Annotated in this window: 58 protein-coding genes and 4 pseudogenes; 47 read left to right on the top strand and 15 right to left on the bottom strand. The window is 50.6% G+C overall.

The window, feature by feature from the left end; translation table 11 throughout:
• Window positions 1-241 precede the first annotated feature (241 nt).
• Entirely contained in the window at window positions 242-1,891 is a 1,650-nt protein-coding gene (locus tag EKN38_RS22160) for an alpha,alpha-trehalase (protein WP_014833658.1), read from the bottom strand.
• Between the two features lie 185 nt (window positions 1,892-2,076).
• Window positions 2,077-2,787 carry a response regulator transcription factor gene (locus EKN38_RS22165; protein WP_225738759.1) on the bottom strand — a complete coding sequence of 237 codons (711 nt, stop codon included), beginning with the start codon at window positions 2,785-2,787 and terminating at the stop codon, window positions 2,077-2,079.
• A 210-nt stretch (window positions 2,788-2,997) separates the two neighbouring features.
• On the opposite strand from EKN38_RS22165, the gene EKN38_RS22170 reads away from it, so the two are divergent.
• The 7 genes from EKN38_RS22170 (at window position 2,998) to EKN38_RS22200 (ending at window position 20,201) form a co-directional block, all read left to right on the top strand.
• On the top strand, window positions 2,998-7,905 hold the full coding sequence (locus EKN38_RS22170; RefSeq protein ID WP_260480571.1) for an Ig-like domain-containing protein: 4,908 nt from the start codon (window positions 2,998-3,000) through the stop codon (window positions 7,903-7,905).
• A gap of 86 nt (window positions 7,906-7,991) precedes the next feature.
• Entirely contained in the window at window positions 7,992-13,346 is a 5,355-nt protein-coding gene (locus EKN38_RS22175) for an Ig-like domain-containing protein (protein WP_014833655.1), read from the top strand.
• A gap of 44 nt (window positions 13,347-13,390) precedes the next feature.
• Window positions 13,391-14,296 (top strand): OmpA family protein, encoded by a 906-nt coding sequence (locus tag EKN38_RS22180; RefSeq protein ID WP_014833654.1) that lies wholly within the window; start codon window positions 13,391-13,393, stop codon window positions 14,294-14,296.
• Window positions 14,297-14,511: 215 nt separating this feature from the next.
• On the top strand, window positions 14,512-16,770 hold the full coding sequence (locus tag EKN38_RS22185; protein WP_043951714.1) for a type I secretion system permease/ATPase: 2,259 nt from the start codon (window positions 14,512-14,514) through the stop codon (window positions 16,768-16,770).
• Entirely contained in the window at window positions 16,767-18,002 is a 1,236-nt protein-coding gene (locus EKN38_RS22190) for an HlyD family type I secretion periplasmic adaptor subunit (RefSeq protein WP_014833652.1), read from the top strand. The genes EKN38_RS22185 and EKN38_RS22190 overlap by 4 nt, the downstream gene beginning before the upstream one ends.
• A 1-nt stretch (window position 18,003) precedes the next feature.
• The gene (locus tag EKN38_RS22195) at window positions 18,004-19,464 is read left to right on the top strand and encodes a TolC family protein (RefSeq protein WP_014833651.1); all 1,461 of its coding nucleotides are present in this window, start codon (window positions 18,004-18,006) and stop codon (window positions 19,462-19,464) included.
• 50 nt (window positions 19,465-19,514) lie between these two features.
• Window positions 19,515-20,201, top strand: a complete 687-nt coding sequence (locus tag EKN38_RS22200) for a response regulator transcription factor (RefSeq protein ID WP_014833650.1) — start codon at window positions 19,515-19,517, stop codon at window positions 20,199-20,201.
• 82 nt (window positions 20,202-20,283) lie between these two features.
• Here EKN38_RS22200 and EKN38_RS22205 read toward each other — a convergent pair whose 3' ends face one another.
• Window positions 20,284-23,130 carry a transporter substrate-binding domain-containing protein gene (locus EKN38_RS22205; RefSeq protein ID WP_238540747.1) on the bottom strand — a complete coding sequence of 949 codons (2,847 nt, stop codon included), beginning with the start codon at window positions 23,128-23,130 and terminating at the stop codon, window positions 20,284-20,286.
• Between the two features lie 451 nt (window positions 23,131-23,581).
• On the opposite strand from EKN38_RS22205, the gene EKN38_RS22210 reads away from it, so the two are divergent.
• Window positions 23,582-24,805, top strand: a complete 1,224-nt coding sequence (locus EKN38_RS22210; protein ID WP_014833648.1) for a tetratricopeptide repeat protein — start codon at window positions 23,582-23,584, stop codon at window positions 24,803-24,805.
• A 28-nt stretch (window positions 24,806-24,833) separates the two neighbouring features.
• Here EKN38_RS22210 and EKN38_RS22215 read toward each other — a convergent pair whose 3' ends face one another.
• Together EKN38_RS22215 and EKN38_RS22220 are read right to left on the bottom strand one after the other, a co-directional pair.
• Window positions 24,834-25,778 carry an omptin family outer membrane protease gene (locus EKN38_RS22215; RefSeq protein WP_014833647.1) on the bottom strand — a complete coding sequence of 315 codons (945 nt, stop codon included), beginning with the start codon at window positions 25,776-25,778 and terminating at the stop codon, window positions 24,834-24,836.
• 44 nt (window positions 25,779-25,822) lie between these two features.
• Window positions 25,823-26,173 carry a hypothetical protein gene (locus EKN38_RS22220; protein WP_014833646.1) on the bottom strand — a complete coding sequence of 117 codons (351 nt, stop codon included), beginning with the start codon at window positions 26,171-26,173 and terminating at the stop codon, window positions 25,823-25,825.
• A 269-nt stretch (window positions 26,174-26,442) separates the two neighbouring features.
• On the opposite strand from EKN38_RS22220, the gene EKN38_RS22225 reads away from it, so the two are divergent.
• Together EKN38_RS22225 and EKN38_RS22230 are read left to right on the top strand one after the other, a co-directional pair.
• The gene (locus EKN38_RS22225; protein ID WP_126522708.1) at window positions 26,443-30,000 is read left to right on the top strand and encodes a response regulator; all 3,558 of its coding nucleotides are present in this window, start codon (window positions 26,443-26,445) and stop codon (window positions 29,998-30,000) included.
• Window positions 29,997-30,779 (top strand): aminoglycoside adenylyltransferase family protein, encoded by a 783-nt coding sequence (locus EKN38_RS22230; protein ID WP_014833644.1) that lies wholly within the window; start codon window positions 29,997-29,999, stop codon window positions 30,777-30,779. The genes EKN38_RS22225 and EKN38_RS22230 overlap by 4 nt, the downstream gene beginning before the upstream one ends.
• A gap of 733 nt (window positions 30,780-31,512) precedes the next feature.
• On the opposite strand, the gene EKN38_RS22235 is transcribed toward EKN38_RS22230, so the two are convergent.
• Window positions 31,513-31,809, bottom strand: coding sequence for a helix-turn-helix domain-containing protein (locus EKN38_RS22235; RefSeq protein WP_126522710.1), 297 nt, complete (start codon window positions 31,807-31,809; stop codon window positions 31,513-31,515).
• Between the two features lie 1,710 nt (window positions 31,810-33,519).
• On the opposite strand from EKN38_RS22235, the gene EKN38_RS22255 reads away from it, so the two are divergent.
• The 4 genes from EKN38_RS22255 (at window position 33,520) to EKN38_RS22270 (ending at window position 36,968) form a co-directional block, all read left to right on the top strand.
• Window positions 33,520-34,152: a MarC family protein gene (locus EKN38_RS22255; protein WP_126522713.1), complete on the top strand. Its 633-nt coding sequence runs from the start codon at window positions 33,520-33,522 to the stop codon at window positions 34,150-34,152.
• Between the two features lie 15 nt (window positions 34,153-34,167).
• A complete protein-coding gene (locus EKN38_RS22260) occupies window positions 34,168-34,695 on the top strand; it encodes a hypothetical protein (RefSeq protein WP_126522716.1) in 528 nt (175 codons plus the stop codon).
• A gap of 13 nt (window positions 34,696-34,708) precedes the next feature.
• Window positions 34,709-35,539, top strand: coding sequence for an N-acetylmuramoyl-L-alanine amidase (locus EKN38_RS22265; protein ID WP_126522719.1), 831 nt, complete (start codon window positions 34,709-34,711; stop codon window positions 35,537-35,539).
• A 544-nt stretch (window positions 35,540-36,083) separates the two neighbouring features.
• Complete coding sequence (locus tag EKN38_RS22270; protein WP_126522721.1) at window positions 36,084-36,968, top strand: alpha/beta hydrolase; 885 nt, start codon at window positions 36,084-36,086, stop codon at window positions 36,966-36,968.
• 1,299 nt (window positions 36,969-38,267) lie between these two features.
• Here the strand turns inward: EKN38_RS22270 and EKN38_RS22275 are convergent.
• The 4 genes and pseudogenes from EKN38_RS22275 to EKN38_RS22290 form a co-directional block, all read right to left on the bottom strand.
• Window positions 38,268-38,573 (bottom strand): hypothetical protein, encoded by a 306-nt coding sequence (locus tag EKN38_RS22275; RefSeq protein WP_126522724.1) that lies wholly within the window; start codon window positions 38,571-38,573, stop codon window positions 38,268-38,270.
• 1,135 nt (window positions 38,574-39,708) lie between these two features.
• A pseudogene (locus EKN38_RS22280) lies at window positions 39,709-40,187 on the bottom strand (transposase); the annotation flags it as partial.
• 131 nt (window positions 40,188-40,318) lie between these two features.
• Window positions 40,319-40,810, bottom strand: a complete 492-nt coding sequence (locus EKN38_RS22285) for a hypothetical protein (protein ID WP_126522726.1) — start codon at window positions 40,808-40,810, stop codon at window positions 40,319-40,321.
• Entirely contained in the window at window positions 40,803-41,576 is a 774-nt protein-coding gene (locus EKN38_RS22290) for a winged helix-turn-helix domain-containing protein (RefSeq protein ID WP_126522729.1), read from the bottom strand. The genes EKN38_RS22285 and EKN38_RS22290 overlap by 8 nt, the downstream gene beginning before the upstream one ends.
• A gap of 431 nt (window positions 41,577-42,007) precedes the next feature.
• Here EKN38_RS22290 and EKN38_RS22295 point away from each other — a divergent pair, with 431 nt between their 5' ends.
• The 23 genes from EKN38_RS22295 (at window position 42,008) to EKN38_RS22405 (ending at window position 63,207) form a co-directional block, all read left to right on the top strand.
• Window positions 42,008-42,532 carry a fimbrial protein gene (locus EKN38_RS22295; RefSeq protein WP_126522732.1) on the top strand — a complete coding sequence of 175 codons (525 nt, stop codon included), beginning with the start codon at window positions 42,008-42,010 and terminating at the stop codon, window positions 42,530-42,532.
• Window positions 42,533-42,616: 84 nt separating this feature from the next.
• Window positions 42,617-43,156 carry a fimbrial protein gene (locus tag EKN38_RS22300; RefSeq protein ID WP_126522735.1) on the top strand — a complete coding sequence of 180 codons (540 nt, stop codon included), beginning with the start codon at window positions 42,617-42,619 and terminating at the stop codon, window positions 43,154-43,156.
• Between the two features lie 40 nt (window positions 43,157-43,196).
• Entirely contained in the window at window positions 43,197-45,710 is a 2,514-nt protein-coding gene (locus tag EKN38_RS22305) for an outer membrane usher protein (RefSeq protein ID WP_185812856.1), read from the top strand.
• Window positions 45,711-45,802: 92 nt separating this feature from the next.
• On the top strand, window positions 45,803-46,567 hold the full coding sequence (locus EKN38_RS22310; protein ID WP_409449471.1) for a fimbria/pilus periplasmic chaperone: 765 nt from the start codon (window positions 45,803-45,805) through the stop codon (window positions 46,565-46,567).
• A 74-nt stretch (window positions 46,568-46,641) separates the two neighbouring features.
• The gene (locus EKN38_RS22315) at window positions 46,642-47,265 is read left to right on the top strand and encodes a fimbrial protein (RefSeq protein ID WP_409449472.1); all 624 of its coding nucleotides are present in this window, start codon (window positions 46,642-46,644) and stop codon (window positions 47,263-47,265) included.
• Between the two features lie 13 nt (window positions 47,266-47,278).
• The gene (locus EKN38_RS22320) at window positions 47,279-47,776 is read left to right on the top strand and encodes a fimbrial protein (protein ID WP_126522737.1); all 498 of its coding nucleotides are present in this window, start codon (window positions 47,279-47,281) and stop codon (window positions 47,774-47,776) included.
• A 10-nt stretch (window positions 47,777-47,786) separates the two neighbouring features.
• Entirely contained in the window at window positions 47,787-48,284 is a 498-nt protein-coding gene (locus tag EKN38_RS22325; protein WP_126522740.1) for a fimbrial protein, read from the top strand.
• Window positions 48,285-48,341: 57 nt separating this feature from the next.
• Window positions 48,342-48,869 carry a fimbrial protein gene (locus tag EKN38_RS22330; protein WP_126522743.1) on the top strand — a complete coding sequence of 176 codons (528 nt, stop codon included), beginning with the start codon at window positions 48,342-48,344 and terminating at the stop codon, window positions 48,867-48,869.
• A 151-nt stretch (window positions 48,870-49,020) separates the two neighbouring features.
• A complete protein-coding gene (locus EKN38_RS22335; protein ID WP_126522746.1) occupies window positions 49,021-49,626 on the top strand; it encodes a helix-turn-helix transcriptional regulator in 606 nt (201 codons plus the stop codon).
• Window positions 49,617-50,003 carry a hypothetical protein gene (locus EKN38_RS22340; RefSeq protein ID WP_126522748.1) on the top strand — a complete coding sequence of 129 codons (387 nt, stop codon included), beginning with the start codon at window positions 49,617-49,619 and terminating at the stop codon, window positions 50,001-50,003. Before EKN38_RS22335 ends, EKN38_RS22340 begins: the two co-directional genes overlap by 10 nt.
• Entirely contained in the window at window positions 50,003-51,682 is a 1,680-nt protein-coding gene (locus tag EKN38_RS22345) for an FKBP-type peptidyl-prolyl cis-trans isomerase N-terminal domain-containing protein (RefSeq protein ID WP_126522751.1), read from the top strand. The genes EKN38_RS22340 and EKN38_RS22345 overlap by 1 nt, the downstream gene beginning before the upstream one ends.
• A gap of 728 nt (window positions 51,683-52,410) precedes the next feature.
• Window positions 52,411-52,761, top strand: coding sequence for a type II toxin-antitoxin system Phd/YefM family antitoxin (locus EKN38_RS22350; RefSeq protein ID WP_126522753.1), 351 nt, complete (start codon window positions 52,411-52,413; stop codon window positions 52,759-52,761).
• Window positions 52,761-53,168, top strand: a complete 408-nt coding sequence (locus EKN38_RS22355; RefSeq protein WP_126522814.1) for a type II toxin-antitoxin system death-on-curing family toxin — start codon at window positions 52,761-52,763, stop codon at window positions 53,166-53,168. Before EKN38_RS22350 ends, EKN38_RS22355 begins: the two co-directional genes overlap by 1 nt.
• A gap of 1,296 nt (window positions 53,169-54,464) precedes the next feature.
• A complete protein-coding gene (locus tag EKN38_RS22360) occupies window positions 54,465-54,986 on the top strand; it encodes a hypothetical protein (protein WP_126522756.1) in 522 nt (173 codons plus the stop codon).
• Window positions 54,987-55,690: 704 nt separating this feature from the next.
• Entirely contained in the window at window positions 55,691-57,475 is a 1,785-nt protein-coding gene (locus EKN38_RS22365) for a Wzy polymerase domain-containing protein (RefSeq protein ID WP_185812858.1), read from the top strand.
• Window positions 57,472-57,804 carry a cupin domain-containing protein gene (locus EKN38_RS22370; protein ID WP_260480572.1) on the top strand — a complete coding sequence of 111 codons (333 nt, stop codon included), beginning with the start codon at window positions 57,472-57,474 and terminating at the stop codon, window positions 57,802-57,804. The genes EKN38_RS22365 and EKN38_RS22370 overlap by 4 nt, the downstream gene beginning before the upstream one ends.
• Window positions 57,779-58,582, top strand: coding sequence for a glycosyltransferase family 2 protein (locus EKN38_RS22375; RefSeq protein ID WP_260480573.1), 804 nt, complete (start codon window positions 57,779-57,781; stop codon window positions 58,580-58,582). Before EKN38_RS22370 ends, EKN38_RS22375 begins: the two co-directional genes overlap by 26 nt.
• A gap of 334 nt (window positions 58,583-58,916) precedes the next feature.
• Window positions 58,917-59,921, top strand: a complete 1,005-nt coding sequence (locus tag EKN38_RS22380) for a WavE lipopolysaccharide synthesis family protein (protein ID WP_126522761.1) — start codon at window positions 58,917-58,919, stop codon at window positions 59,919-59,921.
• Window positions 59,922-59,938: 17 nt separating this feature from the next.
• Window positions 59,939-60,787, top strand: a complete 849-nt coding sequence (locus tag EKN38_RS22385; protein ID WP_126522764.1) for an ABC transporter permease — start codon at window positions 59,939-59,941, stop codon at window positions 60,785-60,787.
• 104 nt (window positions 60,788-60,891) lie between these two features.
• On the top strand, window positions 60,892-61,506 hold the full coding sequence (locus EKN38_RS22390) for an ABC transporter ATP-binding protein (RefSeq protein WP_260480574.1): 615 nt from the start codon (window positions 60,892-60,894) through the stop codon (window positions 61,504-61,506).
• Window positions 61,507-61,520: 14 nt separating this feature from the next.
• On the top strand, window positions 61,521-62,159 hold the full coding sequence (locus EKN38_RS22395) for a hypothetical protein (RefSeq protein ID WP_126522769.1): 639 nt from the start codon (window positions 61,521-61,523) through the stop codon (window positions 62,157-62,159).
• Complete coding sequence (locus EKN38_RS22400; protein ID WP_126522772.1) at window positions 62,156-62,788, top strand: HAD family phosphatase; 633 nt, start codon at window positions 62,156-62,158, stop codon at window positions 62,786-62,788. Before EKN38_RS22395 ends, EKN38_RS22400 begins: the two co-directional genes overlap by 4 nt.
• Entirely contained in the window at window positions 62,785-63,207 is a 423-nt protein-coding gene (locus EKN38_RS22405) for a hypothetical protein (RefSeq protein WP_126522775.1), read from the top strand. Before EKN38_RS22400 ends, EKN38_RS22405 begins: the two co-directional genes overlap by 4 nt.
• Window positions 63,208-63,312: 105 nt before the next feature.
• Here EKN38_RS22405 and EKN38_RS22410 read toward each other — a convergent pair whose 3' ends face one another.
• Window positions 63,313-63,750: a hypothetical protein gene (locus EKN38_RS22410; RefSeq protein ID WP_126522777.1), complete on the bottom strand. Its 438-nt coding sequence runs from the start codon at window positions 63,748-63,750 to the stop codon at window positions 63,313-63,315.
• Between the two features lie 1,652 nt (window positions 63,751-65,402).
• Between EKN38_RS22410 and EKN38_RS25830 the strand changes: the two genes are divergently transcribed.
• From EKN38_RS25830 to EKN38_RS26090, 5 genes and pseudogenes are all read left to right on the top strand, one after another.
• Window positions 65,403-66,089, top strand: coding sequence for a YadA C-terminal domain-containing protein (locus EKN38_RS25830; protein WP_221760825.1), 687 nt, complete (start codon window positions 65,403-65,405; stop codon window positions 66,087-66,089).
• A gap of 689 nt (window positions 66,090-66,778) precedes the next feature.
• A pseudogene (locus EKN38_RS26085) lies at window positions 66,779-67,622 on the top strand (Mu transposase domain-containing protein); the annotation flags it as partial.
• A 236-nt stretch (window positions 67,623-67,858) separates the two neighbouring features.
• A pseudogene (locus EKN38_RS26190) lies at window positions 67,859-68,233 on the top strand (ATP-binding protein).
• A gap of 345 nt (window positions 68,234-68,578) precedes the next feature.
• Window positions 68,579-69,400: a hypothetical protein gene (locus EKN38_RS22435; protein ID WP_126522783.1), complete on the top strand. Its 822-nt coding sequence runs from the start codon at window positions 68,579-68,581 to the stop codon at window positions 69,398-69,400.
• A gap of 1,034 nt (window positions 69,401-70,434) precedes the next feature.
• Window positions 70,435-70,875 carry an N-acetylmuramoyl-L-alanine amidase gene (locus EKN38_RS26090; protein ID WP_260480575.1) on the top strand — a complete coding sequence of 147 codons (441 nt, stop codon included), beginning with the start codon at window positions 70,435-70,437 and terminating at the stop codon, window positions 70,873-70,875.
• A gap of 931 nt (window positions 70,876-71,806) precedes the next feature.
• Here EKN38_RS26090 and EKN38_RS22445 read toward each other — a convergent pair.
• Entirely contained in the window at window positions 71,807-73,444 is a 1,638-nt protein-coding gene (locus tag EKN38_RS22445) for an O-antigen ligase (RefSeq protein ID WP_126522786.1), read from the bottom strand.
• 345 nt (window positions 73,445-73,789) lie between these two features.
• Here EKN38_RS22445 and EKN38_RS22450 point away from each other — a divergent pair, with 345 nt between their 5' ends.
• The 3 genes from EKN38_RS22450 (at window position 73,790) to EKN38_RS25835 (ending at window position 76,980) form a co-directional block, all read left to right on the top strand.
• Entirely contained in the window at window positions 73,790-75,322 is a 1,533-nt protein-coding gene (locus EKN38_RS22450) for an EAL domain-containing protein (RefSeq protein ID WP_126522789.1), read from the top strand.
• 540 nt (window positions 75,323-75,862) lie between these two features.
• Complete coding sequence (locus EKN38_RS22455; protein ID WP_126522792.1) at window positions 75,863-76,330, top strand: NlpC/P60 family protein; 468 nt, start codon at window positions 75,863-75,865, stop codon at window positions 76,328-76,330.
• Between the two features lie 494 nt (window positions 76,331-76,824).
• The gene (locus EKN38_RS25835) at window positions 76,825-76,980 is read left to right on the top strand and encodes a hypothetical protein (protein WP_185812859.1); all 156 of its coding nucleotides are present in this window, start codon (window positions 76,825-76,827) and stop codon (window positions 76,978-76,980) included.
• A 414-nt stretch (window positions 76,981-77,394) separates the two neighbouring features.
• On the opposite strand, the pseudogene EKN38_RS26095 reads toward EKN38_RS25835, so the two are convergent.
• The 3 genes and pseudogenes from EKN38_RS26095 to EKN38_RS22470 form a co-directional block, all read right to left on the bottom strand.
• Window positions 77,395-77,600: pseudogene (locus EKN38_RS26095) on the bottom strand (integrase); the annotation flags it as partial.
• Window positions 77,601-77,776: 176 nt separating this feature from the next.
• Window positions 77,777-79,045 (bottom strand): beta-ketoacyl-[acyl-carrier-protein] synthase family protein, encoded by a 1,269-nt coding sequence (locus tag EKN38_RS22465; RefSeq protein ID WP_126522797.1) that lies wholly within the window; start codon window positions 79,043-79,045, stop codon window positions 77,777-77,779.
• Between the two features lie 5 nt (window positions 79,046-79,050).
• Window positions 79,051-79,500, bottom strand: coding sequence for a YbgC/FadM family acyl-CoA thioesterase (locus EKN38_RS22470; protein ID WP_126522799.1), 450 nt, complete (start codon window positions 79,498-79,500; stop codon window positions 79,051-79,053).
• A gap of 1,094 nt (window positions 79,501-80,594) precedes the next feature.
• On the opposite strand from EKN38_RS22470, the gene tnpA reads away from it, so the two are divergent.
• On the top strand, window positions 80,595-81,008 hold the full coding sequence (gene tnpA, locus EKN38_RS22475; RefSeq protein ID WP_126522801.1) for an IS66-like element accessory protein TnpA: 414 nt from the start codon (window positions 80,595-80,597) through the stop codon (window positions 81,006-81,008).
• On the top strand, window positions 81,005-81,355 hold the full coding sequence (gene tnpB, locus EKN38_RS22480) for an IS66 family insertion sequence element accessory protein TnpB (protein ID WP_126522803.1): 351 nt from the start codon (window positions 81,005-81,007) through the stop codon (window positions 81,353-81,355). The genes tnpA and tnpB overlap by 4 nt, the downstream gene beginning before the upstream one ends.
• Window positions 81,356-81,451: the final 96 nt, after the last annotated feature.

Consider the following 81,451-nt stretch of genomic DNA (forward strand, 5'->3'; position numbering starts at 1 on the left):
CGCCGGGAGCCCGGGTCGCCAGGGCGGCGGCGATTGAGCCGCCCTGGCACGTTCACAGGTCATGTTGTTACAGAGTAGCAAGGAACATAAAGTGAACGGAATGACCTCCACAGCCGTATGTTCCCCCTCACCCCAGACCTCTCCCAAAGGGAGAGGGGGCCGTCTGTGCAGGAATTATTTTATGGGGATCCCTCAACCGTTTGGGAGAGGGCTGTGGTGAGGGCACCAGACCGCACCCCACTCAAGGCTCACCATACAACCCAATCAACCGCCGCACTACACCATTCGTCCAGCCAAAGCCATCCTGCAATGGATACTCACCGCCGCCCCCTTCGCGTGGGGTACTGCTGGCGATGTGATACTTCTCAATCAGCTTATGGTGAGTCTGATAAAAATGATTCACCGTGTGCAGCCAGCTCCAGGCGATCTCATCGCCCAGCGAGTCGTTGCCGTACTGCTTGAAGCCCTGAATGGCCATCCACTGCAGCGGCGCCCAGCCGTTGGGTTTATCCCATTGCTCGCCGGTTTCGTACTCGGTCGCCAGGATACCGCCTGGGGTGAGCAGACGTGATTTAACCGCATCAGACAAGCGTTCTGCCTGCTCATGGGTCGCCATTCCGACATACAGGGGCACGATGCTCGCCGCAGAGAACAGCGCCATAACTTCGCGTCGCCAGTCGTAATCCCGGTAGCAGCCATTCTCTTCATCCCACAGGTAGCGGTTTACCGCCGCCCGGCGATCGCTGGCTTTCTGGCGGAACAGGTCTGCCGTCTCTTTATCCCCTTTCGACGCCGAGATATTGGCGATAGCGCTTTCCAGCTTGAACAGGAAGGCGTTCAGGTCGATGGGGATAAACTGCGTGGTGCGAATGCTGGCCAGTCGGCCCGGTTCGCGCAGCCAGCGGGAGGAGTAATCCCAGCCGGAGGCCGCCCCCGCGCGCAGATCGCGATACACCTCATTGGGGGGGCGACCGGAATGGCGGGCCGTCTCCACATCCTCAATCCACGATTCGTCGCGCGGGGTGTCACGGTCGTCCCAGTAGCGGTTCAGCAATGAACCATCCGGCATACGCACCGCGCTGCGATAGGCCTGATTAAGCAGCAGCGACTCCGCGCCGTCCATCCAGAAGGCGTGCTCCATTTTGAGGTGCTCAAGGTAGCGTTTCGCGCCGCGCACCCCGTCCTCTTCAAACAGCTCCACCATCAGGGCAAACACCGGCGGCTGGGAGCGGCTAAGGTAGTAGGTACGGTTGCCGTTCGGGATATGGCCGTAACGCTCGATAAGCCAGGCGAAGTTATCCGCCATACACTTCAGCAGGTCGTTACGACCACTCTCGGCCAGCCCCAGCATCGAGAAGTAGGAATCCCAGTAGTAGGTCTCGCTGAATCGCCCGCCGGGGACGATATAGGCCTGCGGCAGCGCCAGCAGGGAGGACCAGGGAATATGGTCCTGCGGCTCGCGCGTCAGCACGGGCCACAGGCTGTCAATGTGCTCTTTGAGCGTCAGGCCGGGGTCGGAAACATACTCCGTGCTATAAGTCTCGGGCAGCCAGAAGTGATTCTCCACGAACTGGCGCAGGTCGAAATCCCGGTGGCGTCTTACCTTGCGATAGCGGATCAAAATATCCAGCGGATCCATCTTCGGTGCGCAGTCGGGAAAGGTTTTGCTGTCCGCAAACAGCCTTGTTGACTGCACATGTTCGAACAGCTCAAGGTAACGGTCAGCGGGCGTCAGGGCGTCGGAGGCGGGAAGCCCCTCGATCATTTCGGGCTCCGGCTCCGCCTCAATCATCTCATCCAGTTTCAACTCGCAGGGATCGGTCTCGTAGCGCAGCTCTTCTTCGATCCCGAACGCGATGTTCTCGGTAGCCTGTATCTTCTGGTTGAACATGGTGATAAGGACCTCCGGTTGTGTGTTCAAAAGACAGGTTTTTCCGGGCGTCCTATAAGCGTAGACACTCGCTTCGGTAGATGGGGAGGAATATGTGCGGTAGATCACTCTTTTCGGAGCATTCGTTTTGCAACGAATGATGTCATCAGGCCCGGACATGCCGTCGTCCGGGCGTCTTGCGGCATTCAGTACAGATAATTCCGTTTTGCCAGATCCACCAGTTCCGCCAGGCGAGTCATATTGAATTTTGCCATGATGCGCTGCTTATACGCGCTGACCTTTTTGTTATTCATATTGAGCATCGAGGCGATAATCTGGTTGCTGTAGCCCGCGGAAATATAGCGCAAAATACAGATATCAATATGCGACAGCGATAATAACAGCGATGCATCCCGGGGATACCGGGCGTGGTGTTGCCATAGCTCCGAGCCATAGCAATATCCCCCGGAGAGAATCTTATCGACGGTGGTAATAATTTTATCCAGTGAGCTGTTTTTATTTAAATAACCAGCCGCACCGGCCCGTCGGCTCAACTGAATATGAAAGTCGCTGGAGGACGAAGAAAAAATGAGAACCTGAATATCAGGGTAGGCTTTTCTTATTTGCACCAGTTGAGAGAAAACGTCGGGGCTCTGTTGCAAATGTTCCATAATAATCAGGTCAGCATTTAACATCGGCAACGCGCTGTGCATTGCCTCAATCGTGAGGAATTGTGCCGCCGTCTGATAACCGTGTTCTGCTAATAACCCCTGGATGCCTGTCCGGAGTAATGAACTGGCGTCCATGAGAATGACTTTTTTATCTGACATTCCTGATTGTCCTGATTGGGTGACAAAAATCTCATTTTCCATCCGCGCTAAAAAAAGTTGGCTAAGACTTGTCTTTATCTTCGCCATTATTTTCTGTCGTCTAAATACCGCCAGATGACGGTGCCTCTGCCCCCTTTTATCCGCACTCGGGACATATAAGACCGGTTTGCGACAGGTCTTATTAAGCCAAAACTTGCCAGCCGGGAAGATAGCGTCAGCCAGGGAATGTATCCCGTATGGAAGTGCGTCTGGCGCGTTGCGCAGACACAGATCGATTATTTACACGAGAATTTAAACATGACTCTCAAGCCAGTAAATATTGCAGTCGTAGATAAAGATACGATTGTCAAAGCTGACGTTCTGCGCAGTGAAAAGGTTGGCAGTGCTGTCAAAATTAAGGCCATCCCGAATGCAAAATACATTCTTGCTGAAGGGGAAAATGGCGTCGCGCCAGAAAACATTACGCTGAAACGCGTAGGCAAAGACCTGTTCGTCATGCTGGAAGGCACTGATGAGGATCAGCCACAGCTGATCATTGAAGACTATTTCGATAACCCAGGTGAGCTGGTGGGTAAGGGCGAAGACGGTCAGTGGCACGAGTACATCGCCACCGACGGTGACGACGACCACAAAGCCGCGTTCCTGCTGGACGGCGAATCCTCCGCCCAGGCGCTGGGTGCGGGTGCCATTGCGGGTCTCGACGGTCTGGCCGTTGCGGGCACCGCGTTCTCTCCTGCTCTGCTGGCGCTGGGTGCGTTAGCCGGGATTGGTGCGCTGGTAGGTCTGGGCGCCATTATTCGTCATAACCGTGACGATGGCGGCGACAAAAAAGGCACCGTTGCGCCTGTTACTACCCCTGTGCTGACCGACGTGCACGACGACTACGGCACCAAAACTGGCTCGATCCCGCAAAACGGCGTGACCGATGACGCGACACCAACGTTTAGCGGTACAGGCCGACCGGGCGACATTGTTGAACTCTGGGAAAATAACAAAAAGCTGGGTGAAGCTCGCGTGGGTGCTGATGGCAAATGGACCTGGACGCCGGAAACCCCGCTGGCGCACGGCGACCACAGCATTGTGCTGATCGGTAAAGGCCCGGATGGCCGCACCAGCGCGCCGAGCGACTCTTTTGATTTCACCGTCGATCTGGAAGCCCCTGTTAAGCCGATTATTGGCGAAGTGGAAGACGATGTTGGCGCGAAAACAGGCCCAATCCACAACGGCGATGCGACTGACGATAAACAGCCGGTCTTCCGCGGTGAAGGTGCTACGCCTGGCGATACCGTACGCCTGATCGTTGACGACGAAGTGGTCGGTACTGCGATCGTCGGTGAAGACGGTAAATGGCAAGTGACGCCTGAGAAACCGCTGCCGGAAGGCAGTCACACCGGGAAGGTGATCATCACCGATCCGGCCGGAAACGACAGCGAACCGTCTGATGACTTCAAATTTATCGTTACGCCAGAAAAACCGATCATCGGCGAAGTAGAAGATGATGCCGGTACCGTGGTGGGCCCAATCCAGAACGGTGGCGCGACTGACGATACGCAGCCGACGTTCCGCGGTGAAAACGGCACGCCTGGCGATACCGTCAGACTGATCGTGGACGATGAACTGGTGGGGACGGCGATCGTCGGTGACGACGGCAAGTGGGCAGTGACCCCTGAGAAACCGTTGCCGGAAGGTAGCCACACCGGGAAAGTGATCATTACCGATCCGGAAGGCAACGCCAGCGAACCGTCTGATGATTTCGAATTTATCGTGGATCTGCAGGGCCCTGACAAGCCGGTCATTGGCCTCGTTGAAGACGACCAGGGACCGTCCGTAGGGCCAATTCACAATGGTGACACCACCGACGACACCCAGCCGGTGTTCAGTGGCGACAAGGGTACACCTGGCGACACCGTGCGTCTGATTATTGACGACGAAGTTGTGGGTACCGCAATTGTCGGTGATGACGGCAAGTGGGAAGTGACCCCTGAGAAACCGCTGCCGGAAGGCGAACATGAAGCGGTCGTGGTGATCACCGATCCGGTGGGTAACGACAGCGATCCGTCCGATCCGATCGGTTTCATCGTAGACACCACGCCGCCGGTAAAACCGACGATCGATAGCGTGTTTGATGATGCGGGCCTGAAAACAGGCAACCTGACCAACGGCGAGGTCACCGATGACAGCACCCCGGCCTTTACCGGTACCGCTGAGAAAAACAGTCTGGTGCACATCATTGTTAACGGTAAGGAAGTGGATTCCGTTACCGCTGACCCGACAGGTAAATGGACCTGGACGCCGTCTCCGGCGCTGACGAACGGGCACTACGATGTGAAAGTGGTTGCCGAAGACAAAGCGGGTCTGCGTTCCGATCCATCCGATGCGTTCTCGTTTGAGCTGGTAGCAGGCGGCATTCCTCCGGCACCGGCAATCACGGACGTAATCGATGATGTCGATGCCCATGTTGGCACCGTACAGCAGGGTGGCATCACCAACGATGACAAACCGACCATCACCGGTACGGGTCAGGACGGGACGACCATTTACCTGTATGACGGCACTAACCCGACACCTGTCGGTAGCGCTGTGGTTACGGGTGGCACCTGGACCATTGATTTCGACACTGCACTTTCGCAGGGCGAGCACCGCTTCCGCGCGGTGGCGGAAAACGCCGTGGGCAACCGCAGCCCGGAAACCGGGGAGTGGGTGATTATTGTGGACTCCGTTAAACCGCTGGCACCTACGGACATTGAACTGTGGGACGACTTCGGCACGCCGGGCATTATTGCGGATAACGGTACCACCGACGATAACACCCCAACCTACCGTGGTAAGGGTGACGCGAACGGTACCGCGATCATCGATCTGGGTAATGGCACCACCGTGCGCGTGCCGGTAGATGGCAGCGGTAACTGGAGCTACACCCCGGCACCGGCTCTGGCGGACGGTGACTACACCTGGAAAGTCGCGATTGAAGATAAAGCGGGTAACGTTGGACCAGAGTCTGCGCCGATCCACTTCACCGTGGACACCAGCCACAACGGTGTGTCTATCAGCCACGTGGAAGACGATGAAGGCGAACTGAAGAGCAATCTGGCCAGCGGCAGCCATACCGATGACACGACACCCACCGTTGTGGGCCGCGCGACGCCTGGTGCCGAAGTGAAAGTGTATCTGGACGGAAACTTTGTCGACAGCGTGATCGCTGACCCGGCAACCGGTGTGTGGAAATACACCTTCAACCCGGCGCTGACCACTGACAAGACGTACCAGATCACCGCCAGTGAAAATACCGGCACCGGTGATAGCGCGCAGACGGCGCCATTTGAACTGACGCTGGATACCCGCGTACCGGTTGGCTCATTCGATAGCGTATCGGATGACGTCGGTCTGATACAGGACGACCTGGCGAACCCGGCGGTGACCGACGACACCACGCCAACCCTGCACGGGACCGGCGTCGCGGGTGATGTCGTGTTTATTTATGACGGTGACACGCTGATCGACACCGTGACCGTAGGGCCGGGCAACACCTGGAACTTTACGCTGCCTGCACAGAACAACGGCACGGAACTGGCCCTGAAGACGGTGTTCCAGAGCCCGACCGGCGTGAGAAGCGCCCCGTCCGCGGAGTGGAAAATCACCATTGATACCGACGCGCCGACAAGCAGCGCGGTAGTGGATGCGATGACCCAGGACTCCGGTGTCAGCGGCAGCGACTTCATCACTAACAGTGGTCAGGCAGGTAGCCTGGTCAGCGGTCATCTCTCGGCTCCTCTGGAAGCGGGCGGGAAAGTACTGGTCTCCACTGACGGGGGGAACACCTGGCTTGAAGCGATGGTCGACGGCGACAAATGGGCGTTTGTTGACGGACAGGGACACAGTGCTGACTGGACTGTCCTGACGCGCGTGGTCGATATCGCCGGGAACTACACCGAATCCTCGCAGAAAGTGGTGCTGGATCAGGTGGCACCGGATGCACCGACCGACGTGGTGCGCAGTGGCAACGACGTGACGGTGACGCTGCCGGGCAGCGGGATTGTCGAGGGCGACACCGTGCTGGTGAAAAGCGGCAACGTTACCGTCACCCATACGCTGACGGCGGCAGACATTGCTAACGGTAACGTGACCCTGACCATGCCTGCGGGCGGCTACACCGATATTCCGGTGGGCGCGGCGATTGTTGACGCGGCGGGTAACAGCTCCAGCTACCGCACCAGCGCGTTCACCAGTACCAACAGCTTCGAAGACGACACGGAGTTTGCGGACATTAACGCGGGGGCGTGGGTGCACGGGATGCGTTTCTCCCACACACCAGATACCGGCACGGCGGATTATGAGTTCGATAAACAGGTCATTGGCACGGGCAGCACCAACAGCCTGTATCTGTACAGCACGTCCACAGATACCGGAATGGCAGCCAGCATGTTTGTTGACTTCCAGTATGGCGCCAAAACGATTGATTTCGTTTTCAACCCGCGCTTTGCCGGCCCCTCGACGGTGGTGACGTTCTACGACGTCAACGGCAATGAGATTGGTTCGCAGCCGGTGAGCGCTTTCCTCCCTAACCGTAACGTCCCGGTGTCGTTTACCAGCCCGGACGATACGCCGGTTTACCGGATGGAGATCCATCATGAGGAGCAACCAACTAGCACCGGGTTTGGTTTCAGCATCGATAACCTGGTGGTGAGCGGTACAGCGAAAACCGTCACCCCGGGTGAATTCCTGGCGGATAACCAGGGCGATATCTGGTACGGGGACGCAGCGGACAACCTGTATCAGGTTGCGGACGTAGCCAGCCTGACCGGTGCGGTGATTCAGGGTGGAGAAGGCACCGACACGCTGAAGCTGCTGGGGGCAGATCAGCACCTCGACCTGAGCGCGCTGACCCACCCTGTCCAGTCAGTGGAAGTGTTCGACATTACGGGAACAGGCAATAACACCCTGACGCTGAGTGCGGGGGATGTGCTGGAAAACGCCACGCAGAACCTGTTCCACGACAACGACTTCAACCAAATGATGGTGAAGGGCGACGCGGGTGACACGGTGAATCTGAGCGACCTGCTGCCGAACGGTATGGACCCGGGTAACTGGACCGATGGCGGGACGGTGAATGTTGGGGAAGTGGAGTATCAGTCTTATCAGATGGATAGCCTGAATACCGAGATCCTCGTTCAGATGGGAGTTACGGTCACGCTACAGAACCATTAATTGATGCCAGGAAAGTGAGGCTCCTGCACCGGAGCCTCCGCAAAGTTTTAGACCAGAACATAAACAGAATTCATTTGGAAAATTGTATGAAAAAGACCATTACTTCTAACAACAATACCGAAAATATTGCCGCAATGGCGACCTTACCACCGCTGCCGACAGACGTTTTACTGTGGAATGACTACCAGTTCCCGCGTGAAATTCACAACGGCGATCCGAGCGAAGATAACACCCCAACCTTTAGCGGTAAGGGTGAGGCGGGCATGACGGCGGTGATCGACCTCGGTGGCGGTCAGAGCGTTCGCGTACCGGTCAGTTCAGAAGGTATCTGGAGCTGGACCCCTGCGCCTGCGCTGGCGGACGGGTCTTATACCTGGTCTGTGGCACTGGAAGACGCGCAGGGCAACCGCGGTCCGTCTACCCCGCCAATCAGCTTCACCATCGATACGGTAGGTAATGCGGTGTCCATCAGCCACGCTGAAGATAACACCGGTACGCTGACCAACCCGCTGGCAAGCGGCAGCAGCACGGATGACGTTAACCCGGTTATCGTGGGGACGGCGACGCCGGGCTCCCTGGTGACCCTGTACGTTGATGGCGAACCTGTTGGCTCGATGACCGCTGATCCGGTCACCGGCGAGTGGGCGATTGAGATCAACCCGGCGCTGGAATCGGGTAAAACCTACGAAATCACCGCGGGCGAGTATAGTGGCCCGGGCGAAATCCCTGCGCCGACGCGTCCGTTCCTGTTGACGGTAGATACCGTTGTGCCGACCGGCACCTTCGATCGTATTGAAGACAACGAAGGCCGTTATAAGGGTGATGTGGCCAACCCGGGCGTGACCGATGACACCACCCCAACCCTGCACGGTACCGGCCGTCCGGGGGATATCGTGTTCGTGCGCAACGGCAGCGACATCATTGATTCAGTCACTGTTCGCCCTGACGGCAGCTGGGAATACACCCTGCCTGAGCAGACGAACGGCACTTCGCTGGACGTGAGCGTGGTCTTCCGTGGCCCGACAGGGGTGGAAAGCGCACCGACTGCACCGTGGAAGCTGGTGATCGATACTGAAGCACCAAACAAACCGATTATTGGCGACGTCGAGGACGACCAGGGTCCGGATGTCGGCCCTATTCACAACGGTGACACCACGGATGACACGCAGCCGGTATTCAGCGGCGAAGGCGCCGTGCCTGGCGATACCGTTGAACTGATTGTTGACGACGAAGTCGTGGGGACCGCGATTGTCGGTGACGACGGTAAATGGGAAGTGACCCCGGAGAAACCGCTGCCGGAAGGCGAACATGAAGCGGTCGTGGTGATCACTGATCCTGCGGGCAACGCCAGCGAGCCGTCCGATCCGATCGACTTTATCGTCGACACGCAGCCGCCGGCAAAACCGACGATCGATACCGTTTATGATGACGCAGGTCAGCAGACCGGCAATATCGCTAACGGTGGTATTACGGACGACAGCACCCCAGACTTTACCGGTACGGCCGAGAAGGGCAGCCTGGTGTTTATCATTGTGAACGGGAAAGCCGTTGACTCTGTGACCGCTGACGCCTCAACCGGGATCTGGACCTGGACGCCAGCACTGGGCATGGCTAACGGCCATTACGATGTCACCGTTGTGGCACAGGACAAAGCGGGGCTGCGTTCCGAGCCGTCTGATGCCTTCTCATTCGACCTGCTGGCGGGCGGTATTCCAACCGCGCCAGCCATCACCGACGTGATTGACGACGTTGACGCACACGTGGGTACGGTACAGAACGGCGGCATCACCAACGACCCACGCCCGACCATTACCGGTACTGCACAGGATGGCACCACGGTCTATTTGTACGATGGTACTAACCCGGATCCGATCGGCAGTGCCGTGGTAACAGCTGGCCGCTGGACCATTGACTTTGATTCTGATCTGCCGCAGGGCGAGCACCGCTTCCGTGCCGTGGCCGAAGACAGAACCGGTAACCGCGGTCCGGAAACCGGCGAGTGGGTGATTATTGTCGATTCCGTTGATCCGCTGGCACCTACGGACATTGAGCTGTGGGACGACTTCGGCACGCCGGGTCTCATCGCCAATGACGGCACCACCGATGACAACACCCCAACCTACCGTGGTAAGGGTGAAGCGAACGGTACCGCGATTATCGATCTGGGTAACGGTACTACCGTTCGCGTACCGGTAGACGAGAAAGGTAACTGGAGCTACACCCCGGCACCTGCGCTGGCGGATGGCGACTATACCTGGAAAGTCTCTATCGAAGACAAAGCCGGTAATGTGGGTCCGGTTTCTGACCCTATCCACTTTATCGTGGACACCAGCCACAACGGCGTTTCCATCAGCCACGTTGTGGACGATCAGGGTGACATCACCGGCAATCTGGGCAGCGGTAGCCACACTGATGACACGACTCCAACCGTGGTAGGCCGTGCGACGGCGGGTGCCCTGGTGAACGTGTATGTTGATGGCAAATACATCGACAGCGTACGTGCTGACGCCGTAACCGGTGCATGGCAGTACACCCTCAGCCCGGCACTGACGGCGGATGCAACCTATAAGATCACCGCCAGCGAAGACGCAGGCGCAGGTGAGAGTGCACAAACCGCACCGTTTGAACTGACGCTGGATACGCGTGTACCGACAGGTTCTCTGGACCGCGTTGCGGATGACGTGGGGACGATTCAGGGCGATCTCGCGAACCCGGCCGTGACCGATGACACCACGCCGACCCTGTACGGTAAAGGTGTGGCAGGTGATGTGGTCTTTATTTACGACGGTACCCGACTGCTTGACTCCGTCACCGTAGGGCCAGCGAATACCTGGAACTATACGCTGCCACAGCAGAACAACGGGTCTGAGCTGTCTCTGACCGCGGTATTCCAGAGCCCGACCGGCGTGAAGAGCGCGCCAACGGCTGCGTGGAACCTGACCATTGATACCGAAGCGCCAAACGCGCCGGTTATTACCGGCTCCTGGGATGATGTCCAGGGCGGTGTGTATAACGGTCTGGTGGGTAATGGTGGTGTCACCAACGACAACACGCTGGATTTACGTGGAACGGCGGAAGCAAATAGTGTTGTTTACATTGTGATCGATAACTATGGCACTGTTGCGGGTTCCGTGACGGCGGATGCGAAAGGTAACTGGGCATTCCCTGTCACGACTAACTACAACCAGCAGTACGACTTCCATGCGTACTCTGTCGATCCGGCGGGCAACCGTTCAGTGGACTCTGCGAAGTTCTCGATTACGGTTGATACGGTCAATAACGCACCTGTCATTACCGGCTCCTGGGATGACGTTCAGGGCGGTGTGTATAACGGTCTGGTGGGTAACGGTGGCGTAACCAACGACAGAACGCTGGATTTACGCGGCACGGCGGAAGCGGGCAGCGTGGTGTATATCATCAACCCGGCAAACGGTGGGGTGCATGGTTCAACCACGGCGGGTGCAAATGGACAATGGTCTTTCCCGCTGACCACCAACTATAACCAGACGTATAACTTCCAGGCTTACTCTGTTGATAAAGCCGGGAACCGTTCGGTGAACTCTACTAACTTCGCGATTACCGTGGATACCGTAGTGGCTGCACCGAACGTAACGGTTATCTCTGATAACGTAGTGGGCGGTAAAGTCGGTAACCTGGTTGACGGAGATCGTACTAACGACAACCGTCCGACCATTACCGGTAATGGTGCCGAAGCGGGTGCGAAGATTGAGATCGTGCTGGCGCTGGGTAACCAGGGATGGACGAGCGGTACAAACCTCGTCTACACCACCACGGCCAAAGCCGATGGTACCTGGAGCCTTGAAATTCCGAAGGCATTGCAGGATGGCACCTGGTACTTCCGTGCTAATCAGACTGACCTGGCGGGCAACAAGAGCGCTCTGGGGAACCAGCACTATGTTGTTGTCGATACCGTGGCTGCCGCGCCGAACGTAACGGTTATCTCTGATAACGTGACGGGCGGAAAAGTCGGTAACCTGGTTGACGGAGAGCGTACCAACGACAACCGTCCGACTATTGCCGGTAACGGTGCGGAAGCGGGCGCGAAGATCGAAATCGTTCTGGCGCTGGGTAATCAGGGGTGGAGTAATAACAACCTCGTGTATACCACCACCGCCAAAGCGGACGGTACCTGGAGCCTGGAAATTCCGAAGGCATTGCAGGATGGCACCTGGTACTTCCGTGCCAATCAGACTGACCAGGCGGGCAACAAGAGCGCTCTGGGTAACCAGCACTATGTTGTAGTTGATACGGTTAACGCCGCACCGACCATTACCAGCGTGACGGATAACGTCGGTAATGAAACAGGTAATGTTGCTAACTTCGGTAAAACCGATGACAGCACGCCAACGTTGAACGGTACGGCGGAGGCAGGCAGTACGGTCTATATCGCCGTGAATGGTGCAACGTACAGCACAGTCGCTACCAATGGTAACTGGAGCTTTACGCCACCTGCATTGCCGCTGGGTAACCATACCTTCAGCATCTTCTCCATTGACCAGGCGGGGAACAGGAGTGCGGGTGGGTCTCGCACTTTAACAGTTATTGCGCCGACGACGAGCGGTTCAGAAAACTTTAACGCACTGGCGAATACCTATCTGACGATTGGAAAACCAACCAGTTCAGGGTTCACGTTGTTGTCAGGAAGTGCCAGTGTATCAACAACGGTAAGTGGCGCTTATTACAGTAACCCGTTCTTGTATATTGAACAGGGAACCAAGGGAACCACCTTTACAGTAGGTGAAACCAATAATATTAGCTTCCAGTTAATGGGATGGGGTGGATATGGTGGTGGTCTTGGTACAACCGCTTATGTGAAGTTCTATAACGCCGCCGGGAAGGAGATTGGTTCATTAAGCGGAGTAGGTCGAAGTTCTACTGACTATGTGAATTTCAATTTCGCCGCACCTGCGGGAGAAACGATCGCCAAGGTACATATTTATAGCAATGATACGAGTGGTTTAGGTTTAGATAACCTCACATGGGGCACGCAGGTTGCCAGCCGTTCGGCCGGGCGTTCTGTGTCTATGCTGATGAACACGGAAGAGCAGCATGACGACAACGCCAGTGTGGTAAGCACGCTGAACGGTCACGAGATCAATCTGGATAACCTCCAGCACAAGACCATTGATCTGACCAACAGCAAGCAGGACAAGCTGAATATCAGTCTGAACGACGTGCTGACCCACGCGGAGAAAGATCTGTTTATCGCCGATGGCAACAAACAGATGATGGTTCAGGGTAACAAAGGTGATGTTGTGAACCTGAGCGATCTGCTGCCAGACAACAGCGATCCGGGTAACTGGACCAATGCAGGTAACGTTAAGGTTTCCGGCGTGGAATATCAGGTTTACCAGGTGGAAAACCTTGATGTTGAACTGTTGGTGCAGAACGGCGTCACCGTCAACGTGAATAATCACTAACTTAAACTTTTCCAGGCCCCCGGGAGGGGGCCTGTGGAGGATTTATGACTTTTTTCAAGACCTCTTTATTCGCGGCGCTGTTTACTACCTCCGCATTTGTTATCCACCCGGCGCTGGCGGCGGAGAATTTTGGTAAGACCTATCAGCCTGTCGCTCCCGTCGGCCAGACGCAGACGCAGGTGGTTTACTACCGTGATGCCAGCAACACCGCAGGTGGCGCGGCGCATATTTATGTCGATAACGAATTCCACGACGCACTGCTGCCGGGCGGCTATACCGTTTTCTGTCTGGCGCCGGGCAAGCATAATCTGGGCGCGTACCAGAATGATGCACCGCAGTATCGCGGCAAAGAGCAGGGCTACAACGTCGAGATGAGCGGCGGCCAGACCTACTTCGTGCGCGTCAACTCCACCATGAATGCGGTACCGGAAGCGCGTACGCGCGAGCAGGCGGAAAAGGATCTTGCTGGACTGCGTGAGCAGACACACGTGCTGTCCCGTGCCTCAAGCGTAGAGGCCTGTAAGAACCTTGCGCCACAGTACAAAGATTACACCCTCTCGGGCGATGTGATGTTCCGCTTCGGTAAGGGAAATGAGAAGGGCGTTTCCGCTCAGGGTCGCCAGGCCGTAAAAGATCTGGTGGCGACGATCAAACGTGAAAACGTTGAACTGAAGCAGATCCAGGTGATCGGCCACACGGATGCCATTGGCAGCGATCGCAGCAACTATGCTCTTGGCCTGAAGCGTGCGCAGACTGTCCGCACCATGCTGGCTGAAAACGGTCTTCCGGCACGCCTGATGACGGCGACCAGCGTGGGTAGCAATGAACCTGTAGTCAATGACTGTGACGCCTCGAACAAGAGCGCGTTGATCTCCTGTCTGTCGCCTAACCGCCGTGTTGTGGTACGCGTAAGCGGCGATCAGAACGTGACTGCTCCTGCGCAGAAATAATCGCTAAACCCTGCCTTCCCGTAACGGGAGGGCACCATCTTTTCCCCCTGTTTCCTCTCTAAAACCTGTTTCGTGACAAAAAATAACCAGTTCCATTGAGACAGGTCTCATTAAGGCAAGACCATTCCGCGTGACAGAATATTCCTAATTCATCTCAAAAAGTCATTTTATCTTTTTGATTTAACTGTCTTTTAACAACCAGGAACACGCGAAATATGGAATCCTCAATGGCCAATACCCAGGAGGAACAGCTGCACACTATCGCCCGTGATACCCGACTTAATGACGACACTCTGCTCAGAAGCATTGCCTGGCTGTCCGATCATTATGGTCTGGGTAAGAGCGACGATGTCTTGCTGGCTGGTCTGCCTGTTGAACAAACTCTCACACCCTCTTTAGCGCTTGATGCGCTCAAAAACGCCGGTATCACCGGGGGGCTCATCAAGCGTAACAGCGCTGAACTGCCCGAGCAGGTTTTCCCCATGATTCTGCTGCGCAAAGGTGCGGGCGGCATGGTGCTGCTTGCGCGCGAGCGTCGTAAAAATGCCGACGATAAATGGGATCTCTTCTACTCCCTGATCATGCCGGACGTGGGCGACGAGCCGGTTGAGCTGAACCATGAGGCGCTGAGCGAGCTGTATGTCGGTTATGCCATTGCGGCGAAACCAACAGCACGCATTGACAGCCGGGTCAGCGATATCGCGCCGCCGCAACCAAAAGGTCACTGGCTGTTCAGTACCCTGTGGCGCTATCGCAGCTACTACCGCAGCGCCGCGCTGGCGTCGGTGCTGGTGAACGTGCTCGCGCTGGCCACGGTATTCTTTACCATGAACGTGTATGACCGCGTTATCCCTAACCAGGCCTTTACCACGCTCTGGTCGCTGGCAATTGGCGTACTGGTGGCGATGGTATTTGAAGCCATCACCCGTACGGTGCGTGCGCATCTGCTTGATACCGCCGGAAAGAAAGCGGATTTGATTGTCGGCAGCGTTCTGTTTCGTCAGTCGCTGGCGGTCAAAATGGAGCATAAACCGGCCTCGTCCGGCTCGTTTGCCAACCAGCTGCGCGAGTTTGAATCCGTGCGTGACTTCGTCTCTTCCGCCACCCTTGCGACCATTGCCGATCTGCCGTTCGTGCTGCTGTTTATCGGCATTATTTTTGCTATCGGTGGTTCGCTGGCCATTATTCCGCTGCTGATGTTGCCGATGATCCTGATTGTCAGCCTGCTTATCCAGTGGCCGCTGGCGAAGGTGATGAAAGCCAGCCTGCAGGAAGCCTCGTTAAAGCAGGGCGTGCTGATTGAATCCATTGAAGGCATGGAAACCCTGAAATCGGTTGGCGGTGAATCCTGGATGCAGAGCCGCTGGCAGAAATTCAGCGCCATGCAATCTTCCAGCGCGGCGGCGTCAAAACATTACTCGACGCTGGCAATGAACTCGGTGAGTTTTCTGCAGCAGTTGCAGACGGTGATGCTGATTGTCACCGGCGTATACCTGATCGATGCCGGTAACCTGACCCAGGGTGCGCTGATCGGGACCGTGATGCTGGCGGGTCGCGTAACCGCGCCATTAAGCCAGGTGATTGGTTTAGCGGTGCGTTACCAGCAGGCGAAAGCTGCGCTGAGCTCGCTGAACAGACTGATGGAACACCCGACCGATCGCAGCAGCGACATTGATTACATCAAACAGCCTGAGCTGAATGGCGATATTGAGCTGAAAGGCGTGACCTTCTCCTATCCGGCACCGCCGATGCAGCCGAACCCGGAGATCCTCAAAGGGGTCAACCTGACGATCAAACCGGGCGAGCGCGTGGCGATTGTCGGCAAAATCGGCAGCGGTAAATCGACCCTGCTGCGCATCATTGCGCGTCTCTATACCCCGGTGAAAGGGCAGCTCTTCAGCAGTGGTCTGGATGTGAACCAGATTGAGCCCTCCGACTGGCGTAACAACGTGGGCTTTGTCGGCCAGGAAGCGCGTCTGTTTTACGGCACCCTGCGTGAAAACATCATGATTGGCCGTCAGAACGCCTCCTCCGATGAATTCCTGCACGTGCTGCGTCTCACGGGGCTGGATCAGATTGCCGCGCGTCATCCGCGCGGGATCCACATGCCGGTGGGCGAGCAGGGGAACAGTCTCTCCGGTGGGCAGCGTCAGCTGGTGTCACTGGCCCGTACGCTGCTGGCGAGACCGAATCTGTTGCTGCTGGATGAACCGACCAGTGCGATGGACTCCCAGACGGAAGCCCTGTTCTTACAACACCTGAAAGTCGCGACCGCCGGGCACACGCTGGTGGTGGTGACCCATCGCCCGTCACTGCTGGCGCTGGTGGATCGCATGGTGATTATTGATGACGGCAAAATTGTGGCCGATGGTCCTAAACAGCAGGTGTTGGCCGCACTGAACGGCACACCGGCAAACGACAGTGCCCCTGCAAAAGCCGCTACTGGAAAACAGCCCGTGGAGGCCAGCGCATGAAATTCTTAAAGCGTAACAATAACAAGGTATTGTCCGCGCGTGATGCCGCCTGGATGAGCGATATCCAGGAAGCGCTATTCTCGCAGACCACGCCAAAGTCACGCCTGGTGTTATGGCTGATTCTGCTGGTGTTCGCCGGGTTTTTAACCTGGGCGCATTTCGCCAAAGTGGAAGAGATCACCAAAGGCGACGCGAAAATCGTCTCGAAAAGCCGCGAGCAAATTATCCAGAGCCTGGAGGGCGGTATTCTCGAAGAGCTGAACGTCCGTGAGGGCGACATTGTCGAGCCGGGGCAGGTACTGCTGAAAATCGACCCGACTCGCGCCCAGTCCAGCTATCAGGAGACGCTGCGTAAAGTGGTGGCGCTGGAAGCGACCGTTAACCGCCTGCGTGCAGAGGCCTACGGCCTGCCGCTGACCTTTAGCGACCGGGTGAAACAGTACCCTTCCGAAGTGGACCTGGAAACCCGCGCCTATAACAGCCGCAAACAGGCGCTGGAGGAGGGCGTGGCTTCGCTCGAGAAAAGCTACCGCCTGGCGCAAAACGAAATTGCCATGTCTGAGCCGCTGGCCGCGCGCGGCCTGCTCTCGGAAGTGGAGCTGCTGCGTATGCGTCGTCAGGCGAATGACCTGCAATCGCAGATTGTCGAGCGCCGCAACCGCTATCAGGCGGATGCCAACGCCGAGCTGATTCGCCAGGAGCTGGATCTGGTGCAGGCCGAAGAGAGCCTGACAGGGCGTGCCGACGTGGTGAGCCGAACCACCATCACTGCGCTGGTAAAAGGTACCGTGAAAAACGTGCGTGTCACCACCATCGGCGGCGTTATCCAGCCAGGTGAACACATTATGGAAATCGTGCCGCTGGAAGACCAGCTGCTGGTGGAAGGGAAAATCAAACCGTCAGACGTCGCTTTCCTGCATGCGGGATTACCGGCGATGGTGAAGATCACCGCCTACGATTTCGGCATCTACGGTGGCCTGAAAGGGCACGTGTCTCTGGTCAGCCCGGACACGCTGAAGGATGACGCCAAAGCCGCCGCCGGTCGCCCTGACGACACCTACTACCGGGTGATGGTCCTGACCGACAGCAGCACGCTGACGGCGGGCGGTAAATCCCTGCCGATTATTCCCGGCATGATTGCCACGGTTGAAATCCGCACCGGTGAAAAAACCATTCTCGATTACCTGTTGAAACCTATCTTCAAAGCGAAGGAAGCGTTCCGCGAGCGTTAATATGAAAAGTAACTCTATTTTTATGCAGCGCCGTCTGGCGGCGCTGTTGACGGCCGCGGCTTGCCTGGCATCGGCTAAAAGTGCAGCAAACAGTGACGGCTTATTAGCCTTTGCGCCTGTAGACCCTGTGGTAAAATCTCGCATGGTGATGGCCTCCACACCGCCCGCACCCGCTGCGCCGTTAGTGGAGCAGGCGCCGGTGACACACGTGGCCGCCGCGCCGAAACGTGATAATACGGCCCACGTACCCAGCGAAAGGGAAATTCGCGCCCTGTTTAATGATGCGGTGAATACCGCGCTGAGTATCAGCCCCGAAGTGCGTGGCGCGAATTATAATACTGAAGCGGCAGAAGCGAATGTTGACGAAGCGAAAGGTCAGCGCTGGCCGCAAATTGATGTCGGTACCCGTTCCAAAAGTTATCAGTTTGGTGGTGGTGAGCGTCGCTACAGCGACAGCCGACCGGCGGTCACCGTGAATATGGCGACCACACTGCTCGATTTTGGCCGCACCAGTAACACCATTAAAAGCCGTGAAGCCCTGCATGACGCGGCGAAAAATAACGTCGATGCCCAGGCGGAAGATATCGCCTGGCAGGTCAGCAGCGCGCTCGTCGAACTGAGCAAGCAGCGCCAGATTATCAGTCTGAGCCAAAAGTATGTGGCGCGGATGAACGAGCTGGTTGAGATGCTGGACGGGATTGTGAAGGTTGATCAGGGCCGTCGCAGCGAGCTGACTCAGGCCCGGGGGCGGCTGCTCCAGGCGCAATCGTCGCTGGACACGGCCGTCTCACGTGCGCGTGAGACTGAAATTACCCTTAACCGCCTGCTGGGGGACAAAAAAGTGCCCCTGCCTGCGGCGACGACCTGGAACCTGAAACCGGGTGAACTGACGACACAGCTTTCAGCCATCGACACGCATCCGACGATTCGCCAGGCTCAGGCGGAGACCGCGTCGGCGCTGGCGGATGCGGATGCCGCGCGCTCTGCCTCTTACCCGACGGTGACCTGGAATGTGGGTAAAAGCACCGGGCGCGACGAGCTCGGACGTGAACAGTCCTGGGAGACGGGCGTGAACGTGAGCTGGCCGATTTTCCGCGGCGGTTCTCAGCGAGCCGCTGCACTCTCTGCCGCGCGTCGTGCGGACGCCAGCAGAGAAACCATTGAAAAACAGTTACGCGATCTGGATAACCGCGTACGGGCGGCCGATCAGGATGCCCGCAGCATGCTGGAGCGTGCTGAGTTGTATCATGACTTAGCGTTTGAATCCGATCGCATTCGCCATGATTTCTTCGATCAGTGGTACCACCTTGGCAGACGAACCCTGCTGGATGTGCTGAGTGCAGAAAGTGATTATTACGGTAACCAGGTTGCGGAAGCGACCAACCGCTTTGACGCTTACGCTGCTATTTTTCGTAGTTATGCCAGTGCGGGAACATTATTGCAGTGGCTGAGAAAGCCCTAATCAGCCATTTTTATAATGATCCACACAGCAGGCACAGAAAGAGAGTGCAGATGAATCACTATTCAGGAAAGAAAATTTATATCGCCTTACTCGACGATCATCCGATTGTCCGCAAAGGGCTGGAGATTATTTTCAGCCAGGAGCCGGATTTCGAACTGAAGGGCAGTTTTGCCAGCCGTATCGACCTGATTAATTTTTTACGTACCAACCGGATTGATGTGCTGATCCTCGACTATTTACTCGGGGATGAAGACATCGACGGATTACCGATGATTAAGCAGCTGATGAGCAATTTTCCCTGGCTGAAAATTTTGATCTCATCGACGCTGGAAAATACCGCCATTGTCCGTATGGCCCTGAAGGCCGGTGTGCGCGGGCATATCGGTAAAAGTCGTGATGCCTCGGAAGTGGTGGAGGCGGTGCGCCGCGTGGCGGCAGGGCATATCTGCCTTTCCGAAAGCATGGAGAAGGAGTTTTATCTTATCTCCGAGCCGTCTGCACCCGGTGACGCTGAAGATGAGCAGCATGTTATTGACGGCATTGGCCGTCTGGATCAGCTCTCTGCGCGGGAACTGGAGGTGTTACGCCTTTTCCTTTCCGGTATGTCGGTGCTGCAAATTTCTGAGAAGTTCAGCCGGAGCCGTAAAACGGTTAGCGGCCAGAAGAAATCCGCAATGAAAAAGCTGGGCGTGAAGACCGACCCGGAGCTGTTCCTCTGGCACGACCAACTGCTGTGAGTATTGCCCGGCGGCGCTACGCTTGCACGGGCCTACAATAAATCGTGCAATTAATTGATATTATTGTCGATTGTAGGCCGGGTCAGCGCAGCGCCACCCGGCAAGAAGTACTGTTACGCAGCGCCGTCGCCAGGTCGCTAATCGAGCACGGCTTAAACAGACAATCGTTCATGCCCGCCTGCACACACCGTTCCTTAATCTCATGCATCGCATTGGCGGTAAAACCAATAATCCATGTCGGTGCCCGACCCTGCTCACGCTCAGCGTTACGCATCATTCCCGTTAGCTGATAACCGTTGATGCCCGGCATATTGCAGTCGGTGATCACCACATCAAACGCGGTGTCGGTCCAGATTTTAAGTGCCTCATCGCCACCGGAAGCCAGATGCGCGTGCTGCCCCAGCCAGGCAAGCTGTTTGGCCAGCAGGATCCGGTTTGCGGGATTGTCATCCACCACCAGCACGTTAAGCGCCGGTAACGTTTCCTCTTCCTCATCACGCCGGGCAGGCGGCGTAACGGCACGGGTGACTTTAGGCAGGGAGAAGGTGGCCCTGACGGTGGTGCCAACATGCTTTTCGCTGGCCAGCGTGAGCGTGCCATTCATGCTTTCACAGATGGTTCGGCTGATATATAGCCCAAGGCCGGTGCCCGCCCGACGATTGTCCGCCTGGCTGAACGGCTTAAAGAGCGCGGCCTGCTGGCTGGCATCAATACCCACACCGCTGTCCTGCACCTCGATAACAAACATCACGTTATCGGTGCCGGGCTCCTCGCGTTGCGATAAAGTCAGGGTCACGCTGCCGCGGTCGGTAAATTTAATGGCGTTGCTCAGCAGGTTGGAGAGCACCTGCTTAATACGCAGCGGGTCGGCGTAGACCTCGTACAGCGCGTCCGTCGGGAAGACTTTATTCAACTGGATATTCTTTTCAATCGCCACCCCCTGGAACACCCGCATCATGTTGTCGATGAGTTTGCCAAACTGCACGGGTTCCGGGTTGAAATCGAGATGCCCGCCCTCGATACGGGAGATATCCAGGATATCGCCAATCAACCCCACCAGACCCTCTGCCGAGTCGTAGGCGACTTCCAGCGCCTGAAGATCGTGCTCGCCCTTGCGCCCTTTTTTCAGGACGATGTCCAGCATGCCGATAATGGCGTTCATCGGGGTGCGGATCTCATGGCTCATGGTTGACAGGAACACCGATTTTGCCCGGTTAGAGTCTTCGGCGCGATCTTTCGCCTCGCTCAGCTCCGCCAGCAACGACTCACGTTCGGTGAGCATCTCGCGCAGCTGGGTGAGTTGCTCGTTCAGTTGCCTGCGCAGCGCTGCTTTGCGCACAATCTGTCGACGTAAATAGAGCGCCCATCCCAGCGCTAACAGCACCAGAACGGCGCTGAAGACACCCGTGGCAATCAGCACTTCGCGATAGCGATACCAGAAGCTGTCGACCACCACCAGCTCATTGGGCCGCCAGCGGTTTGCCAGATTTTCCATCTCAATGGGTGAGATACTCAGCAGGACTTTATCCAGAATGCTTTGCAGCTCAGGGCTTGCCAGGCCAACGCCAAAGGAGATCCAGGCGGGGGAGTCGCCAACAATCGAAACCACCTTCAGCTTATCCTGAAAGTTGGTGTAGATCTGGTAATCCGTCATCACCAGAATGCCGATTGCCGCGTCGGCATCGCCGTTGGTGATGCTGGCGAGCAGCTGCGATTCATTGCCCACGTGGACAATCTTGATCTCCGGGTATCGCTCGCGCACCTGTTGTTCCACGCCGATGTTTTTCACCAGCGCCAGGCGTTTGCCGCGCAGGTCGGCCAGCGTGTTAATGTCGTTACGTGAGGTGGATGTCGCAAGGGCAAACGCGCTGCGTAAGTAGGGCCGCGTGAAGAGGAGCTGACCCTTGCGCGCCTCGCTCGGCGTCACTGACGCGAGCATGTCAGCCTGCCCGTGGTTGACCTGGGCTATCAAATCATCGGTGGTATTGCCGGTCTCAAAGCTAAAGCGCAAGCCGGTGCGCAGCGACACCACGGAGAAGAGATCCGCCACCACCCCGCGCAGCATCCCCTTGTTGTCGATAAAGGAGACCGGCGCGGCATTATCCTGGCTGTAGATGAGTACGTTCACCACCGGATGGTGGGCGATCCACGCTTTCTCCTGGTCGGTAAAGACCAGCGACTTGGTTCCCTGCGCAATATCGACCCGATCGGGCTGCCAGCGGCGATAGAGATCCAGCTTTTCCTCTTCGGGTACCGCGCGGATGGTGGCGTTAATCAACTGGTTGAGCTGCGGGTTATTCTGGCTCAGGGCGAACCCCACCTCACGGTTGGGCAGCCGCGAGAAGCGCTCGATATGAATATTGTTTAAATAGTTTCGGCTCAGCGAATAGCTGTTTCCCAGATAGGCGCGTGAATGCCCAAAGGCCACGGCGCTCAGCGCTTCCTGATAGCTGTCAAACAGGCGAAAGCGCGCGTTGGGATAGGCCGCTTTCACCTGTGCCAGAGGCAGGTAGTCCCGGACCATCGCGACGTCGGTATTCGCCAGATCGTCGGCGAGAGGCTGGGTATCCCGGTCGTTCGCCCCCAGCACCGGTTTATCGCTGGCATAGGGCGTTGAGAAGACAAAGGCGTCGTTGGCGTCAAAGGCGGAGACCGAGGGGATAAGATCGATATCACCGCGCGCCAGCGCCTGCCACAGCTCTTCCTGCGAGTCGTACATTTTAACCTGCACCGGCAGATTAAGCTGCCAGGACACCAGGCCGAGATAGTCGGCGCTCAGCCCCTCATATTCATGGCGCATATTGCGCATACCGAAAGGGGGCGCGTCATAGCGTGTGATGCCCACCGTCAAATGTTGTACATGCTTTAGCAGCGTTGCCTGCTCTTCGGTAAGCGGCAGACGATTCATGCCCTCAATCGGGGTGCGCATCAGAATCTTATATTCTTCGCTGTGTGCCGCGGGCATCACGAATAAAAATAAAACCAGAAGCAAAAAACGGCAAAGGTAGTGGCGCATAACTTTTATAACGCTCCTGAGAATAAGATACTGATAGTGATATTCTGATTAAACGGTAAATGTATTGTTATAAGACAAGGCTTGGTTATTATTCTGGTAGTCGTTAATAACGAAAAGCGCAATGTCAGGTCAGGAACAGTATTATTTCTACGCGATCCTCTCAATACTAATATAAGCCCGCATTTCTGCCTGCTTTTTGCTCCTTACATGTTACGCCATTACGGATTGCCGGGCACATCAAGACCGGTCTTGTCGCTAACGTGACCGGCGACCGGGAAAATAATACGCACGTTTATTAAATTATTGAGCCTGGACGATGCGCCGATCCTTTCATCCTCATTCCTCTGCTGCAAAACACGAAGCAATGCGTCAGACATTTACTGCGCTGGCGGAACAGTACCGTCATGCAATGGCCGTGGCGGACTATGCAACGGCGTCCCGCTGCTGCGAAAAAGCGCTGGCTGTTCTGCCGCATAATATGTCGGTGCAGAGCGATTACGCCCTGAGCCTGATGCGTGAGGGGAAACATGAGAAGGCGTATAAGGTCTATCGCAAAATTTATCAGTCGCCGCGCCGTCATGAAGCGTCAGAAACCTGGCTCGATGGCCTGGCGGAATTGTGCGGTCATATGGGCAAAACGGATGAAATGCGCGCCTGTGGTCTGGAGTCATTAACCCTCTCTGACCGGCGTTTTCGTCAGGGTACCGTCTGGCCACTGCCCCAGACGCCACCGCCACCTTTCCGGGTAGATTGCCCGGAAAAGAACATCATCGCGTTCAGTTTGTACGGCGATCAGCCGCGCTACTGCGAAACCTTAATTAAAAACATTGAGGCCGCCGCAGAGCTGTTTCCGGCCTGGCGCTGTCGCGTGTATCTGGATGACTCCGTGCCGCAGCACGTCTGGCAGCGGCTGACGCAGGCGGGGGCCGCGCTGGTGGATATGAGCCAGGAAAAGCACATCTACCCAACGCTGTGGCGTTTTCTGGTGATGGATGACCCGCAGGTCGAGCGTTTTTTAGTGCGTGACGCGGACTCCCTGCTCTCTGAACGGGAGCAGGTTTGCGTGGAAGCCTGGCTGCGCTCGCCGTTTTATTTCCACCATATGCGCGACTACTTCACCCATACCGAACTGTTGCTGGCCGGGATGTGGGGCGGCTGTGGCGGCACGATCCCGAACGTGGAAGGCATGATGCGTCAGTTTGTGGCGAACTACCGGGGGAGCGCCCGTTTCACCGACCAGTATTTCCTCAAGGTGGCGCTCTGGCCCACGGTGCGGCAGAGCATTCTGAATCATGATGAGATCTTCGCGTTTCACCATGCTCAACCCTGGCCTGCACATCCGCCTGTTCGCTGGCAGACTGAGCACTTCCACGTGGGCAGCAACGCCGGGTTTACCGTACTGGCGGGGCCGAGCGAGAAAGCCGGCGGTGAAAAGCAGGCTGTCGCATTACGCATTAAGGGAGAGCGCTATCGCTATACGGCGGTGGTGCGTGATGGACAATGGCGATTGCCCATCCCATTCTTCCTCGCCGACGGTTTTCGCGCAGGCGAGGTGCAGGTTGAGGTTATCCGGGATAATGGCGTCTGAGCCGGGTAACGCGCCCGGCACGGTGTGGTTAGAAAAGGTACTTCAGGCCGACGGTGGTCATGACATTCCAGTTTTCAATACCACTGCTATTGTCTGCACGCTGTGTTTCGCCGGTGCTGTAATCATAGGCGGACAAGCTGCCTTTTTTGTTGGTGGTGCGGTTCCAGGTTCCCTCAATGTAGACTTTGGCATTGGGCGTCACGTAATAACCGGCGTTCCCGGCAATTGAGTAATAGTTCTGGTTTTTAACCTTCGATCTGAAGGTGGTATCGGTCAGATAATGTTCATCATTATCTGACGAGCGTACCCACCCGCTGTATTTAAAGCTGCCACCAAACTCAAAACGTTCGTAACGGTAATGACCGACAAGGCCAATGTACGGCATTTTATAACGCTGTTTGTAACCGATGACGGTCACCCCGGCCGGAAAATCACCGATGTCAGGTAATCCCGTATCCTCATCGGTATAGTGGTAGGAACCACCGGAGGCCTTAAAGCTATAGCGGCTCTCCTGATATCCGGCCATCACCCCGATCCGATAAGCGGGTTCGTTTAGCAGCCATCCCTTGATATTTACATCAAATTCGTTTGCGTAGTTCAGGCGGGTGTCAGGGTGTTTACTCTGATCGGTCCAGGCATCCTGATCGAGGTCCTGCCAGTCCGTATCATCCATATAACCGCCGCGGCTGGCGAGGGTAGTCCAGCCTGAAGCGCCGAGCGATACCCATGGCAGAAGATCCCAGTCAATGGAGCCTTTAATTATGGCCGCATTATTGTATTTCCAGTTGAGCTGGCTGTTTTTATGGCCGCCGGAGTCCGGCTCGTAAACCCGTTCTTTTGTCTTGCCGCTCAGGCTGCCCAGACCTATTTCACTGCTGACTTTTTCCGGGGTAAACAGAGCCTCTCCGGAATCTGCGAGGGCAGAAAAGGAAATGGGTGTTGCAAGAGTCAGAGCCAGAATTGAACGCCTCATCATAAATCCTTCAATTATGTTGTGGGTTTACCTTTGGATGACGATTACGCGAGCTGCGTGACCTGCACCCCTGTCTGTACCAGCAGCTCTGTTTCCGTCCCCGGATGGTGATAAACCTCATACTGCACGCCGTCCAGGGTGACGGAGCCTCTCGCTTTCATCCACTCTCCTGGGTCGGCATCTGCCGGTAACAGGTCGGAAAGATTGAACTGCTCCTCCGGTGTTCCTTTGATCAGCAGTTGCTTACTGCTGTGGTCAGGAAAAAGGTTCTCCTCTCCCTGGATCAGAATATCTCCGGGCGTGATCTCCACCAGCGCCGGAAATTGACCGTTAATTGCCTCATCCGTTCTGGCGTCAGCGTTATTATTGCTGCGGTCATCTATCATTTTACTCATCACGGATTAACCTGTTTATATATAGCAACTCCCGGGCATTTTTACCGGGGGAAAACAGACTCGCAACAAGTCCGGTCTTATATTCGGGCCCGGGCGTTAATTTTTTAAAAACAAGACCGACCTTAGTCCGGGCTGACCCGCCTATTGCTAAAATTCCCGCACATTATGACGGGTATCCAGACAATGCAGAACGACGCGCGGTTGCTAAAATTAAGGCTGCACCCGTCTGCCTATTTCCAGCTCTCATCTTTCAGGGAACGACTCAAACGATGCGTTTTATCACTGCCCGGTTAATTAGCCTTTTTTTGCTGCTTTGCAGTATCGGGCAGATTCAGGCCCAGGAACTGACCCTGCAGCGCCGCGTACAGGTCAATGCGCCGCATGTCCAGTTCAGCGATGATGTTCAGCAATGGCTGAATAACAATCAGACGCTTCATGTGGGCGTCTGGGGGCAGCCGCATCCGCCTCTCAGCGAAGGGATGGGGCACGGGATTTTCAACGGGATTGCGGCCGATTATCTGGCGCTGCTGGAAGATAGCCTGAAGATCAACGTTAAACTCCACTATTACAGCCAGAGTCGTGATGCGTTCCAGGCGCTGCGTCGCCATGAAATTCAGATGGTGGCGATGTGGAACCCGGAGCTGTGGCCAAACCCCGATCTGGTGACCACACCGCCATGGCTGCTGGATAAGGCGGTCTTAATGACCTCCCGCGAGCGGGCCGACGACGCGCCCGAAGAGAGCCCAAAAACGTTAGGTCTGATGGCTGATACCAACGCCAGTCCGGCCCTGCGGCGTTACTATCCCGGCAGCACGCTCCGCTTCCAGTCCTGGTATCCTTCGGCCGTCAGCGCGCTGGCGTTTAAGCAGATAGACGCGCTGTGGATTAACCGGGCCAGCGCGGAGTACTTCACCCAGTATCATCAGGCTCAGGGGCTACGCTGGCGTTACAGTCCGGCGCTGCCCAATCTGAACATGAGCTTTGGTGTGGATCGCCAGTTGCCGCAGCTGGCGGAAGCCATCGACACGGTGTTTAAACATATCCCGTTAGCCAGCCGTTTGCGTATCACCACCAGTTGGGGGCTTAACCGGAGCTTCGTGATCACCACCAATCCGCTGGCGCTGGATCAGGAGGAAGAGAACTGGCTGCGGGAGCACAGCCAGATTCAGGTGATCCTGGACAGCCGCCAGCGTCCGCTGTCGTTTCTGGAGGAGGGATCGCCAGCGGGTCTGGTGGTTGACCTGCTCAACCAGTTCAGCGAGCAGTATGATATTCACTTCACAATATTGACCGCTAATAGCGACGCCGAACTTAACGCGCTAAAGCGGGACAACCCGGATGCGCTGGTGCTCAGACAACTGGCTGACGTATCGCAAAAAACAGCCGCCTCCGTGGCGATGACCCCGCCGTTGCTTACTACGCCCACTGTGGTGGTGATGGATCAGGAGATCAAACGACCGGACGATTTTTCCCAGCTGAAGGGCGAAAAGCTGGCAATTATGGCCGACGACCCGCTGCTCCCATGGCTGGAAACCTGGTATCCCACGATCAAGCTGGTGTCGTTGACGGACATGGACGACGCGCTCGCACGGCTCAAAAAAGGCGATGTGCGCGGGGTAATTGCGCCGCAGTTTATCGCCAACTATCTGGTGACGCGCCACCATCCCACCCGTTTTCATCTGGCAGTGACGGTACCCGTGCCTCCCATTGATGTGGTTATTGCCGCGCAGACCGACACCAGCCAGCCGATTAATATCCTCAATAAAGCGCTGGCGGATATGCAACCGCAGGGATTGATGCAGCTGGCGGGAGACTGGCGACAAGCGGCCATCGACAATAGCGAAACCTGGGCCCAAAGTTCATTACTCAATTCCCTGGTGTGGGGCGTGTTGCTTCTGCTGGTGGTGACCGGGTGCTGGCTGTGGATACAGTATCTGCGCGCCGCGCTGCGCCGTGGCAACGTCCTGCAGCACCAGCTTACCGAGCAGTTACGTTTTACCCAGGCGCTGATCGACGCCTCGCCCGTGGCGCTCTACGTTCGCGATCGCAACGGCCATCTGCTGCGCTACAACCAGGCCTGGGCGGATGCCATCGGTCAGCCGGGCGATGCCTTCCAGGGGCAGCCAGTAACGGCGATCGACATAGCTGAACCCACGGTGCTGGCGAACCTGGACGCAAAATACCAGCAGGCGCTGCAGGATGGTCAACCGCAGAACTGGTCTGACAGCTTTACGATCAACGATCAGACACGCTACCTGCAGGGCTGGGTGGTGCCGTGGCACGACAGTCAGGGGGAGATTGGCGGTCTGATTGGCGGCTGGCTGGATGTCACCGAGAAAGAGCAACTGATTGCTCAGCTCTCGGAGACCAAAAGTAATCTGGAGCAGGCGATAGGCAGCAAAAACGCGTTTATGCAGACGATGGGGCATGAAGTGCGTACGCCGCTCAGCGTGATCACCGGCCTGCTGGAGATGGAGCTTCAGGCGCTGGATGCGCGGCATGAGCATAATGAAAACCTGAATCTGATTTGGGAATCTTCCCTCAATCTGCTTTCGCTTATCGGCGATATGTTCGATGTCTTCCGCGCCGATAACCCGCAGCTGAACGGAACGACGCGGAACACGCATCTGCCGCAGTTAATCCACAGTACCGTGGCGCTTTACCGGCAACAGGCAGAAGCGAAAGGCATCACCCTGAATGTACTGATCGAGCTTTCTACCGAGCGCTTTACCACCGATCCGCTGCTGATTATTCGTATTCTCTCCAGTCTGCTGCGTAACGCCATTAAGCATGCAAATTGCCAGGAGATTGACGTTGAGGTGTACGAGGGCAGCAGAGATCCAAATGCCACGGCCATTCCGCTGGTCATCGAGGTATGCGATCAGGGCGAGGGCATAGATGGGGAGATGCTGGAGGAGATTGCCGGACGTGCGCATCACGTGACGCTGAAATCAGAGTGGACCGACACCGGATTCAGTTTGCCGGCCTGTCTGTATATGGCGCAGGCCGCGGGTGCGCAGGTGCGTATCGACAGTGAACCGCATGAGGGCTGCGTGGTGAGCCTTCACTTTAACGCCGTGCCAGCGGCCAGCAAAGTATTGACCCCTGCGCCGGTCGAACAGATGCGCAGCCTGCATATTCTTGGCGTGGACGACTATCCGCCAGCACGCCGGGCGCTGCAGCAGCGGCTGGAGTCCTGGGGACACCGGGTGTCGCTGGCGACACAGGGGGCGGAGGCGCTGTCGATGTGGCAGCAACATCCTGACCGCTACGATGTGATTATCACCGACTGTACCATGCCGGAGATGGACGGCTATGAGCTGGCACAGCAGATCCGCCATACCGAGCAGCTTTCCGGCCTGCCGCCTGTCCCGATCTTTGGCCTGACGGCGATCAGCGGTGCCGAAGCGGCAGAGCGCTGTATCGCTGCCGGTATGAATGAATATCTGGAAAAACCACTGACGGCGGAGAAACTGCAGACGCTGCTGGATCGTTATTTTGCCGTCGGCAGCGCAAAACCTGATCTTGTGAGTGATGCTACGCGGGCGCTGCAGGCCGAAATGGTGGAGGTTAACCGCCAGGATGCCAGCCAGCTGACGCAGTGGCTCGCACAGAAAAATCGCGATAAGGTGGGGCGTATGGCGCACCGTATCAACGGCGGCGCGCGCATGATGAACATGACAGCGTTGCAGCAAGCCTGTGAAGCCCTGGAAACAGCCTGTCACGACGAACGAACCTGGCAGGAGATTGAGACCCTCGTCGGGCGCGTGCTGGAAGAGATGACCCGGTTTAATCAGCAGTTGTCCTCAGACGAAGAGGTAAGATGAACGTGCTCCCCTGTGCACAAAAACAGATCCAGACCGCCTGCGCCCTTATCGAAAGCATTCTCGGGCGCGAGTTGATGGCGATTCATTTATACGGTTCGGCGATGGACGGTGGTCTGAAACCGCTGAGCGATATTGATCTGCTGGTCACGGTGCGTTCGCCGCTGCGGGATGAACAACGGCATACCTTAATGCAGAAGCTGCTGGCCATTTCGGCCTGGCCCGGGACGTCGGAAATTTACCGGGCGCTGGAGGTGACGGTGGTTGTCTGGTCGCAGATTGTGCCATGGCAATTTCCGCCCATGCGGGAACTGCAGTTTGGGGAGTGGCTACGGGACGAGATTGCAAACGGTGAATACGAACCGGCGCAGCCCGACCCCGATCTGGCGATTTTACTGACCAAAGCGCGTCAGAACAGCCTCCCCCTGCGGGGAGAAGCGGCCAGCACGCTGTTTGAGGCGGTTCCTGAACGCGATCTGCAGCATACGTTTCGCCAGACCCTCGCGCTGTGGAACAGGGCCGACGATCTGGAGGGTGACGAGAGGCATATCCTTCTGACGCTGGCGCGTATCGGGTATAGCGTTGAAACCGGTCAGATCGCCTCCAAAGACGAGGCGGCAGCCTGGCTGCTGCCGCAACTGCCCGAAGCCCATGCGAAACTGCTGGCGGAGGCGCGTGCAGAGTATCTCGGGTTGGTCACCGTGGATTGGGCAGAAAAAATGCCTCAGATTGAGGCATTTGTCCGCGACGTCAAAAAAACGATCCTGGAAAAAATGGCGTAACGCCGTCCGGCATTATCGCATCGTTCAGAATTACTACCACACCATTACAATGTAGAAATTCTGGAAGGTGGTGTCAGTGTTGAGTTAGACTCATGCTAACGACTTTTCCAGAGTTTAAAGAAAAAAGAAATTTAAAATAATTCCACACCAATGTTTTCCAGAATCCCTTTCTCTTAGCTCATCGATAAAGCCTGTTTATAGACAGGAGTGTCTACCGGGGGCAGCCACCTTCGCCATTAAGGCTTAGTATCCGCATGCTATAGTGATTTCCTGTGCTTATGCCAGATGTAGCGAGTCCCCAAGGAGAGATAGCTGTAAGATGTGTCCGGTTTTTTTGTATATACAAATAATCATTATTATAAAGTTTTGGTAGAAGCCCAGCATCTACCATATTAATTCAATGTTAATTCTGATTTTTTATTTTGTATCTGAAATTCAAATCCACCACTGCTATTATAGGCTGACGTAATGAAAGGATAATTCACGAAATATGTGTAGACATGTCCATCACATCACTACGTTCTGGGTCAGAGTAAATGCAATATTGATGTCATCACTGATGAGCAAGGCAACGAGACCTTACAGCAGAAACATATGCGGGAAAACGTGCGGAAAATAAGGGGCCTAATCTACATGTCCTGTAGTAACTAATAATCGTCTATACTCTTCCCGGAATCCTGCTTGGCAGCCGTTTATCTATATCGCTAAACGTTAAGGTCTCCTGGCCACATCGTCACCATTTCTCACGTCTGGCGGGTAAATTTGCTAAAGAATGGTTTTTGCCTTGCTGCATCGTCTCTGATGAACCAGTCATCGGGGAAAGGCTGATTTCCACCCCCAGCACCGTCAAAACTTTGAACAGGCGTTCAATACTTGCACTGGCAGGATTGGCTTCCAGGCGAGCATAAGTCTGTTGGGTTACACCTAATCGTTCAGAGACGTCTTTTTGCGTAAGCCCTTTCACTTTGCGAAAGCCAAGAAGCAGCGGACGCAACTGGTTGAGTGTTCTTACCGGATAAGTATTTTTCATAATAAGTTGGCCTCTATAAATGGTTTTAGACACCCTCTAAGCTGTATTTATACAAGTACACCCTAAGGGCTGTTTTATCAAGTTACAGCTCAAAAGTTGTTAAGAAGACATAACAGCCTTTTGGCTGTTAACACGGATGGTGGAGAGACGGGGCACTGACAGATGCAAGCCATATAGGTTGATAGCGGTCACAGTTGCTGCTTATTGAGTCCGCCTAACTTCAGGATGGTGTGCGGTGGCAGCTTCGTGAAAAATATCATCCAACCATGCGGTGGTGCGGCTTCGCTGAGATCATCAGAGTAATGACGTCATACAGTTAGGATGATTTTCGCTCTGTTAGAACGAGCCTGTACACCAGTCAGTGCTCGTCTTCACGCTGAACCCTTATTTTCCTGCCAAATACATCGTAAATCATCATTGCTTCTTTTCTTGCTTCCTCTGGATTGATCCGATTGAGTTTTTTACACCATCGGAATAATTATCCGGACACAGCTATTTTTTCTGTCCACACCGGAACAGAAGTAGGTCCCTTGAAGCATTGAAGTGTTCCAACAAAACCAAATTCCAGTCCAGATATCGAAATTAGGCCGGTATAGCGGATACATTACGCACGTGGTTACCATGTATCATCAGGTGTCGTTGGCTGTGTTTATCAGCCGTGAAGCCATTTCAATAATCGTGCCTATTATCATGGCAGTTGCTGTACTGAGCAGTTCGCGTATGGCAAAACCAAATGCTGTCTACAACTCCCATCAATGACTATCAGCACGACAGTGACGAACCACTGAATGAGCACGATCCACCGTTGTTCCACTTGGTCGGCAATGTATAACACCTCAATGCGAGCATTCCTACGCTTTGAACAAACTCTTCATGCTGACTGCTTTGTAGGCTTGGGGCTCAGACGTGCGGGCGACGTACGCGCTGAGTTCCGAACAAACTTTGTGGATGTTCCAGGCGATCCCCAAACGCCCTCTGAAATCCCTGCTTGCCTAATAACTATTGTTAATTCGTTATTAGTCAATGTGTAAGGATTTTGTATGAACACCAGCCTTGATATGCAGAGCCGGTTGAGCCGAGGCTTGCTTCCAGCTCAGTCGCGTTCGGCTCGTTTGTTTTTCTTGTTGTTAATGCTGTTACCACACAAATACTAATCTTAAAATCTGGAAAACTTGGCTACCTACGGACCGAAGGCGCGTCTCTGAGTTTCAAGAGAATATTGTTTTCCTGAAGCCATTTTTTTTCGTATCAAAACAGTGTGCAGTCTGGATGGGGCAAGCGAGTTTATTGGTTTTCGGCGTTCCAGATTCAGGTACCTATAGCCATGAACTGGTTTTCTTTCTTGTTACAAAAACGCATAAGAACAAAATGAGGATGCAATAATCACAACATTTTTAACTGGCACGAAGCCCTGACATTGATCGATACGGATTCATTCACTGTATGCTGTGAAGACCATGGTATGAAGTCAAAGTGGCTCTCCTCCCGGGGTAACGTTTACCTTACCTTACCTTACCCTGAAAAATCGTTATTACTCTAACTCGTAAAGTATCCTCTGATGTGACGACAGGTCTGTTGAGATAATATCATAAACGTGAGAGCGGTTAGATATTTATAAAATAATACGGAGTATTGAATGAGGGTTTGTTTAACTTTTGTCTGGCAAGGTATGTGCTTGGGAAGCATTGTTTTTTTATCCAAGGAGGAAAATTGTTAATCGATTTTTATGAAGTACTCATAATGTGCCTGGTAATGTTACTTCCTATTGCTCATCCTCTGACGGGTATGGCTCTGTTTATGGGATTTTCCGAAAGATTGCCCCTTAAGTGCAGAAAGGATGTGGCAATCAAATCATCTATATACAGTTTCTTAATCATGCTTGCTGTGTGGTTGAGCGGAACATTTATTATGGAAAACATTGGTGTCAGCATTAGCGGAATAAAAATAGCTGGAGGGGTATTATTGATCGTCGCTGGGTTTGGATTACTTTTTCCTCCTTCAAATGGTCGTGGGGCATCGTATTCTTTCCAGGGAAGCAATATCGCCTTTATGCCTATTGCATTACCTGGTACTGCTGGACCCGGTGTGATATCCATGATCATCGGATTTGATTCTTTTTTATCTGAAGCAGGATATGAAGGTGGAAGAGTCAAAGATATTGCAATCATTGCATCGTTTGTCACGATAAGTTTTCTGCTTTGGCTGGGATTGAGCTTTGCTAATCGTATCTTTCCGGTTCTGGGGGCCACGCGCATTGCTATTTTATCGTGCCTTATTGGATTTGTTCAGTTTTGTGTGGGAGCCCAGTTTGTTATTGATGGCATTAAACAGGCATTCTTCTAATGATAAGGTGATGGTATGAGTAATCTGGTTTTGAATGAGCCCGTCATGATAAGAATATGTAATAGCTATTCGGTAGAAAAAAATGTACTTTCTCATCACGTTGATGTTGTCGAGGAAATGACACTTGCGCTGGAGCACCCGCGTCAGTCATTTGAATCACAGGTATGGTTTTTAGAACAACGAATGGATACAAAAACATATTTCGTCAGGGCATATGGTAAAGTAGGCAAAGGTCATTGCTTAACGACTCTACAGCCAGATTATACTTTACAGTCTGTAGGGCTTGAACCAGTCGATTATAAAAGACAAGAACAACACTGGCGGATTCATAAAAATAGTCGGGGTAGCTTTCGACTCAATAATTTATTATACCAAGATAAATATCTTGCCAAAGTCCCCGGTTCCAGATTTGATGATGATCTGGATATCGCTATGTTGAGCCCTCCCTATGAAATTATAGAGTTTGGCTATGCCATTCTTGACTGGGAAATAAAACCCTTAAAACATATTCTGAACGATAAAAGAGATTACAGGTTTTCTTAAAAAGGATGGCACGATGTTACACGCTAAACGGATTATTATAGCCGTGGTTTTTATTTTCCTTCAGGGATGTACAAGCTATTATGAAGATCGGGGGGAGTATTTTGTGGATAGTTCTGTAACATCACAGGGGAAAAATGAAAGAGTTCGCTATATAATCATTCATTACACTGCAACGGATGATGATACCTCCCTGAATCTATTAACCAAGGGGGATGTCAGTGCACACTATTTTATACCTACCCGTTCCTCGACACTGTACGAAAAGCCTGTCGTACGGCAACTGGTACCTGACGACAAAAGAGCTTGGCATGCAGGTATTAGTCAATGGGGGGAAAGAAGAAATATCAATGACACATCAATAGGTATTGAAATTGTAAACCCCGGATTTACTGAAAATAATGGGCAACGTAAATGGTATCACTACCAATCCGGGCAGATTGATTTGCTGACGCGTCTTCTGAAAGATCTTACCGGAAGATATGACATTGCTCCGGAGAATGTTCTGGGACACAGTGATGTTTCACCTGGAAGAAAATTCGATCCGGGTCCGATGTTTCCGTGGCATTCACTGGCACAGCAGGGGATAGGAGCATGGCCCGACGAGAATCGGGTTCAGGACTATCTGTCAGGGCGAGACAGAGACGAGGAAAGTGATGTTCTCTTCTTACAGAGTTTACTGAAAGCTTACGGTTACACGATATCAGAGGACGGTGTTCTGGATCAGAAAACCAGGGATATAATCTCGTCATTTCAGATGCATTTCCGACCCGGAAAAATAACGGGTGAGCCCGACGCTGAGACAGAAGCTATCGCAAACGCCCTGGTTGAAAAATACAAAAAATAATACTTCCATCGTTGGGGGGATAATTTCCTTACTGACTCCCTCCTGTTTTTTAGGTGTATGTTTCAATTGATTGCATTTTTTGATTAGTCAGTATGCTAGCAAAAATTTAATTCTCTTTAGCTAAGGATATATAACATGGCCTGAAGTCAGAAAATTATGGATGTTTTTTTGTCGGCTAAATCCTATTTATAATGCTCGCTCCGGGTAATGAGGTTTTGATTATATTCAGTGGGCACTGCGTTCCAGTATAATTGCGCTGCAGCTGGTTTGGATGGGAGATGTTTTCTTTTATATACAAAAAAGAAAAGTTCCTTATGTCAATGCACTGACTGCAGAAGAGAGTAAAACCTTTCTTTTGTTTTCAGTCAGGATTTAAATCTATTTATTTCGTGCATTTAAGGAAAACTACTATCTTTCCGCTCATTTCTGTAGCCTCAAGCGAGAGGTATATTTCAGACGACGAGTCTGCGTGAGGCAGTGTGCACAGGCAGAATTCATAACTGAAGCGCCCTAGGTGGCTAACGGTAAAAGGAGAGGATACGTTATGGGAAATCTTAATGTTGTTAGGGTTGCATTGCCCATGATGCACGATGAACTGGCCTTACGTATCTATAAAACAGGCAGGACATTCGGTACGACCCCGGCCCCGGTCGTTGTACTTTGCCACGGTTTTTGCGGTGTGCAGGATTTACTTCTGCCAGAAATTGCCGGTGCCTTCGCACTAAGTGGCTATACGGCGGTGACTTTTGATTATCGGGGTTTTGGCGGGAGCAGTGGAGAGAGAGGACGCTTAACGATAAGCCAGCAACAGGCCGATATTCGGGCTGTGCTTCACTGGGTCTCACAGAACCCTGATATGGACCGAAATCGTATCGGGTTATGGGGGACTTCTCTTGGTGGATGCCATGTGGTGTGTGTTGCGGCAAACAACCCCTTGGTAAAATGTGTAATCAGCCAGATGCCGTTTGCTGACGGATTTACTACTTTAACCTCCCGGATGGATGAGGGGGAGGTGCAGCATTTTATCCATACGCTAAACGCAATGGATGAACGTCGCCGTATTGTGGGCAATGAGTTGTGGGTTTCTCCGTCCAGGATTTTAAAAGACGAGGGGTCTAAAGAGTTCTTTAGACGACATAAGCATAATTTTCCGGATATAGAGACGAAGATCCCGGTTCTTACAATTAAAGAAATTTTAAATGTAAAGCCAGTTTTGTTTGCGGGTAATGTCGAACAGCCAACTCTTATAACATTAGCTGAGTCCGATGTAGTTAATCCTTCTGAACAGGGTTGGGAGTTATTCAACTCTCTCGGTGGACTTAAATCCCTGCATATTATTCCAGAGGCAGGCCATTACGATTTGTATGAATCTCCCTTCCAGAATGAAGCTTTAAATGAGCAGATTGGATGGTTAAATAAACATCTTTAATTACGGAGGCTGCTATGTTTAACAGTGGCCGCTTTTTGTTATTTACGGGGCCTCTGGAATTCTGCGAAATTCTGGAAATGGAGCATCTTCACATCATATACTGGCTCGTTAACACCCCGTGCGTAAATATGCGTGAAAGGCAAATCCTGAGTGTGTCCCCGGTAAAGCTAGAACGATATCTCTGTCTTTTGGATCCCGAGTATGCATCCTTATTTCTTTGTGTTATCAGAAGAGAGACATGCGTTGCAATATTGTACCGTTTACATACCAACAGCGTCGCCAGGATACTGGTAAGACTACCAGCGAATATTCAGGAGAAGCTCCTGAATATGCTGGATGATTTTTCGGCAATTAACATAAAGCTACAGATGAAAATGTTACCACGGAATTCATATTAGTTCTGGATACTGAATGCAGAAAATAGCTGGCAGCGCTGGTGACTGAAGCATATCTTTGGACAATTACCAGCCTGCTATCGTGCGACCATATACTCCATTCCGGAAGGAATATAAGTCTCGGGTAATCAATATAGGCTGCATTAAAAGTTCTAAACTCCTTCTCTGCCTCGTAAATTCTATTTAAAATATGAATTTGGGTAAATGGACTTCTGATGTTCTAAGGTTATTACCAATCATTCAATGAAATGATATTTTTATAGTGACTAGATGGACCACGCATGCCTTAAAAACTTTTGATAAACATGATGTATGCGATATAGCTCAGAGATTAATTTTTTTCTCGAGTAGTGCATCTTGAAAAGAACCGTAATAATATTATTCGCCATGATGTTAGAATCTTACTATGCATCGGGTTTTTCCGCCCGATATGGTCAGGGAGTTCACAGGATGGGAAGAGTAACCAGATGCGATCTGAAAAACGCCAGGGCTGGCTGCGTATGCTGAATAGTAAACTTAAACATTTACAGACATTGTTCCGCTATACGTGTCTTGGCTTCGCGATACTTTTTGCCAGTTTGCTCCTGCCGTCCCTCAATTTCAGTCTTTTCGTCAGCGCTCTTATCTTGATCGGCTTCATTATCATTGCTCTGATAGCTGCAAGGTGTGTATTGTCGGAGTGGTGAAATGTGAATATCAGTTTGATGATGTGACCGTGCATGCAGCCATTATCATCAGCAGCTGCAGATAATGTTATCATGCGGAAGAGCGGGGTCATCTTCAGATGCGTATCCTGACTAGTACGCGCAACCCCCATAGTGATTCTTTACTATTTTGTGTGTCTGCTCGGCTCCGTTCTGGTGCCTGCGATATCTGTTTAAAAATTTACTGACCAGCAGGTTAATCAGTAAGAGTTCAGATTAGACCCCAGCGCAGATTTTATGCCACCCTTCATTATTTTTATATAGCCAGCATTTGTGAGGGTGATAATAACCCTTGGTACTCCACTGGCAGCCAGGGAGTGGCGAAATGGGCGGACAAGGTTTTTCTCTTCAAGCCATTGAAAATGATTGAGTATTTCTTGCTGGTCTTTACTGTCGCTCAGAAGCACCGGGTGAATACTACTGACATATCCTTTCATATCTTCATTTCCCTTTTTCTGCAGACAAAGTAACAGGATTTTCTCACAGAGCTTATAGTTAGTATCCATCCGGACCTCTTTCTGAATTAAAGTAAAAAGATGATGCACTTTCTTTAGCCACCGGAAGGGTATCAGAATGCCGGTAAAAATATATAAACCAGAGATAGGAATCAGAATTATATCATCTTTATTTCTTGTTCTGTTCTGAAAATCCGGCTATGCCTGAGGTGACCTGGCCGCATTAAAGGCGATGCACCATAGTAGAGAATGCGCCGATCGGGAGTGAAGATAATATTTTCAAATATAGGGGGGCATATATTTGGCATTGTAGTGTGCCTGAGCATAGTGTCGTATTATCCGGTACTCTGTGTACTGGCAGATCTAAAGATGTCCTTCTGTGTTAATCAGCGATCCAGGAGAATATTGTTTCTGAATATTCGTGGATATACTGGGTTCAGAAAATTGCATGGACTACAGTTCCGGTCATGTGTGTCCATTACCTGTATTATGAACGGGTGGGTCTGAATCCTTCATCCCGTGGCGAGGGCCGTGAACTCAGTATGAAAAAGCTGTTTAACCGGGGCAAATTTCTTAGGAAAATAGCACGCGTGCATCTGAGGAGACTGTAGAGTCGCTCGTCTGGTCGGACAGCGGATAAGTATTGTCATGGTGTCCCCATCATCTTGATGAAGGTGATGCGTGGAATAGTCAGTCACTGCCTGCTTAAAGGGCCTCCATCGGTTTGAATCGCCGAAAATTTTTCTACGCTACCAGAATCCCTGAGAGGAATATAACAACACAAGCCCTGGTGTTGTCCTGACTACAGGTCGGGGGAGTGAGTTTTCCTGGTGAAGTATTGTAACGGTATTATCATTTTTTTGTGTCGTGGAACAGGCGATGATTCAGGCGTCGGGAGAACCGACATCCCTCACCGGGAGGGGACTTCGCCCCTCGGCCAGGAATGCCATTCATCAGCAGTAGTGAAAGAAGGAGCCTGAGCACGTGACAACAGACTCGTAAGTGTCCTGTTATGATTCGTTTTGCCGCAGGATCATTAAAAACCGCTTATCTAGTTCTGTTAGTTTCGTCAGATACTCTTAAGGGGAGCCGTTCACTCTCTTTGCTGCAAGATAGTGTCTGGCCAGTTCCCGGGTCTTCTGGGTTCCAAGTTGTGATTTCAGCATGTAATTGTCCTGCAGTAAAGCCGCTCAGCTAACTGCCAGATGCGGCGGTAGCCAAAACGCCTGCGCTCCAGTGTCAGTTCAGTGATGCGCCCTGATAAATGCGCATCAGCCGCCGGACGCTGGACCTCGTAGCGGCAGGTCGACAGAGACAAACCTGTAAGCCTGCAGGCACGACGTTGCGTCAGACCAGTCGCATCACACATAAATTTAACGGCTTCACGCTTGTGGCCTGTCGCCAGTACTTTCGCCCCAGAGCCACCTGAAGTGCCTCCTTATCAAACATGGCTTCGGTTAGCAGCTTCTTGAGTCTGGCGTTCTCTTCCTCAAGCGACTCCAGGCGCTTAACCTGGGGCACCTCCATACCGCCATACTTTTTGCGTCAGGTGTAAAAGGTGGCGTCGGAAATGGCGTGCTTACGGCAGAGTTCACGGGCCGAAACCCCGGCTTCGGCCTCGCGGAAGATACTGATGATCTGTTCATCGGAAAAACGCTTCTTCATGGGGGGCCCTCATGTGGCTTATGAAGACATTACTGACATCGGAGTGTATTAATCAACGGGGAGCAGGTCAGAAGGTGTTGCATACGATAAATGGTACCTGCGACTGCCCTCAGGGGCAGTCGCAGGTAGAGTTACGGACTAATCACCGAAGGGCAAATCATTACAGGGGTGCCGCGTTCACGAAAAAGGTACAGCTCAGGCGCTATTTCTGAAAGGGAAAAGTAGAACTTGGTGCCTGGAGTGGATCCAGTTCCCCATACATCTTTTGGGAGATTATCATGTTCGCGTTTATAAACCTGAGTGTACTCCAGCGTGAAGGTTCCGTCGCGATCTTTGTCGGCATAAGTGAAATGGATATCCCGGTCGATGTAATAACGTATATTATTCTGATCAACAAGGCCTTTTTCGGTACGGAAGCCAGTGCCATCGGAGTAATAGTACAGATGAGTGTTCTTTTTAAGATCGGTATCATTTTCGCTGTCATAAAATGAAATGTCAAAACTGCAGGAAAGGACAAGTCGCCGTTGCCATTCAGTGACGTAGAGGAGCGCAATCATGACAATCAGCAGAAACGAAAAAATCATCAACGCTGCTGGCAATCGTTTGTGTGGAATTTTAATCATGTTCTGTTCTCAGTGTCTTACAGGCTGAAGCCTTTGTAGTAATATTACCGGTACAACTGGTAATGAAGATCTGATTAACCGGGGCTGGCATTCTCTGGTAAAACACTGCACTCTCAGTTTTTTCACAATTGATATCAAGCGAATTTTTTGCAAGTTCGGTTCCAATCATTTCTGTGATCCATTTCCCTTCCCCCTCGGCCATCTTTCCAAGATTATAGAACCGGCATTTAGCCAGAGTGAATTCCTCTGTTAGGCGCTCTTTCCTGATACTCGGTGAAAGAGGGTTGTGATGAAAAACGATTTGCCAGCTTATCATTAATATTGTAACCATGATGACAGCCATTAGGCATACGAGCATATACGTATGCCGATGATGGATTTTTCGTTCTTCTCTTATCTGAGGAGGCGATTCAGTTGGCAAAGTTTTATCTGATGGTTGTGGTGTTTCAATTTCTGCCTCAAAAAGGAAACCTGTCTTAGGTATTGTTGAAATAAGTTGCTCTGTCATTCCCAGGGTTTTGAAGGCTTTTCTGATTTCACTGACTGCCATATAAAGATTATTGTTGGACGGTGTGGTGCCGTAGTCCTCCCACACATGTTTGAGCAAATACTCCCGTGTCAGAGTGGTTTTATTATTTTTCATCATCTCAATAATGAGTCTGGCTGCCGGGTTGGATAACATAATGTAACTTTCAGAATCGATTAACAAAGAAAGTTGTTTTAACTCCGGAGAGTACAGTACGGCCTTGTTGATTATGTAATTCATAATGTTAGGTTTCTGTTTTATGTATAAGGGAGGGTTCGTATCATTGCATATTGTCTTTTGATGTCAAATATAGGCTCCGTGGGGTGTTGTATGAATTCAACGATCTTATCTTTTAAATATCTTTTTTTTTTAGTATTGCTCCTTTTGTGTGGCTTTGCATTTCTTTTTTTTGGAATAAAAATCTATATATCACTAGGTGTTAGGTTTTATGTATCGTTTTTTTATGTGAGCGCGTAATATTCTACTGCCCTGACTGCTCTGGGCGTCTAGCGAGTTTAGCCCGCGGATGTTATGAACAACCGGTAAAGCTTAACGTTAATAACGCAGGGCGCTCATCTAGTGGGTGAAAGCGAGGAGGGCTCTGGAACCCCCGCTCCGGACTCGCACATCTTTTAGAAATAAAGACTAAATCGATCAAAGGATATCAACAGATGAAATTAAATAAAATTATGGCCGCTGCAGTAATCGCTCTGGGTGTTTCTTCCGTAGCACATGCTGCAAACCAGGGTTCTGGCAAAGTAACTTTTACCGGCGCCATCATCGATGCACCGTGCTCGATTAACCCGGATTCGGTAGATCAGACCGTAGAACTCGGCCAGGTTTCTAACGCCCTGCTGAAAAAAGGCGGTAAATCTGCCTCTAAATCTTTCGACATTTTGCTGGAAAACTGTGAAATCGAAGAAGGCAAAAACTCTGTTTCTGTCACCTTCACCGGTACTGCGTCTGAAGCTCAGGACGGCATGCTGGACATTAATGGTTCTGCATCCGGTGCAAGCGTTGCCATTGCAGATAAATCAGGCAAGCTGATTAAACTGGGTGAAGCAAGCCCGGCTCAGGATGTTGCTGAAGGTAGCACCAAGCTGAGCTTCAACGCGTATCTGCAGGGTAACGGTACCTCTGATGTGGTTCCGGGTGACTTTACTGCAGTTGCCGACTTCCAGATGGCCTATCAGTAATACCCTGAGTTTCTTCTGACGCAATCAAGCTGAAATGCAGGCATACCCTGCATTTCAGTATTTGAATGAAATAGTGAGGGGTGAATGATCTGGTCAAAACAATTTTCTGCCGTTTTTTTTTTATTGCCAGCCCTTCTCCTTTTTACGTCGGATGTCGGCGCCAGAAATTGGGGAAGAGGAACGGTCAGTATGCAGGGCAGCATTATTGATGCTGCCTGTGCAATCTCTGTAGAAAGTCGAGACCAGACCGTCAATATGGGGGTCTCCCCCACAGGAGGACTGCGGGAAGGTCAGGAAACATCAAAACCGCTGTCCATTGAACTTATTAACTGCGCCCTTGAGCGACCAGTGCCTAATCATCCTGGATGGCGAAACTTCCAGGTGACATTTGATGGAGATGCAGATGGCCAGCTATTTGGCATTAGTGGAGATGCGAAGGGCATCGCTATTCAGATCTCAGATGAAGAAGGGCATATTGCCAGGCCAGGAGAAGCCCTTCCGGCAGGAAAGATCGCTCCCGAGAATATGCTTCTGAAATACACTATTAAAATAGTTTCAAATAATAAGGTCATCGTCCCTGGCGATTACTTTTCATCGATACGTTTTAAGATGGAGTATTTCTAAGTAGACCAAATACCGGAGGCTGATAAAAAAGGGTAAAGGTATGATGCTTGCTCAGCGTGGGGTTCCTTCCCCCGCCAAAATATTAAGCTTATGCATATCTCTGGCACTAGGATCTCCTATCATGGTCGTCCAGGCTGCGGGTGATATTGAGTTCAACACGGATGTTCTGGATGTTGACGATCGTGAAAATATCAATCTGGGGCAATTTTCGCGCGCCGGATTTATTATGCCCGGAGATTACACCATGGCCGTGAATATTAACAAAAATGAGGTACCAGAACGTCAGATAACATTTCTTGAGGATCCAAATGATCCTAAAAGCAGCAGGGCATGTGTGGACAAGAGCATTGTCGAACAGCTCGGCCTTAAGGAAGAAAACCTAGGGAAGCTTACTTGGTGGAATAACGGGGAGTGTCTGGACGAAAGTAGTCTGAAGGGGATGGAAGTCCGCGGCGACCTGTCAACAGCCTCTTTGTACATCGGCATACCACAGGCATACCTGGAATATACTTCTGAAAACTGGGATCCCCCGTCCCGCTGGGATGAAGGTATCCCGGGCCTGTTACTGGATTATAACGTAAATGCGCAGACCCAGCGGTACCAGCAGCAAGGGAGCCGCGGCTACAACGTCAGCGGTAACGGTACTGCCGGGATGAACGTAGGGGCATGGCGCATCCGTGCTGACTGGCAGGGGAGCCTTAGCCACGAAACAGGATCGGGCCAGCCCACCCAGAAAAAGCTGGAGTGGAGCCGCTACTATGCCTACAGGGCGCTGCCTTCCTTGCGTTCGAAGCTGACGCTGGGTGAAAACTATCTGGAATCGGGTATGTTTGACAGCTTCCGCTTTACGGGGGCCAGTCTGGTTTCTGACGATAATATGCTGCCTCCGAACCTCAGGGGCTATGCCCCGGAAGTGGTTGGCGTCGCAAAAACGAACGCCAGAGTCGTCGTCACCCAGCAGGGCCGTATAATTTCTGATACGCAGGTGGCGGCCGGTCCATTCCGTGTCCAGGACATTAATGACGCGATCAGCGGTGAACTGAATGTCCGTGTAGAGGAGCAGGATGGCAGCGTTCAGGAGTTCACGATGAACACGGCGAATATTCCATACCTGACACGACCAGGCTCGGTACGTTACAAGTTTGCTGCAGGCAAACCTTCAGACTGGCAGCACCGCTCTAGAGGGCCATTATTTGGTACCGGTGAGTTTTCTTGGGGGGTCAGTAACGGCTGGTCTCTGTATGGTGGGGCCTTGGCAGGTGGTGACTATAATGCGCTCTCCGCCGGTATCGGGCGTGATCTGATGATGTTCGGTGCGCTGTCATTTGACGCCACCCACTCCAGAGCCAAATTGCCGAATGAATCTGACACGCTCACCGGGGGCTCGTATCGTCTTAGCTACTCCAAGACGTTCGATGAGTATGACAGCCAGGTGACGTTTGCGGGATATCGGTTCTCTGAAAAAGAATTTATGAACATGAACGAGTACCTGGATGCCCGCGAAACAGGACAGAGAAACGGTAACAGTAAGGAAATGTATACCATTACCATGAATAAACATTTCCGTGACTGGGGGCTGAGTGCCTACCTGAACTATAGCCACCAGACTTACTGGGACAGGGCAGCAAACGACAGATATAACCTGACGCTCTCACAATACTTTGATCTATGGAAGTTCCGGAATGTCAGCCTGTCAGTGTCTGCTTATCGTAATAAGCAGAGTGGAAAGACAGATGACGGTGGATACCTGTCCGTCTCCATTCCGTGGGGGGACACGTCTACGGTGAGCTATAACACGAATGTTAGCCAGGACAGCGTTTCTCACCGTGCCAGCTATTACGATCGTATTGACGAGCACAGTAACTACCAACTGAGCACCGGGACTTCTGCAAGGGGCATGAACAGCAGTGCTTACTATAACCGTGATGGCGATTTCGCACGTATGAGCGCAAATGCCAGCTACCAGGAAGGGAGCTACAGTGCGTTCGGGCTGTCTGCGCAAGGGGGGGTAACCTTGACGCCGGAAGGCGGGGCTTTGCACCGCCCTGGTACAAATGGTGGAACCCGACTCCTTGTTGATTCAGATGGCGTACCCGGTGTACCGGTAAAAGGGTACGGCAATACGACGGAAACGAACTACTGGGGCAAAGCGGTGATAAGCGATGTTAACAGCTACTATAAAAATCAAGCCAGCATTGATATAGATAAGTTAGGTGATAATGCAGAAGCAACGAAATCCGTTGTCCAAGCGACCCTGACTGAGGGGGCAATTGGCTATCGTAAGTTTGACGTCATCTCGGGTGAAAAAGCGATGGCTGTCATTAAACTGGCGAACGGAAGCGAACCGCCGTTCGGGGCGACTGTGATGAACCGTCGCAATCAAGAGACAGGCATTGTCAATGATGGCGGAACGGTATACCTGAGCGGGATCAAGGAAGGGGAAGCCATGACTGTACACTGGTCAGGCAAAGCCCAGTGTGTAGTGCAGATGCCATCCCCGCTGCCGGCAGATTTGCAGTTACGAACACTGCTGCTTCCCTGCCAGCAAAAATAAACCATTATTAGCGCCTCAGGCGTAATTTGCGGCAAAAAGGCTTTGTGGCCTCTACGCCGGATTAAAAACACTTTCATTTGCGATGAAAGGATTTGGAGAAAAAAATGAACAAAACTATCGGTAACGCTCTGACCTGTAAAAGCGTCTGCGTACTTACAACCCTGGCTCTGCTGGCTCCGGCTTCTGCACAGGCTGCCATTGCCCTCGATCGTACACGTGTGATTTTCGACGGGGGGCAGAGTTCAGTCAGTATGAGCGTCAGTAACCAGAATAAACAGCTTCCGTACTTGGCACAGGGGTGGATTGAGGATGAAAGCGGTAATAAAATCACCAGTCCTCTTACCGTACTCCCGCCAGTGCAGCGAATTGAGCCCGGAAAGCCTAGCCAGGTGAAAATTCAGGCTCTGCCGGTGGCAAAGCAGTTACCTCAGGATCGTGAAACGCTATATTATTTCAATTTGCGTGAGATCCCACCAAAGAGTAATAAACCGAACACCCTGCAAATTGCACTCCAGACGCGCATAAAAATGTTCTATCGCCCGACAGCCATTGCAATCAATAAAAATGCCATGCCTCCCCAGGAACAAATAACGCTCCGCCGGGAAGGCAACAGCTATGTGGTGAATAACCCGACAGCGTATTACATCACTATCGCTGAAGCCAGGGATGGAAATGGCTCCAGCATTAAATCATTTGAGCCCGTGATGGTTGCACCAAAGGGCAATGCCCCCTTGCGCGTGAGCTTCAGCGGAGCTCCGACACTCACTTACATTAACGACTACGGTGGTCGCCCCGAACTGAAGTTCAGCTGTAACGGAAGCACCTGTAATGTTGTTCCCGGAAAGAAGAACAGCTAACACCGTAAGGGCTAACTGTACTCAGTGTTGCTGAGCCCGGCGCAACCGGCATGGAAATGGGAGGAGTGAATTCGATGAAAAAAAGTGCTGTAAAAGTTTATCCAGTCCGCCAGCATTCCTTCAGGGGGTATGCTTTGGGGATTATGGGAGCCATCATTCTGACCTGCCCGCTCGTCTCTGTGGCCGCTGATGCCTGGGATGTGGAAGGCTCTAACGGTGTGCTTTATATCTATGGTGCTCTTGCTGAAAGCGCCTGCCGTCTTGAAATGGACAGCGCCCGTCAGGATATCGTGATGGGTGAAATCGGTACCGGCCATCTGCTGAATGTCGGAGAGCAGGGGACGCCGGTAGGGTTTCAGATAAGGCTCAGGGACTGTCTTCGCAGCAGCAGCATCAGGGATGAACGTACTGGCAGCGCCTTCCAGGCATACGAGCAACCTTCGGTAACAGTCACCTTTCGCGGAGAGAAAGATGCGGATAACCCGGAACTGATTGGCGTCAGGGGGGTGTCCGGTATGGGGCTGCGGATCGTCGATGCCCAGAGACGTAGTGTTCGTCTGGGAAGCCGCGGAGTTCCGCTGATTCTCGATCGAGGACAGAACGCATTATCGTTCACAGTGGCACCGGAACGTACCTCGGCTCCACTTGTGGCGGGAAGCTATCGCTCGGTGGTTGATTTTAATCTCAGCTATGACTGAAAAAGGGAATGGTATGAGACTGAATCTTAATCCGTTCAGAACGTCGCTCAGGCACATTGTTTGCACCCTTGTAAGTGTACCCGCGTTTGTGTGGGCCGCAACAACCGTGACGGTTAAGGTGACTGTTGTTGCCCCGCCTTCCTGCGTTATTAACGACAACAAAACCATCGATGTGGATTTTGGAACGGTCGTCGGCCCCAGTGTTGACGGGCAGAAATATATGAAGACAGTGGATTATACGCTTGAATGTAAGGGACATACGAGTAATGCGATGAAGATGATGATCAAAGGGAACCCGACAACATTTGACTCATCCGCACTTCAGACCAATATCGCGGATTTTGGTATTGCCTTAAAGGCTAATGGCGAAACTATCGGGATCAATGACTGGGTTAATTTTACCTACCCGGATAAGCCTGCCCTGCAGGCTGTCCCGGTTAAAAAATCAGGCAGCACACCTGCAGGCGGTGATTTTCAGGCAGCAGCAACTCTGATGATAGCCTATCAATAAGGCGGCAATTATGAAAAAGATGATGATGTTACTGCTGCTGGGCATGATGAGCTCTGGCCCGGTGAAGGCTGAAGGTGAAATGTCCTTCCGCGGCATGTTACTTGATACTGTCCCCTGCGTACTGAACAACGGGGAAGCGCTGGCGGTAGATTTTGGCGAAGTCGGTATCAACAAGATCGACGGTGTGCGGTATATGCAGGCGCTTTCATTTCTGGTGCACTGCCCGGGAAGGTTCGATATTCCATTCAGGTTGCTGTATCTCGGTGATGCCAGCGGTTCTGACTCTGCGGTGCTGAAAACTAGCGTCGATGGTCTGGGGATCAAACTGAAAAATGAATGCGGCAGCAGTTACTGCGATGTCGATGTGGGCGGTTTCGTCGCAGTGGATATGAAAGGGCAGGAGAACAGCCTGCAGAAATTCCAGACAGTGCCGGTAAAGCAGCAGGGTGCCACTCTTGAAGCTGGCCCGTTTAGCGCCAGCGCTTCGTTCCGGCTTGAATATTATTAACCGGCTGCATTCGTGCGGCAATACCTGCCAGCAACGACTGGGTCAGAGGGTAAGATTATGAAAAGGGTGTTAACCTTTATCTGCTTTATGTGTGCAGCACCTTTCTGCCATGCCGTCGCGCCTGAAGTGAATATTCAGTACGGCGGCATATTGGTTGATGACCCTTGTGTCATTCCACCGGGTGAAGAGGAAATTCATCTCGATTTCGACGGCGTTGTGGACAAATACCTGTACGCTAACCAGCGCACGCCAGGAAAGCAAATCGAAATACATCTCACCGAATGCGATCTGTCGCTTGGGGAGTCAGTGAAAGTGACCTTCGAGGGCGTGGAGAATACATTGCTGCCGGGGCTACTTGCCATCGACGGCAGTAGCCAGGCCACCGGGATAGCCATCGGGATGGAAACCACGGATGGTGAACTGCTCCCTCTGAACAAAAGCACGGGGCGAAAACTACTGACGTCAGGCAGCAACCTCCTTCCTTTTATTGTGTATATCCAGGGGGAGCCAGACGCGATTAAAAATAAAACCATCACACAGGGTGCTTTCAGTGCAACGGCGACATTTAACCTAGAGTACGAATAAACCTTGGTGATTACGTAATGATATGTCCGGCAATGACCTGACATAATCTCCGCGCATCTATTTTAAATAGTATATTTAAAAAATATTCTTTTTCCGGTTTTTTCGGAGGATACCCTGCGCGGTAGCCAAATTCTGCAGGCAGGTAATATATATGAAAGCTCCATATATAATAGCTATAGAACATAGCGACAATTTCTTTTCTGTTGGTCTGAAGTATATTATTCAGCTTTATTTAAACCGAAAGGGAAGGGAGGTACGTTTTATTGAGATGACGCGCAATACGGATGCCGATCTTATTATTATCAGTGAAGAAAACACCCGGATTGCCAGACCATGCAGGATAAGACAGAACTCAGGTAAGATGATCACCGTCCTTAATGAGTGCGGGACGAGGGGAAATCAGCGAGTGGTATGTGTGACCGAGATGGGGTCGTTCAGTCCCCGGGATCGGGCTGAAGTTCTGTTGGGACTTGTGGCACGATGGTATCGTGGTGCGCATAATGAAAGCAGGCATCGTCGTCGCTGCCCGTGCTGCTCCCAGTCGTTGATCAAGGTTGAAAAAGACGTACTCAGATGGCTCTCGATGGGGTTACCACTCGCCACGATGGCAAAACGCTTAGATATCAGCATCCAGTCAGTAAGCCGTTATAAACGTTCAGCGATGTTTAAACTTGGTTTTGAACGTAACCATGAATTATACCAGTGGTTGCTTAAGGGCGGTCTGGAACATGAAGAGAGAATTTTAACGTGGCAATAGATGAAGAAAAACGCGGTCCGGTTTACGTTATCCTTGCTTGCGTTGTATTTCTGCTGTCCGGTTGTGGGATCAGCTCGTCTGGCGACGAGGGGCCCACGCTGGATTATTCTCAGGAGACTGAATCGGCTCGCCTGAAGCAGTGCCAGGAGGAGCTTGAGGCGCTGAATACCGTTGCGGCTGCGGATTATACTAAGTACAGAAAGGAATTTGATCGCCTGATGAATGGTGCTTCCCAGTATGCGGGATTGAGGGCCACGGTGGGCAAGGGGACTCGTAATACCGTAGATGCGCTGTATCACTATAAAGTGAATCTGCTTTGTGCTGATGTCAGCCAGGCTATGCTTAAGGGGCTGACAGAAAGAGGGGAACGTACATAATGGTTCGTCGCCGCAAACAACAGCGTATGCTCCTTCCCACACTGCTGGCTAGCCTTCTCTGGGTCCAGTTTGCCAGAGGGGATGACGGGATCCCCGCCCTTCTTCAGTTCGCTGAACAGTATCAGAGCAAAAAACCGGCCATGCAGTCGCAGGTGCCTGAGAGTCAGACCGTGCCCGAGATGCCTAAACTGGAGCCACCCAGGATCGTGTCAGGCGACACACCTGTCCAGCCAGATCGCAGCGCGCTCAGGCGCCAGATTAAACAGCAGGAAAGTGTTATTGCGCAGCAAAAATCTGAAATGTCCTCGCTGGAAAATCAGCTGAAATCGCTTCGTCAGTCTCTTAGCTCCGCGCAGGACGCACTGGCAATGGCCAGACAGGAAAAGCAGACATTGCAGGATGCGGCGCACAGAGCACCTGAAAAAGTGGTGGTGGATCTGACGCCATTCAGTGATTTTTTGGGCAGGCTCCGGCACGCGGTGACGGGCACGCCTCATGAGACGGAGCTTAAAAAGCTTCTGGCGGCAGCGCATGATGACGTGAAATCGAGGGATACGCTGCTTGCAGCCAGCAGGCAGGAAACCGACATGCTGAAAAAACAGATTGATGAGCTGCGCACCACGGGGCGCAGCAATTCTGAAGAACTCGCTCAGGTGCAAAAGTCGGGTAATGAAGCGCAGGTGCTCATCAGTGAACTGCGTCAGCGTCTTGCTGATGAAGAGCTGGTGCATGCAGCCATGAAAAAAGCGCAAATTCAGGACGCTGTGGTGAGCCAGAGCCAGCAGGAAGAGCTGACTTCCCTGAAGGGCCAACTGCAGCAGTTGGAACAGGGGGCTTCTCAGAAAGAAGCTGAGATGGCTTCACTCCGGGAGGAAAACCAGTCTCTCACCATTCAACTTGATACGCAGAAATCACTGGCCGATGAATCCGAGGCCATGAAAGCTTCACTTGAGCAGGAGATTGTGGCATACAAAGCGCGGATAGAAGACATACCTGAGACAGGGCAGAAGCAGCTTATTGCAGATGCGCTTAAAAAGGGTGAAGGACGCCGGAACTATGCTGAAGGGAGCCTGCTTGGCCGGGATATCATCGATATACTGGACGAGCGTGATGGCTGGGGTCTTAAGAGCGACAGGGAGATTGTTCTTGCAGGTATCATCGACTCCTTTTCCGGTAAATACAGGCTCAGTCATGAAGAGCTGAACACTGCCCTGACAGAATCAGAGCTGCAGGTAAGCAAAGCTGCCGCGGACATGGCGAGAAAACAGAAAAATAAAGGTGAAGCGTTCATTGAAGAATTTAAAAAGAAAAAAGGTGTGAAACAGTCTGCATCAGGCTTCTGGTATCATATTGATTATCCCGGCGATGAGCCTGTTGCGGATAATGCGATCATCGATGTTGTCGTTAAGGAAAGTCTTACAGATGGTACTGTCATTCAGGATATGGACGTCAACGGTAAGGTGTTGTCTCAGCCTCTTGAGGCCTATCCTGCATTGTTCCAGGAGGCGATTCGTTATCTGAAGAATCACGGCTCTGTGACACTTGTCGTTCCGCCATCACTGGCTTATGGCGAAGCGGGATATCCCCCGAAGATTCCGCCAGACTCAACGATGGTATATGTGCTGCGCATTGACCATGCCAGCGCTGGGGGAGAGGCGAAAAAAAGTAATGTGAGGTAGCGGCGTAAAGTGAGATATATCTATATTTCATCGCGGTTGTCCTACCGGCCTGACACGAATCAGGTTACTGTCCTGGTTGGGGCGTTCTGGTATCGGGATGTTAGAGCGTCGTCTGTCGGATGACAGGCGGGGACGCGTTATAGCGACAAGGAAGGCCCGACCCCACTTGCACTCTGCTCTGTGATGAAGGGACTGTCCGGAGAGCGCATATACATGGGAGCAGCCTGTATGTTCCAAAGGAAGTATGCTTAGAGCCGTATGCCATTAGTCTCAGTTGTACTTATGTCCAGCCGGACGCACACTTCTCTGAAGATATTAGTGCTGAAAAAAGATAAAACCTGTTTCCGGGCGCTTTGTTAAAGGCATGCCGCGAAGACGGCGCGTTCACATGATAATTTCTCTGATCGTGATAAGGGTAAAATGAATAATAACTCTCAGTTATCGAAATCATGTTGCTCATTCGCGTCCGGAGAAGCCGTCACTATAGTGCTTAAGGATGTCCTCTGTTGCTACAGTGAACTGCTTATTGAAAGCTCATGTCCCCGGAGCGGAATGCATAAGTATGCTGGCGTGATTCACGACTACGGTTCCTCCTCCGAAGAGCAACAACTTACATAATTGCACTTGAATTAAAACCGCTTCGGCGGGGGGGGGGGGCTGCTTTAGCTGCTACTATCAACCCCCACTGACATATGCTAACCTGTACATGTACAATTTAGAGGTGCCGTATGCGCAAAGTCAGTTATACCCAAATGAGAGCAGAGCTTTCGGACATTTTGGATGCGCTCCGAAATGGTGAGATCGTGGTTGTCACCCAGCGTGGCAGGCCTGACACTGTGCTCAACGGTTCCTTGACCAACGAAATGCCTTCCGAGAACTCACCACCAGCGTTCTCCCGCACACATCGGACAGGGTATGTAGTTCATACCAAAGATGGTCAGACGGTTGAGGTGAGAATGGTAAAAGAAAACGGTGAGGTTGTCGGGAGCAGAAAATTATTCAAATCCACATTCAGAGATGCTTTGCATAAAACCCAGCAAAAACATGCGAAAATTATCAAAGCCCTGGAAGATAAATGATGGATGAGATCGAATTTTTGACACCAGAACAGGTTATAGAGATTCAACAGTCAACCCTGCCAAACAGCGGCCCCCCAGGTAAAGACCGACTGGAGGGGGCGCTTTTTCGCGTGTACACCCTTGCTGAGTATGAAGGCTGTGAAGATATCTTTGCTTTTGCCGCGATGTATCTGATCGCCATAGCCAAAGCGCACGCTTTCAACGATGCCAACAAACGCACCGCGTTCCAGGCTACCAGTGTTTTCTTGCTGATGAATGGGTTCGAGCTTAATGCTTCCTTCGAACTCGTTAAGCTCACCGTGTTGGCCGCAATGGGTGAGGCAGAGCTGGAAAACACGGCATTTGCGCTGAGAATTCTGTCTGATTACCGAAACGATATAATGGCTGAACACGATTACGTCGCCTGAGTATCCATTTCGTCTGATTTCAATGCCTGCCAGGGCGGGTTTCTCGTTAATATATACAGGAAAGCACATTACCTCATCCGTTTAACCAGGGGTGGTTTGGTGGGTAGTGTGCTCTCCTGTATATACCCTGAGTAGACTCAGCATAATAAACCTGAGTGAGTATTCTGAAAAACAAATGCTTTTTCTTTACCTGGCAACATAGGTGGTTAAACTCCGTCCTGCAATGTGATAGTTCCGTTGTGTTACTTTATTGCATTAGATTTTCCATATACCTGTTTATTTGCCCTGTATTCCAGGGCTTCTTTTTTTTATGGTAATCTTTAAACTTACTAATTTTCCCAGTCTATATTGAAAATGCCATAAAAGTGTATTCGCATGGATGCTGCCCGTATTGTTCCTACAGGGGCATGCTTAGAGAGCGGGTAGCATCCAGCCGAATGCAATCTGTTTAATAGTCTTAAAAACCACTGCTTTTTATTTACAGTAGGTTTCAAATCCATAGAATGCCTGACTGCTGGCGGGGGAAAGCGAGCTCTCGCTGGTATCTTCCAGACATAAATAGTGAATGCACCATTCCATTTAGGACCCCTCTCTTCGGCGGGGCTACTCGTGAATCAAAAAACTTTCCGGTCTGCGATGAGGGGATAGCCCGGAGTGACCGGAAAGCACATTTGCATGAGCACTGATGGAACAGTAATATTCAGAATTCCCCTCTGTAAATGTCCCGTCAGTGCTCAGCCGAATGTAATCTCTTCATCATCATCGATTTATCCCCCATCAGTTTCAGTCATACCCTTAATCTCTATAGGACTATACCAGTACCCCGACCGAAACCATTGATCAGCGCGTGACTGACGATATTGTTTCCCGTCTGGTGAGTTTTGCCTGCTCGATGACATCATTTTGGGTGAACGGACGACCACAGTTACTGCAAATGGTGTCGTTGAGTTCGCCCAGAGAGTTGATTTTGGTGCTAAGACTAAGAGGGAACCGACATCATTAGTAAAGTAGGGAGCGGGAATCAGAACTAAACTGATTCCTGTGGCGGTCATGTACCATCCGTCATTTCTGCCCACCGCGTCGGTGGTGGGCAGAAATGACGGATGGTACATACGCTCTTGGTGATGTTCTTGCTGTGCATGATGAAATGGATGAAATAAGTGAGGTGGCTGAAAAAACTTAGTCGACATATCATTTGGCGTCATTAATAAATCAGATTTGTATATTTTTTTGGAGATGACGCGCCTGCTAAGTAATGATAGGCTCGTGCTACAAATAAATCACTAGGACATCTTTATGACTAATTTATGGAAAAAAATACTTACGGTTTTTATTTTGATCTCAAGTAGTGCTTACTGTATGGCTGCAAAAAAAAATTGCGAACATAAAGATGGTATTTGGCTTCATAAGTTTGTCCCTGGCGAGGCTTTCGACATTGCAGTTATTGAGCCTGAACCTGGGGTTGAGATTTATTTAGGAGGGATGGCAGGCCAAATGCAGGTCATAAACATAGATGGCGTGAGCACAAATGCGATCAAATCAGGACGGTTTACTGGTAATTTTCCTGGTAATGGTGTGTCTCTACCAACAGTGGCAGTAACTATCTCCACTGATATACACGCAAAGAAGGGTTTTACAGCCATTTACTCTGACAATAATCTCGCTAAGCTGACAATACCTTTTAAAGACCTGATGCATTATGTCTCTAAAAGCAGATATCTATATATTTCTATCCCGTTGGATAACGGTAAAACAAAGAAATACGACATTGATATAAGCAAAATACCTCTCGGTACAGAACATGATTGCTTATATTAGCAGAAAAGAATAAACCACTTCACCGGCGGTTTTTTATTGGTGAACATATGCCACCCAATAACGAAAATGTAATTGACAGCCTTTTTGTCAGCCAGGGAATGAGCCTTGACGACAAGTGCTTCCTGAAAGCGCAGGATCAGGTAAAAGGCCTTAAGGACGGACTCGTTCAACTGGGCGCGATATCCGGGGCTTCGGTTGACCTCAACTCCTTCACTCGTGAAATACCCGATCAAGAGCCTGTCCAATGTGCATAAGAAAATCCGGAAACGGTGAGCATTTCCGGATTCTTACACAACCACTGGATCGATCAACCGATCCTTAAATGCTCGGCATTACCACCTAAAAAAGGGAGGCTTTTTTCATGGTCTCATGTGTCCGTCTTTTGTCTTACATTGCGCGAAACGTTGCCTGGATTGGGTGGTTGCATTTAAAACCATTGGTAATGGTGGTTGGGTTATTTTTTAGTGATTTATTTTAAATAGTCCTGTTTATATGATTAAAAATCTATTTGTCTGTTGATTTGCAAAATAAGTACCTGATGGTCGTCGTTCGGATTACTATACATACACATCAATTGTGCCCTGCAATATGCCCTCCAGGAGACCCTTCGTGGCTTCTGCATGACGGGGCATTCTGCGGGTATATGTTTAACATTAGCCCCCTCGGACTCCTGTCCGGGCGCCTCCCCGGGTCATGATACGAATATGTTTATTCATAAAATTCTGAATGCTGAGCAACGGGTACCATTTTATACAGTGGCTAGCCTTATGCTGTTTGCTTTGCTCTATATTGGCATTCTGCCATGGCCATGGACGACATTACCCGGACGTGGCCTCTCCCTGACGTTGAATCTGCTGGTCTGGAGCTGGACTTCTGTGTTCTGTATCTTGTTATTACTGTTTCCTGGCATGCGTCATTTCAGGGGAAAGCGTACGGCGATGTATCTTCTGGCAGGGTGCTTTTTGATGAGCCTTCCGCTGATATGGAGTGCAGACTCTGCAAGCCTTGCGCTGTACCGCCTTGCGGGACTCTGGGCGTTTGCTGCTTTCTTCATCCTTCTGATGCAGTTCCCGGTGCGCGGAGGTCTGCGGCGCGGCTTTTATATCATCGTTGTCATTGCCGGGCTGATTCAGGTGCTGCTGAGTGTCTGGCAGATAGTGTTTCCGTTCTCCGCGGGTGAATATCTGTATTATTCTTTCAGGGCTGCCAACGGGAGACCCCTGGGCTCGTTGCTGCAGGTAAATCTCCTTGGTTCTTTTCTGGCTACGGCGCTGGTTTGTGCCCTCTGGCTTGCCATGAATACCAGAACGGTGGTTAGGCGAATCGTGTTCTTCCTTGCCGTCACTATCCTGTGTGCAGGCGTGACTCTGACGGAATCCCGTACGGCCTGGCTTGCTGCATTCGTGACGTCTGTGGTTCTGCTTTCCGGGATTGTGCCTGTGAAAAAGAACGTACGTATTACCGCTGCACTCTTTCTTGCCGTCGGTGTTATCGCCGGACAGGGGCTGTTGTCTCAGCGTCCGTCCGATCTGAGTGGTTTTAGCGCCGTTGCCGGTGCTGCTGAATCGACAGATGCCCGACCAACGAATGTTGGGGAACGACTGGCCTCTAACAGGCAATACTCCGGGACTGAAAGGACCCTGATGATTCGTGGAGCTCTGGATATGATTAAGGCGCATCCGCTGAAGGGGACGGGCCTGGCTTCATTTGAGGTTCGCTTCCCTGAATACCTGAACAAGGGAGGGTACGATACTTCGTTTACGGTGACGGTACCTTTTCCGCATAACGAAATACTGTATGTCTGGAGTGAGGGTGGTGTCCTGGCTCTTGGTGGACTGATACTGTGGCTCTGGGTGTGGCTGGCGCCTTTCCGGGGCTATTTCCGTAACCGCAGGCTGAGCCAGAGTATCGGGCGAGGCGCACTGACACTACCGATAATGGTACATGTGATGCTGGAATATCCGCTGTATCAGTCTGCTCTGCATGCCATAACCCTGTTAGTGATGCTTCGGTTAGCGATGCCGGTGCAGGAAAAACACACTGTCGGTATCCCCGCTATGAAAGTGATGGGAAAAGGGGGGCTCGTATTGTGTCTGGCCTCTGTTGTTTTTATGGTGACAGGCCTTCAGTCAGCCCAAAAAATTAAGGAAGCGGAGAGCTTCAGGCTTATGGATCCTGTTTTGCTTGACGAGGTCATTAATCCCTATGCTCAGCCGGAGCGTTTACTCTTTGACAGGGCAGTCAGCGGGCTTGTTCAGTTTAATATGACTCAAAATTACGGCTTTCTGTCTGTATTTTATGACAGTGCAGAGAAATGGCTCAGAAACCACAACGATGCAAATATGACGGCAAGTATGATGCAGATTTCTACGATGAATGAAAACAATGTGCTGGCAGAAAAATGGCGTAAGCGCGGCTGTCTGAGTTTTCGTCAGGATCCCCGTTTTAAATGTATTACTGCGACAACTTCTGAAGAGAATAACCCGTGAAGATAAAAAAACATAATATCAAGGATATGATCGGCGGATGGTTTGTCGGTTCCTTTTCACCGGCAGCATTTAATACCTCTGATGTTGAGATTGCTGTTCAGAAATTTAGCGCCGGGCACCGGGGGAAATTACATCACCATAAAATTGCAACAGAGGTAACCTTATTGCTCTCTGGTCGTGCCAGAATGGCTGGTCATATCTTAGATGCTGGCGATATTCTGACCCTGCCTCCTGGCATTTCTTCCTCATTTGAAGCGCTCGAGGACTGCGTGACTGTTGTGGTAAAGCATCCCGGTGCACTTAATGATAAATATATGGATGAACATTAATATGCTGAATATTGTGATCCCCATGGCCGGATACGGTAGCCGATTCTCTCAGGCCGGCTTTATCGATCCAAAACCTTTTATTCCGGTGGCGGGAGTGCCGATGATCGAACTGGTCATCAATAACCTGCGACCTGCGCTGCCGCACCGCTTTATCTTTGTCTGCCTGCAGGAGCACCTGACACGATATCAGTTCCGCCATCGTCTGGAGGCACTGGCACCGGGATGTAAAATCATTTCCCTTCCCGGTGTGACTGAAGGGGCTGCGTGCACAGTGCTGGAAGCCGCACCGTTTATTGATAATGGCGATCCCCTCATGATTGCAAACTCCGATCAATGGGTGGATGTCGACATCGATCTGTATTTGTCCCAGATGGATAACCGTAAACTGGATGGTCTTATTATGACGATGGCCTCCCGGGATCCCAAGTGGTCATATGTTCTGCTCGATGAAGATAAAAAGGTCTGTCAGGTAGTGGAAAAAGAGGTGGTTTCAGATGAAGCGACTGTCGGGATCTATAATTTCCGCCGCGGACAGGACTTTTGCCGTCTGGCACGGGATATGATTAGCGGGAATGTCCGAAGCCAGGGAGAATTCTACGTGGCACCGGTGTATTCCGGTCTGTACCGTGAAGGATATACGGATATTGCAACGTATAACGTCGGAGAAGTCGGTGCGGGGATGTACGGCCTGGGGACGCCCGCTGATCTGGCTGATTTCCTGGGGCAACCAGTTCTGGCGCGGGCACTGGCACAATCATCCATGAGGTGTGTGGCGTGAATATCGTTGTCCCGGGGCATCTCAGTGGCCTGAAATACCCTTCCTGCCCGAAAGCGAAGTGTATCCGACAGGTTCAACAATTTTCCTGCCGGCGATATCGTTCTGTCCTGTTTTGGCAACAACTTTCTGACCTGGAACCAGAAAACGGGCCTGTATCTGGTGTTGACCGGAGAGACGTCTTGTCGGGTTATCAGCGCTGGATACCGCATTTATCCTTACACGCATCGGAAAAATGGCCTTTACGCAAACTTATAATTTCCCGGCTCGCCCGCAGTTTGTTGTGTCCGGAGTACTGGATAGTGAGATTGCAGCGTAAAATTTTCAGGAGAGGGTGATGAAGAATCTGAGTATTGTCTTTCAGGGGCCGATACTACGGGGGGCGACGGTCTGCATGTCGGCTGTCAGCAATATCCGGCGTACCCGCGAGGCCTTTCCGGAAGCCGAAATTATCGTCTCGTCGTGGCGTTGTACGCCGGGTACGGAACAGTATTTCCGGACACTGATGGCCGAAATGCGTGTGCACGTTGTACTAAGTTATGATCCAGGTCCGCTTGTCAACTACGATGAATCCGGGCAGTGGGTATCAAACCTCAACCGGCAGCTTGTCTCTTCTGCTGCCGGCCTGCGTTGTGCAACACGTCCGTTATCGCTGAAACTTCGGACGGATACCTGCCTTTCCGGGCGGGGTGTCGTGCCTCTGCTGCAGCGCTACGTGCTGGATTCTGAAGGGCCCGGGAGGGAGATGCACTATTCCGTGTTTAAAAAGCGTGTTATTAACGCCTCTTGGTTTGCCCGCGATGCCAGGGGGAGCCTGCCGTTCCTGTTTCATCCGGGCGATATTTTTCTCGCGGGTCTGACTGAGGATGTGCGGTTATTCTTCAGTGCGCCACTTGCGGATGAAAGCCTTTTTTCTCCGGCCAGGAGGCCGGGTCTGTGGTGCGCATGGCGATTTGCCCCGGAGCAGTGGTTCTGGATCCACGCTGTCCGTAGCGTGACCGGTAAGATGGAGTATGAGGGGAATTTTGCCTATGCCCGTGAAAAAGTGGAAGCTTCGGAGCGATATTATCTGGCGAACTTTGTGCCTTTTGAATCCGGCAAACTGGATTTGTACTGGAAAAAATACTGGCGCCGCTATCCCCTGAGAGGACTCTTTAGCCTGTATACACATTCTCGCTGGTTAAGGCTGGCGGAAGTTTATAGCGGTAAACGGGAACATCCTTTGACACTGCCTGACCGAATACTGACTTATGTCTGGCGAATCGGTTATATCCTCAAGGTTGCGCTGCTTTGTCTGCCAATCATCAGACGCCTTGCGAAATCCTTATTTGTACACAGATAACCATACAGTAACTACAAATGACTATGATAAAACCACACGTTCAGGGCTGCACCGGGTTTGTTTCTGAACGCGGCAGTCGCGCCGGGCTATATGATATCTGGGCATCACGATATCTTATTTTGCAACTTATTGTCCGGGATCTGGTTGTCAGGTACCGCCAGACGTGGCTGGGCTGGGCATGGGCTGTTATTAACCCGGCCTGTTACCTTGCAATGTATTATGCAGTGTTTGGCCTGCTGGTTCGTCTGAATACCAGTGACTATAATACACCTTATGCGCTGGTACTGCTCTGCGGCCTTATACTTTGGATGCTTTTTGCCTCGACAGTCAATATTGTCAGTGAGTCATTACTTAATAATCTGCATCTGATTAAGAAAGTGTATTTCCCGAGGATTGTCCTGACGCTGGCCAGCACGGGCATATGTATTATGGACTTCATGGTTGCCCTGGTTTTACTTGGGATCGCCCTGCCTCTGTGTGGCCTACCCTGGTCTCCTTTCCAGATCCCCGTTTTACTCTATTGTGGTGGGCTCACCGTGCTATGTGGCTGGGGCGTTGGATGCATTTTTGCCGTTGTACGGATGAAGTTCAGGGACATCAGACATATTATCCCGTTGGTTATGCTGGGCGGATTTTATGCCACCCCGGTGGCCTGGACATCCGGCACTCTTCCCGCCAGATGGCAATGGCTTCCTGATCTGAACCCTGTCGCTGGGAGTATAAAATTGTTTCGACATATCTTATTAAATGGCCCACAGCCATCGCTGTTGTCTATGGCGATTATGCTTACCGGCTGTGTCCTGATTGGAATGATCGGCTATTACTGCTTTATGTTTTACGAATCCAGGGTGACGGACCAGGAATGATCGTTTTTGATAATGTAAGTAAATGCTATCCAGGGGAGTCTGGAGCCGGGAACACTCTGCGTACGTCTCTTAACCGGAAACGGTACGAAAGGGTGGGCCCTTTTATGGCAGTAGACAGGGTCAGCTTTTCAGTCAAGCCCGGGGAGTCTGTCGGGATCATCGGGGGAAATGGTGCAGGCAAATCGACAGTATTGAAGCTGCTGACGCGCGTAAGCCGGCCGACAGATGGACGGATCACGGTGAGTGGACATATTTCTTCTTTACTGGAGGTTGGGGCTGGCTTTCACCCCGACCTGAATGGGCGTGAGAATATTTATCTTTCAGGGGCAATCCTGGGGATGTCCCGGAAAAAGGTGCAGGAAAGAATGGACAGCATGGTTGAGTTTTCCGGACTGGCGGACTTCCTGGAAAGGCCTGTGCGCACCTACTCGTCCGGAATGCTATTGCGCCTGGCGTTCAGTGTAGGAATCCATCTGGACAGCGATATTCTGGTCATTGATGAAGCCATCGCCGTTGGTGATGTGGCGTTTCAGGCTCACTGTATGGAGAAGATCCATGAGTTTCGCCGCAATGGCGGCACGCTGGTTCTGGTCAGCCACGTTGGTGGACATTTAATGGAGGTGTGTGAGCGGGGTCTGGTCATGGAAAAAGGGCGACTCGTCTACGACGGCGCTATTAAGGATGCTCTGGATACTTATATGCAAGGTCTTGTCAGATAAATCGGAAGAATATTATGCAAATTATTGCCCATCGCGGGTACTGGCTGAAACCAGAGGAGAAAAATAGCGCTGACGCTATCTCACGCGCGTTTCAGCACGGGCTGGGAATCGAAACGGATATACGTGACCATCATGGAGAACTGGTTATCAGCCACGATATCCCCCGCCAGGAGCATTATTTAACGCTGGCCTCTGTACTTGACGACTATGTCGGTGCCGGCAGCCCTGGTGTGCTTGCCCTGAATATCAAAGCGGACGGCCTGTATAAGGAAATCAAAAGACAGCTGGAATTGCGCAGTATTCGCCGCTATTTCTGTTTTGATATGTCTGTTCCGGATACTCTGCCTTATATCAGAGCGGGTGTGACCGCGGCTGCAAGGTTAAGTGAATATGAGGCTGAAGGGACGCTGAGTATGGCGACCCCGGTTCTGTGGGTTGACGGATTCCATGAAAATTATGCAGAGCTCGGTCACCTTGATAGATGGCTGAACGCCGGAAAGTCAGTTTGCCTGGTGTCGCCGGAGCTGCACGGAAGGGAACCCGCATCATTATGGGAGCCCCTTATGGCACTGCCCGACACCGTTCTTCATCATCCGGAACTCATGCTATGTACAGATCATCCGCTACAGGCCCAGAGGATATTTAACCAGTGAAAATTCGTGCCGTGATTTTTGATATGGACGGCGTGCTCATTGACGCCCGTGAATGGCATTACCTTGCGCTTAACCAGGCGCTGGGTTTTTTCAGTCTTGAGATTTGTAGGGCCGATCATGAGGGGGAGTTTGATGGATTACCCACCCGTGACAAACTTCATCTTCTCAGTAAGAGAGAGGGGCTGCCTGTTGCCCTGCATGCTTTCATTAATGAAATGAAACAGCGCTATACAGAGCAGTATATATACCAGCATTGCTGGCCTGTTTTTGAACATCAATATGCACTTGCGCGCCTGAAGGAAAGCGGGTATCGGCTGGCTGTGGCCTCAAACTCTATCCGGCATACAATTGAGACAATGCTGACGAGGGCTCATCTGCTGCCACATCTGGATTTTTTCCTGTCGAATGAAGATGTCGTTCACGGAAAACCGGATCCTGAAATTTATCAGAAAGCCATACAGCGTTTAGAGCTGAAGCCGCAGGAATGTGTCGTTGTTGAGGACAATCCGCATGGCATAGCTGCAGCGAGAGCTGCTGGCGCCAGTGTGCTGGAAGTGTGTGATCCATCCGAAGTGACCTGGAGCAGGATCAGGAGCTTTATCGCTCAGTGTGAGGGCGACAAATCATGACGAAACAATTGTTACTGGCAGGTCCCGTAACGCAGGTACTGAAGTATCGGGACTGGCGTACATTCTGCTGTGCCCAGGAAAAAGGGGCGGGCAATGAAGCGGATGTGATAATTGACATCCCTGCCGGAAAGATGTCTCCCCTGGGAGTTGGCCTGTTTGCTCTTGAAAAATTTGAACTTCAGGCACCACTGCTTGTCAGTACCCAGTCTTTATCTGAACGTCTTCTGGATACGTTACCGGATCCCGACAGAGCGGTGGCCAGCTTCAGTGATCCCGATACGGGTTACATCTGTTTTCGCACTGCCGATGATTTTGTTCGTTGCGCAAAAGATGCCATACGGGCACACGACCCTCTAAAAGGTGAAGTGTCGTTACTGGATGTCTGGCAGCAGGCATTGCTGAAAAGACTGGGAGAGTGAGCTCCGGATGATAAAGTCATGATTCAGCGCGGCAGTGAGCGTAAATATGAACAAACAGGAAAGCCACCCGCGGGATATCTGATGATATTACCCCGCGGCTGAGAATTAATTATCGACGCTGAAGGGAGCCGGGGTGTTGTACTGATAGGCTTTTTCTACCTTGTTGACAAGCTCGTTGGTCAAATCGTTTCTGATGTCGCTACAGATTTTAGAAATTTTATATTTGTATGCTGCGTCCATAACCGAAATGCTGTTCTCGTTAATACTTTTCCTTACCTTAAGGTAAATCTGCTCCTGTATCCGGATGCTATGAAGCTCTGCATTTCGTATCTGATATATCGAGGGGCTGACCTGCTGCAGTGCCGACAGTTCGTTAGTGCAGGAAGTTATTTCGGACAAATCAACAACCGAGGCAAAACCGGATGCTGGCTGAACAATGGCTTCTACATGGCCAGAAGAAGGGGACTGCTCTGTGTGAACCAGAGGCGTTTGGCAGCCCGACAGTAAGGCGCTCAGTGCCAGCAATGTGATTCGTTTGCTCATTTATGGGGCTCCGGGGATGATCTTTAAGGTCTCATGCCTGACAAAAAAGCTAAATGATTCTTTGAGTATTTTTACAAAGAATACCACAGAATATCAGTGATTAGAATCTGGCTGATGTCATGCCTAGCCTGGGTATGTAACCCCTGAAATCGTAAGCATCCGGTGGCTGTGTCAGTCTGATGTAGTATGCAGGAACACAAAGATGCATTTGATGAAAAAGAAAATAAAAGATTTTTGCTTATCAGATTTATATCATTCCTTTCATGATTATTTTCGTTCCAAAGTTGAACTGAATGACATTCTACGGGTTTATTTTGATGCGCGGGTAAGATCGAGCACATAAAATGCAGTTTTTGCTGACAACTGCATTAGCGAAGGAGGTGCTATACCGCACACCACAGACAGCCTTGTTGTGAAACTGTGGACGGGGAGTGGTACTTACCGATGGTTACGACGTTACCAGAGAGGTAATGCAGCACAGAAGTACGATTAGTATATATCAAGCAAATCCTCGGTGCGCTGACAGATGGCCATGACCCCGGAAGTCAGTCTCGTTGATAAGTAAAGTGCTGGTAAATGGCAGTCTGCAACTTCAGCCTGTCAGGCCGGAGTGAAATAATAGCACTCCCCTTTTCTGAATGACCCACAAGGGGGAAGTGTCGCCAGGAACTATACAGGCTCACCGGTCCCGACCTGGGGGCCGGGTACGCTCGAACAGTCCACCGAAAACTTTTTCGGTAATTATTCCTAAAATTAACCTATTTACATCTTCAGAATTCAGCCGGGATGATAGTATTATCCCGAATCCCTTCTGAGCGGGATTGTCTTCTTTCTCGTCATCTGCACGCCGGGAAAGCCGGTTCATCATGTATTGCGATATACTGGCATATACCCCTGAGCTGACGAGTTCTCCTCCATGCGGCTGTTTTGTACAATTTTACTCTGGCCCCGTAAGGGGCTTTTTTTATCCCACCTGACATTTGCTGTGGTATAAAGTGCAGATAGGCTCGAGGGAAACATTACCTTGTTAGGGTTAAAGTCGGGAGGTTTTTTTCATCAGCGGAAAGACACTCTACGTTATTAGCCCTGGTAATTAATGGCCTTGTCTGTTCCCCTGGATGGTAATTATCTTTTTACCCACATGAATATTCTCCTCTAAGCAGTGCGACTGCAGTTCAGGAGTAATCACCTTGTGTTTCACTACTCATTCTTCAGCCGGATCTCTTATCCGGTTATCTTTTAAACTGCTTTACAATTGGTGTGATTGCACGTAATTCTCACGTTCCATTTAAAAACTGTTTCGCCGCCAATTTCTACGTGCGTGAAAGTAATTACGCCGCCTGGTGTTTTTTTAGCCTTCATATGAGATGGTTTTCAAATAATATTAAAGGAAGGAATGTTTTTTTTCGCTTTTTATTTTGGTGTATTTCTATGTGTTTTTAATTGATGTGGTTGTCTTTGGAATAAAAATCTATTTTTGATGGTGTCTTTGTTTTTTTATTCCGTTCGTCTTTGGAGAGCGCGTACGATGCTGGCTGATAACCGTACCCGGATTTAAAACCCCGGGGGCAGTAGCGTAACACCATCATCACTTATTGTTCTGCACATCAGTGATGAGTGATGGGGGCACCTTCATTACCGGAGTTGGAATCATGAAGTTAGCAAAAAACATTTTCCTTATGACATCTATCGCTGCGGCTCTGCCATTGTCAGCGCAGGCAGACATAAACTGGAATGGCTGGTCGCAGATACAGAGTGACGGTAGCAGTGGACACGCCAAGATAGAGGGCATTAACGAGAATTTTAATAAGATCAAGGAAAATGTCATATCTGTGGACGAGGCCTTGGCTAAGGCCAAAAGCGCTCAAGAAGATTGGAATCAGAAGCAGGAAGGGTTTAATCAGAAGCAGGAAGGGTTTAATCAGAAGCAGGAAGGGTTTAATCAGAAGCAGGAAGGGTTTAATCAGAAGCAGGAAGGGCTTAATCAGAAGCAGGAAGGGCTTAATCAGAAACAGAAAGAGATTAACCATCGACAGTCTTTGCAAAATGATACGTTCAGACGCGATATTCATAAACTTAACGATCGTGTATCAAGCGTGGAAGATACCATGAAGAAAGGCTTTGCCTCACAGGCTGCGCTTTCCGGGCTATTCCAGCCGTACGGCGTAGGGAAGGCGAACCTATCTCTTGCCTTTGGCGGGTACGAATCTCATTCAGCAATTGCCGTTGGTTCTGGATACCGCTTCAATGAAAATGTTGCACTCAAGACCGGCTTTGCCACCAATGCGGAAGATTTTTCTGACCTGACTTACACCGCCGGTGTGAATTTCGAATGGTAATCCGCCCTTGATCCTGCTGCTTCAGGGGACTGGTCAGAATACTTCTGAATGAACGCCTCCTGTTGTACATGACAGATGCAGTGCGTGAAAACATAACCGGGATTATTGTGGCTGAAGAGCTATCTTGGTATGGGAAGTGTTTAAGACCCTAGCGTCGGTATAACGATAATACCGATTGAACTGGTTGGCTGTGGTAGGGGCTAAAGAGCCTCCACCACAGCGTATTGAATATCACCCGCTGTGGCCTGCCGGAAATGCCGAAGGTTAGTGCGAGCAGGGGAGACAATTCACTCGTCGGCTATGCTTATTGTTGGCTGTCGCGCTAGGTTCCTTAAGTCGTTTGCCTCAATTTATTTGTGTCGCGCCGTCAACCCTCATGCCAGTCTTTTCACGCAATACAGCCCTTCAACCAGCAAGTGAAGTAATGGACAATGCTACGTAAGCGTACAGCGTGGGCTGTCTTGTCATAATCTGAAGCATCCGACAAAGTGGTATCCACCAAATAAATCGTGGAAACTCAAGTGTCAGATATGCAGAATAATATGACTCCCGGTAGGCCTAAAGGCTGCCCTAACTATTCTCCTGAGTTTAAACATCAATTCGTTGCGGCCTCCTGCGAACCCGGGATATCTGGGTGAGAATGCCGCCGAATAGCTGGAGCTGATTCACAGCGCCTTCCGGGTATACGCAGTTGGTCACTGCCGGACTGGCTGCTTAGCCACGTCAGGATGCTGGAGTTCCTCTGCGGTGTCCCTGAAATCCTGGTCCCGGACAACCTCAAAATCTGGGCCAACAAGCCCTGTCGCTACGATCCCGATCTCAACCCGTCCTACCAACAGCTGGCAGAACACTATCAGGTTACGGTGATACCGGCCCGTCCCCGCCTTGGGACAAACCAAAGGTGGAAGCGGGCGTCCAGTTCGTCGAACGCTGGATTCTGACCCGGTTGCGGCATCAGGTCTTCTTCTCACTGGCAGAGCGGAACCACTGCATCCGTACGCTGTTGACGGACCTCAACGGGCGTCCCTTCAAAACTGCCCGGCAATCGCCGGGAAGCCTTCGAAAGGTTGGATAAACCGGCGCTCAGACCGTTGCCGGTACAGCCATGGCGCTACCGTCACGTCCAAAAAGCGAAGGCCAATATCGATTATCACGGCGAATATCAGCAGCATCATTACTCGGTACTGCATCAGTATGTAGGTAAAACGGTGGAACTCCATGCCTTCGACAACCTGCTTTAGGCCTGGCCTGAAGGGCAGATGATCGCCGGTCATCCGTGACGTCTTCATCCGGCTAACGTACCACGGCAGAGCATATGCCGGAGCGCCACTGCTATCACCAGCAGCGGACCCCGAGGAGCTGAAAAATTGGGCTGCCGGTGTGGTCCCCGACACTCTCACATGGACCCGCGAGCATCTGGCAGAAAAAGTGCATCCGGAGCGGGTCTATCGCCTGTGTCTGGGGCTGTTGAGTCTGACGCGGGAGTATCCTTCTGAATGCATCAACAACAGCTGCCGGCAGGCCAATATAGAGAGAGGGGCAGGCCCTGCTGGTTACGCATGAATCTCTCGAAAGGGGCCAGCGTAAACAGAAACGTCTGTTGCAGAAGGTCCGGTTGAGGCTGGAGGCCTCTGTCCATGATATAGACTACCAGCCAGCGAGGAACCTGGAGCGTTCACGGATAGCCCTCCCAGTTAAGCCAGAACGAATGGGGGCTCAGGGGATAGAAGCTGCTGATAACCGGCCCCTGTGGCTGCGGTAAAACCTACGTGGGATGTGCGCTGGGCAACAGTGTGCAGTACTGGCGACTGAGCCGGTTGCTGGTTGAACTGACGCACAGCCGGGAGCATGGCAGCTACAGGAAGCAGCTTGCACAACTGTCTAAAACATAGTTGCTTATCCTGGATGACTGGGGGCTGGAGCCCTAACGCCTGGCACAGCGCAACAATCTTCTGGAGCTGATGGACGATCGTTACGGTAAAAATGCCACGGTAATGGTAAGCCCGCTGCCAATGGATGAATGGTACGTTTGTGTGGGTTATAAAACGCTGGCTGAGTCCATCCTAGACCGGCTGATGCGTAACGCCCACTGGCTGGAAATGAAAGGTGAGTCAATGAGAAAACGACTGGCACAGGTTGACTGAAAGTGAACGGTCGGTGTAATAAAAAGAAGTTAGGGCGCGTTAGGAAATAACGCTTTCAAGTTCCTCCGGAATTGCCGCTCAACTTCGCCAGAATACGTAGGAAGCGACTGACCTCAAATAAAATGATTGAATATTCTGAAAAAACGTCCTTTTTTAGTTGGTTTTCCGATAGAGTAAAGCTATGTTTGTGTGCCTACCGCGGACTTCCCCATTACTAGGCCTCCAAGTCATTGTGCGCGCGGGGCATACCCGACAGCCAAAAGGCGTGTAACACCTAACCTGATGGTGGGGAAGTGTAAGGGGAGCGCCGCCATTAAAATGTTTTTTCAAGGGTCTCATGAGCTAATGAATACCATGTTTGCTACCCAGAGGCGCTTTTACTGGCTTCTTATTGCGGGTCTCCTCCTGATCCCTAGGTACGCTTCAGCCTTTTCGAGTGCCGGCAGCGGTGAGCGTAATACCGATCAGTTCCCAATCGTTTATTGGGTATGGGACATCAGGATGGATAATTCTTATGATGATAATCCATGTTATAAAGTTAGTAATTGTTATATTATTTACGGGGAGATGGTCAGCGAGACAAGTTTCAGTGTCTATAAAAGAGTAAATGCGGTGAGTAACGGCCCTACTCTCGCAGACATTTGGGGGGGGCTGTCTTCACCTCTTTTTCGTTTCGATGGAAAGAAGTACGATGCTACTAATGGATATCCTGAGCCTTACCCATGTGCGAAGTTTGGTTACCAAATCGGTTCATCCTTACCAATCTCCTTGGAGGGATGGTGTACAAGTAGCGGGCCACCGACTCCGCCGCCATTGTCCTGCTCAGTGAATACGTCATCAATCCTCCTTCAGCATTCAACGCTAAGCACGACCGATTTACCTGGGAATAAAAAAGAGGTTTCATTCAATGTGAGTTGCAGCAGATCCGCATCGGTGAAGCTGGCTATGACCGGGTTGAATAATAATAGTCAACTGGCATTGGCGAAAAATGGCAGTATATACAGTACGCTAAAGATCAATGACACACCTGCCAATACCGGTATCAGACTCAATAAGGTAGACTCTGGTGGCGTTCAGGTCAAGGTAAGCTCAACGCTGGGGTTAAACGGTACGGTGGAAGGTGGGGATTATTCTGGTTCGGCAATTCTCGTGCTATCGATTCTTTGAATTGATGAGACGACTCCAGTAGAGGCGCGGTGGTAGGATCCGGCATGCTGACACGCAGTTTCCTGAACACGTGCGTCGTTGTTGTCAATGCTACGATGCCTAATGGTTATAAGATTGGATCGTTCATTTTTTTAGATCCCTAACCATAGAGCGTAGCGTGGCATACGCTAATGTGGCGGGGCTAAGCGAGATATTACGCGTAAAACTCCTGTTTTTGCTATAACCCTTTTCCTCAGACGCACTATCCAGCAACCAAGTCTGAAGCCGCCGTTTTATCGCCATCCGATGAAGCCTGTCAGAGGGGGGCACACTAAAGGTTGGCCACATGAACAGAGGTGATATGCTCACCTCAGATACAATACCGGTAACTCAGATCCCCGCCAGTCAATCCGGTATAGCTGGTAAGCTCTACCGTACCACCATATGCGGAGTTTTGGGCCTGGCTGGCAAGGGATGATGGCGATAAGACAAACGTATCTTAGTTACGTATGATTAATCTTTATTAGTATTCTTAAAAATACCCATCTTATTTTCCTTCATGCTTTTTTGGTTATAATCCGACCTATCCTACGCGATAGTACCGTTTACTAACTTGGATGTCTTAATTAGTTTCATTGTCAATCCTTAACTTTCGGAATTTTTTATGTGAAACAATCAATTATATACATATCTTTTGCTCTATGATGATGGGATTTTCAAAAGACCAGTGATTTCCTCTTAATAAAGTATTCGGTTTGCAATGTTTTCTCGGAGTTTCTAACTGAATCTGTTTAATATTTAAAAGCTTTCAGGAGGTCTTTACATCATATTGATGTTTTTCATCTTCGTCATAAAAATAAGCCAATGGTCTATTTTTTATTCTGTTGGCGGGGTAAGGGATTGATTCCTCTTGTGAAGTATTTTCTGTCCAGATACGGGGGGGTTATGTGGAAAATTCTGGTACCTTTTACAATCTTACTTACATCAGGTTGCTCAACGAGTGAGAAAAAATGTAGTGCAGATCAACTATATTATGTTGATGTAAAAAAATATCAGTGAGCCAGGATGACCGGATATGTCATCTGGTATTTCACTACACCGCAGTAGATGATACTAAGTCGATAGAACTATTGATAAGAGGGAATATAGGTGCACATTACTTAATACCCTTAGAGCCTGAATTCACAAATCAAGGATCAATAGTTTTCCAACTTGTCTCAGAGGGAAAAAGAGCCTGGCATGCGGGTGTAAGTTCTTGGGGGAGCCGAAACAATTTTAACGATACATCGATTGGTATTGAGATTGTCAATAGAGGATTTACTGAGGATATGCTGGAGGAGAAAGTATGGTATCTATTTAGTGAAAAACAAGTTCTAACGCTTTCAATTTTGCAAACGATTTTATTAAAAGAAATAATATTTCCTCTGAAAACATTTTGGGTCACAGTGACATATCGCCCTTGCGAAAATCCGATTCCCGGTCGACTTTTTCCATAGGAACAAATTGGCTGAGCATGGCATTGGTGCATGGCCCGATGAACAAACTGTTCAGAAATATTTAGCAGGACGAGCTCCGAACACATAGGGCAACGTTCTGATTTAATATAGCAATATCCCTTAGGCACATGTACTGGATGAAGAGACAAGGAGAACCATCATCGCTTTCCAGATGCATTTTAGACCGTTTGACATATCCGGAAAAGCTGATGCTTAAACGGAGTCAATAGCAAAAGCTTTCTTGGATAAATGCAAAGGAATCGAATCGTATATTTCTTACAATTATTTTCAAGTTTATGGGGCTAGCTTTATAAAATCATGACATTTTCCCTAATGTGGGTTTGATAAAACTATTGATAACGATCTCAATATTACAATGTATGACATTGCGGAGCTGCACTTAAAAATGAATAATTAATACATACTCTGGGAGAGGAGACTATATGCAAAGGGCCGGCACCTTCCTCGTCCGACTGCCAGGAATTAAAGACCGTAAATGCCGTTGGAGTACACTACTCTAGTGAGCGATGCATGAGAGTGTTCTGATAACCTGCAGATAATGTCACGATCAGAATTACAGCTATCTTCCATGCAAGGTTTTTGTCCATTTTTTAGGTTGTTTTTCAAAAATGTCTTTTTGTCCGGGGATTGGGGCTATGCTTAGCATTGAGCCATCCGGGAGGGACGATTGAGCAGGTCACACAGCCTGGGCTGAAATCACAAAGCGTTCATTTATTTTCGAAACACTTATTTGGAAATTTAATTTCAATATCACTTTGGCCTTCTAAGAAGGTATATTTCCCAGTCCATGACACTTTTAACGTACGTCTTTAGTCCATTGCGCCTCAAACTCTCTGGCTGGAGTCACAGGAATATACACCACTGTTGAAAAGATGTTAATGCAAATTTATGAAATACCAATATCATCCGGTTAATGCTCTGGTGGTATAGAGGGTTGCTGTTCGGTTTTCTGAGGAAATAATTGACGGTACATTTCTTTCATCTCAGCCAGTTTTTCCGTCTCATTGCGATGCTGTGCGATCGTTATCATACTTCTCCAGACGTTTTTGTCGTTATAGCGCTCCGACCATTTTTCTGCCTGTACCATAAATGCATCCAGATTCGCGGAGTTGCGGGTAAGGTTATAGTCTGTTAGCAGCGCGACCATTCCATCAAACTGTGCGCGTTCTGACTGAGTGGTGAAGTACCATGGTGCCGGAACAGGGAAGTTCACCAGCCCGGAGCGCTCGAGAGCAGTCAACTTCTGGCCTGCATAAAGCCCGGTGAGACTAAAAATGAACATCGCCGTGCCGCACAAAGCACATATTGCACGCTGCCGGAGAGGCAATACCTGCACGGTGCTGGCGGGGGAAGGAATATCTGCCACTCCCAGTCGAAGTAGTATCAGAAGCAGACCGAAGTGCACGAACGACTGATAGAGTGGGTATTCTAGGTTGATGTGAACAAGTAGCGGCAGAATAAGCAAAGACTGTGCCAGATCATAGTGAGACTGCCGCGCTGCCCGGATGAGTATAACCAACCACCCGACGCACAGTGCAAGCATTCCGGCCAGCGCAATGACACCACCCTGGAACCAGGCATACAACAGCTCATTATGTGGATGGTTGACGATGCTGGAGTAGCTGTAACCTGTTTCAGGGTGCGTCAGTACATAGCGGCTGAAGGCATATTCGAATGTACCATAACCATACCCTGTCCAGGGATGTGCCTGAATCATTTTCCAAGTAATTTCCAGAATATAAAGCCGCTCACGGGTAGAGCCTGTGTAATCGCGTGCAATCAGAGATGGCTGGCCATTGACCAGAACCGTAATGTGCTGAGTGATATGAACTCCCGCACATGCTGCCAGTATCATGATCATGACACCTGCCCACATCCGGAGCGGATGATTTCGTCCGACAAGCCAACTGATAGCAATGACGGAAATAACAGCCCCCATTGCTCCAGCGCGGGACTGATTCAGCGCCATCACAAAGGCGAGCAGACCCAGTCCCGGTACAATCAGTCGAGCCGCACGAGAGCCTGACTTCATTAATAACAAAAAGCCACAGGCTATACCGATGGCAAGAAAACTTGCCATCAGATTCACCTGCTGGAAAATACCGTAAGGGCGACCATGGTTACGGAGCCAGTTGAACTCATACAGACGTGCGGCGATCGACGGACTGAAAGTCTGCAGCAGACCGATGCCCGCCTGACCCAGTGCCAGTATAAAAACGGCCCAGAGTATCTGTTGTCTGCGAACAGTGGTGAGTGGTATTCGCATCAGTAATTGCCAGAGCAATAACGCTGCCAGAAGCGTCCAGACGCCGGGATTTCCCCGTGCCTGCAACAGCCACGGCAGCAGCAGCAGAATCCCCCCCAGAGTGATCAGTGGCTGAGATTCACCCCGAGCCGATGTACTTTTATATCGGCAGGCCAAAACTATCAGCATCATGCCTGTCCAGGCCGTGAAGGTTAAATTCCATGGAAGAGTAACTCCGGCTCCACCATTTCCGGGCAGGTAAATGGCCAGAACAATAAAAAGAACAGCAACGGCAACAGCCATGAGAGGCTCTCTCCATTAGGGGACTCAATAAAAAATGGGTTGGGGGGATAATAAGCAAAATCCGCATGACAGACAATCCATGCTGAATTGTACTGCACGTCTTATGGGAAGGGATGACATCCATTTCATAATGAATTCAGCACTATACTCCGTCATCAAGCCATCCTGCCTTCAGGGGGGCTGTGTATGAACAATTTTCCGGGAAGGTGAACATGGACAGGTGATAACAAATCAGGGAGGACAGCGGCATGAATGCAACGGGTCTATGCTATAGATAGCCAATGAGATGGAGCTTTTGTAATTAACCCATATTTATTGTATCCTGCTGTTAGACAGGCGGCTAAAATGAATAAAAATACAAGATATCATTTTTTCTCTGTACTTACTTTTTTCCTGCTAATTATGGGGCTGGGGACTTATCTCTGCTATCTGCAGTTAACGTTTTCTTTAGCAGAAGGCACCCGGTTAAGACTTGAGCAGGCGGTGAACAGCATTGATAAAACCCTCGGGCACGCTAAGCTTGCAGCTGAACAAGCTGAGGTGTTTATGGGACGTTCCTGCAGTGAGGATGTGCTAACGGGTATCCGTACTATAGTGGCGACTATCCCTGATGTCCGAACCGTTAACATGGCGAAGCATAATGAAATCTACTGCACCTCTGTTTTTGGCGGACGGTCATTTGGCCTGAATCAGGATCATTATCCTGACAGAGCGCTCATTTTGATGGGAGGAAATCAAATGACACCCGGCAGGCCCCTTATTATATATAGCTTACGTGATGGTCAGGGGAATACTGCTCTGATTGGTATCGATAGTTATTATTTATCTAATATTCTTCGGGCTCTTGGAAGTGAAGATACTCTTTATTTTATGGTTGGTGAACGCTATCTCCACAACAACGATGTTGTGACCGATAAAGTAAAGTTAAACATTTCTCAGCAGCTGAGTTCTAAGCAATTCCACTATACTGTAATAGCTGAGCGTCGGGGTTATTCTTTGCTGCAGGCTTTTCTTCACCACGAACGAAATCTTTTTATTTTTGTTGTACTGGTGTCATTGCTGCTGACTTTCTTCTTTCATAGCTACCTTCGCTACCGTGGAACTGTGGAGTTTCTGCTCAGAAAAGCTATTCATAAGAAGCAGTTGAAGCCCTATATTCAGCCTATTGTTAAGGGTAATAATAAACAGGTTGTAGGAGGTGAAATTTTAGTGCGCTGGGAACACCCTGAGCAGGGTTTTATTCCGCCAGACAAGTTTATTTCAGTTGCAGAAGAAACTGGGCTGATTAAGGATATAACTGCCATCTGTTTTAAAGATGTCGTTAATTTCTTTAGCGAAAACCATCATCATCTTCCAGGGGATTTGTTTATATGCTTCAACGTCAGCGCTGTTGATTTTCAGGATGATGCTATTGTTGTGCTCTGCAGGGGCTTTCTGCAGCAGCTGAAAAAGAAAAAAATGCAGCTGGTGCTGGAAATTACGGAACGAGAGGCAATTGACAATACACTGCAGACTGCGGCTATAGTACAGACATTGAGGCAGCTAGGTGTGCAGTTTTCGCTGGATGATTTTGGTACCGGGCACGCAAACTATAGCTATCTGCGGCAATTCCATCCTGAATATATCAAGGTGGATAAGATATTTACCTCCAGCGTGATTGAAAGTGATGCATCTTCGCTGCTTGTGAAAAATATGGTTACCCTTGGGCATAAGTTCAACTGCCAGATTATCGCCGAAGGCGTTGAAGATGAGCAGCAGCTTGCTGCACTTATGGAGACCGGTATTGAAATTTTTCAGGGGTATTTTTTCTCTCGTCCGGTCCCTTTACTGGAGTATCTTTATATGTCCTATCCGATTAATCTTGCAAAGGATGCTTAATTGCATTTGTCTGTTAGCGTTTTCTTCGCATGGATTGCTGATACGGAATATTGATTCAGGCCATATTCTTTTTACTTTACGTTAACAGCGACCATAAATTATTCCTGGTATTGTACAAAAAGGAGCTGTATGGGAGGGGGGGATGTCATGAATAACAATGGCTAATGCCGCAGTTACCAGTTTAGCAAGAGGGTGTATGGAGTGAGCCAGAACCCGTTTACGAATCCCCCTGTAGTTAGGAGTCCAAATTTTGGAAGCCAGCCCACTCAGGATCAATTTTGACCGGCTACCATTACCCACTACGTTTACAAAAACGTCCGAAACCTGATGGTTTGGAACTTCTTTGGCAGATCAAGTGGTTAGCTGCAAATCAATAAAGATCCAAACAAAAATATACATATTTATAGATTTATCAAAATTTAAGCGAACAAAAAAACATCAATATGGTTGTAATTTCATCTCTAATTGTATGAATTTCGCCCTCATTTTTATCCTTAATGGAGTCGAACACCTGCTTTGCAAGAGTGATTGTTATCTATCATGATGTTACTTAAAACCATTTTTGTTGTTTCTTTCTTCACAATTTACTCAACCCTGGCTTTCTCTTCATCACACGGTCTGGATAATTTCAACCAGGGCGACATAAATGCTAAGATTATGATTCTTAAGAACTATTCAAAATGGGAAGGAGTCAGGTACCAGTTTGGTGGTACGGATGAAAAAGGAATCGACTGTTCTGCACTTATTCAAAAAATTTATCGCAGCTTCGATATCTATCTACCCAGAACGACTAAAGAGCAGATAAAAATTGGAAAAACAATCAATAAGCATCAACTTAAGTTCGGAGATCTTGTTTTTTTTAAGACAACAAAAACGTCCCGACACGTTGGTATTTACATAGGAAATCAGGAGTTTATCCATGCCTCAACTACGCTCGGCGTAACTATCTCGAGTCTGGAAAATAGTTTCTGGTCAAAAAGATACGAAAAATCCACACGGATAATTTAAATGCCCTTAAAATAAAATGCTAACAGCATGCTTTTTTGGGGGGTATATACCGCACAATTTTATAATACTCAGGCTATATTTTGGTATCTAACTTAAGGTTAGCTGCTTGGGCTGTGTTGGCCTGTCCAGGTGAGCCGATGCGTGATTAAGTGTGGCGTGCAGATTGATAACAGGGATACACATATCATCAAGATGAAAGTATAATGAGTTACACCGAGCGATAACACGTGTTCTTCCGAGTAAAGCATTAGTACGATTGATACTGGCATAAAGGAGTTTGATTTTTTCATTACTTTACGCAATCATTATGTTTGTTGAATAAACTTTTTTAATATACGCCCTATCATAATGTGCATAGAATTGAATCTGACACTTTAAATGTCTTATTGTGCATCGGGCTGGGGGATAAAACATTCTGATATGTAAAGTTGTAATATCTCTCTTCCCTTTCGAATAGCTTTGTATGGCTCGTAAATTATTAGTGGAAACGTGAAATGTTAAAAAAACAATTGATTGTTAACCAAAGCAGGCAACTAGCACTGCATTATGTCGCATCTCTGGGAAAAAAATTATCACCGGCTGAGTTTATTGAGGAGGTAATCAAGGCTGAGATTTCTTTTGCAAGTGTTTTAAAGCAAAAGGGTTTTTAAGTTAAATAGAGTGCCTTGGTGACCTCGATACCGGCATTTTTTATGATGAGTAAATTGCACCGCGCATTGAGAATCCCATAAAGAATATTACAGTCTCTTTATCCTGTACCGAAGACAAAGAGGCTTAAGGCAGTGCATTATTAAACGCTTGTGGGTATGGATCTTTTACAGGACTATTATATAAAACTTAAGGTCTCCGCAGACTCAGTGCTGATTACGGTGCGCGCGCCAGTAGGAAATACAATCTCGCATTTAGAAATGCTAACGGTGAAATCCGTAGCGATTCAGCGACGTCCTCTTCTGAGTGTGAGTTCAATCGATGGATGGAATCCTAGTTCAAAATTAAGCACCTCCGACATGGAGGCGCATAACGTGGTATATCCTGACTGGTTTTGGTGCGGGACGCTATCCGGACTAGATTTGTGCGAAGTCAAACGGACTCACTGTTTTTTCCTCATTTGTATCCAGAAATCAGCCCACCTTTGCAGCATCAGCCTGCGATCATCCAAAAACACCGTTTTATGGATATAAGACGCGCGTGCACCACTACGTTCCTGACAGCTCATCTGGCGTTCCGCAGCATCTCTCGACCATAATCCTGACTCAATCAACGAACCACAATAAATCTCATCGAACACCAATTAGTATGACCAGATTATTAAACTGATTGTCTTTTTCTTCTTGCCCGGGGCAGAACATGACGCAGAATACCAGACGGGCTATATTTACATGAGCAACGTTATAAACGTCAATCCGGCATATTTCTGGATATTCGGATTCACCTGCTTACATGTTTTCAGCAAGCCTTCAATACAAGGGATGTATTGATACCGCCAAACCCGAAGGCATTTACCATCGCATAATCGACGGATTTAACCCTTTGACTTCCGATAATAATATCCAGCCCGGGCATTTCGTCACTGAAATTCCTGGTGTTATGTGTTGCGGGAAGTTTGCCAGCCCGAAGAGCCTGTATTGTCACTGCAGTGGCTAGTGCACCAGCCGCTCCCTGCAGATGGCCGAACGCACTTTTTATAGCAGAGACACTCAGATGAGAGGTACTGCCAAATACTTCACGAATAGCCAGATACTCGCACAAATCACCGATCGGTGTGGAAGTGGCATGGGCACTGAGATAACCCACTGCATCTGGGGTGATACTGGCTGAGCGCAGCGCATTTCTCATCGCTTTTGCCACCCCTTTCCCGTCACGCAAACCGGAGGTGATATGAAAGGAGTCGCTTGACGTGCCGTAACCACCGATTTCAGCAAGTGGAACGACTCCGCGATTCAGGGCGTGCTCCCGCTTTTCAAGAACCATAATTGCGGCTCCTTCTGAAAGGATGAAGCCATCTCTGTCCCGGTCAAAAGGACGTGAACGTTTCCGGAAGGGCAGGGAAATATTACGGGACAGAGCTCCTGCAGCCTGAAAACCTGCAAAACTGACCGGGTTCAGGGTTGCCTCGCTGCCGCCCGCAATTACCACATCTGCATCATTGTTATGCAAAATACTGAGAGCTTCGCCGATGCCCTGGAGACTGGCTGCACATGCTGTGGATGGTGCAAATGAGGGTCCCATAAAACCAAAACGAATACTAACTGCACCGGCTGCTATGCTGAGCAACGACAGGGGGCTGGTAAAAGGTGATGTAGATTTCCGTCCATAAAGGGACAACTCGCTTGCGGCATCAAGGAGTGACTGAATTCCCCCCTGACTTGAGCCAATCACCACGCCAGTTCTTTCTTTTTGTTCTGCTGTAAGCTGCAGCCAGCCTGCCTGCTGGATTGCTTCTTCTGCAGCTGCGACAGCAAACTGTATAAAACGATTGGTACGCTGGAGACTTTTTTCCGTAAAGAAGTCAGCCGGCTCAAACCCAGCTGTCGGGTCTGCCGTTTTGTCCGACACAATCCCTGCAGGATATGAAATTACGCCTTCTGAGGCATCGTGAAATGTGAGCCCGGTAATGCCTGACTTTCCGGCATTCAATCTTTCCCACACAGTGTCAGAGCCACATCCCAGGGGAGTCACCATACCCAATCCCGTAATTACCACAGAATTATTCATACTGCTTACCTGAAAGATGAATTGCATTTCATAGCTGAATGCAGTGATGGAGGTCTGACAGGTTTTAGCGTTGTGACGCTCACGGTGGCCATACTGATATGGGCCGAGACTCTTGGTTTACCGTCACAGCTGACGATTTGTGTGAACACAAACCGTGCATGTTGTTGCCGGGAGAGGCTGGTAGTGATGGTGAGAGTCTCGTCAAAATGAGACGGGGAATGGTAGGAAATGTCCGTCTGGCAGACTATCCATGCTGTATCAAGCTCCTCTATCATTTTTGCCAGGCTGATATAATGCGCTCTGAACCACTCAGTGCGAGCTTGGTCGAAATAACGCAGATAACAGGCATGATAGACGACTTTTCCGGTATCGATATCCGCAAAAGGTACCCTGAAATGCCATTCCTTTGAAGAATTGAGCAACGATGACCATATGATATATTCTTCTGCTTTCATCGCTTGTACCTCTTCGCTGTTGATGAAACAGTGATGACGTCTCTGGTGGTTGTTAATGGTTTTAATATTATTAAGTTTACGATTAAAATCGTAGACGAAATCGGGGTATTGTCAAAGTAACGATATCTTTTACAGGAATTCGATATTTTCACCTGGTGTTTAACTAACCATGCCGTAACTGAAAAGGTCATCCACAGAAAAGTGCAACGAAGTTTGTTTACTCCGGGATTGTTTATCGTGAGTGGTACTATTCATTCCTGCCGGCTTGTCACTGTTAAGTAATTAATTGTGAAGGGAGTCGCGGTGTTTTACAGGTGGCGGTTTTCTCTTCTGTTTCTATATTAATCTGGAATAGGTGTGTTCGCGTGATAATTATATTATTAAAGCTGCTATGCTGTATTTGAAGTTGGTTATAACTCTGTAGAGTAGCGGTCGCCAGCGCGGGATGACGAGTTCCCTTTAGCAGTTTTCTGTACATTATAAAATGCAGTTAACATTATTCCATTGCAGGCTTTTCTTCGGCATGGCTTCTTTTTTAGGATTGTTCCAGATTCTTTGTTTGTGTTGATTTTAAAGGGGTTTAAATCAATCCGCTAAGTTTTAGCCCCCTGGTTAGCCCCTGAAAATACAACATAACGGTGTCACAGAGGTCTACATTTAAGGGGGAGGGAAGGGAAGTCGCATTATAACGCATGAGCGCCAGATATCCTTTGCCGCCAGGTAACCATCACTCAGGAGAATATGCCGGGGCAGGTTTGTACGGGGCCTTTTCTGCATTTTTCCACGCCGGGGGGATACTCGCACGGTATCGCGATGTACGAGATTTTTTGAACAACGGTGTTGTTTGTTTAGTTATTTCGCTCCAGCCCTTGTCATATAAGGGGTTAAGAGAAAATATAACAACCTTACCTTAAAAAAAGGGGAGAGAATTGGGTGTTTACCTCAATAAAAAATATGTCGTCCAGTCTGCGCACATCCTTGCAATTCTTTGATAAAAAGAAGGTTTACTGTAAGCGTAAAGCCAGCGCCGTATGTAGCCATTAAGCCAGTGCTGGTAACTTAGACGCCCACCTGTTACAGACGGACATCTAAGTATGGAAACCCAATCCTGGCGAAAAGAACCTCGTAAAAACTATTCGAATGACTTCAAGCTACGTATGGTCGAACTGGCTTCCCGCCCCGGTGCCTGCGTTACTCAGATTGCTCGTGAAAACGGCATTAACGATAACGTCATCTTTAAATGGCTACGGCTCTGGCAGGATGAAGGCCGCATATCACGTCGACTTCCGGCAACAGTCGAATCGTCTCCATCACCGATGATGCTGCCTGTCGAGGTGATACCTGACCCGGCACCAGCAGGTGAGGCGAACACAGGTCCGGGTCAGTTCTCAGCGCTGAATGCCACCTCCTGTTGTGTTGAGTTCCGTCACGGCAAAATGACGCTTGAGAACCCGTCTCCAGAGTTGTTGGCTGTGCTGCTCCGTGAGCTGACCGGGAGAGGCCAATGATATCCCTCCCGTCAGGCACCCATATCTGGCTGGTTGCTGGCGTCACGGATATGCGTAAATCGTTCAATGGTCTGGGCGAGCTAGTACAGCATGCACTTGATGAAAACCCGTTCTCCGGCCACTTGTTTATCTTCCGTGGCCGCAAGGGAGATACTGTAAAAATCCTCTGGGCCGATGCTGATGGCCTGTGCCTGTTTACCAAACGCCTGGAAGAAGGCCAGTTTATCTGGCCTGCTGTACGCGACGGCAAAATCGCGATCACCCGCACACAACTTGCGATGCTCCTCGATAAGCTGGACTGGCGTCAGCCAAAAACAACACGCCTTAACTCATTGACAATGTTGTAAAAAGGTCATTACCATATTATAAATAAGGTCATTATAAATAAGGTCATGAGTCAGGACTATCTCGCCCGTATCGCCGCGCTGGAAGACGCGCTTCGC

The organism is Enterobacter sp. WCHEn045836 (assembly GCF_003965585.1).
Classification (GTDB): Bacteria; Pseudomonadota; Gammaproteobacteria; order Enterobacterales; family Enterobacteriaceae; genus Enterobacter; species Enterobacter dissolvens.

Excerpts from the sequence above, each read along its gene's own strand:
- EKN38_RS22355 (WP_126522814.1), top strand. The coding sequence starts at position 52,761 with ATGGATGAGATCGAATTTTTGACACCAGAACAGGTTATAGAGATTCAA.
- EKN38_RS22265 (WP_126522719.1), top strand. The coding sequence starts at position 34,709 with ATGTTACACGCTAAACGGATTATTATAGCCGTGGTTTTTATTTTCCTT.
- EKN38_RS22385 (WP_126522764.1), top strand. The coding sequence starts at position 59,939 with ATGACTATGATAAAACCACACGTTCAGGGCTGCACCGGGTTTGTTTCT.
- EKN38_RS22175 (WP_014833655.1), top strand. The coding sequence starts at position 7,992 with ATGAAAAAGACCATTACTTCTAACAACAATACCGAAAATATTGCCGCA.
- EKN38_RS22160 (WP_014833658.1), bottom strand. The coding sequence starts at position 1,891 with ATGTTCAACCAGAAGATACAGGCTACCGAGAACATCGCGTTCGGGATC.
- EKN38_RS22380 (WP_126522761.1), top strand. The coding sequence starts at position 58,917 with ATGAAGAATCTGAGTATTGTCTTTCAGGGGCCGATACTACGGGGGGCG.
- EKN38_RS22345 (WP_126522751.1), top strand. The coding sequence starts at position 50,003 with ATGGTTCGTCGCCGCAAACAACAGCGTATGCTCCTTCCCACACTGCTG.
- EKN38_RS22210 (WP_014833648.1), top strand. The coding sequence starts at position 23,582 with ATGCGTCAGACATTTACTGCGCTGGCGGAACAGTACCGTCATGCAATG.
- EKN38_RS22275 (WP_126522724.1), bottom strand. The coding sequence starts at position 38,573 with ATGGATACTAACTATAAGCTCTGTGAGAAAATCCTGTTACTTTGTCTG.
- EKN38_RS22225 (WP_126522708.1), top strand. The coding sequence starts at position 26,443 with ATGCGTTTTATCACTGCCCGGTTAATTAGCCTTTTTTTGCTGCTTTGC.
- EKN38_RS22325 (WP_126522740.1), top strand. The coding sequence starts at position 47,787 with ATGAAAAAGATGATGATGTTACTGCTGCTGGGCATGATGAGCTCTGGC.
- EKN38_RS25830 (WP_221760825.1), top strand. The coding sequence starts at position 65,403 with ATGAAGTTAGCAAAAAACATTTTCCTTATGACATCTATCGCTGCGGCT.
- EKN38_RS22170 (WP_260480571.1), top strand. The coding sequence starts at position 2,998 with ATGACTCTCAAGCCAGTAAATATTGCAGTCGTAGATAAAGATACGATT.
- EKN38_RS22330 (WP_126522743.1), top strand. The coding sequence starts at position 48,342 with ATGAAAAGGGTGTTAACCTTTATCTGCTTTATGTGTGCAGCACCTTTC.
- EKN38_RS22435 (WP_126522783.1), top strand. The coding sequence starts at position 68,579 with ATGAATACCATGTTTGCTACCCAGAGGCGCTTTTACTGGCTTCTTATT.
- EKN38_RS22270 (WP_126522721.1), top strand. The coding sequence starts at position 36,084 with ATGGGAAATCTTAATGTTGTTAGGGTTGCATTGCCCATGATGCACGAT.
- EKN38_RS22230 (WP_014833644.1), top strand. The coding sequence starts at position 29,997 with ATGAACGTGCTCCCCTGTGCACAAAAACAGATCCAGACCGCCTGCGCC.
- EKN38_RS22260 (WP_126522716.1), top strand. The coding sequence starts at position 34,168 with ATGAGTAATCTGGTTTTGAATGAGCCCGTCATGATAAGAATATGTAAT.
- EKN38_RS22215 (WP_014833647.1), bottom strand. The coding sequence starts at position 25,778 with ATGAGGCGTTCAATTCTGGCTCTGACTCTTGCAACACCCATTTCCTTT.
- EKN38_RS25835 (WP_185812859.1), top strand. The coding sequence starts at position 76,825 with ATGTTAAAAAAACAATTGATTGTTAACCAAAGCAGGCAACTAGCACTG.
- tnpB (WP_126522803.1), top strand. The coding sequence starts at position 81,005 with ATGATATCCCTCCCGTCAGGCACCCATATCTGGCTGGTTGCTGGCGTC.
- EKN38_RS22390 (WP_260480574.1), top strand. The coding sequence starts at position 60,892 with ATGGCAGTAGACAGGGTCAGCTTTTCAGTCAAGCCCGGGGAGTCTGTC.
- EKN38_RS22185 (WP_043951714.1), top strand. The coding sequence starts at position 14,512 with ATGGAATCCTCAATGGCCAATACCCAGGAGGAACAGCTGCACACTATC.
- EKN38_RS22290 (WP_126522729.1), bottom strand. The coding sequence starts at position 41,576 with ATGAATTACATAATCAACAAGGCCGTACTGTACTCTCCGGAGTTAAAA.
- EKN38_RS22300 (WP_126522735.1), top strand. The coding sequence starts at position 42,617 with ATGATCTGGTCAAAACAATTTTCTGCCGTTTTTTTTTTATTGCCAGCC.
- EKN38_RS22395 (WP_126522769.1), top strand. The coding sequence starts at position 61,521 with ATGCAAATTATTGCCCATCGCGGGTACTGGCTGAAACCAGAGGAGAAA.
- EKN38_RS22190 (WP_014833652.1), top strand. The coding sequence starts at position 16,767 with ATGAAATTCTTAAAGCGTAACAATAACAAGGTATTGTCCGCGCGTGAT.
- EKN38_RS22235 (WP_126522710.1), bottom strand. The coding sequence starts at position 31,809 with ATGAAAAATACTTATCCGGTAAGAACACTCAACCAGTTGCGTCCGCTG.
- EKN38_RS22165 (WP_225738759.1), bottom strand. The coding sequence starts at position 2,787 with ATGGCGAAGATAAAGACAAGTCTTAGCCAACTTTTTTTAGCGCGGATG.
- EKN38_RS22180 (WP_014833654.1), top strand. The coding sequence starts at position 13,391 with ATGACTTTTTTCAAGACCTCTTTATTCGCGGCGCTGTTTACTACCTCC.
- EKN38_RS22465 (WP_126522797.1), bottom strand. The coding sequence starts at position 79,045 with ATGAATAATTCTGTGGTAATTACGGGATTGGGTATGGTGACTCCCCTG.
- EKN38_RS22410 (WP_126522777.1), bottom strand. The coding sequence starts at position 63,750 with ATGAGCAAACGAATCACATTGCTGGCACTGAGCGCCTTACTGTCGGGC.
- EKN38_RS22320 (WP_126522737.1), top strand. The coding sequence starts at position 47,279 with ATGAGACTGAATCTTAATCCGTTCAGAACGTCGCTCAGGCACATTGTT.
- EKN38_RS22220 (WP_014833646.1), bottom strand. The coding sequence starts at position 26,173 with ATGAGTAAAATGATAGATGACCGCAGCAATAATAACGCTGACGCCAGA.
- EKN38_RS22195 (WP_014833651.1), top strand. The coding sequence starts at position 18,004 with ATGAAAAGTAACTCTATTTTTATGCAGCGCCGTCTGGCGGCGCTGTTG.
- EKN38_RS22200 (WP_014833650.1), top strand. The coding sequence starts at position 19,515 with ATGAATCACTATTCAGGAAAGAAAATTTATATCGCCTTACTCGACGAT.
- EKN38_RS22285 (WP_126522726.1), bottom strand. The coding sequence starts at position 40,810 with ATGATTAAAATTCCACACAAACGATTGCCAGCAGCGTTGATGATTTTT.
- EKN38_RS22450 (WP_126522789.1), top strand. The coding sequence starts at position 73,790 with ATGAATAAAAATACAAGATATCATTTTTTCTCTGTACTTACTTTTTTC.
- EKN38_RS22470 (WP_126522799.1), bottom strand. The coding sequence starts at position 79,500 with ATGAAAGCAGAAGAATATATCATATGGTCATCGTTGCTCAATTCTTCA.
- EKN38_RS22315 (WP_409449472.1), top strand. The coding sequence starts at position 46,642 with ATGAAAAAAAGTGCTGTAAAAGTTTATCCAGTCCGCCAGCATTCCTTC.
- EKN38_RS22375 (WP_260480573.1), top strand. The coding sequence starts at position 57,779 with ATGATAAATATATGGATGAACATTAATATGCTGAATATTGTGATCCCC.
- EKN38_RS22360 (WP_126522756.1), top strand. The coding sequence starts at position 54,465 with ATGACTAATTTATGGAAAAAAATACTTACGGTTTTTATTTTGATCTCA.
- EKN38_RS22295 (WP_126522732.1), top strand. The coding sequence starts at position 42,008 with ATGAAATTAAATAAAATTATGGCCGCTGCAGTAATCGCTCTGGGTGTT.
- EKN38_RS22350 (WP_126522753.1), top strand. The coding sequence starts at position 52,411 with ATGCGCAAAGTCAGTTATACCCAAATGAGAGCAGAGCTTTCGGACATT.
- EKN38_RS22445 (WP_126522786.1), bottom strand. The coding sequence starts at position 73,444 with ATGGCTGTTGCCGTTGCTGTTCTTTTTATTGTTCTGGCCATTTACCTG.
- EKN38_RS22405 (WP_126522775.1), top strand. The coding sequence starts at position 62,785 with ATGACGAAACAATTGTTACTGGCAGGTCCCGTAACGCAGGTACTGAAG.
- tnpA (WP_126522801.1), top strand. The coding sequence starts at position 80,595 with ATGGAAACCCAATCCTGGCGAAAAGAACCTCGTAAAAACTATTCGAAT.
- EKN38_RS22455 (WP_126522792.1), top strand. The coding sequence starts at position 75,863 with ATGATGTTACTTAAAACCATTTTTGTTGTTTCTTTCTTCACAATTTAC.
- EKN38_RS22365 (WP_185812858.1), top strand. The coding sequence starts at position 55,691 with ATGTTTATTCATAAAATTCTGAATGCTGAGCAACGGGTACCATTTTAT.
- EKN38_RS22335 (WP_126522746.1), top strand. The coding sequence starts at position 49,021 with ATGAAAGCTCCATATATAATAGCTATAGAACATAGCGACAATTTCTTT.
- EKN38_RS22205 (WP_238540747.1), bottom strand. The coding sequence starts at position 23,130 with ATGCGCACCCCGATTGAGGGCATGAATCGTCTGCCGCTTACCGAAGAG.
- EKN38_RS22305 (WP_185812856.1), top strand. The coding sequence starts at position 43,197 with ATGATGCTTGCTCAGCGTGGGGTTCCTTCCCCCGCCAAAATATTAAGC.